The organism is Enterococcus sp. 12F9_DIV0723 (assembly GCF_002174375.1).
Taxonomy (GTDB): Bacteria; Bacillota; Bacilli; order Lactobacillales; family Enterococcaceae; genus Enterococcus_A; species Enterococcus_A gilvus.
Genome location: NZ_NIBK01000001.1, coordinates 2,513,732 through 2,620,505, shown reverse-complemented (window position 1 = coordinate 2,620,505; position 106,774 = coordinate 2,513,732). Strand labels below are relative to the sequence as shown.

The window sequence follows — 106,774 nt, the reverse complement described above, 5'->3', positions numbered from 1 at the left end:
GATCTATTAAGTTTGTATTTCTTGAATCAAGATTTCCTTAGTAAATAGGTTCTCTTTTTTATGCAAAAAGTAAACAACGTTATTTTAATTGCTTGTCTTAGTGTTCGTTGGAGAAATTAAAAGGAAAGTAAGGATTTTGTTCTTACATTGAACTTTTTGAATCATTTACCTAGCTCATTTTTTCACAAAAAGGTGTACATTAAACGAAAGGAGGAATACAGATGAAAAAGATAAGCTGTTTTTTTGCTGTGCTTATGCTGCTTTTATCTGTCATTGTCTCCCAATTGATCCCTGTATTTGCTGAAACAGTCCCAGAATTCACTACGGAAACGACGATGGATTCGTTGCAGAAATCCGACGATACGTTAGAGACATCCGCGGATCGGCTGATTCCTGAAGGAGAGGATTCCAGCAGGTGTAAGGATGAAACACTGGTAGAAGAAACGGCGGATGAATCAGAAGAAACACAAACGGCTCCATCAACCAGCGAGACAGAATCCCGTGAACCGGCCAAAGCGGCTGCACGCCAAGCAAGAACGAATCTCACCAATCAAGTCGAGGTGCTTGAATGGACGATCAGCAACGCGAAAGGAGAAGAAGTCTCCGAAACTGTCGCGGCGGTATCCAATCAAGCCCATGACTTTTCATTCAAAGTCCAACTTGATCAAATGATCAAGGGAGATACGTTTGCCCTCGACATTCCTCAAGTAGGCGGGGCATCTAAGGAAAATGACCATTGGTACATGCAAAGTACGGACTGGATCGACGTCACAGATGATCAGGAAACGGTCTTTTACCGGTACCGCATCCAGCAAAAGACAGGTACCCACACCCAAGAGATTCAATTTGAAGCGATGGAAACGTCGCTGACACCCCTTGAGTTAGAACTGGATTTCCCAGGTATGCTCTCAAACTTCGTGAAAACAGCCGGCGTGTTTCCCGTGACCTTCGGAAAAGACGACAAAAATGATCCACTCACAAAAGCCATCAAATTTGATGTCACTGATTTGAAGGCGTCTAACGGGTTCTCGTTTAAGTACAATACGTCCACATCTAAAAACTCGGTAAAATGGGGGATTCGCTTTAATGAGGCGGCAAATATCGAGCTTTCAGGAGATGAGGTCGATTACAAAGTCAATGGAGGAAAAGACAATCCATATCAAGGCTTCTATCGCGACAATCCCTCACGGAAACCAGAAAATTGGCACGAATGGGGAAAAAAATATACAGACATTTGGTCACCAGACATCAGCAGCCAAGGCAATGAAGCGAACTATGGCGGATATATCGAAGACGAATTGCCAGCGGGAGCAGAAGTTACCGAGCTGACGATCGGCGGACTGATCAATTTGCCGCTGGGCTTGTCGGCGTCAGACTTGGAGGCGCAAACGGGTGGTATACCATCAAGTACGATCGCGTATCAATCCTATGTGCTGGCCGATTATGGCAAAGGACCTGTTTACCGAAATGTTGGAGATACGGGGACACTGCGGCCAAAAGCAGGAACGGGATTTACACTGCTGAAGCAAAAGGCGGGAGAAAGCAAGTCGGACTTTAAGGACCGTGTGCAGTCTCAGCCCTATCAATATGGGATCTATCAAGACGGCGCGGGTCGGAAAACAGTGATGCTGCATTTTGGAAACATGAAGCGTGCCGGCAATCAGCAGGAACGGCTGCAGGATCAGACCGATCAGGAATATTCAGGGAAAAACTTTACAGATAAGGACGGGGCAACGCACCAGATTCCGCAATTTGCGGTAGAGGCGGCCTCGGCAACGATCGGTGATCAGCGAAGCGGCTATACCGAAAACGAACGAGACTTGTTGGAGCGCTATTTCACATTAACTTATGGGGAGAGCAATGCGATCGGCGGCTCGATCGCTGCCTACAACATTACCTTGAATGTGCGTTATCCGCCGGAAACAGCGGGAGAAGTCAGCAACAACGCGGATATTTACACCCACAGTGCGTTGACGCTCAATCGGACGACACCGGAACGAATGCCGAAATCCAATCCATCAAAAGCGACGTTGAAAAACCCGAATGCGCATATTCAATTGTCGAAAACAGAAGTGATGCTGCAAAAATTAGACGCAGATTTGTTCGCAGAGAACGGGGATTACATCGGGATCAATGGCGCCGAGTTCAAGCTGCAGAAAAAAGTCGGGACAGCGTGGGAAGACGTTGGAAATCCCGTAAAGAAATTCACGACTGCGGATTATCCGTATAGAGATGAGGAAGGGGACAAGCTCCTTCCCGGTATCATAAAGATCGATGTTGCTGAAATTTTAGGTGTCTCTGGAAGCACATTGAAGGACACCTTCCGTTTTGTTGAAACCAAGGCACCGGCAGGATTCAGTGAGCGAGACTCGCCAAACTGGAACAACCAAGCCCAAGCGATCGTGTCCGACGAATTCACACTTGCCTCATCAACGAGTCAAGGCGCTACCGTGGTCGTCTGGAACCGCCACAAGGAAGTCACCTATAAAGTCGAGCATTGGGTACAAAAAGAAGGCTTCGACGGATCAAACATCAGCCATTTTGAGCGCGTCGTTACAGAGGAAAAACCAGGACTGGTCGGAGATAAAGTCTACGGACAGCCGTTGGACTATTTGCAAGTGACGCATTATTATAATGCCAACTTCACCGCACAGCACGGAAAACCGAATGGCAACGTAACGGACACCGCTGCAGGAGAGCCAGAACTGGTATTGAAGCTTTACTATACAAAGGATAAAGATGTTCCGTTTACGCTTTATAAATTAGGAATGAATGGTCAGCCGTTGCGAAGGACAGAGACTGCCCATGTGACATTCAAGGTGTATCGTTTCATGTATAAATCAGGTACAGATCGCGCGACGCATCCGCCTACACCAGAAAATATCGCGGCTGATTATTGGCGGCGTGTCGTAGTAAATTCGGATAATTCACTTAAGTCAACGACAGTCAATGACCCGTTGCCTGATCTGGAATTGACTACCGATGAGCTCGGACGGATACGGGATGAGCGATTGGTTTATAGTACCGCTTTTGGGGCGCAACTGGCGTTGGTCGAGGTTGAAAATACCCATCCAGATTACCAAGTACCTCCTGTTGAGGAGAACTATTGGGTCGTTCAGATCAAAAATCCAAGCGGTTTTGACTGGGTAGAAGGGTATGGGACCAAAAAAACAGGCCGGGTGAAATACCGACCGGAAGGCACCGCCGTTGATTATTGGGCGATCCCGAACAGGTTTGATGTTGAACCCACTATTTATAAAGTAGATGAAAACAATGATCCGATGCCTTCAGACGATGAAAAATCAGTTGAATTCGACGTATATGAGTACATTGGACCAGAAGCTGATCGTCCGGACAAGGTAACGGATGCAAAAAAAGACCATAACAATCCATTAGCGGCTGGTTACAAAAATAATTGGAACAAGCTGACTGGCTCCCCTTACACGACAAATGCGGAGGGAAAATTGGTTGATGTAGGTGGTACCCCAATAAATCTGGCACCAGATAAAGTGTACAGTTTTATTGAAAGAAAAACCTATGACGGGTATCAATTGCCGAACAATCATTCCTTTAGTACCAATCGTACGAGTCATTGGTTAGTGAGTCCGTCTGGAAATCTGCAGTCTGGTTTTTCTGGCTATGTCGATTCAAGACCTGCTCAGTGGTTGGATTCCTTTTACGAAAATGCTGCCGGATCTGATGTTCGCCCTGAGGGGATCTATCTGAAAAACAAGAAATTGACGAAGATCCCGATTTTTAAAGTAGATGGAGATCTGAATCCGATCACGCAGCATTCAGCAGACAGTTTCAAATTTGAAACCTTTTTATACCAAGGGTCCAGCGGGTATGAAACGGTTGAACTTGGCACGGGTTCTTGGAAAAAAATCTCAGGAAACACCTTAGCGGATTCTTTCGACAGTTCGGGTTCGGGGCGTCTCTTCACGGAGGATGATTCGTTGGAGACGAAGGTTGGACGGACGGAGGTAGTCACGGAGCAGATCGTTGGTATCCGTGAAGTCAAAGGAATGCATGATTATGTGACTCACGATGGGCACTGGGTCGTGAAGCTGGTCTGGGACCCGGTCGCGAAGGTCAACAAGGTAACGAGTATCGAATATTTTGAGAACGGGCAACTGATTACTGGGGCGGACAGCACCATCTATCATGAGCGATTGAATGGCGAGGCGTACCTTAAGAACCAAAAAGTCCCAACGTATGATTTTTCCTTCATTAAAGAAAACGAGCGGCAGCAGCCGTTAGGAAATGTGGCGTTTGCTTTATATAAGGAAAGAAATACAACTGGGAGCGAAGATCCGAATGCTGCGGATACGCGGTGGGATCTATCAGAGGAGCCGTACCGTGAAGCGGTCAGCAGTTTGGACATCGGCGATTTAGGAAGGGTTTCCTTCAAGGCGCTGATCGAGGGCAGCTACCTGTTGGTTGAGACCAAAACGGTCGACGGGTACCACTTGCCGCAGGGCTATTGGATTCTTACGGTCAACGATCAAGGGAAAGTAACGATTCGAGGAAGTACCGATCCACCGCCGCCAGCCTTTTACGAAAGAGACGAGGAGCTGTATTTGCCAAACTACAGAGAGACCATTATGCCAAAAGCAGGAGGGATCGGCCTTCATACGGTGGTGAGTATAGGGATCGTATTACTTGGGTTGTCAGCACTTGTATTTTTGGAGATTTACAAGCGTCAGCTTACAGAAGGAATCAGGTTTGTCTCAGACAAATTGAAAAAATAAAATCACTGAAAGAAAGAAGATGAGAAAAATGAAGAAATTAACGAAATTAATAGCCGCTGTATTAATGGTTTCATCAATAGTATTGGGAGGCTTCAATGCATTCGCGGCACCTGACGCCCCCATCGCTCCCGCGCAAGGGGATTTGACGATCCATAAATATTTACTGACTGACGATGCCGCAGGACCGGCAGGAACCGGGGATGCCAGTGATGCGAACACTGTACCTGACTCAGCCATTAAATTGCAGGGGGTTGAATTTACGGTCTATAAAGTGGGCGCTCCTGCTGAACCGACTCCGAATGCGCCAAAAGTCATTCCTGGCGGAGAGGGCTGGACGTATGAGTTAAATAAAGTAGATATGAAAGTAACAGCTAAGAAGGGGGCGGAATCCTATGTTTACGCCGTTGGTACCGGGATTGAAAAAACTACCGCTGTAGATGGCACAGCCAAATGGGAAGACTTAGACAAAGGGCAATACTTAGTCGTTGAATCAGATATTTCGGGAGCTAAAAATCCTGCTGGTGAAAAAGTAGAGATCGAAGTGAAGACACCGAATTTTGTCGTAGCTGTCCCAATGTCGATCAAAAATGACTCAGACGACATCACAGGCTGGAACGATGACGTTCACGTTTTTCCTAAAAACGAAGCTATTGAAGCCGTTAAGGAAGTCGAACAGACCAACGATGTGAGTATCGGGGATATTTTAGATTTTAAGATCACCGCAACAGTACCAGAAAAAATCGACGAATACATCAAGTTCAATATTTCAGATACATTAGATAAAGCGTTGGATCTAGTAGCGGACAGCGTGAAAGTTTACGGAGCGAAAGGGACGCCTTTAGTGGAAACAGAACTTATTAATCCTGGCTCTCCAGATGAATATTACACGATCGAACCAATCGATTCAGGTGATCCGACACGCGGCTTCAAAGTCGTCTTTACGGAAAAAGGCAGGGAGCACCTAGCTGTCACCGACTACAAAAAGGTCATCGTTAAATTCCAAGCGAAGATCAATGAAAAAGCGGTCTTCAATCCAGCAAAAGATGAACATGGCAACGTCATTCCCAATAAGGGGAGATTGGAATACACGAACGAGGACGACGTAAGCGATGGCAAAGATACTAACGAAACAGAAACGCCTGTCGGTCAAATCGAGCTAGAAAAAGTAGACAAAGACGGAAATGCGATCAAGACAGACACAGCTAAGTTCAAAATCAGTAATACCGAGGAGAACGCCAGAGCAGAGCGTTTTATCAAAGTGAAAAAAGATGTTGGTGGAAACGTGATCGAAGTAGCATATCCAAACAAAAATGGGAATGGGACTTATGATAAATCGGACCTTACAGGATTCGTTGATTACGAAGTAGAAACAGATGTAGCGGATGGAAAAGCGCGTTTTGTCGGGTTGAAGGTGCCGATCGACTACTGGCTAGTGGAAACGAAAGCGCCAGACGGCTACAATCTGTTGGGTGATCCGTTCAACGTGAAATTTGATACGGATGAAGCAGAAAAGAATGCGAAATACGTTTTAGAAAAAGATGTGGTCAACTCAAATGGCTTTAAGCTTCCTGAAACAGGGGGCATGGGCGTGATCGCGTTGGTAGTTGCCGGGATCGTATTGATCGGGCTGGCAATCATGCTGGTTTTACCTAAGAAACGCCATTCATAAAAACCGAGCAGCGAAGAGTATTCTTCGCTGCTGTACATAAAAAAACTGTTGGAAGGACGGGTGGAATGAAACGAATAATAGTCGCTGTTTGTCTTCTTTTAGCAGGCGCTGGCGTTTTGGGGTACCCCGTCGTTAGTAAGTATCTTTCGGATAAAAACAGCAGTTACGTGATGGACAACTATGAAAAAAACGTGGCGAAGCTCGATCAGGCGACCTTGGACAAGGAATGGGAAAAGGCGGTCGCGTTTAACGACTCATTGGCAGGAAATCCTGTGCGTGATCCTTTTGTAAAGGGATCGGTCTATGCGATGCAGTCCAACTACTATGATTTATTGAAGATCGAGGACATGATGGGAACGCTGGAGGTACCAAAGATTCGTGTGAAAATGCCGATCTATCATGGAACGAAATCATCGACCCTGCGAAAGGGGATCGGCCATTTGGAGGGGTCCTCGCTCCCGGTGGGCGGAGGGAATACCCACGCGGTATTGACGGGACACACTGGGGTGACTGCCGGCAAGATGCTGACGGATTTGACGGAGGTGAAGAAGGGGGAGCTGTTCTTTCTCACCGTGTTGAATCGGACGCTGGCCTATCAAGTCGATCAGATCCAAGTTGTTTTACCGGAACAGACCGAGGCGCTGAAAATGATCCCCGGGGAAGACCACGTGACGCTTTTGACGTGTACACCCTATGGAGTGAACTCCCACCGATTACTGGTGCGGGGCGTGCGCACAACCTATGTGCCCAAGGAAAAGAACGCGATCAAGCCCGTCAAAAGCTCGAAGGAACATCGGAAGATCCTCTTGGCTGCGGCGATCACCGGAACTGTCATGCTGCTTTTGATCGGCATTCGAATCTATTATCTGCGTAAAAAATCTTGAATGGGAAAGGAGCCAGCCGACAATGAAAAAGAAGAAATTGATTTTTAGCGCGCTTCTCTGTTTGCTGGCTTTGGTGCTGCTGTCGGTTGTTCAGGCGAGTGAAGCTTTGGCAGCCCCACAAGATGAAGTCACGATCGTCTTGCATAAGCGCGCTTTACGTGAGGCGGATATGGAGGCCTTTGATCCCCATCAGAACGATGGAAACAAAGCGGAGGATGCGGCGGCGATCTATACAAAAACGACACCTTTAGAAGGGGCGATCTTTGATGTCTATGACGTGACCCAGCTCTATATCGAAAGTGAATTAGGCGAGAATGATTTCTTGGACCGTATCAATGACATGAGCTGTCAGCAGGCGATCGCCTACTTGAAAAAACGACAGATAGAACCCATCGTCAAGCAACATGCGGCAGCAGGAAAAACGGATGCGGAAGGCGTGACTCAGTTTACCCTTCCTAGTTACAATCAGCAGCTCAAAAAGGACGCCGCCTACGTGATCGTGGAAACGGGGGTAGATCCCGCCGCTGGAGTGACGGTGGATATCTCCCGCGCGCGGCCTTTTGCGGTCGTCTTGCCCTTGAAGGACCCGATCACCCACGAGGCGATGGCGACGATCCACTTGTACCCGAAAAATTTGAGCTATTTGCGGAATCCGTATTTTTATAAACTCGGGAAAAAGCAGGACGCGACGGAGGTGGCTTTGTCCGGTGCAGTCTTCGGCTTGTATCGTTACAACGATCGTGGCGAGAAAGAGTATCTCCACAAGGACCCAACGGCGGAACTGAAAAATAAATGGCTGGTGCTTGAGAACCCCTCCACTGAATCGGACATTGCCCGTTTTGTTTCCGACAAGGAAGGCTTAGTGGAGATGCCTCAGCATTATTTGCCCGCAGGAACGTATTACTTTGATGAATTGCAGGGCGTAGCAGGCTATGCTGTTTCAAAAGAAGCGCGAGCGATCGAGGTAATCATCCCGGATACGTCGAGAGATGAGGCCGGCAAGCTCCAGCCAATCACTGTCAACGGCTATAGGATGGAAGAAGACGACAACGGCACTATCACCGCTGCTGCCAAAGAGAAAAAGGAGCCGCGCGTCTATAACGATCAGCGAAGCAAACTGCCAGATACGCTAGATGAAACACCTGAAGGAAAAGAAAAATTGCGTCGGCTCCTACCAAAGACAGGCGAAGCCGCGGCACCCTACTTGATGATCGCTGGGGCTGTCTTGCTCGTAGGATCGCTGCTTATTCGACAACGGAGGAAGCGCTCGTGAGCAGGCGGGCGCTTTTCTAGCTAGCAGATCTTTTACAAACAAAAAAGTTGTCTCTGTGAGGTGATTCGTGTTAACTTACAATTAGTAAGTGAGGTGCGTGAAAATGGACTATCTTTATCAAGAAGGACAACCAAACGGGAAAAAGTTTATTTTACTCCACGGAACAGGCGGCGATGAAACGTCTTTAGTGGATCTGGCAAAGGTTTTAGACGCGAATAGTACGATTTTATCCTTTCGCGGCACAGTTGAAGAAGAAGGCATGAATCGTTTCTTTAAACGGAACGGTTTGAATCAGTTTGATTTTGACAGTCTCGAGAAGGAGACGGACAATCTGCAGAAAATCATCGAACAGCTCAGTGAAGAAAAAGGGATTCCTTTAGACGAATGGGTCTTGGTCGGTTATTCAAATGGTGCGAATATTGCAGCACATCTTTTACTGGAGCGTCAGACGGCATTGGCAAAAGGTATTTTCTTCCACCCGATGTCATTGGAAGTACACACCCAGACGTTCGATCTCGCGGACAAGAAGATTTGGATTTCTTATGGCGGGGATCGCGACCCGATCGTTAGCGAAGCGTCATTTTCAGAATTGGTCACGGCTTTTCGGGAGCGACAGGCGGCAGTTACTGTCGCAGAAACGGCTCACGGTCATCAAGTGAGCATGGAAGAAATGCAGCAAGCCCGCGAGTGGTTGCATCAGTGAGTCATTTATTGAACAGAAGCAAGCAGCAGTTGGAGAATCCCTCTCCGACTGCTTTTTTTTGTGTGGAGAAGGAGGACTTATTAAAAATTAACTTTTTGATTGAATTGTTTTCTTGAAAATAAGTCCATCTATCGGCTTGAACTCGGAAAGTACTCAGAAATTATATTATTTTTTAAAATAATTGTCTGAACAAGAAAAATGCCCATAGTAAAATCAAGGTGTATCCATTCATAGTCAGTATATTTTTCTTATATAACTATTTTTGAGCAAAAGGGCAAAGGGTGTGAGGAACGTTGAATCGACGACTTGCGAAGCAAACACGGAGAACACGTTTTTTTGTGGTGCTTTTTCTTCTTTTGTCTTTTCTTTTTCCGAGTTTTACAAGGGGGGAAATGACAGGTGCGCCGGCAGTTGCTGCACCTATCAATGAACGGCTGGCGGCAAGTACTCAAATTCCTGAAGGAAGTGCGGACACTGCGAACTCACAATCCGAGAACGAGTCCCAGACGAGTGAAAAATTAGAAACGGAGCCCCAAACGAGTGCCCCTCAGCAAACGGATCGATCCTCTGAAGAATCGGAGGCTGTCTCTGAATCGACCAAAGAAGGGGCGGAAGAATCCGACAAGGAGCAGCCGGAAAATCGGACCGATCGAGCTGCCAGTCCATTGAATGAGCGGCTGGAGGTAACTAAATGGGGGATTTATGATGCTTCAGGAACCCAATTATCCGGGTCGAATCCAGCGATCTCTAATGGCGCATACACTTTGAAATTCGATTGGAAAATCGACAATTTGGCAGAGGAACGAATTCAGCCAGGCGATTATTTTACCGTAGTGATCCCGCAAAATGAAGGGACCTTACCAGATAAATCAGACGCGAATGGACGTTGGGCAACCAATACCTCGACCTCTTCAACGCCGATCCTTGTAGCGATCAATGGGTCCATGGTCAAAATCGGTGAGTGGTTTCTCGAGAGCAGCCCTGAATACAATTATCAAACACAGCACATTCGTATCCAGTTCACGAGCGGAGTGAGCCAAGTGACCGCCACCACGATTTCCGGGACGTCGTTCAATATTGGGAACGAGGCGTTGAAAAATTATACGTTGAAGGCCGGGATTCAAAACGTTGCTTTTGGCGGAACGACGCAGGAAATTTATTTCAATGCCCGCGAATTGGATAAAGCGAATGGCTACAGCTATAAAAACGCGATGGGTGCAGGCCATAATCTTGTCGAATTTTCGATCCCTGTGAATTTGCCGACAGCGATCGAACTGGGGGGCGATGAATTTGATAACGAGAAAAATCCGGGAACAGGCTGGCATTTTAATGCGGGGGAACCGCCACATCAATGGGGAGAGCGGGCGACCAACGTCAAAGGAATCTTTGTCGAAGATGAACTAGAAGCTGGGGCGACGATCGGAAATCTGACCATCTCAGCAGATACGCGAATCCCGATCTTGATGCCTTTTACAGAACAGCACCCCTATGACGGCAGCCAACACAAGGGCGGGATCATTTCTTCAGATTCAGCCTTTCTCAGCTACGTATTGTTTGATTCTGGGAATGGTCCGGAATATCGCACGTCTGCCTCCAGTGACATGCACCAAAAGCCTACGCAGAAAACCTCCTTTGATCGCCTTTATCAGAATCAAGGGGAGAGCAAAAGTGCCTTTAAAGCACGAGTAAAAGCTCGGGATTATCAATACGGTATTTATCATGAAAAAGCAACGAACAAGCAAACCTTGATGCTTTACTTTGGCGATGTTGCCAATGGAGATACGGAGGTGCACAAATCAAAAAAGTTCAGTGATCTAACTGATCAGAAGCTGGCAACCTCTGGTCGTCTAGTGAAAGGGACCGAGGGCTCAAAAAAAATCCCCGTGTTGAATTTTGCTGTAAAGTCAGCAGATTACTTGATCAAAAACGGGTACTATACCGCCGCTGATCGAGAGCTGATCGAGGACTATTTCACCTTGACCTTTGGCGACAGCAACTGTATAGGCGGACAAGCCTCGACCTTCAATATCACGATGCTCGTCCGGTATCCCTTAGCGACGGCTAGCGGAGAAAAGAGCAATACGGTGACCTTTCACCAATCGAGCAGCAAGGTGATCTCAGAAACCAATCCACAGAGCCGAAGCGCAACGACTTGGTTGAATAATCCCTATAACAGTATCCAATTGCAAGCAAATGAAGCGGCCTTGTTCAAGACAGATGAAAAGAACCGTCCGTTGACAGGAGTGAGATTTGGTTTGGAAAAGAAGGCTGCCGACGGGGCTTGGAAACCGGTGGCGGGAAAGGCGTATACGACGGGGGCGGTGGTTGTGCCTGTGACGATCATCGAGAGCAACGGTGAGGAGACAGTCCAGCGGCAAAGCTTAGATGGAGGATTTTTGACAGGGCTCTTGCCAGATGGGACGTACCGCTTTGTGGAACTGGAAACACCTGCGGGCTATGACAAGACTCTTTCTCCAGACTATGATACGGCTGAAAAGAAGATTCTTTCCGCGTCCTTTACCGTCCCCTCTGAAGGCAATGCGAAAGTGCGTCACGTGACCAATGTTTCTTCGCCGACTTATAAAGTCTCCCACTTTGTTCAAAAAGACCCTGCCAGTTCGACTTCACCAGAGGATTTCGTTTTGAACTATCAAGAGACCCTCCGTGGAGACACCGGCAGTACGGTGACCGCGGTAGAGCGGATCTTCTCAGGCTACAGTTTCCTTGCAGGCCATCCACTAGAGGTGAAGACGGGAAAAATAACCGCAGACGGCTCGCTGCAATTGAAGCTTTATTACAAGATCGACAACGATGTTTCGCCGTTTTCCATTAATAAGGTCGATACGAATAAAAATCCGATGCCTTCGTACAACACTCGCGGCGATCCACTAGGGCCAGACAAGACAGTCCAGTTCGATGTCTATGTCGTGGATCGTTATGACGGCGGCAGAATCGAGACGACGCACCCTGAAAAGGATGCCCATCAAGTGTGGAAGCGTTTGATGAAAGACGGCAAGGCAGTGACCGTCACGACGGATGCCGAGGGTCGGATTCGAGATTCGAAGATCGAGCTTGTGAAGCGCAGAGACAGCGCTGGGGAGGTGTTGGAAACCGAGATTTTGGCGCTAGTAGAAAAGCGCACCTACAAAGGCTATCAACTGCCAGATGCGGGTTCTCAAAAGAATTGCTACTGGGTCGTTTATACCAGCCAAACGGCAGATAAAAGAAATGCGGAAATTTCTTGGGTAAACGCGATTGGCTTGAACGGAACGGAAAATCCGGGAGCGGGTCAGGCGGCGGATGGCAGCTTTTACATAACCAATAAAAAGGAGGGGTGAGCGCTTTATAAGGAAACAGCGAGTGGTGACAAGATGCCTTCGATGGATCAGGAAGGCGCGTTATTGGAGGAAAAAGTGACCTTCCAATTGTACAGGTACACCAATAATTGGGGGTCTTTTCCGCCAGGTGACTATAGTCCAGCAGATGAGCGAGCGTGGGCTTTGATGGAAGGGTACACGTATACGACCGACTCAAATGGGATGCTCGTCGGTGAGCGAGAGATTCCGACAGAAAATGGAGAAAACTACGCCTTAGTGGAGACGAGTACATACTCTGGGTACCATTGTCCGAGCCCTCGGCAAGCCTATTGGATCTTATGGGATGGCGGCGGGCTGAGCAGTCATGGGATCAATTCGCCGGGGGATCGTTACATCGCGAATTACAGTTACGCATTAAAAAATGATCGAGCGACAGATACAGCTCTTTATAAGGTCGACGAGAAGACTAGACGAGTGATGCCGTCTACTGAGAAACAGCACGTTGCTTTTAAGTACTACAAATACACGGGCAACTGGACAGAACAGGACAATCCTGATGTCGCACCATTGACTGATTCGACGAAATGGCTTCCGCTGGTTGATCCTGCCCACTCCTTGACTGATCCCTCGGAGGAAAAGTTTTTGTTTCAAACCGATGCACAGGGGCGGCTGCCGTGCATCAATGAACTATTTGTCGGAGCAAAAGGGGGCACAACGTATGGCATACAAGAAGTCCACACCTATTCAGGGTATAAAAAAGCCGCCGGTCATTGGATCGTTTACGTGAAACCTGAAATCGCTGGGGATGCCGCTTCCTCTTACATTGTAGACAGCATGGGCTATACACCGTCGGGTTATCCCGTGGTAGGTCCGAAAGAGCCGGGGAATCCCTTCGGTCATTTCCTGTTGACGAATGAGGCGTACCAGTACCCTAGCTTGCATTTTACAAAAGAAAACGAAAACCGGGACCCTCTTGGGCATGTACGTTTTGAACTCTATTCTGGGAAGAAAAATGGTCAGTGGGGCGTCGATTCAGAAGACCCCAAGGCTTCGGACACGTATTGGAAAATGGATGAACCGTATCGTGAAGCCTCCAGCAGTCTCAGCGGTGCAACAGCCTTCGATCGACTGGAGCCGGGACGCTACCTATTGATAGAAACAAAAACAGGGCCCGAATATCAACTGCCAGATGGCGAATGGGTGATCACGGTAGCTGAAAGGGAGAACAAAATAGAGATCACGGAGATCCGTGCTCGATCTGGGACGTCGCCGCCGGCTTTTCGAAAGGAAGGAGAAACGTATTACTTACCAAATTATCTGAAAACCAGTCTGCCTCGAGCGGGCGGTTATTTAAAAATGATCACGCTGATGGCGGGAATCGTATTGCTTGGAGCGATGGTGCTGCTGATTCAAAACGGCAGAAGGGACAAAAAAGAAAAGGGGAATAAGAATGAGAAAGAAGTGGTGTAGTATTTTGATGGCCTTGCTCGTATTGCTGACGACAGCTAGCGGTTTGGCAACGGCTCGAGCTGAAGAGGTCACACTCAAGCCGGAACAAGGCAGCTTGACGATCCACAAATATTGGGCGGAGACAGCAGAGGATATTCGCGAGGAGGGAACCGGGGAAGAAGATAAGACAATCACCAATCCTGCTGTCAAAGGTATCCAATTTGATGTGTACCTGCTTAAAGGAAAAGGAAGTGCACCGGCTACGCCCCCTTCAGATAAGGATGGCTGGTCGTATACGAAAAACGGGACAGAGCTGCTGGTTTCAAAGGGCAGCGAGACCCATACTTACACATTGGAATTGAAGGATTCGGATGCGGGTGCTAATGGAAAAACCAACGCAACTGGCGAATTAGTCTACACCGATTTGACTGCCGGCTTTTATTACGTGGAAGAAAATCTGTCCGCCTCTGCGGGGTATGAAGTTCAAGGGACAGGGAATGCAGAAAAACAGATCACTTCTGGTGTGAAGCCGTTTATTACAGCAGTGCCGATGACCAATAAGGCCGGGGACGATTGGAATACAGATGTTCATGTCTATCCTAAAAATCAAGGATTGAACCCGCAGAAAAAAGCCGATATGCCTTCTGTCAATGCAGGCGATAAGGTGACGTGGACGATCTCAGCCAATGTCCCAAATGATTTCTCTGAGTATACAAAATTTTTGCTTACGGATGAATTAGACAAACGATTGAACTATGTGGCAGACAGCATAAAAGTGGTCGGCTTAGATAAAAACGAGGCAGAGCTAGTTGCGCTAGTAGAGGGCACAGAATACGACCTCACACACAACCCGGCAACGAGCGGAACGAAGGAAGAGGTCATCGTGACCCTGACTGGAGCTGGGATCGCCAAACTTGCGGCTGCAAAAGGGATCACGCGAATGGCTGTCTCATTTGAAACGACCGTGAATGGTCATAGTACTACCGCAGATGAGAACACGATCGACAACGAGGCTGAATTTGAATTTGAGAATGCATCAAAACCGGGAGGCGATACGGCTACGACACCTTCAGCCAAGGTCCATACCGGTGAGATCGCCATTAACAAAACGTATAGCGGCGGAGATCAGTCCATCAATAAAAGTGCGCAATTCCAAGTAGCTGCTAGTGAAAATGACGCCACTGGCGACCGCTATTTGAAGGTGGTCTTAGACGATAGCGATACGTACATCACGAAGATCCTGGCACCCGGAGCTGCAGGCTACGATGCTGCTTTGCATTGGATTGCTTTGCCTTCTCATGGGGTTCACACTGAAGCATTGGGTATGAGTGCCGATGGGAAAACCTTCTATGTTGAATCCTTCAAAGGACTGGAAACCTACAAAGAAGATGCGGCCAAAAACAAGACGTATCAGGCGTATTATTTAGTTGAAACAGTGGCGCCGGACAAATACAACTTATTAGAGCAGCCGATCAAGGTTACCTTTGATAAAGATACTTCAGCAAAACATGTCCATACGTCAGCCGTTGAAAACAAGCGCGGGTTCACCTTGCCGAATACTGGGGGAATGGGCACGCTGATCTTGCTTGTGCTAGGGATCGTTTCCATCGGATCAGCGATTCTGTTGATCATGAACAAAAAGAAACAGACCGTTTAAGAAGGAAAGGCGGAGGCGATGAAACGAATCATTCTGATCATTAGTTTATTGATTGCTGGTTTTGGAGTCATCGCTTATCCTTTTGTGAGTAATTACTTGAATCAACAGCATTCAACACAAGTAATGGAAAATTATCAGAAGGAGGTCGACCGGCTGCGCCCCGAAGAAATCGAAGCGGTGTTCACGCAGGCGCGAATCTACAATGAGAATCTTTTGGGGCAACCAGCGCATGATCCCTTCATTCCAGGGTCGGGTGTCGTGATGCCGGATAATTATTACGAAGTACTGAATGTTGGCGGAACGATGGGCCGCGTGGAGATTCCGAAGATCGGCGTGGCACTTCCTATTTATCATGGGACAAGTGAGCCCATACTGCAAAAGGCGGTGGGACATTTAGAAGGTTCGGCGCTGCCTATCGGGGGCGCCGGCACACATACCGTGTTGACCTCCCATACAGGGCTGACCCATGCGAAGCTGTTTACTGATTTGACCGAGCTAAAAGAAGGGGATCAATTTTATTTTCATCTACTCAATAAGACACTGGCCTATCAAGTCGATCAATTACTGGTGATCGAACCGGATAAAACGGAAGCCCTAAAGGCGGAAAAGGGCAAGGACTATGCCACCTTATTGACCTGTACGCCTTATGGGGTGAATTCTCACCGATTGCTGGTGCGGGGCGAACGAGTTCCCTATAAACCAAATACTGTCAAAAAAGTAAAAAAATTGACCAAAGAAGAAAATTTGATGCTGAAAACGGCGCTCATCACGACAAGTATCATGCTGCTGCTGATTCTCATCAATCACCTGCGGAATAAAAGATAGTGACACGATTTTCCGTTATGGTAAAATGAGTCGAAGGGGTGGCATGATGACAGATTCATTTGAGTATAAGGGCTTGACCTTGACGTCGACAGATTTGACATTCAATGATGAAGAGCTGCAAAAATTATTGACCTTTGAAGGGGCGATCACACACGAGCGCTTGAAAGGGTTCAATTTCCATTATTTTTTGATGCCCGAATATGATTTGAATGGCTTATTAGACAAATTAGGCGAGGCGGAGCGTAAAGCAAAACGAATTTATTACATCACCGGGCAATTGGTTTCCAGTGATTTGAAAGATATGGCAGTTGACGGGTATTATATGCCCACCAACTGGGGCTTCATGCATGTGGAAAGCTACGGGAAAGGGTTGGAAGAGTGATCTTTCAGCTCTTTTTTTATCGCTGAGAAAAAAGCAGCAGCATTAGTGGTACATTTTAAGCGTTCTGTGATAAAATTCAAACGAATCGAATGAACGCTGGGAGATAGGTCATGTATACAAAAGAAGTTTTCAACAATAAGATGAATAGCTGGGTAAACATCGAGGCAGAAAATGAAGATGAATTGAAGAATTTGTATCGCGATTATGGGATCGACAGCGAATTCGTCGATTATTCATTGGACCGAAATGAGCGGGCCCATCTGGATTACGACAAGGCGACGGATGTATTGTTGCTGATCTTTAACGCGCCGAATCGGCGAAAGATCGACAATCACTATGAAACAGTTCCCATGACATTCATCGTGGTGAATCGCACGCTGATCACTGTCACGAACCAACAAAGCAAATATCTATACTTTGAGATCAAGAGTTATTTAGAAAAAAATCCCCAAAGTACGCTGTTTGAGCTGCTGTTTGGCAGTCTCTTCATTATATCCGATCAATTTTTCCCTTTTGTAGAGGGCATGGATCGCGACCGAAAACGCATCAGCAATCTATTGAAGGACAAGACGACAAAGCAAAACCTCTTGCTGTTATCGGATCTGGAAACAGGGATCGTTTATTTCGTGACCGCCTCTCGTCAAAATGTGTTATTAGTGCAACAAATCAAAACCCACGGGATCTATCGACGGTTGAGCGATCAGGAAAAAGAAAGTCTGGATGATGTATTGATCGAGGCGCAGCAATTAGTGGAAATGACACAGCTTTCCTCGCAAATCTTGCAGCAATTATCGGGTACCTATAATAACGTGCTGAACAATAATTTGAATGATACGATGCGGTTATTGACCGTGCTGTCTGTTCTTTTGACGATTCCTACGATCGTTTCAGGATTTTTCGGGATGAATGTTCCGCTGCCATTCGAGCACAATGCTTCGGGGTGGATCATCGTGATCGTGATCAGTTTGTTTCTATGGTTCGGTTTATCCTATGTCCTGCGAAAAATGATGAAATAACAAAGACCATGCCGCGTTGGCATGGTCTTTTGCTATAGCAAGGAAAGAAAGGTGAACAGCCCTGCGAGATTGAAAAAAAGAACCAAATATTTTGTATAGGGTAAATAGAAGGATTCCTGATAAAGGATCAGCGAGAGATACAGGATACATACATAGAAAATGAAAAATGTACGGAAGTCAGACGACCAGATCGCGGGGGTGAACCCGATCAAAACACGCATGATGAAGCCTGTCAGAAAAAGAAAGCTCAAGAAAATCCCTTTTTTTATGCTTTTTACGGAATGGATCAGCGCCCATAACGTACAAAGAAACAATAGTGCAAAGAGAATCTCGTCGTAAGGAAAGAGCTGCGTGTTGACGCTTTTCAGTGTGCGTGCCGCCATGCTTTGCGCTCGCCAATGACTGAGGGAACGTTGGATCACAGAACCAAACAGGATGACTGTCGGCATACAGGCAGAAAACCGCGTGAAATGGGACGACTGGTTGCGAAGGACCCCTAAAAGAATCAAAGAAAAGAAGAAAAGGACCAAGAGATTGCTGCTGAAGAAAAATTCATAGCAGGTAGAAGAGAAGCCTAGATCAAGCTTATGAAACAAACTAACCTGTTGAAAATCATTGAAAGTCACTTTTGCTTCCTGCATTCTTCTCGCCATACTGCCGGGAGCGTGGAGAGCAAAAAGAATACTGCAATAACTGATCAGCACTGGGAAAACCAGCAGCTTAGGGAATTTTCCATCCTTGATGTAGGAATAGCTGATCAACCCCAGCAGCAACAGCAATAGAAATAGCGCCACGACCTCTGAATTGCAGGCAAAGAGCAGTAAAAAGTTGCAAAAGATCTGAGTGGTCGCACCGCTGCGAGCGCCGTTCTTATACCATTTCAGAATAGGAAAGATACCGATCAACCCCACGGTCACAGGCCATAAATAATTCAAACTAGTGGTCAGCCAGCCGGCAGTCTGCAAGGTTTTCAAAGGGATCGTAAAAAAGAAAAGCAGCGCTAAATACAGATGAACAACTTTTCGCTGAGACGTCGTGTAGAGTGCTAAAAAAAGAGCAAACAGAATCATCATCACACTGTTGCAAAGCCGCCATAAAAACAGGTGGTGGGCGAAAAAGAGCAACAGGCCTTCAATCAGCAGACGAGAAGTCCAAGTTTCATAACGCTCAGCCAAGGTCAGCATCAACAATTGCTGATCCGATTGGATAAAAAACAAATCTTCTGCGAAAAAACTGATTTTATTGAAATTCAAGAACAAAATCATGGCTATTCCGCTAGTCAGCAGCAAGAGCCGCTTGAGTGTAGGCCATGCTGGCAAGGCGGATTTTTTTGTAGGTAAGAAATTTTCGTTGAGCATCGAAGTCTCCTTTCGTCATACAGTCAACAGATAATGTATCACAGCTCGGCGGCTGGAAAATGAATTTGTGAAAAAAATTCAATAATTATTTGTAGTTTTTTTTAATGTGATTATTATTGTTTTCGCAAGGATCGATTGATAATAGAAGTTATTTAAACGGGGGTTTCTATCAAAGATTTTAATAAGAAAAAAAGTTTTTGAATAATGCGTTACAGAAGGTCTTGAAGATGCTACTTTAAGAAAGGCTTAGTGCAATCGTTTTGCAGAGAATGACTGCGTATTGGGCAGTATTTTTGAATAGACGCTGCAAAGAGCCACTAAATATACGATGAGATGTGAATTTGTTGCACTAGAGTAAGTGCAACCATTTCATATTGTTACGGGAAACACAAATCACTATAGTAATAGGTGTAAGGAGAGAGCAGCATGCAGCAGATAACGAAACGACAAATACAGGTTTTGTTTCAATTACTTGAGAATACGGAGCCGATGACGACAAAGGAGCTAGCAGATCAGCGGAATGTAAGCGTACGCACGATCAAATATGATCTAGACAGCATCCGTGCTTGGCTGAAGGAACGAAATCACGACCTGACGAGCAAAAGGAGTCAGGGGGTCTGGCTAGTCTTGAGTGATTCCGAAAGGATCAAGCTGAAAAGTGAGTTGATGGGCGTCGATCGATTGGAGCTGTTTGCGGATCAGACGCTGCGGCTGGATCGGTTAAGTATCCATTTGATGCTGACGAACCAAGCGATCACTTCTTTGGAATTAGCGGATCGGCTGATGGTCAGCAAGGACACGATCCTAAATGATCTGGAGGTTTTAGAAGCGCGCTTGGAATCTCTAGGATTGACCTTGGCGCGTGTGCCCCGCAAAGGGTTTCTGATCACAGGACCGGAGCACCAGGTTCGGCTATTGATCGAGGAGGTTTTGCAAAAGGACCTGACGGATTACGACATCTATAAAATCATGGACCTGCTTTTGCAAAGTGAAAAGCAGGAAGGCTATGAGCTGTATTCAGCGAAGGAAACGGCTTTTCAAAAAGTCTTCAATCAAGTTTTGGGAGATATGAGGCAATTGCTGAAGCAAATCGATACGTCGGAGCTGAATTATGCAGAGCTGCTGAATATGTTGATACGCGTCGCGATCGCTACGGTGCGTTTGCAAAATGAATACACGATCGGTCGGTATCAACTGTTGAATGATCCAAAAGAACAACAGGAACTCTCTTACTTATTGATGCAGCAAGTCTTCGATCAGTATCAATTGCCGCTGTTTGAAGACGAATACCGCTACATTTACAGCGATACCTTCGAGAATGATCCGCAGCAGGATGTCATGACTTTGACGGAAAATTTGATCTTAAAGGTAAGTAAAAAAATCAATTATTCATTCTTTAATGATCCGCAGCTCTTGACGAATCTCTACGCACACTTATCGATGCGGCTGTCTCGCAAACAAAAATTTGTGAATGAGTACAACCCCTTCAAAGAGGACATCAAAGCCAAGTATCCCGAACTCTTTGAAGCCATCGAAACGGTCGTACGACGGGAGATCCAAGGGAAAAGCCTGTTGATCAATGATTCGTTTATCGCCTACATCGCGCTTCATTTTCTCGTTTCTTATGAAAAAGCGGCCGACCTCAGGAGTGTCCGTGCCGTTTACGTTTGCTCGACGGGGTTAGGAGTGACAAGTCTGATCAAGCAGAAAATCTCGGAGGAGCTATCGAATATCGAGATCGCTGCATTTGCGTCTGTGTTGAATGCCCAGGAGATCATTAAGCAAAAGGAACCAGAATTGGTCATCAGCATTTTTCCGATCGAAGGAATGGATTGCGAATTTATCAAGGTGCATCCGCTGCCGACGAAACAGGATCTGGAGAAGATCCAGCAGGCAGTCAAAAAAATCCTGCAGCAGTCTCCGCAAAAAGGCACTCGAAAGTTGCGACTGGAGCCGGCAGGAAATCGAACATCGCTAGAGGATTTCAGCAAAGAGCTGATTTTACAGGCATACACGATCTATGAAAAATTATTGCTCGTCTTTCAAGAGCAGCTCAATCAAGAATACCGCGAAGCATTCTTGCTGCATGTATTTTTGATGGTCCACCGCATCACCTTTGACCAGCAATACACAATGGAAGGCAGCAAGGTAGAAGAAGCGAATACTGTGGCAGCGTCATACACCAAACAGATCGCGCACTTATTCACTGAACACAACCTGGCTATCAATCAATCAGAGATCAATGCCCTGTTTGCGTATATCAAAGCATGAATTTCTAAATAGGCATTCGCTTTGTCGAAGGGTATCAATAAAAAGGTATACGGCTTGAAGATCAAACTTATTTTTCTGATAAGAAAAATAATTACAGTAATATGAAAAAGGAGGAAGTGAACGACCGTGACTGGAGAGGCGCTACAAATCATTGCAACGAGTGAGTACCAAAAGGAATTAAAAGAATTGCTGGATTGGCTCGGAAGTGAGCTGAAGGCAGCGAGGATAGAACCGACAGAATTGCAATGGACGATTTTGATCAACCATCTGGATGCGATGCTGAAGCGTTCCAAAGAACAAGAGGCGATTCCTGAAGTCGATCCGACGATGTTCAGCGAAGTCTCGCAAGAAGCATTGCAGTTAGCAGAAGGAGTTGTGAAGAAGATCAACAACCCTTCACAGGATGAGATGTATGTATTATCGATCCACTTTGAAACAGCCAAACAAAATTAATTTAGGGGGAAAAATAAATGATCACAGTAGTAATCGCAGACCGTATGGGTAAAGGACAAAATGTAGCAAAAGGTGTAGAAGCAGCAGGCGGAAGAGCCGTCGTGGTACCGGGCATGGGCGCAGATATGCGTTTAGGCGATGTGATGCAGCAGGAAAAAGCAGATATGGGCATCTCTTTTTGCGGAAGCGGGGGCGCAGGCGCACTGACCGCGGCAACAAAATATGGGTATCCAGAGCGTCATGGGATGCGTTCGCTCGAAGAGGGGATCACGGCGATCAATGATGGCAAGACCGTTTTAGGCTTTGGCTTTATGGATCAAGAAGAGTTAGGCAAACGATTGGTTGAAGCCTTTGAGAAGAAGCACAATTAGGGAGATGAGCAAATGAGTATTCAAGAATGCCAACAAGTCATCGTGTCAGTGGAAGGCAAAGGCGATACCAAGCAGCATGCATTCGCAAGTGCACTGGGAGATATCCAAAAGAAAATGATGCAGGAATCGGAAGTCATTTTACGGATCGAGCCAGTAGAGGTGGAAGTGGTAAAAGCGGTCGAAAAAACCTACAAGGAACGCTTTCTCTTTTTCTTCTTTCCGCGAAAAAGAACCAGCTTTCATGTGGTGCTTGAAGTGACAGTCAACGTGACGACTTTGCAGGCCAATGAGGTCGTCTTTACGCAAGAGAGGACGAGTGATCCAGACGGCGTTCCTATCCCGGTCATTTCCAAAAAAATCAGAACATAGAAGGGAAGTTATGAAGTGGAATTTACAATAATTTTGATCAAATCAATCATCATTGGCGGTTTGTTGGGCTTTTCTGCCTCGATGGGGGCCGCACGGATGTTTCATGCACCAAGTACGCAAGGATTAGGGGCCTTCCGTACATTAGGAGAAATGAATGCCTGTATGGGTGATCCGGCGTCGCATTTCTCATTCGGATTAGGCTTTTTCTTCAACGCCTGGGCATCAACGGTGGGAGCCGGTGCCTTCACACAGGATGTGACGCATCGGATCATTCCAAACTGGGCAGCTTCGGTCTTATTAGCTAAAAATAAAAATGTGGCAGAATCCATGCACGATCCTCGTAAAATGGGCTTTGTTGGTGCAGTGGTGGGTGCGATCGTCGTTGCCTTTCTTAATTCAACGGCTGCAGCGATTCCTGAAGCACTGCAAGTAACTGCGGTGGCGGTATTGGTACCCGCAGCAACGACCTTGATCAACATCGTTATGCCCGTCATCTTCTGGCTCGCAGCGTTGGATGCTGGAAAACGGACAGGCTTCTGGGGCACACTCTTCGGCGGGATCGCCCAATTGATCATGGGCAACGCGGTACCGGGTGTGGTACTGGGTATCTTGATCGGTAAAGGGGTCGATGAGATCGGCTGGTCGAAAGTAACGAAGATGATGATGGTGGCGATCGTGGCACTCTTCATTCTTAGTGGATTCTTCCGCGGCTTTGATCTGCAAGTCTTGGAAAGCTTCAAGCTGCAGGCACCAAATTGGTTGGAAAACATCCATAAAATGCTTGGGTTGAGTTAGAAAATAGAAGGATAACTAGATAAGCAGCGACACACAAATACGCTGAGGAGGAAAATAAATGGACAACACAGAAGAATTGAGCAAAGAGCAACTCGCACTTTCTGAAGAGAAGAAGGCGAAAAGTTTCTGGTATGCGGATTGGGCGTTTCCCATCACTGTAGGAATCATGGCCGCGGCTGTTTTTGCCGGCACACATATGTATGTGGTGCACGGAGTTGGGGCCTTTAACGAAGTATCGATCGTGGCGATGCTGAAGGCGGGACTTGATGGCGGCTCGTATGGCGCTGCCGCGGCCTTCGGAGCAAGCTTCTTGTTTGCACGTATTTTAGAGGGATCGTTGGTCGGGATATTGGACTTGGGTGGTTCGATCTTGACCGGTATCGGTATCGGGATTCCGGCGATCTTCTTGAGCATGGGTATCCGCGCACCGATCGACAACTTTGCTTTGTCCTTGATGACAGGGGCTGTTTTAGGATTGCTGGTGGGCGGCGTGATCAGTTTGATCCGTAAATTCACGATCAATCAGGCAAATTCGACTTTTGGGGCAGATGTCATGATGGGTGCCGGAAACTCTTCTGGCCGTTTCTTAGGTCCATTGATCATTTTGAGTGCCTGCGGGGCATCGATTCCGATCGGGATTGGCGCGACTTTAGGTGCACTGGGCTTTTATGCTTGGAAAAAACCGATCGCTGGCGGCGCGATCCTTGGCGCAATGATCCTTGGGACGATCTTCCCAGTAGCGCTCCAATAGAAAGAAGGCAGAAGGATGTTTGATGTATTAATCAAAAACGGCAAACGGATGGACGGAGAAAAAGTAGAAGTTGCGATAAAAGATGGCGTGATCTTAAACGTGGACACTCAGATCGAGTCCTCTGCAAAAGAGGTGATCGACTTAGCCGATGCACATTATGTTTCTGCTGGTTGGATCGATGATCACGTACATTGCTACGAAAAAATGAGCCTCTATTATGATTACCCAGATGAGATCGGCGTAACAAAAGGTGTTACGACCGTGATCGATGCGGGAACGACTGGCGCGGAAAATATCGGTGATTTCTATGAGCTGGCGAAGAAGGTCAAAACCAATGTCTACGCGCTAATGAATATCTCTAAGTGGGGGATCGTCGAGCAGGACGAATTAGCGGATCTGTCGAAGATCCAAGCAGACTTGGTAAAAGCACGGATCGCTGAGCTTCCCCAGTTCGTCATTGGCTTGAAGGCACGCATGAGCAAGACGGTCGTGGGAGAGAATGGGATCACACCGTTAGAGCTGGCAAAGGAGATCCAACAAGAAAACGACGACCTGCCATTAATGATCCACATTGGATCGGCACCGCCGGAACTGCGAGACGTATTGGCGCTCCTCGATGAAGGCGATGTGCTGACGCATTGCTTCAATGGCAAGCCGAACGGAATTTTAAATCAAGAGACCGATCAGATCAAGGATTTTGCCAAAGCTGCCTATGAAAAAGGGATCGTCTTTGACATTGGGCATGGGACCGACAGCTTTAATTTCCATGTTGCAGAGAGGTCGTTAAAAGAAGGCATCAAAGCAACGACTATCAGTACAGACATTTATCACCGCAATCGTGAGAATGGGCCGGTGTATGATTTGGCGACCACGATGGAAAAGCTGCGGGTCGTAGGCTATTCATGGGAAGAGATTCTCGAGAAGGTGACCGTCGTTCCGGCGAGCTGTTTCCATTTAGAGAAAAAAGGGCGTTTAGCGGCAGGCTTTGACGCGGACATCACGATCTTTGATGTGGAAGACGGTGAAAAAATACTGACGGATTCAAATGGCTTCACACGTGTAGCAAAAGAAGTGATCAAACCAGTGAAAACAATTATTGGAGGCGCCATTTATGACAATGAGCTATGACAAATTTGGCTTGAAGGAGGTCATCAACGCCTCAGGAAAGATGACGATCTTAGGCGTATCAAAAGTGTCAGAATCAGTTCTCGCGGCACAGCGCTTCGGCGGCGAACACTTCTTTGAAATGAGTGACTTGTTGATTCAGACAGGCGCTTATCTCGCAGAGCTTCTTAAGGTGGAGGACGCGCAGATCGTGTCCTCGGCCTCCGCTGGGATCGCACAATCCGTCGCGGCGGTGATCGGTGAGGGCAGTCTTTATCACGCCTACCATCCCTACACGACGCGGATCACGAAGCGGGAGATCCTTTTGCCGAAGGGGCACAATGTCGATTATGGAACCCCCGTTGAAGTGATGGTGAACCAAGGAGGCGGTCACGTCATTGAAGCCGGCTATGCCAATGGCTGTTCACCAGAACAAATGGAAATGATGATCACAGAAAACACGGCAGCGCTGCTCTATATCAAAAGCCATCATACAGTACAAAAAAGCATGCTGACAGTGACTGAGGCAGCGGCGGTGGCTGAAAAGCATCACTTGCCTTTGATCGTAGATGCCGCAGCGGAAGAAGATCTGTTTAAATACAGTCAAGCCGGTGCAGATCTGGTGATCTACTCTGGAGCGAAGGCTCTTGAAGGTCCCAGCAGCGGATTAGTGCTCGGCAAAGCTTCGTATATTGAGTGGGTCCGCCTGCAGGGGAAAGGCATTGGTCGGGCCATGAAGATCGGGAAAGACACTATTCTGGGTCTAACACAAGCCGTGGAAGATCGACTAAAGATGGGCGCTGAGACCGGCGAGTCGATGAAGGGGCGATTGACTCCTTTTATCGAAGCACTCAATCAGATCGATGGTTTGACGGCATCGGTGGTTCAGGATGGGGCAGGCCGCGACATTTATCGTGCCAGTGTGAAAATAGAAAAGGGATCAGCGAAAGCCGTGATCGCGGCTTTGAAGGCGGAAGATCCTGCTATTTATACCCGCGAATACCAAGCCAACAACGGCATAATCGAATTCGATATTCGTGCCGTAGACGAAGAGGAAATGGCGAAGATCGTGAGCCGGCTGAAGGAGATTTTGTAAATCAGCGGAACCAATTGCAGCAAGAGGAAATTAAATCAATCGAAATGGGGAACAAGCAATTATGTCATTGACACCAAAATATTATAAAGATCGCGTGTGTCTGAATGTTTTAGCGAATTCAGTCGAAAACGCGCGTGAATGTTACGAAGCGGCAGAAGGGCACGTCGTTTTAGGTGTGCTATCAAAGAACTACACCAGTGACGAGGCCGCCATCACAGATATGAAGAACTATCAGGAGGCGACGGAAAACGCGCTGTCTGTTGGCTTAGGTGCCGGTGATCCCAACCAAAGCCAAATGGTCTCGCGGATCTCTGGCGAGTTGCAGCCGCAGCACGTGAATCAAGTATTTACAGGTGTGGGAACCTCTCGCGCGCTGTTAGGACAAAAGGAGACAGTGATCAACGGACTGGTCTCTCCTTGCGGCAAAGTGGGGTACGTCAATATTGCCACAGGTCCTTTGAGCGCCCAAACAACAGAGGCGATCGTACCTATTGAGACGGCCATCGCGCTTTTGAAGGATATGGGGGGGAGTTCCCTTAAGTATTTCCCGATGAAGGGCTTGACCTGCAAAGAGGAATACCAGGCAGTAGCAAAGGCGTGCGCAGAAAATGATTTTTATCTGGAGCCAACGGGCGGCATCGATTTGGAGAACTTCCAAGAAATCCTTCAAATCGCTTTGGATGCGGGGGTTGAAAAGGTGATTCCTCATATTTACAGCTCGATCATTGATTCAGCAACAGGGGATACACGCCCCGAGGACGTTGAAAAATTGTTAGCTATGGTAAAAGAAGTTCTTTAGTCTACTCTAGGAGCCTTTGACGAATGTCGTGGGCTTCTTTTTCTTGTTCATAAAAATATTTTGTGAAATAAAACACAAATTGTTGACAGCTTTTTTAAAATGCTGTAGGTTAAAGGGGAGCTAATAAAACGGAGACTTTATTGTAAAGGAAGAACAGCATAGAGTGGGCAATAAAAATTTTGTTATTATTAGTGAAAAAATGCACAATAATAAGACACAAGGAGGAAACGAAATGATCGAAACATTTGTCTTTTCAAGCGAGACGATTTTTTTAAAGAAAGAAGATCAGACGAAAATCCACCAACTCTTGGATTATCTGAAAAGCCGCGGGCAACAAATCGGTGTAGTGTTCTATGATCAAGCAACAATGAACGACGTATTACTGGAACAGCATTTAGCAGATTATTTAGATTTTTCTATCAATGGGGAAGAAACCGAAACGATCCCTCATGGCCTGGTCGATTTCCTGCAGGTAGAGCTGGCCCATCAAAAGGTCAATTTCATCTCAAAATCGCTGGAGCAGCTTGAAACAGCAAAAGCACTCGGATTCAAACCGATCTACTTGGCGGAAAACTGCGACAAGGAGTCCTTTCCGTGCCTGTCGTTTAGGGATTTTGACGCCTTGCATCTGGGGATCATCGAGAGTCGCTTTGAGAACTTCATGTAACTGCTAGTCCAATAGAAAGACAAGAGCCTTCGACAGTTTTTAAAAGAAAACTGTCGAAGGTTCTTTTTTGTTATTTGTAGGTTCTTGAAAGTGTCATTAAAAGAAGAAAAATAAAATACAGTTTTTTTAAATCTTTGTCACTCAGAATAATTTAATAATAAATTGAATGTTTTTGGGTTTAGTGCAATGAGAGGTGATATCACTGAGTTTTTAAAAAAGGTGCTTAAAACTTTATATTGACAATCTTTCTTCAACTGGTATAATCAAAAAATAAAATATTTTTGCGATATATTGAGCAAAAGAAATGAAAAAAGCCGATTTTAAAATGAGAGACTATAGTTATTTTTTAATCTTGAATTAAAAATAAAAAGGTAGGGAGTTAATTATTTTATGGAGAAAGAACTACTGCGGGTCGAAGGACTGACGGTCAAATTTCGGACCTATAACGGAGAAGTAACTGCCGTAAATAATTTAGAGCTTCTATTAAATGAAAATGAAACGTTAGGAATCGTTGGCGAAAGCGGCAGCGGGAAAAGTGTGACGTCTTTGAGCATCATGGGCTTATTGGATGAATCCACGAGCAGTGTGTCGGGGCGAGCGCTCTTCAAGGGAGCGGATCTCGTAGCGATGAAGGAAAAAGAGAAGCAGCAGTTTCGCGGCAATAACTTGGCGATGATTTTCCAAGAGCCGATGACTTCATTGAATCCGCTCCATAAATGTGGGAATCAGATCATCGAGTCTATGTTGATCCATACCGACTGTTCAAAGGCGGAGGCGAAGGAAAAGGCGATCGAGCTGTTGAAGCTCGTCGGCATCCCTGCGCCGGAACAACGCTTCAATGAATACCCCCATCAGATGTCCGGCGGGATGCGCCAACGGGTGATGATCGCCATGGCGCTTGCTTGCGATCCGCAACTCTTGATCGCCGATGAACCGACGACTGCTCTCGATGTAACGATCCAAGCGCAAATTCTGGAAGTGCTGAAGGAGCTGAGGGACCGTCTCAAAATGGGGATCATTCTCATCACACATGACTTAGGAGTCGTGTCAGAAGTTTGCGATCGCGTGATCGTGATGTATACCGGAAAAGTCGTGGAGGAAGGGTTGATCCGTGAGATCCTTGATGATCCGAAGCATCCATATACGGAAGGCTTGATCGCGGCTATCCCTGCGATTAACGATCAAAAGGGGGAATTGAGCAGTATCGAAGGGGTCGTTCCCCAATTGGACGACATGCCGAAGGGCTGCAGCTTCCATCCCCGTTGTCCTTACGCGATGCCTATCTGCAAGGAGAAACGTCCGGCGATCACGACGATCGAGCATGGGCGCAAGGTTCGCTGCTTTAAGTATTCGACGGAAGAAGAGATCGAGGTGACGACATAGATGAGGACGCAAGAACCGATTATTGAAATGACACATGTGAAGCAATATTTTGAGATCCGCGACAGTAAAGGAAAAAAAGGCACGCTGAAGGCAGTGGACGATGTGTCGATCACGGTATTCAAGGGAGAAACATTCGGCATCGTAGGAGAAAGCGGCTGTGGCAAGAGCACGCTAGGAAAGACGATGTTGAACCTAGGGGCAGTGACGGACGGAACGATCATTATTGATGGTCAAGATGTCAGCGCCTTCAAGAATCGAAAAGAAAAAATCGCCTTTGGATCGAAAGTCCAGCTTGTTTTTCAAGACCCATCTGCTTGTCTGAATCCTCGGAACAAGATACGGGACATTTTGGCGGAGCCTTTTCAGATCCATCATAAGAAGGACATGACGAAAGCAGAGATCGAGACAGAAATCGATCGGCTGCTGACCATTGTAGGGTTGGCGACCAATTACAAAAAGCGATACCCTCATGAAATGTCAGGGGGGCAAAAGCAGCGGATCGGGATCGCTCGTGCGTTGGCGTTGCGACCGGAGATCGTCATTTGCGATGAGCCTGTATCGGCGTTGGATGTATCGATTCAGGCACAGGTCATTAATTTGCTGGTGGAATTGCAAAAGCAATTGGACCTCACGTATATGTTTATATCCCATGATTTAGGTGTGGTCTATCATTTATGCGATCGTATCGCGGTGATGTATTTAGGCAATATCGTGGAGTTGGCAGATCGGGATGCGCTGTATAACGACACGCTTCATCCTTATACAAAGGCCTTGATCTCCGCAGCACCGACGATCAGTAAGACGAAGACGGAACGAATCGTGCTGACCGGAGACGTACCGAGTCCAGCGAATCCGCCAACGGGCTGTAAGTTTCATACGCGTTGTCCATTCGCGATGGCGGTATGCAAAACCGACGTTCCTGAACTGACGGAAGTAAAAGACGATCACTTTGTGGCTTGTCATTTACATAAAAAAGAGGGGTAGCTTTTGTGCCTCAGCGGCGTGTTAATCAGACTTAATTTTTCCTAGGAAAAATTAAATACATTTAGCAAACATAAGGAGGAGTACAAGGTATGAAAAAAGGAAAGATGTTGTGGAGCGTCATTTGTTTAGTGATGTTGACACTCGCTGGCTGCGGCGGCGGTGGCGGCAGCACAGACGGGTCAAACGATGGTGGCGGCAGCGGGGATGGCGACAAGACATTGGTAGTTGGGATGGCTTCTGATCTGAAAACTTTGGACCCTCATCATGGGTATGAAGTCTATGGGAACATGGTTTATTATGCGTTGTATGACTATTTGTACCGCACATATGAATCCTCGACTCCAGAGCCTTCATTAGCGGAATCTCATGAATTAGATGATTCGCAAAAGGTGCATACCTTCAAAATCAAAGAAGGCGTGAAATTCTCAAGCGGAAACGAATTGACTTCAAAAGACGTGAAATTTAGTGTGATGCGGACCAAAAACCTGAAGAGTAATACGACGCATCATACAGAAAATGTGGAAAACATCGAAACACCGGATGATTACACGGTGAAATTCACATTGAAGGAGCCGGATGCTGCCTTCTTAGTGAAGCTGGCGAACAACTCTTTTGCGATCGTGGACTCTGAAGTGGTGAAAGAACACGGCGGAACGGATGCAGAAGACGCGTCTTCTAAAGATACGGCTGAAAAATGGCTGAATGCAAATTCTGCCGGTTCTGGGGCGTACACGTTGGACAAATGGAAACAAAACGAAGAATTGAGCTTGGTCAAGAACAAGGAATATTGGGGCGAAGTGAAGAATGACAAAGTGATCTGCAAAGAGATCCCAGATGTGAATACTCAGATCCAAATGTTGAAGCAAGGCGATATTGATATTGCGTTAGGGATCGGTGTCGACAACGTATCGCAATTGAAGGATCAAGAAGGCGTGAAGATCAAGAACTATGTCGGCTCGACAACAACCTTCTTATTAATGAACCAAGATGAAAAAATCGGTGGACCGATGGCGAATCCGAAGGTACAAGAAGCGGTTCGTAAAGCGATCAATTACAAAGAGCTGTTGAAAATCTCAGGCGATAAATCTGTCTTGCCATTAGATATCGTACCAAAAGGATTTACCGGCGCGTTAGAAAAAGAAGAAGATTACCAAGATTTAGACGAAGCGAAGAAATTGATGGAAGAAGCCGGCTACAAGGATGGCTTTGAAGTGAAATTCACCGTGGCGAACTTTGATACAGAGGGAATGTCATGGACGACCTTAGGACAAAAGATCAAAGACGATTTAGAAAAAATCGGGATCAATGCCAAGATCGAAACTTCTGAGATCGGGGTCGTTATCGATTCGTATCGTGAAGGGAAAGAAGCCTTCTTGCTGATGCATTGGCATCCAGACTATATGGAGATCAATAACCAGTTAGTCTTCTTACCAGGCGACACAGTTGGTGAACGGGCGAAATGGATGGATACTTCGAATACGAAGATGGAGGAATTGAAGAAAACGATCCAAACAGAATCTGATGAAGACAAACGAGTGGCCGCATCAGAGGAATTACAAAAACTATTGGCGAACGACATGCCATACGCGTTCTTAGTTCAACATCCGAAAGTATTGGCCTACCGTGACAACTTAAAAGGCGTGAACTACTTCGAAGTACAAAAAATCAATTTCCAAGATGTTGAGATCAACTAACCAAAAAGCAAGGGGCAAAAGTGTATGAGGAATATGGCTAGATTTTTATTACGGCGCTTCGTGTTTGTCTGCTTTTTGATCATTGGGGTGACGTTTTTGGTATTCATGATCTCCCACCTCGTTCCCAGTGATCCGATCGCATCAAACATGAGTCCAAATGCGATGAGCGATCCTGCAGCAGTAGCGGCGTATAAAGCCCGTTGGGGATTGGACAAACCGCTAATGGAACAATATTTTATCTACCTGAGCAATTTGCTGCGGGGGGATTTAGGGATTTCGATTCGTACTGGCAATCCAGTTATCAGTGATTTAAAACAGTTTTTCCCTGCGACTTTGGAACTCTCCATCATGGCGATGCTGATCGCTGTTTTATTCGGGATCACGTTTGGGATCATCTCTGCCGTTTACCGCAACAAGCCGTTTGATTATCTAGTTCGTACGATCTCAATCAGCGGGGTCTCGATCCCGAACTTCTGGTTCGCATTAGTCATGCTGCTGCTGTTTTATTCAAAATGGCGCTTGTTCCCAGGGGGCGGGCGAGTCAGTTCGCGGGTGTCCGCGCCCACTGGTGGAACCGGCCTGTATGTGCTGGATGCATTGACGAGCGGAAATTGGACACTGTTGAATGACGCGCTGTCTCATTTGATCTTGCCGGCGATCGTCCTTGGATTCTTCACGATGGGACTGATCTCGCGGCAGACGCGTTCGAATTTGTTGGAGGTTTCTTCATTGGACTATATTCGAACAGCGAAAGCGAAGGGATTGTCGCAGCGCCAGATCGTGTTGCGTCACGCGTTGGGAAATGCCTTGATCCCAGTCATCACCGTGATGGGGATGGGCTTTAGCAATCTGTTAGGCGGGATGGTGTTCGTTGAGAAGATCTTCTCGTGGCCGGGAATCGGACAATATGCGTATCTTTCAGCGACCACACTAGACTTTCCAGCGATCTGCGGGGTCTCATTGCTGATCGCGATGATCAATGTGGTATTGAATCTCTTCATTGATATTCTTTATGGGGTCATTGATCCGAGAGTGAGGTACAGCTGATGAAACGACTACTAAAGCAAAAAAACTTTTTATTCAAATTAGGGATCGTCATCTGTGCTTTGTGGGTGCTCGTCGCTGTGCTTGCACCTGTGATCGTTCCGAAAAATCCATTGGCGCAAGATATGATGGGGCGCTTTTTAGCACCGGGTTCAGCGGGGCATTTATTAGGTACTGATGAATTGGGCCGAGATGTGTTCTCTCGGGTATTGATGGGAAGCCGTGTGTCTATCACGGCAGGCTTAGTGACGGTCTGTATCACGATCGTCATCGGAACTATCTATGGCGGGATCGCCGGTTATGTCGGCGGGATCGTGGATGACATCATGATGCGGTTTGCAGAGCTGATCGCGGCTTTTCCGCCGCTGATCTTGGCGATGGTCATCGCAGCCGCATTAGGCCCGAGTATTTTTAATTCGGTCTTGGCGATGACGATCATCTGGTGGCCCAACTATGCACGGCTGATGCGCAGTCTCGTGATCACCTTGAAAGAAAATGAATACATCGTCGCGTCGAAGGTCTTGGGCGCAAGTCATCTCAGAATCTTAGTCAAAGAGATCGTTCCGAATGCGTTAGGTTCGCTTTTAGTAATGGCGACCTTGGACATCGGGAATGCGATCGTGACCTTTTCCGGTCTAAGTTTCTTAGGCTTGGGAACGCAGCCACCGACACCTGAATGGGGCTCGATGGTCTCTGACGGCGTCAACAACATGAACTATTGGTGGATCTCTACCTTTCCGGGGATCGCGATCTTCTCGATGTCGATCGGTGCCAATTTTGTGGGCGATGGGATGCGGGATTATCTCGATCCGAAAATAAAAAATAAGTAACGTCAAAGGTTAAAAACAAATACGGCCTTTCGCTAGTTGAACGAGCAGCATTGACATAGGAAATCAGTCTGTTAAACTAAGTTTTGTGAGTCGGAGGGCAATCATTGCTGGATAAGATATTTCTTATCCAGCTTTTTTTGTACCCAAAATTGGAGGGATAGACACATGGCAATCAAAGTAGAAGCCTATCAGGCAAATAAAGAATCGGCGATCAAGCAATTGGATCAATACACGGTCAAAAAAGTTCCTACATTGACGAATTATGCGTTTAAAGAGATCAGCTTTGTTTACGAAGAAGCGGGGGACATTTTAGGCAGGATCGTAGGGGAGATCCATTGGAATTACTTGCGGATCGAGCTGTTTTATGTTGGAGATAAAACCCGCGGCAAAGGGGTCGGCAGCCAGCTATTGGCGCAAATCGAAGCCGTCGCTCGAGAAGAACACTGTACGCTGATTTTGCTGGAGACGATGAGCTTCAATGCCCCGAATTTCTATTTGAAGCACGGCTACGAGATCAATGGACAGATTGATGATCATCCGCTGAAAAGTGAAACGCACTATTTTATGACTAAAAGATTGTAACAATAAAAGAAAGAGCGGCTTGTTGCTTAATTATAAAAAACAAGCTGTTTTTTATTTTTTTTATGAAATGTCGCGGTATCCAAGCCAACGATTTAAACAATATTTATAAATTATATATTCTTTTTTAAAAGGAATTATTTTGATAATGAAATATGATAAACTTATTATCGAGAACATTCGAAACTAAGCGATGGAGAGAAGGTGAGAACTTTGGGAAGACATACCGATCCAAATGAGAAGCATCTAGGAAAATACATCGTGCTTGGGGCGGCCACATTGCTGCTGGCAGGAGGCGCTGTTTTTGGCGTGACACGTGTATTCAATAAACCAGAGGAGACTCCGCAGCAAAGGGTGACTGCTAAAGAAAGTCAAGCCTCTTCAAAGGCAAAAGAGCCGTCACAGTCTACGAAGCAAGCCACGAAGAAGTCTTCTGAGAAGAAAAAACCAATGAAGAAAACGTCCGAGTCCTCAAAGAAGAAAAAAACGCAGGAATCCAGCAAGAAAAAGGAAGCAAAAAAGAAAACAGCAACGAAAACAACGAAGCAGCCTGCCGTTAAAATAGACGCGGAGAAGCTGACGCAAAGTGCCGGTAAAGTCTATTACGGGGTGCATTATTTTAAGAGCAAGCAAGAGGTTTCCAGCAATAATTCCGAGCCGACGATCGCCGCTAATGTCATCGAATTATTCATCATGGATTACGCTTTGGCGCAGCCAGAGGGCAGCAACCAAGTCATCCAGGACAAGAAACTGACCGAGTGGCTGACGCCGATGATCCAGCAGCACGACATCAACGCGACCAATGTATTGATCGATCATTATGGCATGGATAAATTGAACGACTATTTCAAGGCGCAAGGATATACGGACACGACACTGAATCGTCGGATGGTGGATATCAATGTTCGCATCACAGATGAGGACAATTACACTTCGTTGAACGATTGCATGAAAGTACTGAGAAAACTGTATGACGAACGTGAAAAAGAACCGCAGAAAACGATGCTGGAGATTTTGAAGGGTCAGAAGATCCGCACCAAGATTCCTAAGGAGCTGCCGAAAGACACCACGGTAGCCAATCTTACTGGCGAGCAGCAAAGCGTCGAAAATGATATCGGGCTTGTTTTGACAGACGATCAGCCGTTTGCGATCGTCGTATTGACCAATGAAGTCTCAGATATCGTAAAAACCAGAACAGCGATCGCTGACTTTAGTTTAGCGGCGACGAAGGTGAACTAACAAAACGCGTACTTCTCTTGGAGTGCGCGTTTTTATTTGGACTATACAGAATCGGCGTTGCGTGGTACGTTTGTTTTACATTATGAAAGCGTACGCTTATAGAATGGAGTGCAGCAGATGAAAAAAGAAGAATTTTTAGCAAAAATCAGCGGCGGCTTGATCGTTTCATGCCAAGCGCTGCCTGGAGAACCCTTATATACGGAAGCCGGAGGGATCATGCCATTGCTTGCTTTAGCAGCTAAGGAAGCTGGTGCAGCAGCGATCCGAGCCAATTCTGTAAGAGATATCCAAGAAATCAAAGCAAAGGTAGCCTTGCCGCTGATCGGGCTGATAAAAAAACAATACCCGCCAGAAGAACCCTTCATCACGGCAAGCATGCAGGAGGTCGATGAATTGGCGGCGACGGGGGTAGAGGTGATCGCGTTGGATTGCACCTTGCGGAAACGGCACGATGGCCTGACGATCGCCCAGTTTATCCAGCAAATCAAAGAAAAGTATCCAGAGCAATTGTTGATGGCAGATATCGCAACGATCGAAGAAGGAAAAAATGCCTATGAAGCAGGCGTTGACTTTGTCGGAACGACCTTAAGCGGCTACACCGCTGAGACGGCTTCTCGCAGCGGCAAGGGTCCAGATTATGCGTTGATGGAGCAGTTGATTGCGCTTGAGATCCCCGTTATAGCAGAAGGGCAGATCCATACGCCGGCGCAAGCAAAAAAAATCCAAGAAATGGGCGTCAGCGGAATCGTAGTCGGCGGAGCGATCACACGTCCCAAAGAGATCGCGGAACGATTTATAGCAGAATTAAAATAACAAAAATCAAGAACTCGCAAAGGGTTCTTCTTTTTTTTGCTCAAATTTCTTCAAACGCTCTCTTGCAGGTACAATGTGACTAAAAATATCGTTTTCTTTATTTGTAATAAATACGTTTTCATTTTTGAAAATTTTATTTAAAAATAGTTTTAATAAAAGAACATCTGCTATAAAAAAGGAGACGACTCCTGAATGGTCTTTATTCAAAATATTTGGCTATAAATAACGAAAAATAAAATTAACTTCAAAAACAGTGATTATTTTATATTTTTCATTTTATTGGAATTGTTTTATATAAATAATCGTTCTATATTAGATATAAATGCAAAATAATAGTTTACGGAGTAGATAATCATGAATATAAGGGTAATGTTGGTTATATTTCTCTCTTCTTTGGTATGCACGTCTCCTATGTTCGCCGCAGATACAGCTTATGCAGACACACTTTCCAGTGCACAGACTGGAGAATCAGTCAGCGTAGCGGATCGCAGCGAGCCTCTTTCTTCGACAACAGAAACACCGCAGGTCACCGAAACGTCTGCTGCGCCCGCCGCGGAGTCTTCCACTTCAGAGCAGAATTCTGAGCCGAAATCAACGGTCCCTGCCTCCGAAGCAGAGACAAAACAACAAGCCTACGATGGCGAGTGGAAGCTGGTCAGTAGCTTCGCGGAGTTGAAGGCTGCTTTAGATGCGAAAGAGCCGATGATTAAATTGGCCCCTTCTACGGAGGTATTTGATCTAGGGACTTCAGGCCTCCAAATCAGCGGAAATGTCACGATCGACGGAAACAATCGCCAGCTTTCCTACAACGGGGACAGAGGCTTTTATTCAAATACAAACGGGTTGACCATCACCTTGCAAAATATGACGTTTGGTTCGCCGGATTATACAGTGAACGCAGTTGGCTTATATGGAATCATGCAGACCGGTTCTGTGACAGATCTGTATGTCAACAACGTCAACTACTACTCGAACAAAACGGCGCAGCCCTTTTATGTTCGAGGTGCGGCCAGCAAGATTCATTTTCAAGGAGTCAATCGGTTTATGCAGCAGAACCCCGATGGGTCGGTTGCCAGCGGGGAAGAATTCGCGGAGTGCAACAATCTGATTTTTGAAGCTGGGACCCAGACGACGATCGTTCAAAACACCAATGGTGCGTTAGGGTTTATGTGGATGTTCAGCAATCCTGGAAATATTACAGTCAATGATGGCGCGGATGTTTCCATCACGACCAACCACAATCTGATTTACTCAGATGGTAGCAACAACGGCACGATCGCTTTAGGTAAGAAGGCTAAGTTGTCCATCAAAGGAACCAATAATTCTATGGGGAATTTCTACTATGCGACACGACCAGCCTTTTGGACGGTCGGAGAAGGTTCCGAGCTGTCGATCGACTATCCCAATAGTATTAAGCTGGCGAATAATAGCACGATCCTCTTTTCACCAGATGCGATCGGCAATCTGTCTGTTTCCAACAGTGAATCCTTCTTTGGTCCCGGCGTGGGCGCTGCTTCGACCTTTACGATCGACAATGCCAAGCGGATCAGCTTTCAAGGAAAAGCGGGAACCACGAACAATCCGATCGGGTTTTCTGGGGGAACAAATGCCTTTACCTTCAGCGCGTTTCAGGAAAATACGCCCGGCTATGAGGTGATCGCGAACAATGCGTCGTTGACCTCTCAATTAGACGCGGGGTCATGGACCGTCGCGGCTGGGACGATCTCGCGTCAAGCGCTGCCGAATACGCCAGACTTTACCAGTGGAGAGAAGACCGCCCTCCAGCAAGCAAACAGCTTGGTCCTTCAGCGGTTGAATCCGCCAGTTCAATTAACGGGTGTCGGAAAGGACATCGCGGTGAATGATGCGACCTTCCATTTGACGGATTACCAGTTGAACGGCAATGACGCCAGGGTCCAAAAAGTGGCTTATAAATTGTATTCCAAACAAACCGATGATCCAGAGACAGCGACGGATGGATTGATTGAAGAACAGAATAAGAGCAGCTTGACGGAATCGGCACACTACTCAAATTTGAAGGAAAAGACAAATTATTGGCTGTATGTACGAATCATTTGTGATCTAGACAGTCAATCAAGCAAGTGGCTGGAGGTACCCTTCACGACACAGCAGGAAATGATCAATGTAGATTTTCCGATCGAAGTCGCTTTTTATTCGAAAAAGGATGGGGACGAGCAAAAGATCGTCCCAGCTGATACCTATACGATCGATAATCACAGCTCCTTCCCAGTGAAGATCCAGGCGACAGACCTGACAGAGCTGAACAATCCAGGGAATATCCAACTGCTGACAGGTCCTGAGGAAGGAAATAAAAAAGATCTGCTGCTCCATTTGACTGAAGGAAATACCTCGTTGGGCGTATTGACGAAAAAACTGCAGGACGCGCCGCTGACCTTTAAAGAGCTGGCTGGACAGTCATCCACAAGCTTTGGCTTTTCCGGCAGTTATTACGGGGATCGTCACCAAGCGCAGCAAGTCCAATACCGTCTGACATTAACAGCGGAACGAAAGGAATAAACATGGAAGAAAAAAAACGCAAAAGAAAAGGACTGCTGATCCTGCTTTTACTTATTTTGATAGTGGCAGGAATCGGTGCCTATTTCTATACACGACAAACAGCCAGACCCGTCTCGATAGTGAGTGGAGAGTTTTTACCAGAGGGCAAAGATGCCGCGAAGATCAGTGAAAAAGAACTGAAAAAAATGGCGCAGCAAAAGGTAGATCGCAGCAAGTTCAACATGGTGATCGCCCCAGACGCGACCTTTGAGAAAAGTGACCAGCCGGGGGAATTGATCATCCAAAACCCTGCCCACAATGCCTATCCTGTAAATGTCGAAATCACACGAACAGACAATGGGGAGCTGATCTATACCTCGGGGGCGATCAAGCCAGGCTATGAGGTCAAAGAAGCGCAGCTTGAAAAGCCGCTTGCTAAAGGGGATTATCCGGCGACAGCGAAGTTTTCGTTATACGACGACAAAACCAAAGAAAAAAAAGGGGAAGTCGCTGCTAAGATCACGATTCACGTCAAGAATTAACCAAGACTGCCTTGCTGAATCGATGAGAAAGACACTAAAAAAGTAGAATTAATTTTTTTCACAGCGAAAAAATTTAATGAAATAGATAAGAAGAGGAGAATAAAGATGAAAAAAATTTTAAGCGGGTTACTATTGAGCGGTTTGTTATTCGGAGGAATTGCTGTACATGCAGCGGATGTCAATGGCGATGATTCTGCATCGATCACGGTAAACGGTTCGTTAGGTCAAGACAATACCGATGAAAATTCACCAAATACCGATGAAGGATCAAAGGATTGGATCAACGTGACCCTTGATACAGCCAATATTTTCTATACGACGAAAGCTTCTGAGCACAAGACCATCACTTCCCCAAGCTATACGATCACCAACAATTCTGGGCGTGCAGTAAAAGTCTCAGCAAGCAGCTTTACCGTGGACAGCGGAAATCTTACGAACGTAGATGCCTTGAAGATCAGCGGGAATGATTACGCAGGCGCGGAACAATCCGTGAATTTGAAAAGTTTTGCGGCAGGAGATTTCTTAACGCTTGCCAACACGAATGGAAAATTAAACGTGACGAATGACGCGGCGAATACCTATGCAAAATCAACGACGTATACTTACTCAGGCACGACAAAGGATGCGTACTACAAAACAAAAGCAGAACAAACCAAGCATACTTTGACACTTGCATTTGAAGCCCTAGGAAAAGATGGTCAAGCCGTTCAGCCTGCGCGTTAATTCAAGTAAGGAGACGGTCTCATGGAAAACGAGATTCACATTGAAGGCTATCTAGGCTCTGCGGAACAGCAGCCTTCTGAGTCAGCAGGAAAAGAGTCCGAACATAAAACTGCGCAGGTCACGAATGTTCAGGTCACACGGGCGTATCCGCAAACGGGAGAAAGTCAGAACCATTATTTGATGTTCTCCGGTCTTTGCCTGTTGCTGCTGTTGCTAGTGGTCAAACCGAAGAGAACGACAAAAAGTTAACTGATAGAGACAGGGGATACGCAGTGATCCCCTGTCTATTTTTGGTTTCTTTGGCCGTGCTTGATGATCCATTCCTGCGGGCTGCTTGAAGGCGTCTTTTTCCATTTGCGGATAAGTGCGTCTGCTTTTTCCGGTGCTTCTTTGTACAAGTCATTCAAATTATTGCCGACACTTTTTTGAACAAACTTCTCGGGATCGTCCTTCAAGTTAGTCAAAATCGTACTATAGCGGTCAAAGTCTTCGAGGGCGACCGTCAATTTTTGCGACCAGGGGAGGCGAATCCGAACCCCTTCACTGGCAAGACGGCGGACGTGTACATTCGGATCGCGGCTCCACAAAATCAGTTCCTCCATCACCTCTTGTGGGTGTGCCTTTAGTAACGACCGGATCGCATACTCTCCCGTAAACCGCTTCGTTAATTCCTTTAAAAAAGCCAATGAGGCCTCCCACGCGTCATTTCCATGACGTTCGACGTAGCGCCCGATCGGCCACAGCCACCAGCCAAAGCTGAACATCCCTGTCGATTGCTCTAATTCCGGTCCGAGGAGCGGATAAAAGGCTTGGATCGTTTCGGCATAGTCTCGCTTTAGGGCAATTTCTAACCCGTCAACGATACAATCGAAACGAGCAAAGAGTTCTTTATCCTCCAAATGACCCATAACGGCTGTCAGAAAAGCCTCCTTATCAAAGTCCGGCATGACGCTGTACAGTTTTTCCGAAAGGGACAATACATAGGAATCATCGTAATAATCTTTATGCTTCACGTGCATACGCCTCCAATCTATGCGTTTATTCGATGATACCATAAACGAGCTGAAGGCTTCACGACAGCATAAAGAATGATTCTGGTAAAGAGGGGACAAGTGAAACAAAAATCATTCGTGCATTTTCATGCTTTTTTCAGCAAAAAGTGGTATTTTAGACAGGATGATTTTTTTAGGAGGCAAAAAAGGAAATGAGTATTGAAATTGTATCGAAGGTTCTTTCGATCATCCTGTTGAATTTAGTATTAAGCGGCGACAACGCAGTCGTGATCGCATTGGCAACCAGAAAGCTGCCCGCAAGTGCACAAAATAAAGCCATCGTGATCGGAACTGCGGGTGCGGTCGTATTGCGTATCTTGTTGATGTTGATCGCGGTTGAATTATTATTGGTTCCTTACGTCAAGATCGTTGGCGCGGGGTTGTTGTTTTATATCGCCTATGACTTATTGAAATCGAACGGAGAAGAGGCCGATGTCAAAAGTGAAACGACACTGCCCTCTGCGGTTCGTACCATCATCATTGCAGACCTCGTAATGAGTCTCGACAATGTACTGGCGATCGCCGGCGTGGCTGACGGGCATTTTGGCTTGGCTATGCTTGGGTTGATCATTAGTATTCCCATTGTTATTTTCGGGAGTCAGATCATATTGAAGCTGATGGATCGGTTCCCTTGGCTGATCTGGATCGGCGCACTCCTGATCGCTTACACAGCGGGATCGATGCTGGTGGAGGACTCCTTCATCCATCACCTGCTGCGGGGGTTAAGTAATGGGCATCTCGTCTCACTCGCTTCGTGCGTGTTATTGATCGGGATGTATGTTCTTTTTAATCGCAAGAAATCGGAATAAACGAGTGAAGTCGCAGCAGAAAAGGCTGCGGCTTTTTTTAGCAAATTTTTTATTAAAAATAAAAATGGGGTGGCAGGCGCGTGGGGAAACGACTCTTTGAGAACTGAGAACGATTCTCTTTTGAAAGCCTTGCGACGGTATTTTGCCTTCGTTATACTGTAGCTAGTGATTGTAACTGCTTACACAAAGTTTACGGCTATGATCAAGAGATCCACGAGAAAATTGGACAACGAGTGTAATCGGAGGTGGAACAATGTTTAGACGATGACTATGAGTGAACCAAAACTTAGAGGTTCTAAGCACGTCAGCTGAATATTTTTCCTCCTCGGATAAACAGAATAGATAACTATCCAGGAGCAGGCCTTTTTTTGGTGTGCTCTTTTCTATTGGAGGAAAACAGATGAATGGCACGGTATTGCATGCTTCAATGTGAGGGTATGAGCAACAAGCGATTCGTAAAAAGGTTTCTAAAAATGGGAAGGAATGGATTAAAAAATGGAATTAAAAACGAGTTTACCAGAGATTTTTGATGAGTTTGGCGAAGCGAGAAGACAGGGCTTTTTAGCTGTCAAGGAGATCAAAGAACAGGGCAAGCCCGTCGTTGGGGTCTATTGTACCTTTATGCCGGAGGAATTAGTGCTTGCAGGCGGAGCGATCCAGATCAGTCTGTGTTCGACTTCGGATGAGACGATCCCTGATGCCGAGGAAGATCTGCCGCGGAATCTTTGCCCGCTGATCAAATCCAGCTACGGCTTCGGAAAAACCGATAAATGCCCGTATTTCTACTTTTCTGATTTGGTGGTGGGGGAAACGACCTGTGACGGGAAGAAAAAAATGTATGAATATATGGAAGAATTCAAGGACACGTATTTGATGCAGCTTCCGCATATGAGAGACACCGAGGAAAGTAAAAAATTGTGGTACAGCGAAATGGTTCGCTTCAAAGAAAAATTGGAAGATTTCTTAGGTGTGGAGATCACCGATGAGAAGATTCGCGAAGCCATCCTATTAAAAAACCGCGAACGAAAAGCAAAACAAAATTTTTATCGTCTAGGTCAACTGAATCCGCCTGCGATCACCGGTCAGGAAATTTTCAAGGTCATGTATGGCTCCCAATACAAATTTGATAAAGAAGAAGTCATCGAGATGTTGGAGGAAACCACGGCTAAGGTGAAGGCAGAGTACGAAGCCGGCAAGCGTTTGGACAAGAAGCCAAGAATCTTAGTGACAGGTTCTCCGATGGGCGGCGTGACAGAAAAAGTTATTCGCGCGATCGAAGAAAACGGCGGCTTGGTGGTTGCGTATGAAAACTGTACCGTGGCGAAGGCTGTGGAACGGCTGGTGGATGAGAAGGAGGAAGACGTGTACCAAGCATTGACCGATAAATACATCAATATCGGCTGTGCCTGTATGTCCAACAATCAGCCGCGGAAAGAGCTGTTAGGCCAGATGATCGACGACTATCAAGTGGATGGGGTGATCGACATGGTCCTGCAAAATTGTATTCCATTCTCTGTCGAATCGCTGAAGATCAAACGCTTCTTAAATGAAGAAAAACAAACACCGTATATGTATTTAGAAACCGACTATTCCACATCAGATATCGAGCAGATCAATACCCGCGTGACTGCGTTTATCGAAATGTTAGAGGAAGAGGCTGTATGTACACAATAGGATTAGATTCGGGCTCCACCACTACAAAAGGGGTGCTTTTCTGCGATGAAGAAATGATCGACAAATACTTGATCCCAACCGCTGGAAACCCCAAAGGTGCCATGACGGCGGTGGTTGATTATTTCAAGAAGAGCTATGTGCTGCATGAGTTGAAGCTGGTTACGACGGGATATGGAAGAAAGCTGCTGCCTGCGGACTTAGTGATCACAGAAATCACTTGCCATGGGAAAGGGGCGGATTACTTATCTCCGGGAGTCAAGCAGGTCATCGACATCGGCGGACAGGACTGTAAGACGATTCAGCTCAATGGAAAAGGCAACGTGATCGAATTCAGTATGAACGATCGCTGCGCCGCAGGGACAGGGCGCTTCGTTGAGGTCATGATGCGAACACTGGGAGAAGACATCGCAGACCTGGACCGCTTTGTTCAAGAGGCCGAACCAGTCACTATCAATAGTATGTGTACGGTCTTCGCGGAATCAGAGGTCATCAGCTTGATTTCAAAAGGCGAAGCCCGTGAAGATATTGCGCTAGGGGTACTGCATTCCATCGCACAGCGGATCAGCAGCCAATACTCGAAATTACGGCCGACTCGCGGGGAGGAGGTCCTCTTCACAGGCGGTCTATCAAAAAGCGCGACCTTTGTGACGGTCTTAGAGCAGTATGTGGCGGCACCAGTGAAAAGAGATCCATTGTCTCAATTTGCCGGAGCGATCGGCGCGGCACAGATCGGGATAAAAAAATTAAGATAGCAAAAAGGATGCTGCTAATGCGGCATCCTTTTTAATTGTCTAAAGGCGATACTGAGTGCTGGAAGATAGAGGAAAAACAGCGATAGGCGCTGCCAAAAGCCGCGAGTGGTGGCGAGCAGGCTGCCGATCAGCGGCAAATAGTAGGCGGCGAACAAGATCAGCGCCACGATCGAGCCAATCAGACACACGGAATAAAAGAGAGAAACGCCTCTTTGACGCTTCACGCTTGCTTGATAGGCCAACAACAACGGCACAAACATCATGGCCATCATCGCTAAGCCGGAAAAGGCGGCATGGAGAAAATAGGCAGGGCTGAAGAAGCTGGCGGATTCACTGATATGCACTAAGCCAGTCAAGAGGCAATCACCAAAGCCGTAAAAGGCGATGGCACCAGCTAATATCTGTGCCAATTGCTTCGATTCAGAACGAAAGAAGGCATAGACGCCAACGCTCGACAATATGAACAGTGTCCCTGTGACCACTGACCCATGATCAAAATAGGATTGTACGGGGCTGGTCGGTTCTCCCAGTTGGCTGATGATCATGGTCATCTGGTCAAATCCCGGATAGAATCTGCCTAAATAATAAGGCAGCGAAAAATCCCCGACGACCGCAAGGATCAAAAACAAAGGGGAAAGTTTCTTTAGAATAGTCATTAGCGACTCCTTACGAAAGTTTTCTCTATGATACTTTATTTTGATTGAAAATTCGAGAAATAAGGGAACGGAGGGGAAGTGAGTGGTTTCTTTCTGGATTGACTGCATAGTCATTGACTCGCGAGTCAAAAGAGCGTATTCTCTCGATATAAGGTGTGATGCACTGTCAAACAGAAGAAATAGGAGTGAGCAGGATGGGCGAACCAGTCGTAGTATTAACAAAGGTAGAAAAGCGTTTCGGTAAATTTCAAGCATTAAAGGACGTGACTTTTACGGTGAACAAGGGAGAGGTCGTTGGCTTCATCGGACCTAATGGTGCCGGCAAATCGACGACGATCCGAATCCTGTTAGGCATGTTGAAGCGAACGGGCGGGGAAGCAACGATCTTTGGGAAAGATGTGTGGAAAGAGGATACACAGATCCATAAAGATATTTCCTATGTCCCAGGGGATGTTTTTCTATGGCCGAATTTAACAGGCGGCGAGATCATTGATCTGCTGTTGCGTCTGAATAATCAAACACGCACTGAAAAAACAGAGGCGCTGATCGAGAAGTTTCAACTCGACCCGAAGAAAAAAGCCCGTACCTATTCAAAGGGCAACCGGCAAAAGATCGCGTTGGTGGCGGCATTGTCACAGGAGGCGTCCCTGTACATCTTTGACGAACCCACGTCTGGATTAGATCCCTTGAATGAGAAAACATTTCAAGAAGAAGTGCTGGCATTGAAAGAAGCAGGAAAGAGCATCTTACTTTCCAGTCATATTTTATCGGAAGTCGAGAAGATGTGTGATCGGATCGCAATCATTCGTGAAGGGACGATCATCGAGACAGGCGATTTAGCGTCGATGCGCCATTTGACCCGTATGGAACTCAAGGTCGAGACGGCATCTGCTCTCGACGGGATCGAGCATGTCGCCGGTGTCCACAAAAGCCATTTTTCAGATACGGAACATAAAGAAGCGACCTTGTCGGTGGATCGGGAACAGCTGACCGCGATCATGGCTTTCTTGGCAGAAAAGCAGATCCTTAATCTAACGGCCACGCCGCCAACGTTGGAGGACCTGTTCATGCGCTACTACGAAAAGCAAGGGGCTGATTCTCATGCATAACGGTGTTAAAACTATGACCTTGCTGCGGGCGAATATGAAGCAAAACCGCCTCAAGCATCTGATCTGGCTCGTGATCCTCGTCGGCTTGTTCGCCTCGGCAGCATTGAAGTTCAACGTCTTGTTCGGTACCCAGACAGACATTGATGCGATCGTCAATACATTGAAAACACCGGCGATGGTCTCCCTCTTTGGTGAATTTTCCGCAACGAAGCCTTATACGACGGCCAATGTGTTCGCCTCAGAGATGCTGGTCTTTATGGGAATGTTCATGGTGTTTATGACGATTTCACTGGCAATCTCCAACACTCGGGCGGAGGAGGACTCAGGACTATTGGAAATGGTCCGTTCCCGTACCGTCGGACGCTTGGCGCCGATCTATGCAACTGTCTGGGAGATTCTGCTGATCAATGGGCTGATGGGAATCTTATATACGGGGAGTTTGATCGCTGCTGATTTGAATGGCGCGACGCTGGAGGGGGATCTCCTGATGGGGGCTAGTCTCGCCAGTATTGGGATCATGTTTGGCTTCATCAGTCTTCTGATGGCCCAGCTAGCGAATGATTCCCGCAGTGCCAGCTTTATGAGTTATGGCTTGTACGGCTTCTTCTATCTCCTCCGTATGATGACAGATGTGACGAATCCTGATTGGACCTGGCTGTCACCTGTCGGTTGGATTCAAAAAACAGCGATCTATAGCGAGAATCATTGGCTGCCGGTCATCCTGACATTGGCCTTTGGCGTGATCTGCTTGGCGCTGGCGTTCAAACTCGTCGAAACTCGTGATATCGGCAGCGGGATTTTGGCCGCCCGCGATGGCAAAGCAACAGCAGGCCGCTTATTATCTTCTCCTCTTGGGCTGATTTTAGCTGTCGAGCGCAACAGTATTTTGGGCTGGATCTTTGGCGGCTTTGTTTTGGGGGCAGCGTATGGCTCGATCTTTCGTACGATCGGTGACATCATCGGCAGCAACCCCACTTATCGAAAAATTCTTGGAGTGACGCAGATCAATGAAGCCAACCGAGAGCTGATCTTGAACTATTTGAATATGCTGGGGCTGTTCTTTGTCGCGATCGCCGCGATCAGCGGTCTTTTGATCGTGTTTCGGTTGAAGTCAGATGAAAAAAAGGGCTATTTAGACATTCTCCATTCAAAGAGCGTGTCAAAAACCCGTTTGGCCTTGAGCTATTTTGGCGTGGGAACGGTAGTAAGCATGGTGGTATTTACTGGAACACTGGCTGGCGCCTTCTTCATCGGCAATAGTACCCTCGATGATCCGCTTGCGACCACTTATTTTTGGCAGACGATGCTGGGGTTCTTGCCGGCTACGTTGTTCTTTATCGGGATCGGGAGCTTCTTCGCGGGCGCATGGCCTAAATGGACCAGTGTGCTCTGGCTCTATTTGGGTGCTAGTGTACTAGTAAAAATGTTTGGTCCGCTGCTGAATCTGTCAGAAGACACCGGCAATCTCTCGCCTCTTGGCTGGGTCGGAAAAGTCCCGGCAGAGAAGGTCGACCTGAAAATCATGGTCTTTTTGCTGGCAGCCTTTCTAGTTTTGACGATTCTTGGCATCATCGGCTACAATAAGCGAGACTTGGAGTGATAAGATGAAGGAAGTAGTAAAAGATCCCAAGAAGGAAAAAAAGATCCTTGAAACAAGTACGAAATTATTTGGGCAGTATGGCTATCGTGAGACAAAGACGGATCAAATCGCGGAGGAAGCGGGGGTATCAAAGGGGCTTTTGTTTCATTATTATGGCAATAAAGGCGCGCTGTACCAAGCGACTTACGTGTACGCCTCCGAATTTTTCTATCAACGCATCGACTATTCGGTTTGGACACAAGCCTCGGACCTGTTGGAGATGGTCGTCGATGCGACAAAATATAAGATCGAGCTTCAGCTAACGTATCCTCATGAGTTTGATTTTTTGATGAAGGCTTACGCGGAAATGCCTCTGCTGCCGGAGTCACTCAAAGAAGCCATGACCGCACGACTCAATGCAGATGTCCATCATAACTTGACCTTGACCGACGAAGTCATCAGCAAGCTGCCTTTGCGTCCAGATGTTCAAGAAAGTGATGTCTTAGAAACGATCTACGCAGTCTTAACGAGTGAGACTACCAAGATTCAGCAAGAGCTGGCGCAGCATCCCGAATGGAAAACCATCGAAGATCTGATGCCGGTGATCGATCGTATGAAACGAAAACTAAAAATCCTCGAATATGGGTTTATTGAGCATTAAAAAAACTGCGGCCTCTTACGAAGTCGCAGTTTTTTGCTTCAAAAATCGGAAAAAATGGTCATCAGGAACATGCCTTCTTCCGCCAGCGCCCCGAAGAAAAGAATCAGACTGTCCACAAACAAAACACTCATATTGGTACCGAACATCACGGCCAATCGTTCTAATCTATCATCGATTTTTTTCTCTTTAAAATACACCAGAAAAAGATAAACATTGGCTAATGCAAGAACAATAGTTGAAAGAATGATGGCGATCTTCATACGTGTACCCCTTCACTTGATTAAACGTAATCGTTTTTATGCCTCCATTATACTACAACCCCTTTAGAAAAGAAGGGGAGATTCCAAAGATTAACAACCGCTTTATAAAAGCAGCTTTTTATAAATAGAAGAAAGAAAACGCCTTCCATAATGGTTGAAATTTTTGCTAATCTATATTATTGTTATGACAATAGAACTTTTAAGAGGTGATAGTTTGAACGAAAAGCTAGCAAAAGGAAAAGGCGCCAGTCCTTTGTACAGTCAAATAGCAGATGATTTAAGGTTTAAAATCGTATCAGGAGAATGGGGAGATGGCGAAAAAATCCCACCCGAACTCGATTTATGTGACATTTATAGCGTGAGTCGAATCACGATCAGAAAGGCGATCGATGAATTGGTTCGTGAGGGACATTTGTACCGTGAGCGGGCAAAAGGGACCTTCGTTTTGTCGATGGATCACTCAACTCAAAAAGAACATTATACAATGGTTCGCAGCTTTACTCGGGAAATGGAGGAGCTGGGGAAAAAAGTACGTACGCTGCATGCCCAAGTCAGCATGATCGAAGCCTCCGAAAGGATCTCCCAGCAGTTAGGGATCGAAAAAGGTGCCAAGGTCCTGCAACTAAGAAGGACGCGAGGCGTGGATGATGGCAAAGCCTTTGCCTATTTTGTCACCCACATCCCTTATACCGAAAATTTCTCATTAGATAGTAAGGATTATTACGGATCACTTTATGACTATTTAAAAACCTTTGACATTGTCATGAGTGAGAGCAAAGAGTATGTCGAAGCACTGCTTGCGACACCGGAGCTTCAAGCGGTATTAGACGTGCCGGAAAATACACCGATTTTAAAAAGAGTGCGGATGGTTTCTAGAGCGGATGGTCAGTATAAGGAAATCAGCGATTGTTACTACATTGGCGATCAGTACCGCTACTATGTCGAAATTTAGCTACACGCCAACGTGCAAAGCGAGCGCCTTCGTTTTGCACGTTTCTTTTTTCAAAAAGAAGAAAGAAAGCGTTGTCTTTTTCAGAGAAATGACTTATAATCAATTTGTGCTATTGTTATAACAAAATGACATAAAGAGAACAGGAGTGTAGAAAATGGCTATATCTTTTATTCGAATCGATGATCGGATCATCCACGGGCAGGTGGTGACGCGCTGGATGAGTGAACGCGCTTGTGATGGCGTAGTCGCTGTAGATGATCCTTCCGCGAACAATCCAACCTTGTCCAAAGTTCTTAAAGGAGCTGTTCCAAAGCCGCTAAAGGGCTTCGTAATGACTGTTGATCGGACCGCGCTAAAATGGGACGAAATTATTGGGAGCAAAAAGAATTATTTCTTGATCGCGAAGACTCCTGAGACCCTTGTACGTTTGTACGATGCTGGCGCAGATTTTATTTCTTGTTACCCTGTTTTAAATGTCGGCCCTATGAGTGCGCGAGAAGGGGCTGAAAAAATCGGTCCAAACGTGGCGATCACAGAAGGAGAACGGGCTGCCTTCGAACGATTGGACGCATTAGGAATGGATATCCAGTTTAAATTGGTACCGGATTCAAAAGGCTTCACTTGGAAAGATATCAAAAAATAAAGAACGGAGGAATTGATTATGCTCTTTTTCCAAGCTGTATTGATCTCACTGCTGTGCTACTTGGGTACTTTAGGGACTCCCTGGTTAATGGGATTGACCGGGGGCTGGTACACCATCAGCCGCCCCTTAGTATCAGGATTTTTGATTGGTCTTATTTTAGGGGATGTTACACAAGGAATTATTATCGGGGTCGCGATCCAGGCCGTTTATATCGCTATGGTAACGCCTGGCGGACAGATGCCGGCGGATTTGAACTTCGTTGCGTATCCGGCGATTGCTTTAGCTATTTTATCAAATTCATCAACAGAAGTTGCCGTGACACTTGCTACGACGATCGGTGTGATCGGTACGATCGTGTTCAACTTTTTCCAAGTAGCGAATTCTTTCTGGAACCACCGCGCACAAAAAGCGATCGAAGAAGGAAATGAGAAGGCCTTCCATTTTAATTCCATCATCGGACCGCAATTGCTAAGTTTTGCTTTGCGTTTTATTCCTTCCTTCTTAGTCATTTACTTTGGGTCGAGCTTCGCCAAAGAATTGTTGGCGAGCATGCCGCAGTATTTGATCGATGTGATGGGGATTTTAGGCGGAGCACTTCCAGCGATCGGGATCGTGATGCTGCTGACCGCGGTCGTCAAAGAAGACATTATGCTGATTTTCTTCGTGTTTGGCTTCATTTGTGTCATCTTCTTAAAATTGAACATGATTGCCTTGGCTGTCGTTGCGGGTGTGATCGCGTATATTTATTTCCAGGCCAAATCCAAACCCGTAGTAAAAATTGCTACAGAAGAAGGTTCGTATGATGACATCGATGAGGAGGAGGAATTTTAATGGAACAAAAAAGATCGTACCAACTGTTAGATAAGAAGACGTTGAATAAATCTTATATTCGTTGGATGATGTATAACCTAGTCGCGACGAGTTTTGAATTTTTGGAAGCCTTTGGTTTTGCCTTGTCAATGGAGCCGATCGCCAAACGCTTGTACAAAGATGATCCCGAAGCACAAAAAGCCATGCTGAAGCGGCATTCTGTTTTCTATAATACTGAACCGCAGATTGGTTCGTTGATCAATGGCGTGGTGGTCGGTTTAGAAGAACAGCGGGCACTGGGAAAAGAAGAAATTGACGATGACTTTGTCAATGGCTTGAAAGTCGGCTTGATGGGTCCCTTGGCTGGTATCGGTGATTCAATGATTCCGGGAATGCTGATCCCGATTCTTCTGTCGATCGGGATGGGCTTGTCAGAAAACGGCAGCATCTTAGGACCGATTTTCTACATCGTTGCTTACAATACGATCATCATGCTGGGCACGCGTTTCTTATTCTTTAAAGGGTACGAGCTAGGAGCGGAATCTGTCGATACCTTCGTTGGCGAAAAAGCCCAACAGATTACACAAGCCTTTTCAGTTCTTGGAATGATCGTTATCGGCGGAGTCGCAGCGAGCTATGTGAATCTCCAATTGCCGATCGTATTGAAATTCAGCAGTGCAAAAATTGATATTCAACAGATTTTAGATGGCATCTTCCCGAACCTTCTACCATTAGTGTTGGTTTTAGTTTCATGGTATTTGATGGCGAAAAAAGGTGTCTCCGCCTTGAAATTGATCGGGATTTATTTTGTGACAGCTTTTGGCGGCGTAGGGATCGCCTATTTGATCCAAATGATGTTCTAGAAAAAAAAAGAACAAGGAGAAATGATCATGATCGGAATACTATTGGTGAGTCACGCCAGACTGGCTCATGGGATGAAAACCGCGATAGAATTTGTTGCTGGTGAACAGGAAAACCTTTTTTCACTTGGTTTAGAAGAAGCAGGGGTCGCTTCGTTTAGAACGGAGCTGGAAAAAATGATTGCAGGTATCTCTGAGGAGATCACGCAAATGCTCATTGTTTGCGACATTCCAGCAGGCTCTCCTGGGACGACGGCGTATGAGGTATTGGCTCAAACCAATTTAGAAGTTGAGATGGTCTCGGGCATGAACCTGGCGATGTTGTTAGAGCTAGTGTTGATGCGGGAAGGAAAAGAGTTCCAGCAATTACTCACGGATGGGATCAAAGCTGGAAAAGAAAGTATTGACCGAATGGATTTTTCTGACGAAGAGGTAGAAGAGGCATTCTAATGTCATATCATTATGATTATTAAAGAGGGGTAAAAATGACCTATAATTTGCGACCGAAAATCAAGATAAAACACACGGCACAGACGTGGACAAGCTATGAAGAGATCAGCGAAGAATTGAATCGACAACTGAAGGAAGGGAAGAGAACGATTGCGTTGGAATGCTATCCGGGTGTGCATCTTTCTGAGCTCGAGCAGCATTTATTGAATACGTTGACTGACGTACGGCTGATCAAGGCGGATGACTATGCCTATGACGCAGCAACATTAACGAAAAAAATAGCCGCGAATCTGACAGAGGATCGTGTATTCGGTGTCATGTCCCACGCAGTGCTGGAGGATTTTTATCCAGAATATGAAGTGGCACAAATGCAGAAAGAGTTCGCGGAAGAATCAAAGAACATCGTTGTTTACGGCACAGGGGCAACCATTTTGTTACCTGATCCGGATATTTTGTGCTATGCCGATTTGACGCGTTGGGAGATTCAGAAACGCCATCGTGCTGGTATGCCGAATTGGAAAGCCGCGAATGAGGAAGAAGACAATCTAAAAAAAGTCAAACGGGGCTTCTTTTTTGAGTGGCGGGTCGCGGATCGGCTGAAGCAGAAGCTGACGGAACGAATCGATTATTTACTGGACACGAATGTTCCGGGTAAAGTGAAAATGGTCGATGGCGCCAGCTACCGTACCGCCCTAGATCAAATCGTGGAGCAACCCTTTCGTTTAGTTCCTTACTTTGATGCAAGTGTTTGGGGCGGACAATGGATGAAGAAAGAGTTCAATTTGAATCCTGAGCAGGAAAATTACGGATGGGCCTTCGACGGAGTGCTGGAGGAAAACAGTGTATGTTTGGATTTCGCAGGGACAACAATCGAGATTCCAGCGATCAATGTGGTCCATGAACGGCCGATTGCTTTACTCGGCAAAAAAGTACAGGCTCGCTTTGGCAATGAATTTCCGATTCGTTTCGACTACTTAGATACGGTCGGCGGCGGCAATCTAAGCTTGCAGGTCCATCCGCGAGTGGATTACATCCAAGAAAAATTCGGCATGACGTATACGCAAAACGAAAGCTATTATATTTTGCAGGCTGCTGAGAACGCCACGATCTATCTTGGGGTAAAAGAAGGAACGGAGAAGGAAGAATTATTTGCTGCGCTGCGGAAGGCCGAAAAAGGGGATTACCGTTTTCCAGATGAAAATTATATCAATTGTTTTCCTGTAAAAAAACACGACCATTACTCCATACCTGCAGGGACGATCCATTGCGGCGGGCCAGAGACAGTGGTATTGGAGATCAGTCAAACACCGTATATCTTCACCTTTAAGCTCTGGGATTGGGAGCGTTTAGGCTTAGATGGCGTGCCGCGGCCCGTTCATTTGGCCCACGGGGAAGAGAATGTGGATATGACGTATGATACCGCTTGGGTGCAGGAAAATTTGATCAATCCTTTTGAAACGCTCCATGACACGAGGGACTATCGGATCGAAAAGACCGGGCTGCATGAATTGGAATTTATCGAGACCCATCGTCACTGGTTCAAAGAAGAAGCCGTTTTGTCTGTTCATCAAAGTGTCAATATGTTGAATCTGGTGGAGGGAGAAACGATCACAGTAGAAAGCGTGGATGGTTGCTTTGATCCGTTTGAGATCCACTATGGCGAAACGTTTATTGTACCAGAGGCGATCAAAGAATACCGATTAGTCAACCAGGGAGAGCCAACGAAAGAAGTCGCCGTGATCCAAGCGTTCGTCAGAAATTTGTCGTGATCCAAGGAGGTAAAAAATGATCGAGACAGGATTAGGTGTGACCTTTAATGACGCAACGCATGAATTTGTTTATCCGCCAACTGTTTTTGGGCCCACGCATGCAGAACAACGCCATTTAAAGGACATCCTTCACAGCATGGCGGATCATGAAGCATCAGGGCCAGAGATCGTGTATTCGATTGCGATGGATGTTGGCTTGAGAAGGGATCGCTCTGATCTGCTGGAAAGGGAATTGCTTTTTGGTGTCGTCGCCTACGCCAAGGGATCGATCGGTCAGGAACCCGTCAAAAGTCAGGGACACATCCACGCCGTTTCGAAGACGTGTCAGATGTCGACACCTGAGGTATATGAGATCTGGTGGGGAGAAGCGATCGTTTATATGCAGGAAAGAGCGACGGATGACCCGGGGCGCTGTTATGCGGTTCGAGCGCAAGCTGGTGAACGCGTGATCGTTCCCCCAGGCTGGGCGCATTGTACGATCAATGCGTCAAGAACAGAACCCATGCTTTTTGGCGCGTGGTGCGTACGGGATTTTGGTTTTGAATACGATGAGGTGCGTGCACATAAGGGGCTGGCGTTTTATCCTACATTTGATGATCATGGGGCAATCGTGTGGGAACGAAATCCATCCTATCTGGCGGAATCGCTAGTTGAAAAAGCGCCGAGAGAATACGTTGAATTTGCGATTGATCCGACACAGCCGATCTATCAACAGTATACACAGGACCATGCCATGTTCGACTTTGTCGTTCGCCCCGACTTATGCACAGAAAAATGGCTGGATTATGTTCCTTAAATAGAGAGGCGGGACTAGAATGATCAAAAAAAGTGACGTTAGATATGATAGTACGACCGTGCACTTAGAGGGTCAGGGAATTCGAATGAAAGAGACACGAGCAAAGGATTTAGCAGGCTATTTCCAAGATCAGAAAGCTTACCAGCAGCTAGACCCGGAGACAGTGATGTATCAGGTTGAATACCAAGATAACGGGTTAGCTGAAGGAACGTCTGGCGGGCTTTATTTCGGGATCACCCATTTACATTCGGGGGTAGTGGGAGAGGAATTTTTCTTAACGAAGGGGCATTTTCATGCCAAGCGAGACACAGGCGAATACTATTTTGGCTTGCGGGGTCAGGGACTGCTGATGATGACGGAAGCTGGAGAGACGCGACTGGAGGAAGTGCTTCCTGGTTCTGTCCATTATATTCCCGGAGATACAGCGCATCGGCTGATCAATACGGGCAATGAGACATTGTCGGTCTCGGCCTGTTGGCAAACAGAATCGGGTCATGACTATGCGCCGCCAGAAGAAATGTTTCCACAGCGCGTGCTGCGAAAAGGGGCAGAAGGAGTCATTCAAGTGAATCAATAGAACGGAGCTGGATCGCTTTTGCTGATCCAGCTTTTTAAGATAGTTTTAATGTTCGCGGAAGTTTTTTGCGTATAATTTATATGAACTGACTTTCAAGGTTGGCTCAGCTATACTAAATTTAAGCGTTTATAGAAGGAGATGAGGTCAATGAACTTCGCGACATCTGATTTTGCGTACTACGAACGAACGATCAAGATCATGTACCAAAATTACTATTGGAAACGGCTGACGATCAGCGGCGTGGCGCTAGCAATCATTCTGGCGTACAGTGCTATTTTTCAAGATAATTTGTTGTTGAACGTATTCCTGATGGCGCTGATTGCAGGGATAGGGGTGTATCTATTCTTAGAAAAGCAAAAATTTTCAGAGGTCTACCAAGCTTTTCTTGAAGAAAATCAGCCAGAAGTAACGGTCCACAAGATTCAAGAAGAAGAGTACAGCTACAATGTGATGGACGATGACGAAAAGGTTCGGATCAATAAAAAAGGGGTACGCAACCTACCCTCCAACAACAAGCAGTATACGATGATGGTGGGATTCTCAAAGACCTTTTTCTCTCGAGAACCCTTGCAGATCGTGTACTATGATATGCTTGATCTTACATATGAAGAAAAATTCCGGTTGAAGCGTAACGGGTACAGCTCGATGCCGCGCTTTTTACGTCGTTTTTCTTTCGGAAATTTGAAAGCCAGTGCGGGAAATGCGGTCAGCTTTATTTTTGGGAACCTGTTTCTTCTCTTTATCTTGTTTCGACTGTTGCGCTATGTCTGGTCGTTTTTACGAATGTTTTTCTAAGTGAGTCAGAAGAAAAAAGCACGCGGGAAATCTCCTGCGTGTTTTTTGTTATTTAAAAATTTGGCAGCAACTACTCATTTGATTTAAAAAATTGACTAATTTTGAATATAATTCTTTGTTGAAGGGGTAGTGTTTCCTCCATTTGTAAAGTATCCTATTTCTATAGAAACAGATCGGGTAATTAAAAATGAGAGCGTTTCCTAAAATCGGGAGGTAGAGGACTATGACAACCAAGCCATTAAATCAGCGCCAGCTATTTCAAATGAAAAGTGACAATCTAACAAAACGAGTACGGAGCTTTTATGAGGAGACGCGGGACAGCTCCGTCGTTTTTGAGTACATGTTGGCAATAGTGGTTCGTGAGTCATTGGTTGTCGGGAGCTTTCATGAGTTATTTAAAGAGCTGATCGCCGAGTTGCTGATGGAAGTGGAACCGACGGCAATGGTGCGCCGCTGGTGTTCTTTATTTGAAGTGTTTTGTCAGCCAGAGGAATGGAAACAAATCGTTGCGCGACTTTTTAAAAATCATTCAGAGTACGAAGCGCATTGTCAGAAGATCCGATTGTATAAAACCTATGTAGAGACTAAAACGACTCCTGACGAGGAGATGGCGGGGCAGCAATTTAAGCTTGTCTCGATTTTTGAAGACATTCAAGGCAAGGAGCACACATGGAGCTTGAGCGATGCCGATCCAACTATTTCTGATGAGAAAGCGGAGGCGATGCTGGGCTTATTGACGCATTTGACGATTTTTGAGAAGGATGGCGTCCGTCGTTTTGCTAAATTAGAGAAGTCAGACGTTGTGAATTGTACCCGCCGTGAGCTTGTTAAAAAAGAAAAAAAGCAGAAAAAACAAGAGGAACCGTCGACGAAGGCTGAGGAACAAAAGGTACAAGCAGATAGAGACAGGAAGAAGGAAGAACCGTCTGGGAAGGATCAAAAAGAGGGATCTTCACCGGGAATGAAAGAGATGATTTCAGCAACTAGCGATGCTTCTAGTGCGCATGGCGAGGTGGAGCGAACCTCGAAATCACAAGCAGCACAACCGAAGCAGAAGACGGGGAAAAGTGAACGGGAACAGAAAAAAAAGAAAACACTATTGAGGAATCTTGGGTGGGGAAAGAAAAAGGAGCGTAAGAAGGACCGGCGAAAGTAGCAGCGGCTAAAAAGGCGGGAGCCAGCGAATACACACAAACAGGCAATGATTTTTCTTCTGTAAACATGGTAAACTAGCTGTGAAAGCGATTTACTAAATGGACAAGGAGGGAAAATAGTGATCAAAACAATTATTGTCGGTCCGCGGGGGAAGATGGGACGATTGATCACGGAGATCGCCGCGTCAGAGGAAGAGGTGTGCTTGATTGCAGGCGTCGGGCCAAAGAATCGAGACTACATCGGAAAAGATTTAGGACAAGCAGCGATGCTGGGTCGGGATCTCGGTGTGCCTGTTGTGGATAATTTAGCGGCTGTCATTGAAGACTGTGACGTGATCATCGACTTTTCCACAAAAGAAATGGGACTAAAGACAGTGGGCTTGGCGAAAATGTACAAGAAAGCGCTGGTTTGTGGAACAACCGGATTTTCGCCAGAGGAAAAAGAAGTGTTTTACCAAGCAAGTGAGGAAATTCCAGTGCTTTATGCGGCAAACACCTCCAAGCTGGTGAACGTTATGAATAAGCTGCTGCAGCTTGCCGCAACGGCGATCGGCAAAGAAACAGATATCGAAATTTTAGAGATGCACGACCGTTGGAAGAAGGATGCCCCCAGCGGCACTTCAAAGGAAATGGGGGAATTGATCGCCCATGAATTAGGCGCTGATTTTTCTGAGCTGGCCGTATATGGTCGCGAAGGAACAGGCGAACGGCAGCCGGGTTCGATCGGGTATCATTCTATCCGAATGGGGGATACGCCCAGCAGCCATACTGTTTTTTTCGGAGGCTTAGGCGAACGATTGGAGATCAGCCACCATTCGACGGATTGGCGCGGGTTTGCGAAAGGCGCCTGTGATTGCGCGATCTTCTTGGCAAAACAGCCGCCGGGGTATTATGCAGTTTCAGATGTGTTGGAATTATAGAAATTAAACGTTATTTTTAGCTAGCCTTTTTCTTAGAAAAAGGCTTTTTCGACGTGTCTTCGTTTCAAACTTAGAATTCCCTTTAAATAGTTATTTTACTTCTTTTCTGTAAGTTTATTAATTGACTTCTCATTTTCTAAATGCTAAATTGAGAACAATTCTTAAAGGAGGTCAGGACTCATGACAAACAACATCGCGCAAAAAAACAATCCCACAGTTCAATCAGCATGTTGTTGTATGGTGCAAAAAAGCAGCATACTCATTTGTCATGTCTATTAACTGTTCTGAACTCGTTTAAAAAAGTGGGAAACCAATAACTTTTAACGATCTCAAGAGGTGCAGCTTTAATAGCTTGCACCTCTTTTTTGCGATTCCGACTTTTACCAGATTGTGTAGTTCGAGTAATAGTTTATTGATTGAAGGAACCAGTATTACGAGCTGTTTAGTTGAGCTAGCGGTCAGTTCCGCTTTTCGCAGTAGAAAAGAAATCTAAATTAACTAAAAAATAAATTCAATGTCTCAAAGACACCACCAGAAAAAATAGACAGGGGGAACCAACATGTGTTGTTGCTTAACAGATGAGGGCCAAAAACTTACAAAACACAGGAGGAAATAATATGCATTTATCAACCAAATTGATTCATGGCGGTATCAGTGAAGATCCATTGACAGGGGCGGTCAGTGTCCCGATTTATCAGACGTCGACGTATCGGCAAAAAAAATTGGGACAGCCGGGAGAGTTTGAGTATTCTCGTTCTGGAAATCCAACGCGGATGGCTTTGGAAGAATTGATCGCGGAACTTGAAGGCGGCGTGAAGGGATTTGCTTTTGGATCAGGTCTTGCTGCGATCCACGCGACATTGTCGCTTTTCCAGCCGGGAGACCATTTGATTTTAGGCGACGATGTATATGGCGGGACATTCCGTTTATTGGAGAAGGTGTTCAAACCGTTAGGATTAACCTATACGATGGTGGACAGCCGCGATTTGACGCAATTAGAAGCGGCGTTGACAGCAGAGACCAAAGCACTGCTGCTAGAAACACCTAGTAATCCGCTCTTGAAAATCATCGATTTGGAAAAAAGTGCACAGTGGGCAAAGAGCCATGACTTATTAACAATTGTGGATAATACCTTCGCAACCCCGTATTTACAACAGCCATTAGCATTAGGTGCGGACATTGTTTTGCACAGCGGGACAAAATATCTAGGGGGGCACAGTGATCTGGTCGCTGGCTTGGCAACAACGAACGACGACGCACTTGCTGAAAAAATTGGCTTCTACCAGAACGCGATCGGTGGCGTCTTAGGGCCGCAGGACAGTTGGCTGTTGCAGCGGGGGATCAAAACGCTAGGCGTTCGGATGGAGGCGCATCAAAAAAATGCGGCGATCATCGCTGAAGAATTGGTCAAGCATCCAGCTGTAGCGACTGTTTATTATCCAGGTCTTTCTGAGCATCCGGGTCATGAGATCGCCGCGAAGCAAATGCGCGGGTTTGGCGGGATGGTCGCGTTTGAGCTGGTGGATGAAAGCAGCGTTGCCGCATTTGTCGAATCACTGGAAGTGATCACCTTGGCAGAAAGTTTGGGCGGAGTAGAGAGCTTGATCGAAGTTCCTGCCGTTATGACCCATGCCTCGATTCCAAAAGAACAACGGGAAGCTTCTGGGATCAAGGATGGATTGATCCGCCTATCTGTGGGGATCGAAGACATAGAAGATTTAAAAAATGATATATACCAAGCCTTAGAAGGGAACGAATAACATGAAAAAATCAATGATCGCACTCATTAGTGTATTAGCTGTAGGTATCCTTTTCTTAGCGGGGTGCCAACAAAAAGAGGACAGCAATGCAAGTTCTGAAAAAGTATTGCGTGTTGGGACGGAAGGTACGTATTCACCGTTTTCTTACCGCGATGATAACGACAAGCTGACTGGATATGACGTGGATGTCGCCAAAGCAGTAGCGAAGAAAATTGGGTACAAAGTAACATTTGTGGAAGCACCATGGGACTCCATGCTGGCTGCATTTGATGCGAAAAAATCAGATGTGATCTTCAACCAAGTGTCCATCACGCCAGAACGGGAAGAAAAATACTTGTTCAGCACGCCGTATTCTGTTTCTCATCCGGCGCTGATCGTGAACAAGGACAACAACGAGATCAAAGATTTCTCTGATTTGAAGGGGAAAACCTCCGCGCAATCCTTAACGAGCAACTATGCGCAAATGGCAGAAGATCTGGGTGCGGATATCTCCAGCGTCGATGGCTTCAGTAAAGCAGTCGAGTTGGTAGGGGACAAACGTGCAGATGCAACATTGAACGATGACGTGACCTATTATGATTACCTAAATCAAAAACCGGATGCACCGATCAAGATCGTGAAAACGTCTGATGAATCCACAAAGGTTGCAGCGATGTTCCATAAAGGGGACGAAAAGCTGGCAGAGAAAGTGGACAAAGCCATCAAGGAGTTGGAAGCGGACGGCACGTTGACGAAGTTGTCAGAACAGTATTTCAAGAAAGATATTTCTAAGTAAGGGGCCTATAAAATGGAACGAACGATAGATATTATTCAAAGCTCAGCGCTGCCGCTTTTTTGGGCACTGCTAAAAATGACGATTCCTCTGACCTTGATTTCTTTTGCATTAGGGATGGTCTTGGCGCTGGTCACTGCCTTAGCCCGAATTTCAAAAAGTCGGATTCTAAACGGGATCTTCTTTCTCTATGTTTGGATCTTCCGCGGGACACCGCTTTTGGTCCAACTGTTTATCGTCTTTTTTGGACTTCCGTCAGTGGGGATTCAAATGGATGCATGGACAGCCGCAATCTTGACTTTTTCACTAAATACCGGCGCGTATGCTTCTGAAAACATTCGTTCCGCTTTATTAGCGATTCCCCAAGGTCAGTACGAATCTGCTGCTTCACTAGGGATGAGCCGATGGCAGATTCTGTACCGCATCATTGCGCCGCAAGCCTTTAAAATCGCGTTGCCGCCATTGTCCAATAACTTTGTCAGTTTGGTGAAGGACACGTCGCTGGCCGCAAGTATCACGATCGTTGAGATCTTCATGACGGCGCAGCGGATCGCGGCGCGAACGTATGAACCGTTGTTGCTCTACAGCATGGTCGCAGTCTATTACTTGATCTTTTGTACCTTCTTGAATTATCTGCAATCCGTGCTTGAAAAACGGATGGTCTATTAGGAGGAAATCGCATGTTAACCATTGAAAAATTAAACAAAAGCTTTGAGGAGACACACGTCCTAAAAGAGATCGACCTGACATTTCAACCTGGCGAGACGACCGTCATTTTAGGTCCCTCTGGTTCAGGAAAAAGCACGCTGCTGCGTTCAATCGATCTCCTAGAGACACCAGACAGCGGCAGGATCACGATCGATCAAGATGACCTTTCGTTTCCTCGGAATCTATCCTTCCGCCAGCTAAAGGAATACCGCGGACATTTCAGTATTGTTTTTCAAGCCTACAATCTTTTTCCTCATTTAACGGTGATTCAAAACGTTATGGAAGGACCGACGCAGGTCAAAAAGATCCCAAAAACACAGGCACGAGAACAAGCAGAGCAGCTTTTGGCAAAAGTAGGCTTACTGGATAAAGCGGCGGAGCGCCAAACCAATTATCCGGTGGACAAATGCAGCGGGTAGCCATTGCACGGGCACTGGCGATGGAGCCTGAGTTTATGCTGTATGATGAACCTACCAGCGCTCTAGATCCAGAATTGGCACAGGAAGTACTGCAAGTGATCAAAGATTTGGCCGAATCAGGCAATGGGCAGATCGTTGTGACCCATCACCTGGAATTCGCCCGTAAAGTCGCCGACCGGATCGTTTTTCTTGAAGACGGACGAGTGACCTTCGACGGCCCTACACAAGCCTTTTTTGAGAGTGATAATCCGCGGATACAACGCTATCTGCAACAGTTTTTATAGAAAAAAAGAACCGACATCAGCAGTTGCTGGTGTCGGTCTTTTTGCGTCAGTTATTTACTGCTTATGCACCTGTGCTTCGCCTTTTGGTTCTTGTACCTTCACTAGAATCAATTTCGTGATTTCCATCAAGAGGACCGCAGAAGCGGCTAGCGCTAAGGCAATTCCGATTTCCTTCAAGGCAAAGGCTGCAGGGATCGCAAAGACTTCACGCAGACCAGGCAATAAGGTCAGACTGAACAATGCGGCACAGACGACGATGGCAAGTAAGACCATCTTGTTTGAGAGGAATCCAACTTGAAAAGCCGTTTGTGTATTCGACCGAGCCGCAAAGGTTTGCAGCGTACGGCTGAGAATCAATGTCGAGAAGGCCATTGCGACACCCATTTCAGGAGACTGTTGATTTCCTAACCATTGCGCGATGATCACTGCTAAAGCGATCAAAATTCCGCGGTAGGTAACGGAGATCAAGGTCTTGCCGGTAAAGATACCGCTGTCTGGATCTCGTGGCTGACGTTTCATGATGGTCGGCTCAGCCTTTTCCATGCCTAAAGCGATCGCAGGCAGTGAGTCGTTCACAAGGTTGATAAAGAGCAATTGCAGAGCCGTGAAGGGGTTCGCCCAACCAATCACTAACGCAAAGATGATGGCGATGATGGCACCCAAGTTTCCGGCAAACAAGTAAGCAACGGCTTTTTTGATATTATCAAACACATTCCGTCCAACTTCGACGGCTTTGATGATGGAAGCGAAGTTGTCGTCGGTCAAGACCATGGCCGCGGCATCTTTGGCGACATCGGTCCCGGTTCCCATCGCGATCCCAATATCCGCCTGCTTCAGAGCGGGGGCATCATTGACCCCGTCACCAGTCATAGCAGAAATTTTTCCTTTGTCTTGCCACGCGCGTACGATCCGAATTTTATTTTCGGGGGAGACGCGGGCGTAAACGGTGACTTGTTCCAAGCGTTCTGTTAGTTCGGCTTCAGATAACTGATCCAATTCGGCACCAGTCAGCGCAAGATCGCCTTGCTGAAAGATCCCGATTTCCTTGGCGATCGCCACAGCAGTCGTCTTGTGGTCGCCGGTGATCATGACCGTTTGGATGCCCGCAGAGTTTGCGTCTGCTACTGCTTGGAAGACTTCTTCCCGCGGAGGATCGATCATTGCTAATAAGCCGACGAGGATAAGCTCTTCTTCGTCCTCTAAAGACAGGTCGTCTGTTGCAAGTTCTTTATAGGCAAAGGCTAAAACCCGCAGTGCCCGTTCAGAAAAGGCTTCGTTTTGTTTTTGGAAACGAGCTTTGATCTCTGGTGTGAAAGCCACGACTTGTCCATCTAGCAGAACCTTTGAACTGCGTTCGAAGACGATGTCTGGTCCACCTTTTGTGACCATGGTTTTTTTCTGGTCAATGGTGTGGAGCGTCGACATCAGCTTGCGGTCAGAATCAAATGGCAGCTCGGCTTCTCGTGGGTATTTTTTCCGCAGTTCCCGATAAGATTGGTTTTGTTTTTCACTGTAATCAATCAAAGCAATCTCAGTCGGGTCGCCTAATTTTGTGCCGTCTTCACTGATGGTCGCATCGTTTGCCAGTACGCTGATCTCGATCAGCCGCTGTTCATCCGCTTCCCATTGTTTTGGATCCTTCGAAAACTCGCCGCTTTGTCCATCAGCCAAGAAATGGTCCACGACCGTCATTTTGTTTTGGGTCAGGGTACCTGTTTTGTCGGTACAAATAATACTGGTCGATCCCAAAGTTTCCACAGCAGGCAACTTCCGAATGATGGCGTGCTGCTTCGCCATTTTTTTCGTTCCTAGAGAAAGAACGATCGTGACGATCGACTGCAGGGCTTCTGGGATGGCGGCAACCGCAACGGCAACCGCGAACATAAAGGCATTGACGATATCTTGCGTCATATCCGTTGAACCATCTAGGAAAACCCGCATTAGCTGAACGCCTAAGATCACTACGGATAGAACTAAGATCGCGAGACTTAATTTTTTACTGAAGCGATCCAACCCACGCTGAAGGGGTGTTTTTTGTTCGGTCGTGGATTCCAATAGGCCCGCTACTTGACCGATCTCCGTGTCGCCGCCAGTCGCGGTGACTAGGAACTTTCCTCGACCGTAAGTAACGATCGTGCCGCTGAAGACCATATTGATCCGATCACCAATAGGAACATCGCTGGTTAGCAGCGTAAGCTCCTTTTCAGCCGGTGTCGATTCTCCTGTCAACATTCCTTCATCTACTTTCAAGGAACCTTCTTCCAGCAAACGCCCATCCGCCGGCACATAGTCGCCAGCTTCCAGGATCACGATATCGCCGGTGACGATGTCTTTCGCTGGGATGCTCTGTTCCTGTCCGCCGCGAAGAACGCTGGCATCTGGCGCAGAAAGTTTTTTCAAGGCATCCAATGAGCCTTCCGCTTTCTTCGTCTGGATGACACTTACGAACGAGTTCAGCAGCAGGACGGCGAAGATCACGATGGATTCCACATGGGCGCCCATGATCATTTGAACGACTGCTACGATCAGCAAGACGATCACCATGGCGTCCTTAAAGGTTTCTAAAAAGAGTGTCAGAGATGATTTTTTCTTTGCTTCCTTTAACTGGTTAGGGCCGTTTTCTTGCAGCCGCTGTTGTGCTTCGGCTTGGCTCAATCCCTCGGTCGACGAGTGGAAATCCGTTAGCAGTTCCTCTGTTTCTTGTTGATACGCGTGTTTTGTCAATGTAGGTCCTCCAATAATTTTTATTTGCCTTGATTGGGTGTATTTGGCAGTTGATAAGTAATAGGTACGTAGGGTTAATCCATTTAATAGCGGCTAGCTTATCCTTTTTCTAGAACCGTGAAAAATGAATCTATCTTCGCTGCGCATACGATTCCACTAACGTACTGAAGTACGAAGTGGAACTCGCAGCTAGCTCTCAGGGCTAAGAATTCATTTTTTCAAAGAGCGAAAAAATGACCTTATTTTCGTACGCCTATCATTTTTCTAATCACGCGAATCTTCTTCTAAAATTATGTTGATAAATTCTTAGAAGAATTTATCGGGACTTTCGAAGATATATCATTCTACTAACCTGCTGAAGCAGGAAGTAGAACTGACAAAGCGTGAAGAAAAACTGACAGCTAGCTCTGGCTAAGGGGATCATTTTTCTAGAACCGTGAAAAATGAATCTATCTTCGTTGCGCATACGATTCCACTAGCGTACTGAAGTACGAAGTGGAACTCGCAAAAAAAAGAGACCCAAGGCAAGTGTTTAAACTTGTCTTAGGTCTCACCATTTCATACGATACCAGAAAACCATCGCTGGTTAACTTACTGTTGATATCACAACAACAACGTTGCCGGTTACTCCCCTAAGGAGTTATTAATATGTTTAAATCCTAACGGAAATCAATTTCAATTGCAAGATTTATGCTGTCTTGTCTGGATCGCGCATGGAGCGAAGCAGAGGCTGGCCTTGGTGTAGGCGCTTTTCCATAGATATTTATTTTTTATTAAGCGGTTAGTTGCCAGCGACGATCGTTTTGATCGTGCTTTCGTCCAAGCCTTTTAAAACGTGGATCAGCATTTCTCGAGCGGCATCAAAATCAGCGATGCTGAACATCGTTTGGTGGGTATGGATATAGCGTCCGCAAACACCGATCACGGTACTTGGAATGCCTTCATTCGCAGTATGCGCAGCACCGGCATCAGTTCCGCCTTTAGAAACAAAGTATTGGTAAGGGATGTTGTGAGTTTCGGCAGTATCCAATAAATATTCCCGTAAGCGTGGCAGCAGGATCATGCCGGGATCTTGGATACGCAAGAGCGTGCCTTCCCCTAAATGTCCGAAGGTGCCATTGGTTGTCACTAAATCATCCGCCGCAGAGCAGTCCACCGCGAAGAATAGATCGGGTTGGAATTTTGTCACGGCAGGTTTTGCCCCGCGCAGGCCGACTTCTTCTTGAACGTTGGCGCCAGCGATCAAGGTATAATCCAATGTTTCTTTTTGTAGAGCTTCCAAAGCTTCCAGCACAACAGTACAGCCATAACGGTTATCCCAGGCTTTACTGATAATATTTTTGCCATTTGCGGTCTTGACTGTTTCGGTTTGCGGAACGATCGTATCGCCTGGCAAAACACCGTAAGTCAAGGCTTCATCTTTTGATTCAAAGCCGGCATCAAATAAAATATCTTCAACTTTAATTTGACCTTGTCCGCTGGTTCCCCGTAATAAATGCGGCGGCACGGAAGAAGAGATACATGGATAATTGCCTTTAGCAGTTTTTAAGGTAAAGCGTTGCGCAGAAACCACATAAGGATTCCAGCCGCCCAATGGCACGACTTTAAATAATCCCCGGGGCGTGATCTCTGTCAGCATGAAGCCGACTTCGTCCATATGCGCTGCCACCATTACACGTGGTTTGCTTTCATCCGCTTGGCGCAGACCGAAAATACCGCCCAAACCATCTTGCTGCACATCATCCACCAAGGGTGTGATAGCGTCACGCATGTAACTGCGAATATCTTCCTCAAAGCCGCTGGTTCCCTGCAGCTCGGTTAATTCTTTGATTCGTTGAAATGTTTTTTCTTCCATCAATGGTCCTCCTCAAAAGTTAAAATCCGTTCTCATTATAAGCCTTTGGTACCTGAAAATAAATCAATTCAAAATCCAAGAATTGCTGATTTACACGTTCGTTCTCGTCGCCAAAGGTCTTTTGCGTGATTTCCGCCAAGGCTTCTGTAGAGAAATCATCCGCAAAATAGTCTTGGAAAAATTCACGGCTGACGGTTTCGCGACTAGTATAGGAAAAGCGTTTTGTTCGGTAGTAAAGGTTGCGCGCGGCCAAAAAGTCCTTATAGCGTTCGTTTAATAACAAATCAGGATTCTTTTCCTCGTAGGGAGAGAAGAGCTGATCTTCGTCTTTTACGACCCGCAGAATTAGACACCAATCTTTACTAGCTTGGCAGAAATCCAATAATTCTGCTTTTGTCTGCAAAGCGGGATTCATCGCAGAAAAAGCAATGTCATAAAGCTGTTTGTTCTGACGCAAAAACGTTGCTTGATCTTGCTTGATCAACTGAACATTTTCACCAGCTTTGTCCGCAGCCATCTTCAGCATTTCCCCAGAAAGGTCTACGAGGTCATAGTGCGCCGCGTATTTTTGCAGGGAAGGCAGATAACGACCTGACCCGCCAGCCAAGTCTACCAGCGATTGGCAGGGAAGCAGTGCTTGTTCCAATAAAAAATCCCGCAGCTCTTCGGCGATCGGAAATATGGATTCTTGTTGAATTACTTCATACTCTTCGGCAAATTCATCCCAAAATACTTCGAGCTCGTTTAAATAATCAGACATAAGAACCTTCTTTCTAAGAAACGATTGTATCCAGTATACACTGTTAAAAAATGAATGAACATTTGAACGAACCAAAAACATCTCCAGCCGCTTCTTCAGCAGAAAACGGCGGAGATGTCAGGCGTGCAGATTTACAACACTTTCTGCTGCTCGCGTTTGGCGATCATTGGTAAGATCATCCCCAACAGGATCAAGACGATCGGCGTCACGATATTGGAGACGAGCTGGAACATCCAAGAACTAGGATCGGCTGCATAATCGACTTTCGGCAGCATCCCTAAGATACAGGCGAGGATGGTAAAGCCAAAACACCAGAAACCAACGGCGAAACCGAGCTTCGGATTTTTGATAAATTTGTATTCCGAATGAAATTTTTTGTATTGCGCGTTCAGCATCATGTAGGCGAAGAAGACCCAGATGTAACGCATCGGCATCACGATGGAATTCAGATTGGTCAACCATTGCACCAAGATACTCATACTCTTGATCCCGAAGATCGGTAGGATAATGATGATGCTCACCAGAATCCCCGTCAGCAAGTAGCCGTTGACCAACGTTCCTTTCTGATTGCGTTTGCGAAGCCATTGTGGAACATACTCAGGGTCAGCGTCTGAAAGGAGGATCTTCAGCGGCGCGTCGATCGAGAAGGCCAAGGCGGAGGATTGCACCGCGGTTTGAGCCAAGCCATAAATGATCATCAGAAGATTGCCGACACCTAGATGATTTCCTAAAATTTGGAAGGCGCTGTAAGCACCATTGGCCATCAAATCATCTGGAATGTTGTTGCTGTCAAAAAGCATTCCCATTGCTACGGAGCCAAGGACAGCACTCAGGCCGATCATAGTGGCCATAAAAATCATCGCTTTTGGAAAGTTTTTTGTCGGACGGTCAATGGAATTGACATACGGCGAGATCTTTTCCGCACCGCCGACCGCGAAGACCAGCATGGAGATCGTCGCGAAATAATTCAAGTTGAAGTTTGGAATGTAGGTCTGAACATCCCCCATATTTGGCGTGGCGACTTTGAACGCCGGATCGATAAAAGGAACGACCACCGCCAACAGGATGAACAAAATCGACATGATCAGCATCCCAGAGCCGGCGACACTTCCAATGACCTTCAGCGTCGTCAAGCCTTTGGTAGAAAGAAAGAGGAAGATCAGAAAAATGATCAATGAAATAATGGCGACGACTTGCACACTCATATTCGTGGCAACTTCCCCATTTCGTTTGAAGACCCAGCCAAGAGCGATCAGTACCGATTGCGGCTTTTGAGCCAGATAGGTGATATGCACGACCCAATAGGTCCAGGCAGCATAATAGGCCACCTTCCGTTTGCCGGTGGTTTCCTTGACCCAGGAGCTGACCCCGCCGGAGCTGGTTTTAAAGGTAGAGCCCAATTGTCCAACGATCAAGGCGTACGGAACAAAATAGAGCAGCATGATCAATATCCAAGAAACCACGACAGAGATGCCCTGCTGCGCGTAATTATTGACTACATTCCCAAAGCCCCAAACCATACTGAAAGCGATCATGGAAACAGTGAACCATCGAATTTTTTTATCAGCCATTATTTTTCTTCCCTTCCCATAAAAAGTAACAATTAACAACACAATATATAAAGCGCTTTCATCTATGTTATTAAGTATAAAGAAAGATCACTTAAAAATAGCTGATTTTATAGAATTCTAATGACGAATTTTTTTCTTCCTCATTTTCATGTCATTTTTGTCTTTTTGCAGAAAAATGATAGAATAGCTTTTGATAGAAAGACGATTTGAAAAGGGAGTGAATAGATTGGAGATCAAACAAAGTGACAGGGACACCTTGCTCCCGCTATTGGATCGCGTTTTTGAGCAGCAGCACGAAGGCGTATTTGCCGATCGATTGCCAGAGGACAAGGAGCAGGAAATCGCCTTTGGTGCATGGGCGGCAGGCAGGCTGACCGGCGGGATCGTCGGGAAACGGCAATACGACACCCTGCATATTTCGTTGTTGGGTGTTGAGGAAGGCCAGCAGAAATCAGGTATGGGGTCAAAATTGATCCAAGCGATGGAAGCGTGGGCGGTGGAGGAAGACGTGAAGACCCTCACGCTGACCACCAAAGCCTATCAAGCACTGGGCTTCTATTTGAAGCACGGCTATGAGGTCTTTGGAGAGTTGGCAGATGTACCGATGATGGGAACGACAAAATATTATTTGGCCAAAAAAATAAACAGGTGAGGGCGGAGACCCTCATCTGTTTTTTGTTAAAAGTAATAATATTGAACCACTAAGATAGCGATCAGGACTAAAATCCCCGGCAAATAATTAGAGACACGGATTTTTGTCAGCTTCATGACATTCAAGCCGATCGCTAGGATCATCAATCCGCCGATCGCGCTGATCTCGTTCATCAAGCTGTCTAATAATTCCTTCGGTAGGTAGCGAACGATCACACTGGCAAAAATCGTGATCGCCCCTTGATAGAGCAGCACGGGAAAAGCGGAGAATAGGACGCCGATCCCCAAAGAAGCCGTGAGCATGATCGACATGAAGCCATCCATCACCGCTTTTGTGAAGAGGGTCTGGTGGCTGCCGGTAACGCCGCTCTCGATCGCCCCGATGATCCCCATCGATCCGATCACGTAGATCAACGTCGCAGTAACGAAGCCCTCCGCGAAATTACTGTTGCCGCGAGCAAAGCGATTTTCCAAAAATAACCCTAAACGAGTCATGGAGTCTTCGATTTTTAAAAATTCTCCGATCATTCCTCCGAGACAAATACTGATAATGATCACGATAAAGGAACTCGCTTGCATCGACATTTGGATCGCCAAAGCGACGACGCCCAAGGAAATCCCCTTTGTGACAGTATCTTTCGTCTGCTCAGTGATATTTCGCAGGACGATGCCCGAAAAACTTCCTGCGATGATAGCGAGACAGTTCACTATTGACCCCAACAACATAGTATTCACCCATTTCTATGATTTCGATTAAAAAAATATGAAAGCATGTTTAGAAATCATCTTACCACGAGCGCGCTTCTTTTTGAATAGGCAGAAAAAAAGACTGTGTCTTCGTTGGAGACACAGTCTTGAAGCGAATAAGGATCTAACTAAACCGCTTTTTCTCGTTCCCGTTTTGCCAAGGCAGGCATAATGAAGCCTAGACCGATCAGCACGGCGATCCCGACAATGTTGATGATCAGTTCATGCCAGAAGAGGCGTGAACCGTAAGGCGCATCCTGGGGCAAAACACCAAATAAGGTGGCGATGATCGTGACCACTAAGCACCAGCCGCCGACGAAGACGGCCATTCGATCGTTTTTAATGAAGACATACTCCGATTGGAACTTGCGGCTGTCTAAGCGAATTCGAATGAAGGCATAGAAGATCCAGCAAGTCACACCTGGGGAGATGATCCCGTTCAGGTTCAACAGCCAATTGAAAATGTCGTTCATCTCAGGAAGAAAGACGCCTAATAATAAAATGAAGGCACTCAAGGCAGTCGTTAAAATGTAGCCATTGATCGGCAGGCCTTCATCGTTTAATTTCGTCAGTTTTTTCGGCATGAATTGTTTTCCCGTATCCGAGATGAGCATCCGAGTCATGGCGTCCAATAAGACAGCCAGCAAGGCGCACATATAAATGATTTGCGTCACCGCAAAGACGTACATCAGCGTATTTCCTAAATGAAAGAATTCACCCAAGCGCTGAAACGCATAATAGGAACCATTCATCTTCAGATTTCCCGGTAAATGATGGGCATTGAAGAAAACACCCAGTGAGAAGGACCCGAAGACGGTCAAGAAGATCGTCATGACCGTCAGCATGATCATGGCCTTCGGAAATTCCTTTTGCGGCTTTTTCATGCGTGTGACGAAGGGGGCCACCAGCTCAGCGCCGTTGATGGCATAGATCAGCAGGCCGATCGTCGTCAAATAATGAAGATCAAATTTAGGGATGAGTGCCCCTAGATTCATCGGCTGTGTTTCAATGTGACCGTTCGGCATAAATAAGGACGCAAAGGTCATAAAGACGAACAAGAGCGCCATGATGAACATCGCACCGCCGCCTAATGTACTCAATACTTCCAATGATTTTTTGAAGTGGCGCTGCAAGAAAATAAAGGCTAAAAAGACACAGAAGGTCAATAGCGCAAACATGGAATTGGACATTTTGTCCTCCATGGAATCATTGCCGTTGACCAGCCAGCCAAAGCCTACCACGACCGCGTTGGCCGTATCGACGACATAGGGGATCGACGCTGCCCAATACGTCCAAGCCGTGAAATACCCCAAACGATCGCCGCTGGTTCCTCGCACCCACGAGGTCAGTCCGCCGCCTTCATGATTGAAGACCGATCCTAATTGCCCCACCATCAATGAGTAAGGAATGACATATAATAGCAATAAAATAATCCAAGAGGTGATGACTCCCAGCCCTTGATTGGCAAAGTTATAAATAATATCATCAAATCCGATGACAGTAACAAACGACATCATGGCAAGCACTGGCCATGAGATAAAGCTTTTCTTTTCCTCGATCATGTAACATGCTCTCCTTTAGATAAAATTATTTCAGCAGAGCAGTCCATGACGGCGGCTTGTTTCGATAAGTCACGATGGTCCCCTTTCTGTTCGCAAAATACGATCTATCATCCCATAAAAGAGGGAAATAAGCGAGTAAAAACTGCTTTTTTTAGTAGTTTAGCATAGATTCGTTTCTAGGATAGAAGTGTCTGATCAAAGGCTCTTTCTGTTCAATCCTGATCATATTGGCTATACTGGACCTAGAAGAAAAGGAGGGCGTTTCAATGAATGAATTTTTAGCCGAAGAAGAAATGGAAAAATCGGAAGAAAAAAATCCGATGATGTTAAAATTATTGAAGCAACGTACGATTTTGATTTATGGTGAGATCACCCAAGACTTGGCAAAAGCCGTGACAGAACAGTTGCTGTATCTGTCTGCGATCAATGATGAGCCCATCACGATGTTCATCAACAGCCAAGGAGGACATGTAGAATCTGGCGACACGATTCATGATGTGATCCGTTTCATCAAACCAAAAGTAAAAATGATCGGGACCGGCTGGGTAGCCAGTGCAGGAATCACGATTTATTTGGCTGCGGATAAAAAAGACCGCTACAGCTTGCCGAATACACGCTACATGATCCATCAGCCGGCAGGCGGCGTCCAAGGGCAATCGACAGAGATCCAAATCGAAGCCAAAGAGATCTTGCGTATGCGCAAACGCGTAAACAAACTGATCGCCAAAGCGACAGGCCAAACATTGGAAAAGATCGAAAAAGACACCGATCGTAATTTCTGGCTTTCTGCGGAAGAAGCAAAGGACTACGGCATCGTTGGAAAAATCGTCGAATCCGATTCAGCTGTAAAATAATCAATGAGTAAACAGAGATGGGAAAACCCCGTCTCTTTTTTTGCTTTTAAATAGAGAAAATCGGTTATTTTTGAAGAAAAATGGATAGACAAGAAAAAGTGAATCTGATAAGGTTAGAAGAAAAATAAAATTTGATGTGAAAATTTTAAGGAGGAAGAGGTTTTGGGAGCGAAATTAAAAGAGTTACTAGGATTGCCTTCATTGCGCGATGCTCAATTAATGAGTGGGCAAAATTGTTTGAACCAAACAGTCACATCGCTGTCTTTTTTAGATATTTCAGATATGGACGACTACCTGCCAGTATTTGAGACCAACGAGTACCACTCAGGCGAGCTGGCCTTGACTTCTTTTTTCAACATCAAAGACGACGTGGCAAAGCAATGTGAGACGATCCAACAGCTGCACAAAATGGGCGGCTTAGGGATCATTCTCTATTATGTGGGGATCGTGGTCCCAAGACTGTCCTCAGAGGTCATCAACAGGGCGGAGGACTTGGACTTCGTCATTATCCAAATGCCTAAAAATCAAAACCAGATTCGTTACAGTGAAGTGATCGTAGAGGCGACAGCCGCGATACTGAAGGAACGAACGACCGAGAATATCGTGAATGAAGTGCTGGAAAAGGCCTCGCTGCTGCCAGAGCATCTGCGCAATGTAGAAGTAACGCTGAAGCTGCTCTCTGATTTTTTGCGGATCAACATTTTACTGATGAATCCTGATAACGAAAGGATCCATCAGGTCAAATGGCCGCGGAACTCTTCAACAGATCTGGAGCGGCTGGTGAGGCGCGTTGCCCTAGAGGACGGCGATCAAGTCTCAAAAGATGAATTCTCGATCTTTTACAAGGAGCTCTACCACAAGGAAAATGGATTGCTGCGTTTTTATTTGTTGAAGGAGCACGAGCTGTTAACAGAATTTGAGTGCGGTCAATCTGTCGAGCTGTTGCAGGTCGCGATGAACTTGTGGGGGAAAAAACACGGAGAGATCAGTGAATATGCCTTGATACGGGCCATTTTGAATGATGAAAGTGAAAAGATGTATCGCTTGGCGAATCATTTGAAGATCGACGTCAAGGGGATCGGATTGATGTGGCTGCTGCAACTGAATGATCTGAGGGAAGAGAAGGCCTTGAAGCAGGACATCCTGTCCTATGCATCTAAATTTTATGGAACGTGTGTCGCCCAATTGATAGACGATCAATTGATCGTGCTGCTGGGAGATTACTGCCACAATGATTCTGAGTTGGAATTGGGCGGCGTGTATGTCGAGAACAGCCCGTACCAAGAGATGATCGACAGCATCGTTTTGTGCCCGCGACTGCGAAATACAGCAGATGTTCGTGCCACCTATCAGCTAGTCAATCGAGTGGGGCTGCAACTGCCGAAGCTGTTTCACGGGAAAAAGAGTTTTTCAATCAGTGAGATCCGGCAAGTTGCTTATGCGAGTAAGCTGATCCAGGCAGGCGAGGCTGAGATCGAAGAAACCTTGAATGTGCTTGGTCCGATCATGGACAGCAAAGAACAGCTAACGACCCTGTGCAGCTTTTTACTGGATGCAGGAGCAGACTTCCAAGTGTGCAGCGAGCAATTGTTTATCCACAAGAACACGGTGAAATACCGAATCAAAAAAATCAGTGAAGCGTTAGGCTATAACGTCATGCGCTTTTCTGAGAGCTACGAATGTTATGTCGCTTGTTTGACACTGCGGCTGATTGGTTTATAAAAAAGAAGCGGCTCGATCGTTGATCGAAACGCTTCTTTTTTTATAGTAAAGCTACTAGCGCACGGACATCGGCTTCTTCGGTCGCCCAGCTCGTTGCGAAACGAATCACGGTGTGGCTGTCGTCGTAGGCTTCCCAGAAACTGAAAGCGACAGACTTCTTCAGCTCTTCCATTTGCTTGTTTTCCAAAATGATGAATTGTTGATTCGTAGGAGAGTCCAAGTAGAAGCGGTACTGCTTTTCAGCCAATCCTTGTTTCAGCAGCATCGCCATGGCGATCGCGTGTTCACTGATCTTGAAATACAATTGATCCGTGAAGAGCGTATCGAATTGCAGCCCCAGCAGGCGTCCTTTGGCCAACAGCGCACCTTGCTGTTTCATGTGGGCGACAAAGTATTCCGGCAAATTATTTTTCGTGAAGACGATGGCCTCGCCTAAAAGAGCACCGACTTTGGTTCCGCCGATATAGAAGACGTCGCAGTATTCTGCGATCAGCGGCAAGGTCAAATCAGACGCCGGACTAGCAAGTCCGTAGCCTAAACGAGCGCCGTCTAAAAAGAGCGGGATGTTGTATTCACGGCAAACCCCAGAGATAGCTGCCAATTCGTCCTTTGAGTACAACGTGCCATACTCGGTTGGGTGGGAGAGATAGACCATGCCAGGGAAAACCATGAATTCCCGATTGTCATCTCTCCAAAAGTTTTCAAGCAAGGTGCGGATTTGCGCTGCGGATATTTTCCCGTCAGTCTGAGGAAGACTCAGCACCTTGTGGCCTGTAAATTCGATCGCACCTGTCTCATGTGTCGTGATATGACCGGTCTCTGCCGCGATGACGCCTTCAATTTTTTTCAGTAAAGAGGCGATGACTAAGGCATTGGTCATCGTTCCACCAGCGATAAATTGGACATCGGCTTCAGGGCAAAGACAGGCCTGTCGGATTTTCTCCACTGCAGAGGCAGAGTATTTGTCCCGCCCGTACCCGCTTAATTTTTCATTGTTCGTCTCGATCATTCGCTGCAAGATCTGTTCATGGGCACCCTCTAGATAATCACTTTCAAAATTTAACATAAAAACTCCTTTCGGCTTCTCGTAGTCTCTTTCATTGTATCAGAATCTTTGGCTGCGAAAACAAAAAAACGCATGGACGTTGCTCGTCCATACGCGTTAGGAGCCAGTCGCTTAAAGCTCGAGAGTCTCACCGACTGCCATGACTTTACCGACATTCTCCGGCAATAGCTTGACGAAGGCTTCGGGGTCTTGTTTGATGACTGGGAATGTATTGTAGTGGATCGGTACGACTTGCTTGGCTTTCAATCGTTTCGCTGCACTCGCCGCTTCGTGAGGGCCCATCGTGAAATTATCGCCGATCGGCAAGAAGGCCACGTCGATATCAAAGGCGTCACCAAATAGTGCCATGTCGCCAAAATTCGAGGTATCGCCGGCATGATAGATCGTTTTTCCTTCTGCCTGTACAATAAATCCCGCGGGTTCCCCCATGTAGAGGGTCTGACCGTCCACCTCATAGCCTGAGCTATGTTGAGCGTGGACCATCTTGACGCGGCCAAAGGGAAAATCAAATTTCCCGCCAATATTCATTCCGTGTGTCTTTTTCACCCCGTTCTTTTCAGCAAACGTACAGATCTCCACGATACTGATGATGGTGGCGTCGTTGCGCTTTGCGATCGGCACCATGTCGCCGATGTGATCGCTGTGTCCGTGGGTAACCAAGATCCAATCGGCTGTTACATCCTCTGCGTCTAAGTCGGTCAATGAATTTCCTGTGATAAACGGATCAAACAATAATTTTTGTCCATCCTCCATAACGATGGATAAGACAGAGTGACCATGATACGTGAGTTTCATTCTGCTTCCTCCTCTTTATACCTCTCCATTATAACGAAGTCCCTCTATTATAAGTAAGCTTTTGCTTTCCAATGAAATCGTTTAAACTAGAAGAAAAGCGACTATGGAGGGAAACGTATGAAGCTGACAATGGATTCGAAGGTACAGGCGCAGGGCGTATCACTGGCCTATAGCGTGATCAGATTTAAAAACGAGGCCTATAATGAACAGGTGTGGCAGGAATTGCTCACGCCGTTGATCCAGACGATCGAAGCCGAGGATTCGACGGATACGATCAAGGAAGATCCGCAGATCATTGCTGCAAAGAAGGTCTATCGACAGTTAGGAAAAGACCCCGCCCGCTTCAGACCGTCCTCTGACAGCTTGTGGCGACGAGTCGTTCAGCAAAAGGGCCTGTATCAAATCAACGGATTGGTAGATGTAAACAATTATTTTTCCTTAAAATGGAAGGTGCCCTTTGGTTCGTACGATCTTGATAAGGTCACAGAGCCGATCTGCTTAACAGTAGGACCCGCGGAGGCACGCTATGCAGGGATCGGAAATAAATCCGTGAATATCGAAAATTTACTGGTGCTGACGGATGAAGAAGGCCCCTTTGGCAGTCCGACAGCAGACGCGACCCGAGGAATGATCTGTGAGGAGACGACACGGGCGTTGGTGGTAGGCTACCAGTTTGGCGGGGAAGCGGTCGTTGACCAAGCAGAGGTAAAAAGAGTTTTAGAAACGATATTGACGGATTGCCAAGTGCTGGAACAAGGGTGTATCTAAAAAACTTCTGAAAGCAAAGAGTAACTGTATCCGAAGAAAAAGGCGCGTGACAAGCTGTTTGCCACGCGCCTTTTTCTTATTCCCAATTTTTGCAGACATCGACCCATTGCGTGAACTGTGTGTAGTTTTCCAGCTCTGGGATCGTCAATTCAATGGCGTTGTTTGCACTGCCGCATGCGGGATAGACACTGTCGAAGCGCTTCAAGGATTCGTCCAGATACACGCGGATGCCTGGATTGATCCCGAAAGGACAAACACCGCCGACAGGATGCCCGATCGTTGCTTCTACTTCGTCCGCCTTCAGCATCAAGGCCCGTTCGCCGAACATCGCCTTGTACTTTACATTGTCGATCTTCGCGTCGCCAGCCGTGACGATCAGAAGACTGTCTCCTGCCTTTTTCAATTTAAAAGACAAGGTTTTGGCGATACGTTCAGGGGCGCAGTCCAGCGCCTGTGCCGCCAGCTCGACGGTTGCGCTGGAGACTGGGAATTCTTGGATGCGATCAGCTATCCCATAATGAGAAAAATACGCTTTTACCGTTTTAACAGACATTCAGTTTCCTCCTTAAAAGCCAATTGATACTGTTTATTTTGTTAATTATTAATGATACACGCTTTACCGAACACAGTAAATCATATTTTGGTAGAATAAAAGAAGAGCTTTCACGGAGGAATCGATATGAAAGAAGATAAAAAGAAATTATTAGCTAAAATTGCTTATATGTATTATGAACAAGAATTAACACAAGCACAGATCGCTAAAGAGCTGGCGATCTATCGGACGACCGTCAGCCGCATGCTGAGTCAGGCAAAAGCAGAAGGCATCGTGGAGATCAAGATCAACCATTTTGACGCGAGCTTGTTCGAGCTGGAGGAGCAACTGAAGCAGACCTTTGGCTTAACTGCGGTGGAGCTGGTTCCGACAGATAACGATGCCAGTGAAGAGGCCAAAGAGGAAGCACTGGCGGAAGCCGCGGGTGCTTGGATTCGTCGGCAGCTAACGGATGAGCTGGTGATCGGTCTGTCTTGGGGCGCTAGTGTCGGCAGAGCGGTCAATGCCATTGATCCCAAGCAGCTGTCCAATGTCTCGGTCGTTCCAGTGGTGGGCGGCCCCAGTCATATCAATTCCCGCTACCATGTGAATACCCTTGTCTACGAATTGGCCCGAAAGTTAAACGGGCACAGCCTGTTTGTCAATGCGACAGTGATCCAAGAAACCAAGGAACTCGCGGAGGGGATCGTTCATTCAAAATACTTTCATGAGTTGCGAGACTACTGGAAACGTCTGGATCTGGTGATCGTCGGTGTCGGCGGTCCTCTGAGCTATCAAAAGAGTCAATGGCGAGATTTGCTGTCTGCTGAAGATTTTGAAGAGCTGAAATTAAGAGAAGCGGTGGGGGATTGCTGCTGCCGGTTTTATGACAGCGATGGGAAGCTTTTGAATGGTTCCTTGAATCAGCGAACCATCGGCATTTCCTTAGAGACATTGGCTGATGTGCCGCAGTCTGTAGGGATCGCCCGAGGGGTCACGAAGGCCCGCTCGATCGTGCCGCTGCTGAAAAAAGGGTCCCTTAAAACGCTGATCACCGATCAAGAGACGGCTAAGGAAATTTTACGACTAAATCAACGAAAGTAGTTTTTTAAAAAAAAGTGCACATTTGTGCGATCGTTAAGGAATATTTTTCAGCGAAGGGCGTGGTAGAACGCTTTTCGCTTTTTTTGTCGGGAGAAGGCAGAAAAATCGTCAGCGAGATGCTATGCTTGTCCTATAGAAAAAACAAAGGAGCGTTCTCAACATGGAATTTATGCTAGATACAGCCAATCTTGCTGCAATAAAAGAATTTGCCGAATTTTTACCAATTGCGGGTGTGACGTCGAATCCCTCGATCGTCAAAAAAGAAGGGAAGATCGATTTCTTCCAGCATATGAAAGACATTCGCGGCATCATCGGGGATCATCGTTCACTGCACGTGCAGGTCGTCGCGACGGATTACGAGGGCATCATCAAGGACGCTGAAACGATTTTAGCGAATATCGATCAAAAGGTCTTTATCAAGGTCCCTGTAAACGAGCCTGGGTTGAAGGCGATCAAGGAGCTGAAACGGCGCGGAGTCAACGTCACCGCCACGGCTATCTATACGAAATTTCAAGCCTACTTGGCAATTGCGGCCGGTGCAGATTACATCGCCCCTTACTTCAATCGCATGGAAAATCTGAATATCGATCCTCGGGAAGCGATAGTCGAAATGGCGGAAGAGATCGCCCGGACAGAGAGCGATACAAAAATTTTAGCAGCCAGCTTCAAAAATGTTGGGCAAGTCAACGCAGCTCTAGAAAATGGCAGTCATGCAGCGACAATGGGAGTGGATATTATCCAGCAAGCCTTCGCAATGCCGTCTATCGCACAAGCGGTGACTGATTTTACAGGAGATTGGGAAGCCATCTTTGGTGAAGGAACCACGATCGCTGATTTATAATTCAATGATTTTGGACTGTAGACCCACAGGTGTCTGCAGTCTTTTTTTGGTAGGTGTGATCGGTGAAGGAAGGTCCAAGCCTTTTTCTTCAATAAGGTCCTCAGTGGGTGGTAAGCTAAAGAAGAGGTGAGAAAGATGCAGGAGATCCAAAAAGAATGGGCACAGTGGAAATATTTCGTTATGGCGCGTTCGCAAAAAGAGTACCTTGCCTTGCGTCAGCTTTTTTCCGGTAATCACTGGTCAGAGGAAAAGACGGAAGAATTTTATCAGCATTTGGAACGGGTGAAAAAGATGCCTGTTGACTTGAAAGCACAACGAAATGCGTATGAACACGTCTGGGGTTATTTCAAGAAGACCGCCACACCAGAGGAAAGAGCACAGTTTTTTCTTTTGCTGGAGCAGATGACCGAAACAGAAGACCACGCATTGCCCTACTTAAAAAAATTAGCTGAAACGTATCAATCAGCGTATCTTTTAGACGGGCACTTATTCGACTAAGCAAATCGTTTCCGATTTTCAGACAGGATATTTATAATGAACCGATATGGAGGGATGTACGAATGGATACACGTGCAATTGTAATAGAAGAATATGGTCATGCAGACCAATTAAAAGAAAGCACCGTCACTTTGCCTGAATTGGGCGAGCATCAAGTATTGGTAAGGGTAAAAGCAACATCGGTCAATCCGATTGACTGGAAGCTGCGTGAAGGATACTTGGCGCAAATGATGCCTTGGGAATTTCCGATTATTTTAGGCTGGGATGTAGCCGGAGAAATCGCGGAAGTCGGTTCAGCAGTGAAGGACTGGCACGTAGGTCAAGAAGTTTTCGCGCGCCCTGAAACAACACGCTTTGGTACATATGCCGATTATGCGATCGTAGACGATCATCTATTGGCAAACAAACCGGCTGCCGTTTCTTTTGAAGATGCAGCAGCGGTGCCTTTAGCAGGATTAACGGCGTATCAAGCACTTTTCACCCACGGAAAACTAAAAGCAGGGGAAAAAGTCTTGATCCATGCAGGTGCTGGCGGTGTCGGGATCTACGCGATTCAGTTAGCTAAGAATGCTGGTGCAACAGTCATCACTACAGCGAGTGAAAAAAATCATGCCTTGCTGAAGGAATTAGGGGCCGATCAAACGATCGATTATCATACTACTGATTTTTCAGAAGTGCTGGAAGACATCGATTTGGTCTTTGATACAATGGGCGGCGATGTTCAAGCGGACAGCTTCAACGTATTGAAGGAAAACGGTCGTCTGATCTCGATCGTGAGCCAACCCGATGAAGAGTTAGCGAAGACGATCGCTGTGGCAGAAAGCATCTGGTTGAAGCCAGATGGAGAACAGCTGCAAGAAATCGCTGATCTAATGGCTGAAGGAAAAGTAAAGAGTGTCGTTGGGCACACGTATCCTTTAACAGCAGAGGGTGTAAAAGACGCGCATGAATTAAGTGCGACGCATCATGCAAAAGGAAAAATCGTTTTAAAAAATGACTAATACGAAAGCTGCGCCAAAATAATGGCGCAGCTTTTTTGTGTCTTCTGATTAGTGCACGCTATGAAAACGAACAGACGGAGAGAAAACGAAACAGGATTTGACAGAGGTGCTGTTTATCGGTATCGTTAAAATACAATGAGAACGATACCGAGGAGGAATAGTATGAGCCAGATCACAGAGAGTATTGCCTTTTTAAAGGAGCAACGATGGGTCGACTTGAGCCACAGCATTTCTGGAGAGATCCCTTATTTTCAATCCTTCCAGCCGATGCAGGAAAAAACATTGGTCACAGTGAAGGAAGATGGTTTTTTTGCGAAAGAGTACCAGCTTGTTACCCAATACGGGACGCACATCGATGCCCCTGTCCATTTTGTTGAACATCGACAATCTGTCGATCAGTTGGCGATCAAAGATTTCTTGCTTCCTCTAATCGTCATCAATAAAGAAAAAGAAGTCGAAGAAAATCCTGATTATTCTTTGACAGTTGAAGATATCCTTTCCTTTGAAGCCGCCTTTGGAAAGATTCCAGCAGAAAGCTTTGTCGCTTTTGCCAGCGGCTGGTCGAAGCGTTGGAAAAAGGTCGACGCCTTTTACAATCTGGATTCGGAGGGGCAGGCACATACGCCGGGCTGGTCATTGGACGCGCTGAAATTCTTGCACGAAGAACGGCAAGTAACGGCGATCGGGCATGAAACATTGGATACGGATTCCGCGATGGACTGCAAAAAGAATGGCGGCCTGATCGGCGAGCTTTATTGGCTGAAACAGGACAAGTTCCAAGTCGAAGTGTTGAACCGTCTGACAGAGCTTCCTCCAGTTGGCGGTGCGATCTCCATCGGTGTACCAAAAGTCAAAGACGCTCCCGGATTCAACGTTCGCGCACTTGCGATCCTTCCAGCAGAGTAAAAAACAAGGTTTCGTTTAAAAAACGAAGCCTTGTTTTTTTAGGAAGTCCATGGTATCCGCGCGTCTCGGGGAGCCGAAGTGTTGGCGTACTTTGTCTGACCAATTGCTTTCCTGCGTATTCGTCCGACGTGCTTGATAGTAAGCAGTCATCGTTTCATCATAGGCGTCGATCAACTCCGGTGTCATTGTACGATACGTGTTGGTTCCAAGCATCGCAGAAATCGGCATCCGGGGCTTGACCTCGTTTTTTGCAGCAGGGTAGCCAATGAACATCCCGAAGACGGGGTAGGTCAATTCAGGCAGCTCCAGCAATTCTTTGATATCGAACAAGGCGTTTCGGATGCCTCCTACATAGCAGATACCTAAACCAACAGATTCCGCATACACAGCCATCGACTGTGCCGCCAATGTTGCGTCAACAATCGCGACAACTAGCGATTCCATCGTTCGTAAGTGTTCCGTAGCGTCGTTGTGACGGGCTAAAACCTGGGCGTGTTTGTTCAAATCAGCGACAAAAATAGACAAGCTGCCGTTAGTTCCATTATCGACAGGAAAATTTGCGATTTCCTCGATCGCTTTTCTTTTCTCAGGGTCCGTGATCTCAATGATAGAGAAGGCCTGTAAAAAGTTCGAGCTGCTGGCGCTTTGCGCGGCTAAGAGCAATTGTTCCTTCAACGGTTGCGACACTGTTTCTTCGGTAAATGATCGAACGGATGAATGATGGATCATCGTTTCAAAAAGTTCCATTAAAAAGCCTCCTTTTTTTATCAGCATAATGCTGCCTCCGATAGAAGTAAAGGAGAAAAGCGGCGGGCATATACATTGTATCGATCATTGACTAAGAGCGTCGAATCTCCGGGACTTCCCACGCATACGATCCTACCCTTTCGATAGGAAGTCCGAAGCGAATGTGTAAAACACGAACATTATGGTAAAAAAATCTGATTGTATTCATAATTTTCTAATCGTTTTGTCATCACTGTGCTATAATGAGAAACAATTATCTGAAGGGAGTTATGCATATGCGTGGCGTAGTAACAGTTATTGGGAAAGACAAGGTGGGCATCATCGCGGGTGTCAGTCAAAAATTAGCGGAACAAAAGATCAATATCCTTGATGTGTCTCAAACGATCATGGGTGATTTTTTTACAATGATGATGTTAGTCGATTTGACCAATGCTGAAAAAGATTTTGAAGGGGCGCGAGAGCAGCTTCATGAATTAGGGTCAACACTAGGTGTGAAAATCAGTATTCAAAATCAAGAAATTTTTGACACGATGCATAAATTATAAGGAGGGCTCTTTGTGGAGACCAATCAAATACTGGAAACGATTCGAATGATCGAAGAAGAAAATCTGGACATACGGACGATCACTATGGGGATTTCTTTACTAGACTGTATTGATAGCGACAGCGATCGTGCCTGTGAAAGGATTTATCAAAAAATCACAACAAAAGCAAAGGATCTTGTGAAAGTCGGCGAGGCGATCGAAGCGGAGTACGGGATTCCCATCATCAACAAGCGGATCTCTGTGACACCGATCGGGATCATCGCTGCAGCGACTCCGGATACAGATTACGTGAAATTTGCGAAGACGCTGGATAAGGCGGCGAAGGCTGTAGGCGTGAACTTTTTGGGAGGCTTCTCTGCTCTAGTGGAAAAGGGCTATCAGCACGGAGATAAAATCTTGATAGACTCCATTCCTCAAGCATTAGCAGAGACAGACTTTGTGTGTGCTTCTGTCAATATCGGTTCTACCAGAGCGGGGATCAACATGGATGCCGTTGCCCATACAGGACGAATCGTCAAAGAAACAGCAGCAGCTTCTGACTTAGGCTGTGCCAAATTAGTGATCTTTGCCAATGCAGTAGAAGACAATCCTTTCATGGCTGGGGCTTTCCATGGCGTCGGTGAAGCAGATTGCGTCATCAACGTTGGGGTCAGCGGACCGGGTGTGGTGAAACGGGCATTGGAAAAAGTGAAAGGCGAATCCTTTGATGTGGTGGCTGAGACGGTGAAGCAGACAGCCTTCAAGATTACTCGTATGGGACAAATGGTTGGAAAAATCGCTTCTGAACGGTTAGATGTTCCGTTTGGAATCGTGGATCTATCTTTAGCACCGACACCGGCCGTGGGGGATTCAGTTGCTCACGTATTGGAAGAAATGGGCTTAGAAACAGTCGGTACCCACGGAACGACTGCGGCATTAGCGTTATTGAACGATGCGGTGAAAAAAGGGGGCGTCATGGCCTGCAATCACGTAGGTGGATTATCCGGCGCTTTCATCCCTGTTTCAGAGGATGCCGGAATGATCGATGCAGTCAACAACGGCTCATTGACGATCGAAAAGCTGGAAGCAATGACAGCTATTTGTTCGGTAGGCTTGGACATGATCGCGATTCCTGGAGAGACACCAGCGAGTACGATCGCAGCAATGATCGCTGATGAAGCAGCGATCGGTGTGATCAATCATAAGACTACGGCTGTTCGAATCATTCCAGCCAAAGGGAAGAACATTGGGGAAATGGTTGAATTTGGCGGACTGCTTGGACGAGCACCTGTTATGGCAGTCAACGAAGCAGGTTCGACAGATTTCATCGCTCGCGGCGGTCGTATCCCGGCACCGATCCACTCATTCAAAAACTAATCAATAAGCTACCTACGATAAAAAACGAAGCGTGTGTCGACGAGCGCTTCGTTTTTTATCGTGTTCCTTTAGAATTTTACGCACCAAAGATGAAAACGTTTTGTGTTAGAATGAGAGGGATGAAAAAACGGGAGTGCAGACATGAAAAATAAGACCTATTTAAAAGCAAGCTTACGCGAGATCCTTTATTCAAAGGGACGCTTCATTGCGATCGTTTTAATTATTTTATTAGGAACATTGTTATATGTAGGAATCAAAGCGACAGGACCGATCTTGAATCATTCGGCGAGTCGCTATGTCGATAAACAAGACTTATCAAATCTGCAAATTGTTTCTACGGGCGGTTTGACAGCAGAGGATATCAAGCTGGCAGAAGAGATCCCCGACGCCAAAGTTGAGAGTGGTCACCAGCTCTTTTATGCAGATAGTAAGAAAAATCAAGTGGTGAAATTGTATTCATATAATGAAGAAAACAAACAAAACCAGTTACAGGTAAAGTCCGGTCATTTGCCGAAAAAGGAAAATGAGATCGTTTTGGATGAAAAGGCCAAAGAAGAAGGCTACCGGTTGAACCAAACGTATCAGATCGACCAACCGGATCAATTAAAACGAAAAACGTTCAAAATCGTCGGCTTTGTCCAATCGCCCATTTATGTCAGTACCGAAGAACGGGGCCTTTCCAATGTCGGGAACGGAAGCGTGGATTTTTTTGCTTACGTGCCTGAGAAGAATTTTTCAAGTGCTATCAAATCGGTACTCTATGTTTCCTTTGCGAATGTCCAAGAAAAAGAGACTTACGGCAAAAGCTACGAAAACACGATGGATAAAAACATTGAAAAGGTAGAGACGCTCTTTGCAGACCGTCCAGAAGAACGTGCTGCAGAAATAAAAGCAGCTGCCGAAAAGGAATTGCTTCCGCGCAAAGCAGAAGTGGCGGAGAATCTGGAAAGGCTAGACGCCGGTCAAAGGGAACTGGATCAAGCCAAAGGACAACTAGAGCAGCAACGGGAGATGATGCCCGGTGAGACCCCTCAACTGGCTCAAGCACAAGCAGAACTCGAGACGCGTCAAAAGGAACTTAGCGACAATCGCGGGCAATTACTTTCTGCACAGCAAAAAATTTCTGACAGTGAAAAAGAGCTGGCTGAACTGACGACACCGAGCTATTCCTACGAGCAGCGGTCAGATAATCCCGGATTTCAGGAATACGGCGACCTTTCTGAACGGATCGCAGCCATTGCCAATGTGTTCCCGGTATTTTTCTTCTTTATTGCTGCGTTGATCACCTTCACTACCATGACGCGAATGGTAGAAGAAAATCGAAGAGAGATCGGGACATTGAAGGCGTTGGGGTATTCACGTTTGGAGATTTCCATCAAATACATTATTTACGCGCTGTCTGCCGCCACGATCGGTATCGCGTTAGGCAGTGTGATCGGTATCCACACGTTGCCGCGTCTGGTTTTTGACCTTTCAAGTGATCGGTATAATTTCCCGGGCGTAGACGTTTTCTATCTGCCGCGCCCGATAATCCAAGCAACGATCGCCTTTTTGATCGCCAGTTTAGGAGCGGCACTGCTTGTTCTAATGAAAGAATTGCATGAAAAACCTGCGAAGCTATTACAGCCTAAAGCCCCGAAACCAGGGAAACGGATTTTCTTAGAACGGATCACGCCGATCTGGTCTCGAATGAGCTTTAACTCAAAAGTAAGCTATCGAAATCTTTTTCGCTATAAATCTCGAATGATCATGGCGGTGATCGGAATCGCCGGCTGCGCAGCATTGATGGTCGCGGGCGTTGGTCTGAAGGATTCCTTGAGCTCGGTGGGCGATAAGCAGTTTGGCCCCATCATTGATTACGATGCGATCGTTACCTTAAAAGAAGAGGCGCCTAAAGACGAAGTGAAACAGCTTTTATCAGACAACAAAAAAGTAAAAAGCGAACTAGCGACGCTGAACGAAACGATCGAATTGAAACGAAAAGGGCAAGCCACTCAAAAACTCACGATGATGGTGCCAGAAAATCGTGAAGCATTTAAAGACTACCTTCATCTGAAAGAGGCTGGAGCTCCCTTCACCCTGCCGAAAGAGGGTGCGGTGATCACCCAAAAAATGGCAGAATCATTTGACTTGAAAAAAGGGGATAGCTTGACCGTGTATGATGACGATCAGCAGACCTTCAAGGTGAAGATCGCGGCTATTGCAGACAATTATTTAGGAAACTTTTTGTATGTTTCAAAAGAGTATTATCAACAGGCGCGAGGAAAAGCGTTTGCCGCCAATAGTTTTTTGTTGAAAAATGAACCGCTGACAAAGGCGGAAGAAAGAAGCTTGTCGGAAACCTTGCTGCGCTCAGACCAGGTGACCAATACCTCATTCATCTCTACGCAGATTGAGACACAGGAGCAATCAATGAGCAATCTTGACGGGATCGTATGGATCTTCGTCGTTCTATCCGGTCTACTAGCGTTCATCGTGTTATATAATTTAACCAATATCAATGTGTCTGAACGGGTCAGAGAACTGTCTACGATCAAGGTACTAGGCTTTTACGATCGTGAGGTCACCTCGTATATTTTCCGTGAGAATTTTGTATTTACGATTTTAGGAATTTTATTTGGCTATGGCCTCGGAATTGTTTTGACCAAATTTATTTTGGATCAGGCTTCGATGGAAACGATCACGTTTCCACTGGTCATCGGTTATGGTGCGTACCTTCTTTCCGGCGGATTGACGATCCTCTTCTCCGTGATCGTCATGGTCGCGACCCATTTCCGTCTGCGTCATATCAATATGATCGATGCACTGAAATCAAATGAATGATTCTAAAAGAGAAAAGCGTTGACAAACTTTTTTTGTACGCCTATGCTTTAATCAATAGTAGAATGCAGTGAGAAGGACACGATCTTTTTTCAGAACATCCTCAGAGAAAGAAGCCATGGCTGGGAGCTTCTGATGGCGAAAACAAGATTACTCCCTTTGAGTGACCGTAACACGGTCCGGCAGATAGCCGTTATCTATCTCATGAGCCGGAGAGTCCATACTTTTCGGGAACTTGGGTGGTAACACGTTTATTCACGTCCCTATTTATAGGGACGTTTTTTTATTGAAAACCCTTCACGCCTTTTGTTAAAATTAGTAAGAAAAGGGACGCACTATAAATTGTTATTGAAAAAGCGGATCGGAGTTGAGTTGAATGTCAAAAGAAATCGAAATTGTTTTACCAAATGGAAGCAAACAAAAGGTGGCAAAAAACACCACATTGTTTGAGATAAAAAATCAATGGATGGAACGTGCAGTCATTGGCAGTATCGATGGCGAGCTTGTTGACTTATCAACTCCAGTGAAAGACAATGCGGAGATCGCTTTTTATGATTGCTCCTCTCCAGAAGGAACTACGGCAATATGCCAGTTAGTCAGTCTGCTGCTGCAAGAAGCAATCAAGGCGCACTATCCCGAAGCTCTCTTTGCAAAATCGCAACGGGAGGATCAGACGATCTGGGTCGATCTGCGAGTGGATCAACCATTGAGTGCCCTGATCTTGAAGGATCTGGAGCACCACATCAAAAAGAAATTAAAAACGGATGCTAAGATCGAAAGTGCCATTCTACCCGTATCCGAAGCGAAAGAAGTCTTTAAAGACAACGAGTTAAAATTGTTTGCGTTGGCTGAAATGCCTGCTGACCAGCCCGTTTTTGTGTATTCCTTCGGCGATGTCACCGAGTTTTTCCTTGAACCGATGGCGCTGGAAGTAGCGACGGCTGAATCCTTCTCATTGCTAAAGGTCTCTGGTGCCTACTGGCAAGGAGATCCGGAAAATGAAATGCTGCAGCGGGTCATGGGGGTAGTCTTTGCCGAAAAAGCACAGCTCTTGGCGCATTTAGACTATTTAGAAGAATCGGAAAAACGCAGCCATCAGAAACTTGGAAAAGAACTCGATTTATTTATGTTCTCTGAAGAAGCACCTGGCATGCCTTTTTATTTGGAGAATGGCTTGACCATTCGGAATGAGCTGCAAAAATTCTTGCGAGAATTGCAAGCAAAATACGATTACAAGGAAGTCAAAACGCCTTTGATCTTGAATCAGCGCTTATGGGAGCGTTCCGGTCACTGGGATCATTATAAGAATAATATGTATTTCACGAAGGTAGCCAATGAGGATTACGCCTTAAAACCGATGAACTGTCCGGGACATTGCTTGATCTACAAGGACCGCAAGCGGTCTTACCGCGACCTGCCGATGCGCATGGCGGAATTTGGCCAAGTCCACCGTCACGAATTCAGCGGGGCATTGAATGGCCTGTTGCGTGTTCGGACCTTCTGTCAGGATGACGCTCATATTTTTGTAAGACGTGATCAAATCGAGCAGGAGATCGCTTTGGCGTTAAAAATTATTGATGAAGTCTATAAGATTTTCGGCTTTGAGTACGGAGTCGAGCTGTCGACGCGGCCAGATGACTTTATGGGTGAGATCGAACTGTGGGATGAAGCCGAAGCGTCCCTTGGAAAAGTGTTGACGGATCTTGGGTATAAATACAATATCAATGAAGGCGATGGGGCCTTTTACGGACCGAAGATCGACATCCACATCAAGGATGCGTTGAATCGCAGCCACCAATGTGCCACGGTTCAATTGGATTTCCAGATGCCAGAGAAATTTGACCTGACGTATGTGGATGAAACGAACCAAGAAGCACAACCCGTGATGATCCATCGGGCAGTCTTCGGTTCATTGGATCGCTTCCTTGGGATTTTGATCGAACATTATGCAGGCGCGTTCCCATTTTGGTTAGCACCGAAACAAGTAGCGCTGATCAATGTTGCACAGCCGCATGAGGCCGGCGTTGAAGCCTTGTTCCAAGAATTTCATGCCGCAGGAATTCGAGTCGAAAAGGATCTGCGAAATGAAAAACTAGGCAAGAAGATCCGTGAGGCAGAATTGCGAAAAATTCCTTACAGCTTAGTGATTGGGGACAAAGAATTGTCAGAGGGGACCTTCGCCGTTCGCAAGCATGGCAGCGACACGATCAAGCAAATGGCTAAGGCGGAATTTATGGAATTACTCAAGCAGCAGCAACAAGAAAAAAATCATCAATATTACTAAAACAAAGACGCTGAAGTTCGCTTCAGCGTCTTTTTATGCCCGTCGTCAACCAATGTGTTTTATACCGGAAATCCTGCAGCAATTCTTCTCTTCCCCAATGGTTCGCCAACATATCCGTCAAAGAATCGATCACAAGCTTCATGGAAAAATAGAGAAAACTTACTTGCTCCTCCAATGTCGGCATCGCGAAATCATTTTGTTCTAGAAGCTCTTTCCACGCGTCTATTCCGTGGTCTGTTTCTGGCCGATAGGAAAACAGATAGCTGTTTTGTGCCAAGAGAACCAATTGACGATAACGTGCAGAAGCGTGATCCAGCTCCACGTAAAGCACTAAAAAATTTTCGATCCCTTGAAAGAAATCGCCCTCTTGCTGGGTCATGTGATCAATGATCTCCCCGTGGATCTGTCCTGCGTAATAATGAATCAAATAATCGTAAGCATCGCTTAAATCCTCAAAGTATTTATAAAAAATCCCTCGCGACATTTGCAATGCCTCCACGATGTCACTCACTTTCACTTGACTGACAGGTTTCTCGTAAAAAATCGTCACCAATAGATCGCGGATTTCTGCTTGCCGCACCTCTGATAAATTTAGAAAAGTTTTTTTCGGCATGCGCTCACCTCATCTCGGAAAAAGTCGTGTCTTTTTAATTAGTATAGCACAGAAGCAAAATCGGTGACATTTTGTCACTTTGGGCGTATTCTTTCATCAGAAAGGGTGAGTGAGATGTTTTTAGCTTGGAAAGAAATTCGTTATGCGAAATTAAGATATGGCCTGATCGTCGGTATTATGATCCTAGTTGCATATGTGGTGTTCATGCTGTCAGGTTTGGCAAATGGCTTAGCAGACGGCAATCGGACAGCGATCGATGATTGGGGGGCGTCGGCAATTATCTTATCAGAAGACAGCAATAAAATCGCCAACGCGTCACAACTGCAAGCAAAAGATACGGATCGTGTGACAGCGAAAGAAAAGGCAGGAATAGGGATCTATTCTACGGCTGTAGAGAAAAAGAGCGGCGGGGATAAAACCAATGTATCGATCTTCGGCACAGATAGTGACGCATTTGTAGTCCCAAAAGTTTTAGATGGGCGCTTGTACAAAAATACAAATGAAGCCATCGTATCAGAAAATCTTTTGTCCGAAGGCTACAAATTACATCAGGAGATAAAGGTGAATGATCAGACCGTGAAAATCGTTGGTGTGACAAAGGAAACGACCTACACCTTGGCGCCTGTGGTCTACCTGAGTCCATCCATGTTCAAAACGTTGAAGTATGGTTCTCAACCAATGGAGAGTGAGCCGATCAGTTTGATCGCAACGAAGGGGACGACCTCGATCGATACCAAAGAAGGCCAAACGAAATTGGATAAAATGACTCCGGAAACATTTATTGAAAATATTCCCGGCTATACCCCAGAAAAATTAACGTTGAATACGATGATCTATTTTTTATTTGTCGTTGTTGCAGCGATCATTGGTATTTTTATGTACGTCATTACATTGCAAAAGACCGCGATCTTCGGTGTTATGAAGGCGCAAGGAGTGGCAACAAGCTATTTGGTTCGCTCGCTTTTAGCACAGGCCTTTTTAGTCGGAGTACTCGGGGTGGCAGCGGCAGTTGGTCTGAGTGTGCTGACGAGTTTGGTCTTGCCAAGCGCGATGCCCTTTGCCGTTCATTGGGAAGAATGGGCACTCTATAGCGGGATTCTAGTCGCAGTCGCAATGGTCGGAGGATTATTCTCTATGCGTACAGTCACAAAAGTCGATCCAGTAACAGCGATTGGAGGAGAATAAAATGAGCGATGTATTGACGATGGAAAAAATCGTGAAAAAATTTGGTGAAGGTCATACAGAAGTGACCGCTTTGAAAAAAATCGATTTTCATGTGGAAGAAGGAGAATTTGTCAGTGTGATCGGACCGTCAGGATCTGGGAAAAGTACTTTTTTGACGATTGCCGGCGGATTGCAGACACCGACAGAAGGGACGATCCGGATCAATGGCACAGATTTTGGGAAAATGAAGGAGAAAGAACGCTCCAAGGCCCGGTTCAAAGAAATCGGCTTTATTTTGCAAAGTGCCAATCTGATCCCTTTTCTAAAGGTCAAAGAACAGTTTCAATTAGTAGAAAAAATTGAAAAAGAAAAGAACGCTGCAAAAATCGAAGAATTACTAAAATCACTGGATATTTGGGAATTACGAGAAAAGTACCCCAAAGCCTTGTCTGGTGGTGAGCGCCAACGGGTCGCCATCGCCTGTTCCTTGTTCAATGATCCGCAGCTGATCTTAGCAGATGAGCCCACTGCAAGCCTGGACTCGGATCATGCTTATGATGTCGTGAAGCTTTTAGCCAAAGAAGCGCATGAGCGGAACAAAGCGATCGTCATGGTGACCCACGATGAACGAATGACGACATGGAGCGACAAGATCTATCAAATGAAGGATGGCGAACTTTTAGAAAAAGAATAGTTGCTAAATTCCCTGTTTCCTGTGTATGATGGTTTGGTCGATAATTTTAGAAAGCAGGGAATCCATGGATATTTATTTAAAAAAAGCAGCACTTCATATCGTCGATCGCGAATCCGGTGGTCCGATATACAGCCAGAGTGAATTAGACTTAACGAAAGAATATATACGAGACTATCTGACGAAGAAGATTCAAAAACTCTCCTCCGCTCAGACAAAAACAGGCACATTGGCAGAAGACTCGACCTTCGCATTTTTGAGTCAGCAGTCGGAACACGACTTTTTATCCGCGAGTGAAAAAATCGTGACTCGTTGGTATGAAGCGTACAAGGAAAGCGAAGAGGCCCCCAGTGCAGATGCCTTTGTTGTGTTATATGAAGAGAACACACAATTATACCTCGCCTTTTTAAAGGTGAATTATCATGAAGGGTACACACATCTCGTCGATTCAGATGAGGCAGGGTTGAAGAATGAGCTGATCATTCACCGGGCATTATTATCCAGCAAATCGCAGAAAGCAGATGAAGGCATCGTCGTTCATTTGAGTAATTTGAGTTATGAATTAATTGAAAAAAAATACCCTTTTTCTGGTGAAAAGCGTCTCTATTTTTCTACGCAGGTCATCGAGAGCCGACCAGCACCTTCGCTGGAGGAAAATGTACGTGTGATCAAAAAAGCAGCCGAAAAAATCGGTGAAAAATTTGAAAATCAAAAGCACGACGTGATCGCGGATGTAAAGGAAGCTGTCTACGATATTGTAGAAGAAAGCGGCCAAATCGATGCAAAGGTCGTCGCTCAGAAAGTATTCAAAGACAATGTTTCCGCACAAATGGCCTTCCAAGAAGAAGTGGTGGAAAAAGGATATGTAGATCAGGCCCCGCTTTTAAGAGAAGTACGCGAAATCACAGAAAAAAAATACGGCAAACAAAAGTTGAAGCTCTCCAACGGCATTGAATTGATCGTACCGTTAGACGTGTACCGCAACCCTGAGCTGATTGAATTTATCAACAATCCAGATGGAACGATCTCTGTGACGATCAAAAATGTGGACGAAGTGATCAATCGTTTGTAATAGAAGCTGTTATGAAAAGTCATTTTTTAAATGGCTTTTTTTATTTAAAGACGAACTGGAATTGAGCTGCCTCTAAGAATACGCTACACTAGAGAAAATAAGTGGAGGGATCAGATGGAAGCATATCAAGAGTTTTTTCGGATTGGACAATATACTGATACGGCAGCGATGACCGGCTGTACCGTGATTCTGTGCGAAGACGGGGTAACCGGGGGCGTTTCTGTTCGTGGCGGTTCGCCAAATACACGAGATACAGATGCACTAAAGTCTGAAAACAATCGGAAGTTCGTTCATGGTGTCACCTTATCTGGCGGCAGTGCTTTTGGGTTGGCAGCAAATGCGGGCGTCGTGGATTTTTTAGAAGAAAATAAAATCGGACGAGACATGGGGATCACCTATGTTCCCAATGTTGTTGGCGCGAGTCTTTTTGATCTTAGGATCGGTCGTTCGGATGTTCGCCCAGATTATCAAGCGGGACGTAAAGCCTGTGAAGAAGCATTTAACGGTCAGCTCTTTCAAGCAGGCAACCATGGTGCGGGCACCGGCTGCAGTGTCGGAACGGTCAATGGCGTACAAAACGCCATGAAGGGCGGTATCGGAATTCATACGATGCGTCACGACAAGTTATGGGTAACCGCTGTGATCGCAGTCAATGCGGTAGGAGACGTGTTCGATGAAGACGCTGGTAAGATAATCGCTGGGGCAAGAAAACCTGGTGAGAGTAAAATTGGTTTTTCGGAAGAATTATTTCTCGACTATTATCAAAAGGAAGAGGCCTTATTTGATGGAAATACGGTCATCGGCTGTGTGATGACGAATGCGACGTTCCCTAAAGCGAAAATGAATAAATTGGCTGACCTCAGCCATAATGGGATCGCTCGTGCCATTCGGCCCTCCCATACTACCTATGATGGCGATACATTGTTTGTGCTAGGCGCAAATCAAATACAGGCAAGCTTCGAAGCAGTCTCGATTTTAGCCGTTGAAGCAGTTCGTCAAGCCATCATCAAAGGCACGAAAGCAGCAGAGACCTACGGCGACTTTTTAAGCTATCAAGAAATATAAACAACCCCCCGCAAAGACACTTTTCGTCTTGGCGGGGGGTTGTTTTTGAAGAGGAAAGATAACGGATTGTCTAGCGCGATTAGGACTAAAATCTGATAAGTCCCCACGCCTACGATTCTACTAACCTGCAAAAGCAGGAAGAAGAACTCGCAAAAAAGACTAGCCAGGTTCGGCTAGTCGATGGGGAAGAGTAGTTTATTGGACGCGTGGTTCAGATTCTAAGTTGTCGCTGATTTTGTCTGTTTGGTTGCCAATGGCACTTTTCGCACGGTTAGTTTGTTTCGATGCGAATTTACCAGTTGTTTGAGCAGCGCTTGTTACTTTATCTTGAACTGTTTCGCTGTCTTCTTCATACTCTTCACGAGTTTTGATGTCTACAACGTTCACGTTTACTTCGATGACGTCTAAGTGAGTCATTTTGTCGACTTGTTCAGAAATCAATGTTTTCATTTGTTCGTAAATGTCGTCAATGTCCTTGCCGTATTCAGCAACGATATCCATGTCAACAGCAACTTGTTTTTTACCAACTTCAGTACTGATACCAGAAGTAACATCGTCGCTGTTTACTAATTTGTCTTTGATGTTAGAGAAGAAGCCGCCGTCTACGGTCAATAGTCCGTCTACGTTTTCCAAAGCAATACCAATGATTTTTTGAATTACTTTGTCTTCATAAGTTAATTCACCTTTGACCTCTTTTTTTGGTTCTGTTGATTTGATTGTTGTGTTTTCCATTGTTTTCTCCTCCTAGGTTTAGTAATGTATGAACTTTTTCAAAAAGAAAAAGCTTATCCAATTTTGATTGTATGGTGCGACCCTATTTCTTTAAATAGTCGTCTAAAACATGATTGTTCTTTAAATACGTACCGAGAGCTACGCCGATGACTGTGATCACAATAAGTAAGATCGTTTTAAAAAAGCCGATGGTAAAGAAGAGCACCGCTAAGATAAAACCGAGGATACCAAAGATCACAGGCAATTTGTCTCGTGTCAAAAATTCTTGCATGGCTGTTCCTCCTATTCTACTCGCGGCCGAGTCACTGTTGTTTCAACGGGTGTTGGTTCAAGTGCTTGAATTTTAACTTTAATTGAAACTTTTTCTTCAGGGCCTAATAACCCATGAAGCATTGTTTCAACATTCTGAGCCCAGAGATCTGTTTTACCTACTAAGCCAGACGTTTTCTTCAACTGCCCACGAACGTGCACTCTGATCTTATTTTTTGTTGCTGATACGTTGACTTTGGGACTGTCCATAAAGTCTTCCTGTTTGATACTTGTCCGAACATATCCCTCAATTGCCCGCTTATCCAAAGCCAATTGTCCACGATCTTCTTTTAAGTTGAACTTGGTGACTCTCTTTGGATAGAAAAGAATGACAAAAATACCGATGACCGTCACAATGGCTAAAGCTGCTGCTACCCAGAATAAATAGATCTGAGCGTACTGATTCGTTAAAACGAATTGTTGCAATGAGCTGAAGTCTAACGGATTTGAAGCGATAAAGTAATAAATTGCTGCAACGGATAGAAAAACAGAAAGTAAAACCAGAGAGATAATAATTAAGATGGTTTTGAGAACCTTACTCATACCGCACCTCCTCACTTCAATATTTTTAAATTGTTTACACTAAAATAATAAAATGATAACCCTTTTAAGTAAAAAGATTTGCTCACGGCAGCGGTAAAAGATTCTTTTTCCAGTAGAATAAACCAATATAAATGAATGAATAATAACAAATTACACAATTTTTCATTTTTTTTATCGGTTAAGAAAAAAATGATGGAGCGTTCCTTTTGTGTAAAAAAAAGAAGTGTGACAAGAATTCTGCCCACTTCTTAAAGGATTTATTTAGCGTTCTTTCCATTTTCGATAACGGCGATACAAACTTTCAATAACTAAAAACAGGATCGACAGGGCCGCCACAGAGTACCCAAAAATCCCCAGATCAGAAATCAGCGTGTCGCCTCCAGAAGAGGTCTGAACAAGAATGGATGAACCGATGACCAATGCAGAAAGGATCAAACCGATCACGAGGCGATTGACCATCGCTTCGGCTCGTTCTAATAGGTTACGCTGATTTTTTAGCTCAAGATTCAGCTTTCCTTTTCCTTTGGCCAACGTATCAATCGCAGTCAACGCATGACTAGGAAGTTTGGGCAAGGCTTTTAATGAGGACAAATAATCTAGAACCGTTTCTTGCAGTTCATCTTTCAGGTCCAATTGTTGAATAAAATATTTTTGGGCGAAAGGAGCGACGACTTCAAATAGAGATAAATCAGGGTTGAGGTCTTCGATCACGCCTTCGAGGGTACCGAAGGCTTTGATCAACATCGTCACGGAATCATCGATTTGAAGGTTGTTGTCGTGACAAATGATGACGACTTGCGAGAAGACTTTTTGCAGATCGATCTCTTTCACAGGCAAATTCAGATAGCGATTCAGAAAGTCATCCAGCTCATAGGTGAACTTTTCCTCATCAAAAGGCCCGACTTGTTTGCAGATCGCATGGACAGCATTTGTGATTCGCTGATTGTCCTTGCTGTAGATGGCGATGATCGTATTGCTCATCTTCGCTTGCATCTCGCGATTGATCGTTCCCATCATCCCAAAATCGATCACATTCAAGCGGAAGGGCCGAAGTTTTTCATTTCTGGTAAATTGGATCTCATAGGGGGTGCGACCGACCGTTCCTTGATGCTTTCTCGTCTTTAGCTGCTGGTCCTTTTGATTTTCTTCCTTGCTCATCACCTGCAACAAAAGGTTGCCTGGATGAGGGTCGGCATGGAAGAACCCATCCTCAAAGACCTCTTTCATAAAGTGTTCGATCAATAATTCACTGACAGTCTTTTTCAATTCCTTATAGGTCAGTTCTTCTTGTACGATTTTTTCGTCTTCCGCATTGATCAATTCTCGTAAATTCGTGCCGGACATCATTTCCATTACGATGATTTTTTTTGTGGAATAAGCAGGTTCCATTTTTGGCACTCGAATTTCTTTCCAGCCATTATTCAACTGATAGAATTCTTCCGCCAACTTTCGTTCCTTTTGAAAGTCCAGTTCATTTTGCAGAGAGCCGCGAATTTCCCTCAAAATACTTTTCAAGTCGATCACTTTGCTTTCGGGGACCCAGTTAGCGATCGGTATGGCTTTTTCAAAGAGGGACAGATCCAATTCGATCTCAGAAGCGATTCCAGGATGCTGAACCTTTACAACGACTTTTTGTCCGTTTTTCAAAGAAGCATGATGGGCTTGGGCAATGGAAGCAGAAGCGAAGGGGCGTTCATCAAACTGTTCAAAGACTTCCGTCAGCGGAAGGTCGAGCTCTTTTTCGACAAGCGCCTTTACTAAATCAAAATCATCCGTTTTTACACCGTCTTGCAGCTTCCGCAGCTCTTTCGTGAAATCCAGCGTAAAAATATCCGTCCGAACAGACATCATTTGACCAACCTTGATAAACGTTGGCCCCAATTCCTCAAAGGCTTTACGCACCTCTTCGGGATTCTTTTGCTGGGTAATATTTTTGACCACACTATAGCGATTGATGATTTTTACGATTTGGCGCAATCGTGCAGCTCTAGATTTTTCTCTCAATGCGGGCACCCCCTCTGATCAGCAGCGTATAAATCTATTAATCCTATCTTACAAGAGATGTTTCGGATATACAAATACCCCTGAATCTCCGAAGATAGTCAGGGGGAGGGCAGTCAATGATTTGTGACGACTTGGATCAGTTGCATAATGCAATAGGTAATACCCGCAGCGATAACAGGCCCCGCAGCGATTCCCTTTAGGAATACGACGCCCATGATCGTGCCGAAAACTAAGGCAACTGTCACTTCAGGGGACTGGTTGATCAACCCGACACCTTTTGAAGAAAGGACAGCCACCAAAACACCGCAGATCGTCGCGATCCAGCCTAAAGGGGATTTTAGGGTGTTGAGCAGATCTTTTAAAACGATATCTCCCGTCGCGATCGGCACTAAGATCGTTGCGGAAATTAATGTGACCCCCCAGTTAATTCCTTGCTTATTTAAAATGGATAAGAATTTTTCTGAGTGAGGGATTCCTTTTAAAACTAAAATCGCAAGAGTCGCAATCACTAAACTTTGATTTTTCGCAACAACTGCAATCAATAAAATGACACCTAAAAATAGCCAGCTTTCCATAGTTCCACTCCTTATCTGAGGTATTTTCTTTAGAAGTAGCCAAAGCGATTTTTACATCGTATTTACTATACAAGATAATCAATGAACTTGCGACTTTTTTCCGAAGCCACTTTAGTGTAAGCTTAATTTAAGAACCGATTCGATCGTTCATAATGAAAGTACAGTTAGGAGCAGCAGATGAAAATAGGGTTACGTACTATCAAAACAGCAGTGGCGGCTCCCGTTGCGCTGTTATTAGCAACAGGAATAAATCTTGAGTCCGCGTCTTCGGCGGCGATCATAACCATCTTGACCGTTACGAATACCAAGCGATCTACCGCAAAAACCGCGTTGAATCGCTTGTTTTCTTTGACGCTTGCCACAGCGATCGCTGCTGCTTGTTTTTTGATTTTAGGATTTCATCCGATTACTTTCGGCTTATATCTGTTGATATTTATTCCGCTGTCGATCCGTTTAGGGTTGTCAGAAGGCATAGCGGTCAGCTCCGTTTTGATCACCCATTACCTTGCAGCGGGAGAAATGCCTGTCAGTCTGATCATCAATGAATACTTGCTGATGATCATCGGCGTCAGCTGCGCACTGGCTGCAAATCTCTACATGCCCAATACAGAGAAAAAAATTCAGGAAGACCAGGTTGTGGTGGAAGTATCACTGAAACGGATGCTGGAGAAGATGTCCGCGTACCTCAATCAGCCAGCAAAAGAAGAACTGCTGCGGCAAGAGTGTTTGTCGTTGCGAGGGTTTGTTCGTCAGGCACAAGAGCGTGCGCAAGAATTTGAAGAAAATCACTTTTTTTCTGGAAACAGCTATTATTTTGAGTATTTTGCCATGCGGCGACTTCAATTAAAGGTTCTCTCAGATATGCTGCAAATCTTGAATCGATTGGATGCGGCAGCAGAAGATGTTCAGGAGCTGCGGGAGTTGTTCGAGTTTACTGCCCAGACGCTGGCCGAAGACAATGACGGTGCAGCGATCCTAGAAAAAATCGATGAAGCAGATCAACGTTACCAGCAAAAGAAATTACCAGAGAGCCGCCAAGCCTTTGAAGAACGGGCGATGCTTTTTCAGCTTTTTCAATTGTTCCAAGATTTCATCGAGATCAAAGCAGGGTTTTATCGAAACAAATAAAAGAAGAATCAGTCTTTTGTCCCATGTAAACGAATGGGAAATTCTTTATCATGAGGATAAGAAAGCACAAGTGAGGGGTATAAAAAATGAAAAAGATCATTATCGGGTTGATTTTGGTGGGTGCAGCTTTAGTAAGTATCAGTAGTATGTTTTATCATAATCGTATGAGTACTGAGGATTTCACAACGACGAAGACGGTCAAACAGTTGAATGTAGAGGATCGCAGTATGCCAATCACTGTTGTTGGTGTGTCTGGAAATCAAACGAAAATAAACTACAAGAACAGCAGAGGGGTCAAGTACAAAATAAAAGAGAGCAATGGCACATTGGATGTCGAACGAAGAAAAACGATCGGCGTCAATTTTAGTATCTTTAACTTTGGTGAGCGCAATTCAAAGATGACTATCGAAGTTCCGAAAAATCAATTGAAAGAACTGGAGATTGAAACATCAAACGCGGGGATTTCAGCTGAAAATCTGGATCTCCACACGCTGGATATGGAAACTACTAACGGCAAGGTGTCGCTCTCTGAAATCGATGCTCGCTCTGCGGATGTTGAGACAAATAACGGAAAATTAGAACTGAAGAGAATGAATTTCAACGAAGGATCTTTTGAAACAAGCAACAGCAAAATAGTTCTTGAAGAGCTGAAGTTTGATGAAGGAGAGTTCCAAACGTCTAATGGAAAGGTCGATCTGAAGGAATTAGACCCCGCTAAGTCACTAGATATTCAAACCAGCAACGCAAGAGTAGAAGGGACGGTAGTTGGGAAAAAGGAAGACTTTTCAATTATTTCTAAAACGAGCAATGCTTCAACTAATCTAGACAATCGAGACAGCGGATCGAAAGAACTAGAGGTCAGAACCAGTAACGGAGAGATCGAGGTTGATTTTGTCAGGTAATAGCTTTGAAAAAGTGACGTGTGTGGTTTATTAGCCCAACGGGACACGTTGCTATAATCGCTGACTAAGCAGGAAAAAGGAGTATGACCTCGTTGTCATACTCCTTTTGGCTGTTTATTTTTTTTGCATGATGTTCGTGTCTCTTTGGAAGCGCCAAACCATGAGGGTCTCGGATATCGCTAAATATAGAAATAGTCCTGCGATGATCAAAACGGCATTTGTCCCAAAGGTGCGGTATGAGAAGACGGAAACGATCGCTCCGGTGATAAATGCTGTGACCACTAGAAGAAAATGAATGAACCGCGTCTTGGCGCCTTGATCCTTCGTACTCAGATAATCATAAAGATTGGTTGCGACTCCTTTTAGATTCCCTGTAGTAAATAAATTTGTATAAGTAAGGCCATTGATTTTATCAAAAGATATCCATTGGATTGCAGCGGTAAATGCGATCATAACAGTGATCACTGCTGGATGCGGCTGCAAGAAGGACAAGCTGATGACGAAAAATACCAGTGCTTCAAAATACAGCAAGAACAATCGCCAGAAATGAAGTTCTTTTCTTCTAAAATAATCAATCATAAATTTAGCCAAAAGGATACCAATAAAAAAGAATAGGGTGGAAAGCAGTTTTTTTCCAACCATGTTCCATTGTCGTTCATACGCCTGAATAATCGCCAAAATTAAATTCCCTGTCTGAGCAGAGGCGAATGCTTCGTATCGGATATAGGTGTAACTATCAACCATACCGCCAATAAAAGTCAGCACCAAGCCCACAGAACGATTCTCATGAAAACTATTATTCATCTACTATTCAACTCTTTTCGCTGACTATCTTACCACATTTTTTCAGAAAATCGTTAATCATCTTTCGTCGCTGCGTTAGATAGCTGAGAAACTGATCCGTTGAAGATTAGTGGGTCTTGTGGGAAATCTAGCGTAGTGGTAAGCGAGATTCCTCGAATAAAGGAAAAGAAAGGCCTGATACGCAGAAATAGCTGAAAACCTACATGAAGTTTTCATAAGAAAATTTTAAAACTTTCCTCTTTTTATCTAGTAAAAGCAGATGATTTCATTTTTTTAAAATGAATAATTCGGTCTAAGGTTTGTTTTTCAAAAAAAGACAGTGTAATGAACTAAAGACAGCGGGTTTTTACGAATAATTGAAGGAAATACCCGATAGGAGTAAGATAGTCATGGAGTGCTATCTTTTTCGATAGAATATGTTAGAATGAAAATGCTTTTTATCTGTGAACATGAGGGGAATTGAGAACATACCATGCCTGTAAAAAAAAGGACACCATGGTTAGAGGCGTTATACGCGGCGATGCCGCTTTGTTTTAGTTACATTCCTGTTGGCTTAGCTTGCGGAATGCTTCTGCAAAAAGCGGGATTTAACATCTTTTTAACGGCCTTGCTTTCGATGCTTGTTTTTTCAGGAGGCGCACAATTTTTAGTCGTCTCTATGATCAGTGTACACGCATCATTTGTGTCCACCATCTTAATGGTTTTCTTCTTGGAACTGCGCTATGCGTTATTGGGTTCCAGTTTATCGCAATTTTTTAAAAAAGAAAAAAGATCCTTTATTGCACTGTTCTCACAGTCAATGAATGATGAAAATTATGCAGTCAACTATTTAAAATATTCGACCGATCCAGAGTGGAATCGTAAGAAAGCGTTATACGTCAATTGGTTTTCGATGGCTTCTTGGACAGCCAGTACAGTGGTGGGAACGATTTTTGGTTCCGTGATCCATGTAGATACCGAATTGGTTCATTTTGCTTTGACGGCAATGTTCATCTTTATGTTCATGATGCAGTTGAGCAATGGTCTTCTATTGGCTACCGGGTTGTTGTCCGGCGGGTTAGCTGTTGTTTTCATGCTGGTATTCAAAAATACGTTTGGCCTGATCTTGGCTACGTTGTTAGCTTCCTTTACGGGTTACTTGATCGAGCGTATTCGAAAGACAGCCAACACGAACAATGACGGACCGGATCATTACGACCTGACGGGCGGGGAGGTTCATCATGAGTAATACTTCTTTATTACTATTGATCCTTTGTCTGTTTGGTGCTTCTTATCTACCCAGACTTTTTCCGATGCTGTATTTTTCGCAGCGTCAAGTTCCGCAATGGTTCAGTGATTGGATGAAATATGTACCGATCTCATTGTTTGCGGCTTTGGTATTTAAGGACGTATTTATCAGCAATAACCAGTTCGAATTGATCGGCAACGTGCGGATAATCGCGATGTTCTTGGTTGCTGGTGTCGCGTATAAGACGCGTTCAATGGCAATCTCAGTGATTACAGGATTGGCCGCGGTTTTTTTACTTTCAATGATGTAAGCAAGAGGGACATTTCCGAATGGAAATGTCCCTCTTTTTTAATTTTGATATTCGGCAATGGGCCGATACGTTAGAATCTGCATTTTACGATAAAATTCAGAGGGAAGATTTTTCCATGATTGCAATAAATTACGGAAAAAGCCGCCGTCTGCATTGATAATATACTCGTTCAATAAAAGACCAAATGATTTCTTCGGCTGTTCTTTGACTAATTTTTTATAGAACGCGGTAGCTTGTTCTTGATTATCAGCGACAAAAAGTGTGTTGACTTCTACATACGCGCCTTCGATATTCTGCGTTTCTTCAACAAAGTACACGGATTTAGTAACTTTTTGCTTCTTCATCTTGTCAGTCATCCTTTCTTTGAGCTACTCATAGCTTACAAAAGAAATATTAACTAAAGATGAATGAATCGGTTCTTTCCTTCAAATAATTATGAATTTTTTAAGTCGTTTGGCAAAAATAGTTTAAAGTTGCTGCCTTTGTTCGGGGAACTGTTGACTTTGATCGTTCCATGATGTAGTTCAATGATTTGTTTTGCAAGCGCCAGGCCGAGGCCGTTTCCCTTCGTCTTGCGGCTGGTATCGCTTTGATAGAACTTGTCGAAGATACGGTCCGCAACGTCTTCAGTCATGCCGATCCCTTCATCACGGATAGTGATCGTTTGGCCGTCAGACTCATTTGTCAGGTGGACATGGATCTTGCTGTTTCTAGGACTGTATTTGATGGCATTGTCCATTAGATTTAGCCAGACTTGATAAAGAAATTCTTCGTTGCCTTCATAATCCGTACGGGGAAGGTCTAAATCGAGTGTCAAATTAAGCTGCTCCCATTTTGGCTGCAAGAATAGAATCACTTCGCGGATTTGCTCATCTAGACGAAACGTTTGAAAGTCTAAGCCTAGTCCTTGATTCTCTAATTTGCTCAACTTCAAAACATTGTCTGTCAGGTGAGTCAACTGTTGCGTGCCGTCTAGCATTCGTTCTAAATAATTTTTTCGCTCTTCTATTGTTAAGGTGTTTTTTTGGAGCAACTGGACATAGCCTTTGATCGTAGCGATAGGTGTTTTAAATTCATGGGACACTGTTGAAACGAAATCATTTCTCAGCGTCTCAATACTGCTCAACTCCTTCACCATGACATTGAAATCATGATAAAGCTCCCGCACATCTTCCACATGCTGCTTTTCCTCTAATTGGACATCGAAATCGCCTTGAGAGACATTGCTCATCGCTTGGCGAAGGTCTCCGATCGGCTGAAGAATTCGTTTACCGACAAAAAACGAGAGGGCAGCACCAATGACCAAACTTAAAAAGATGATGAAATAAAAGGGAAATAAATGCCCTTCTCGTTCAGGTGCCAATAATTGAAAGTGATTGATCATGACAAGCAGGCCGACGAAGACAGCTAACACAACGACCATCAATAAAAAAGTGATGGCAGCGAAATACATCCATAACTGGGGGAATAGTTTTTTTCTCATGAATGGATGACCACCTTATAGCCCAAGCCGCGAATGGTCTCGATCGAAAAATCAGGATTGTTTTCCAGTCGTGTTCGCAAGCGTTTGATATGGACATCGATGGTGCGCTCGTCCGTGTCGGAGTCTAATCCCCAGATCTCATCCATCAATTGTTGGCGAGTAAAAATTTTATTTGGATAGGCCAGCAATTTATACAGCAGCAAAAATTCTTTTTGCGGCAGGGTTTCTGTTTGATGGGAAGTTTTGATTTGATAGGTTTCTTGATCCATTCGTGTATCCCCTACGATCAATTCTTTTGTGTGGACGATTTGCGCCCGGCGCAGCAGCGCGTCGACACGCAGCAGCATTTCGTTCACGTCGATGGGCTTCACCATGTAATCATCTACACCAATCGTGAATCCACGTTTTTTATCTTCGAAAGAATCCTTGGCAGTAATAAATAAAATAGGGAGATCATACCCTGCATCCCTCAAGCTTTCAGCCAATTCATACCCATCCATGTCAGGCATCATGATGTCGCTGATAATCAGGTCAATAAACTGTTTATCTAAAATAGCTAAAGCCTCGATGCCGTTCATCGCTCGGAAGACTTCGAAGCGTTCGTTTTTTAAAGCAGATTGATAAAGGATTGATAAGTTTTCATCATCTTCAACAATAAGTATTCGATTCATTTGCGTTGGCCTCCTTTTTGCTTAATAATAGTAGCAAATCACTGTGAACCTACTATGAATTTTTGTTCATTTTGAGTTAATAATGCCATGGTATCTTGGCAAAGTAAACTAAGAGAAAAGGGTGACACAATGTTAGAATTAAAAGATATAAAAAAATATTACCATGTGGGAGATACGACGACCAAAGCATTAGATGGTGTATCTGTCGCATTTCGTCGACAAGAATTTGTTGCTATTTTAGGTGCCAGCGGTTCTGGGAAAACAACGATGCTGAATGTGATCGGCGGATTGGACAACTATGATTCCGGGGATATGGTGATCGATGGCACATCTACGAAGACGTTTAAAGACGCCGATTGGGATGCCTATCGAAACAATTCTATCGGATTTGTTTTTCAAAGCTACAACTTGATCAGTCATTTAGGGATTATTGACAATGTCGAACTTGGGATGACCTTGAGCGGTGTATCGAAGGAAGAAAAGCAACAACGTGCTGAGGATGCACTTACGCGAGTTGGCTTAGCAGAGCATATGCATAAGAAGCCCAACCAGTTATCCGGCGGACAAATGCAGCGAGTAGCCATTGCGCGTGCCTTGGCAAATGATCCTGACATCTTACTCTGTGATGAGCCAACAGGGGCTTTGGACACAGAGACCAGTGTTCAGATCATGAATTTGATCCAAGAGCTGTCGAAGGAAAAATTAGTCATCATGGTGACTCATAACCCAGAATTAGCCACTAAGTATGCCGACCGTACGATTAAATTCTCAGACGGCCGTATCATGGATGATTCCCACCCCCATATCGAAGGAAAAAAGGGCGAGGAATTTCAATTAAAACGGACAAAGATGAAATTCGTAACGGCGTTGAAACTTTCCTTTAACAACTTGAAGACTAAAAAGGGACGGACCTTCTTAACAGCCTTTGCCTCAAGTATCGGGATCATCAGTATCGGGATCGTTCTCTCCTTATCAAGCGGATTCCAAAAGCAAATCGACAGCACACAAGCAGAGACGATGGCGAAATACCCGATTACGATTTCTAAAACCACGACCGATCAAACGACCAATCGAAACCAGGCGTTAGGGTCAGACAAAGCGAGTGGTTCAAGTAAGGGAAATGAAAACAATATCGTTGCCAAAATCAGTGACGAAGACCGCGCACAGCATACAAATAACATCAACCAAGAGTATGTGGATTATATCAACAATATCGATCCCAAGTTGAGCAACAACATCGGT

At 45.7% G+C, this 106,774-nt stretch carries 99 protein-coding genes and 1 pseudogene (1 of these 100 only partly in view); 76 read left to right on the top strand and 24 right to left on the bottom strand.

What is annotated here, in order from left to right:
* Positions 1 to 221: 221 nt before the first annotated feature.
* The 11 genes from A5868_RS12395 to A5868_RS12345 all read left to right on the top strand — a co-directional run bounded on the left by A5868_RS12395 (position 222) and on the right by A5868_RS12345 (position 17,926).
* On the top strand, positions 222 to 4,751 hold the full coding sequence (locus tag A5868_RS12395; RefSeq protein ID WP_086303297.1) for a prealbumin-like fold domain-containing protein: 4,530 nt from the start codon (positions 222 to 224) through the stop codon (positions 4,749 to 4,751).
* Between the two features lie 28 nt (positions 4,752 to 4,779).
* Positions 4,780 to 6,420 (top strand): SpaH/EbpB family LPXTG-anchored major pilin, encoded by a 1,641-nt coding sequence (locus A5868_RS12390; protein WP_176281279.1) that lies wholly within the window; start codon positions 4,780 to 4,782, stop codon positions 6,418 to 6,420.
* Positions 6,421 to 6,485: 65 nt separating this feature from the next.
* Positions 6,486 to 7,304 carry a class C sortase gene (locus tag A5868_RS12385; protein ID WP_086303299.1) on the top strand — a complete coding sequence of 273 codons (819 nt, stop codon included), beginning with the start codon at positions 6,486 to 6,488 and terminating at the stop codon, positions 7,302 to 7,304.
* Positions 7,305 to 7,326: 22 nt separating this feature from the next.
* Entirely contained in the window at positions 7,327 to 8,577 is a 1,251-nt protein-coding gene (locus A5868_RS12380; RefSeq protein WP_086303300.1) for a pilin N-terminal domain-containing protein, read from the top strand.
* A 103-nt stretch (positions 8,578 to 8,680) separates the two neighbouring features.
* Positions 8,681 to 9,280, top strand: coding sequence for an alpha/beta hydrolase (locus A5868_RS12375; protein ID WP_086303301.1), 600 nt, complete (start codon positions 8,681 to 8,683; stop codon positions 9,278 to 9,280).
* 392 nt (positions 9,281 to 9,672) lie between these two features.
* Positions 9,673 to 12,618 (top strand): prealbumin-like fold domain-containing protein, encoded by a 2,946-nt coding sequence (locus A5868_RS12370; RefSeq protein WP_086303302.1) that lies wholly within the window; start codon positions 9,673 to 9,675, stop codon positions 12,616 to 12,618.
* Positions 12,619 to 12,660: 42 nt separating this feature from the next.
* Positions 12,661 to 14,067 (top strand): prealbumin-like fold domain-containing protein, encoded by a 1,407-nt coding sequence (locus A5868_RS12365; protein ID WP_086303303.1) that lies wholly within the window; start codon positions 12,661 to 12,663, stop codon positions 14,065 to 14,067.
* Positions 14,048 to 15,703 (top strand): SpaH/EbpB family LPXTG-anchored major pilin, encoded by a 1,656-nt coding sequence (locus tag A5868_RS12360; RefSeq protein WP_086303304.1) that lies wholly within the window; start codon positions 14,048 to 14,050, stop codon positions 15,701 to 15,703. Before A5868_RS12365 ends, A5868_RS12360 begins: the two co-directional genes overlap by 20 nt.
* Before the next feature lie 18 nt (positions 15,704 to 15,721).
* Positions 15,722 to 16,528 carry a class C sortase gene (locus A5868_RS12355; protein ID WP_086303305.1) on the top strand — a complete coding sequence of 269 codons (807 nt, stop codon included), beginning with the start codon at positions 15,722 to 15,724 and terminating at the stop codon, positions 16,526 to 16,528.
* Between the two features lie 46 nt (positions 16,529 to 16,574).
* A complete protein-coding gene (locus A5868_RS12350) occupies positions 16,575 to 16,910 on the top strand; it encodes a hypothetical protein (RefSeq protein ID WP_244265178.1) in 336 nt (111 codons plus the stop codon).
* Positions 16,911 to 17,020: 110 nt separating this feature from the next.
* On the top strand, positions 17,021 to 17,926 hold the full coding sequence (locus A5868_RS12345; protein ID WP_086303306.1) for a magnesium transporter CorA family protein: 906 nt from the start codon (positions 17,021 to 17,023) through the stop codon (positions 17,924 to 17,926).
* Positions 17,927 to 17,958: 32 nt separating this feature from the next.
* Here the strand turns inward: A5868_RS12345 and A5868_RS12340 are convergent, their stop codons facing one another.
* A complete protein-coding gene (locus tag A5868_RS12340; RefSeq protein WP_086303307.1) occupies positions 17,959 to 19,284 on the bottom strand; it encodes a DUF6056 family protein in 1,326 nt (441 codons plus the stop codon).
* Positions 19,285 to 19,710: 426 nt separating this feature from the next.
* On the opposite strand from A5868_RS12340, the gene A5868_RS12335 reads away from it, so the two are divergent.
* The 22 genes from A5868_RS12335 (at position 19,711) to A5868_RS12225 (ending at position 40,557) form a co-directional block, all read left to right on the top strand.
* Positions 19,711 to 21,555, top strand: a complete 1,845-nt coding sequence (locus A5868_RS12335; protein ID WP_086303308.1) for a BglG family transcription antiterminator — start codon at positions 19,711 to 19,713, stop codon at positions 21,553 to 21,555.
* 126 nt (positions 21,556 to 21,681) lie between these two features.
* The gene (locus tag A5868_RS12330; protein WP_010779770.1) at positions 21,682 to 22,008 is read left to right on the top strand and encodes a PRD domain-containing protein; all 327 of its coding nucleotides are present in this window, start codon (positions 21,682 to 21,684) and stop codon (positions 22,006 to 22,008) included.
* A gap of 17 nt (positions 22,009 to 22,025) precedes the next feature.
* Positions 22,026 to 22,379: a glycine-rich SFCGS family protein gene (locus A5868_RS12325; RefSeq protein ID WP_086303309.1), complete on the top strand. Its 354-nt coding sequence runs from the start codon at positions 22,026 to 22,028 to the stop codon at positions 22,377 to 22,379.
* Positions 22,380 to 22,391: 12 nt separating this feature from the next.
* Complete coding sequence (locus tag A5868_RS12320) at positions 22,392 to 22,748, top strand: DUF4312 family protein (protein ID WP_086303310.1); 357 nt, start codon at positions 22,392 to 22,394, stop codon at positions 22,746 to 22,748.
* A gap of 15 nt (positions 22,749 to 22,763) precedes the next feature.
* Entirely contained in the window at positions 22,764 to 23,543 is a 780-nt protein-coding gene (locus A5868_RS12315; protein ID WP_010779773.1) for a DUF4311 domain-containing protein, read from the top strand.
* Between the two features lie 58 nt (positions 23,544 to 23,601).
* Complete coding sequence (locus A5868_RS12310; protein WP_086303311.1) at positions 23,602 to 24,294, top strand: DUF4310 family protein; 693 nt, start codon at positions 23,602 to 23,604, stop codon at positions 24,292 to 24,294.
* 15 nt (positions 24,295 to 24,309) lie between these two features.
* Positions 24,310 to 25,422, top strand: coding sequence for an amidohydrolase/deacetylase family metallohydrolase (locus tag A5868_RS12305; protein ID WP_086303312.1), 1,113 nt, complete (start codon positions 24,310 to 24,312; stop codon positions 25,420 to 25,422).
* Positions 25,406 to 26,494, top strand: coding sequence for a DgaE family pyridoxal phosphate-dependent ammonia lyase (locus A5868_RS12300; protein WP_086303313.1), 1,089 nt, complete (start codon positions 25,406 to 25,408; stop codon positions 26,492 to 26,494). Before A5868_RS12305 ends, A5868_RS12300 begins: the two co-directional genes overlap by 17 nt.
* Positions 26,495 to 26,555: 61 nt before the next feature.
* On the top strand, positions 26,556 to 27,293 hold the full coding sequence (gene dagF / locus A5868_RS12295; RefSeq protein ID WP_086303314.1) for a 2-dehydro-3-deoxy-phosphogluconate aldolase: 738 nt from the start codon (positions 26,556 to 26,558) through the stop codon (positions 27,291 to 27,293).
* 232 nt (positions 27,294 to 27,525) lie between these two features.
* A complete protein-coding gene (locus A5868_RS12290; protein WP_086303315.1) occupies positions 27,526 to 27,960 on the top strand; it encodes a hypothetical protein in 435 nt (144 codons plus the stop codon).
* Between the two features lie 390 nt (positions 27,961 to 28,350).
* The gene (locus A5868_RS12285) at positions 28,351 to 29,343 is read left to right on the top strand and encodes an ABC transporter ATP-binding protein (protein ID WP_086303316.1); all 993 of its coding nucleotides are present in this window, start codon (positions 28,351 to 28,353) and stop codon (positions 29,341 to 29,343) included.
* A complete protein-coding gene (locus A5868_RS12280; protein ID WP_086303317.1) occupies positions 29,344 to 30,327 on the top strand; it encodes an ABC transporter ATP-binding protein in 984 nt (327 codons plus the stop codon).
* An 89-nt stretch (positions 30,328 to 30,416) separates the two neighbouring features.
* Positions 30,417 to 32,021: an ABC transporter substrate-binding protein gene (locus tag A5868_RS12275; protein ID WP_010779781.1), complete on the top strand. Its 1,605-nt coding sequence runs from the start codon at positions 30,417 to 30,419 to the stop codon at positions 32,019 to 32,021.
* Positions 32,022 to 32,045: 24 nt separating this feature from the next.
* A complete protein-coding gene (locus A5868_RS12270; RefSeq protein WP_010779782.1) occupies positions 32,046 to 33,068 on the top strand; it encodes an ABC transporter permease in 1,023 nt (340 codons plus the stop codon).
* Positions 33,068 to 33,895 (top strand): ABC transporter permease, encoded by an 828-nt coding sequence (locus tag A5868_RS12265; RefSeq protein WP_010779783.1) that lies wholly within the window; start codon positions 33,068 to 33,070, stop codon positions 33,893 to 33,895. The genes A5868_RS12270 and A5868_RS12265 overlap by 1 nt, the downstream gene beginning before the upstream one ends.
* Before the next feature lie 165 nt (positions 33,896 to 34,060).
* A complete protein-coding gene (locus A5868_RS12260; RefSeq protein ID WP_086303318.1) occupies positions 34,061 to 34,477 on the top strand; it encodes a GNAT family N-acetyltransferase in 417 nt (138 codons plus the stop codon).
* Positions 34,478 to 34,687: 210 nt separating this feature from the next.
* Positions 34,688 to 35,713: a serine hydrolase gene (locus A5868_RS12255; protein WP_086303319.1), complete on the top strand. Its 1,026-nt coding sequence runs from the start codon at positions 34,688 to 34,690 to the stop codon at positions 35,711 to 35,713.
* A 117-nt stretch (positions 35,714 to 35,830) separates the two neighbouring features.
* Complete coding sequence (locus tag A5868_RS12250) at positions 35,831 to 36,526, top strand: N-acetylmannosamine-6-phosphate 2-epimerase (protein WP_086303320.1); 696 nt, start codon at positions 35,831 to 35,833, stop codon at positions 36,524 to 36,526.
* 354 nt (positions 36,527 to 36,880) lie between these two features.
* Positions 36,881 to 39,064 carry a pectate lyase-like adhesive domain-containing protein gene (locus tag A5868_RS12240; RefSeq protein WP_086303321.1) on the top strand — a complete coding sequence of 728 codons (2,184 nt, stop codon included), beginning with the start codon at positions 36,881 to 36,883 and terminating at the stop codon, positions 39,062 to 39,064.
* A 2-nt stretch (positions 39,065 to 39,066) separates the two neighbouring features.
* Positions 39,067 to 39,585 carry a hypothetical protein gene (locus A5868_RS12235; RefSeq protein ID WP_086303322.1) on the top strand — a complete coding sequence of 173 codons (519 nt, stop codon included), beginning with the start codon at positions 39,067 to 39,069 and terminating at the stop codon, positions 39,583 to 39,585.
* A 105-nt stretch (positions 39,586 to 39,690) separates the two neighbouring features.
* Entirely contained in the window at positions 39,691 to 40,308 is a 618-nt protein-coding gene (locus tag A5868_RS12230) for a hypothetical protein (protein WP_086303323.1), read from the top strand.
* A gap of 21 nt (positions 40,309 to 40,329) precedes the next feature.
* Positions 40,330 to 40,557, top strand: coding sequence for an LPXTG cell wall anchor domain-containing protein (locus A5868_RS12225; protein WP_010779790.1), 228 nt, complete (start codon positions 40,330 to 40,332; stop codon positions 40,555 to 40,557).
* Positions 40,558 to 40,592: 35 nt separating this feature from the next.
* On the opposite strand, the gene A5868_RS12220 is transcribed toward A5868_RS12225, so the two are convergent.
* The gene (locus tag A5868_RS12220) at positions 40,593 to 41,327 is read right to left on the bottom strand and encodes a DNA alkylation repair protein (protein ID WP_254908265.1); all 735 of its coding nucleotides are present in this window, start codon (positions 41,325 to 41,327) and stop codon (positions 40,593 to 40,595) included.
* Positions 41,328 to 41,512: 185 nt separating this feature from the next.
* Between A5868_RS12220 and A5868_RS12215 the strand changes: the two genes are divergently transcribed.
* The 3 genes from A5868_RS12215 to A5868_RS12205 all read left to right on the top strand — a co-directional run bounded on the left by A5868_RS12215 (position 41,513) and on the right by A5868_RS12205 (position 44,595).
* Positions 41,513 to 42,169 carry a TerC family protein gene (locus tag A5868_RS12215; protein WP_086303325.1) on the top strand — a complete coding sequence of 219 codons (657 nt, stop codon included), beginning with the start codon at positions 41,513 to 41,515 and terminating at the stop codon, positions 42,167 to 42,169.
* A gap of 495 nt (positions 42,170 to 42,664) precedes the next feature.
* Positions 42,665 to 43,843, top strand: a complete 1,179-nt coding sequence (locus A5868_RS12210; protein WP_086303326.1) for a double-cubane-cluster-containing anaerobic reductase — start codon at positions 42,665 to 42,667, stop codon at positions 43,841 to 43,843.
* Entirely contained in the window at positions 43,831 to 44,595 is a 765-nt protein-coding gene (locus tag A5868_RS12205) for an acyl-CoA dehydratase activase (protein ID WP_010779794.1), read from the top strand. The genes A5868_RS12210 and A5868_RS12205 overlap by 13 nt, the downstream gene beginning before the upstream one ends.
* A gap of 14 nt (positions 44,596 to 44,609) precedes the next feature.
* Here the strand turns inward: A5868_RS12205 and A5868_RS12200 are convergent, their stop codons facing one another.
* Positions 44,610 to 45,251 carry a DUF998 domain-containing protein gene (locus tag A5868_RS12200; protein ID WP_086303327.1) on the bottom strand — a complete coding sequence of 214 codons (642 nt, stop codon included), beginning with the start codon at positions 45,249 to 45,251 and terminating at the stop codon, positions 44,610 to 44,612.
* 194 nt (positions 45,252 to 45,445) lie between these two features.
* Between A5868_RS12200 and A5868_RS12195 the strand changes: the two genes are divergently transcribed.
* From A5868_RS12195 to A5868_RS12185, 3 genes are read left to right on the top strand one after another with little or no spacing between them, the layout of a single operon-like run.
* Entirely contained in the window at positions 45,446 to 46,360 is a 915-nt protein-coding gene (locus A5868_RS12195) for an ABC transporter ATP-binding protein (protein ID WP_010779796.1), read from the top strand.
* A complete protein-coding gene (locus A5868_RS12190) occupies positions 46,353 to 47,960 on the top strand; it encodes an ABC transporter permease (protein ID WP_086303328.1) in 1,608 nt (535 codons plus the stop codon). The genes A5868_RS12195 and A5868_RS12190 overlap by 8 nt, the downstream gene beginning before the upstream one ends.
* A 4-nt stretch (positions 47,961 to 47,964) precedes the next feature.
* Positions 47,965 to 48,600: a TetR/AcrR family transcriptional regulator gene (locus A5868_RS12185; RefSeq protein WP_010779798.1), complete on the top strand. Its 636-nt coding sequence runs from the start codon at positions 47,965 to 47,967 to the stop codon at positions 48,598 to 48,600.
* 38 nt (positions 48,601 to 48,638) lie between these two features.
* Here the strand turns inward: A5868_RS12185 and A5868_RS12180 are convergent, their stop codons facing one another.
* Positions 48,639 to 48,860 carry a hypothetical protein gene (locus A5868_RS12180; RefSeq protein WP_086303329.1) on the bottom strand — a complete coding sequence of 74 codons (222 nt, stop codon included), beginning with the start codon at positions 48,858 to 48,860 and terminating at the stop codon, positions 48,639 to 48,641.
* Positions 48,861 to 49,074: 214 nt separating this feature from the next.
* Here A5868_RS12180 and A5868_RS12175 point away from each other — a divergent pair, with 214 nt between their 5' ends.
* The 15 genes and pseudogenes from A5868_RS12175 to A5868_RS12105 all read left to right on the top strand — a co-directional run bounded on the left by A5868_RS12175 (position 49,075) and on the right by A5868_RS12105 (position 62,529).
* Positions 49,075 to 49,812 carry a GntR family transcriptional regulator gene (locus A5868_RS12175; protein WP_086303330.1) on the top strand — a complete coding sequence of 246 codons (738 nt, stop codon included), beginning with the start codon at positions 49,075 to 49,077 and terminating at the stop codon, positions 49,810 to 49,812.
* Between the two features lie 154 nt (positions 49,813 to 49,966).
* Positions 49,967 to 50,455: a PTS system mannose/fructose/N-acetylgalactosamine-transporter subunit IIB gene (locus tag A5868_RS12170; protein ID WP_086303331.1), complete on the top strand. Its 489-nt coding sequence runs from the start codon at positions 49,967 to 49,969 to the stop codon at positions 50,453 to 50,455.
* 18 nt (positions 50,456 to 50,473) lie between these two features.
* Positions 50,474 to 51,286, top strand: a complete 813-nt coding sequence (locus tag A5868_RS12165; protein ID WP_086303332.1) for a PTS mannose/fructose/sorbose/N-acetylgalactosamine transporter subunit IIC — start codon at positions 50,474 to 50,476, stop codon at positions 51,284 to 51,286.
* On the top strand, positions 51,286 to 52,128 hold the full coding sequence (locus tag A5868_RS12160; protein ID WP_086303333.1) for a PTS system mannose/fructose/sorbose family transporter subunit IID: 843 nt from the start codon (positions 51,286 to 51,288) through the stop codon (positions 52,126 to 52,128). The genes A5868_RS12165 and A5868_RS12160 overlap by 1 nt, the downstream gene beginning before the upstream one ends.
* Positions 52,129 to 52,155: 27 nt before the next feature.
* Positions 52,156 to 52,575, top strand: a complete 420-nt coding sequence (locus tag A5868_RS12155) for a PTS sugar transporter subunit IIA (protein ID WP_086303334.1) — start codon at positions 52,156 to 52,158, stop codon at positions 52,573 to 52,575.
* Between the two features lie 35 nt (positions 52,576 to 52,610).
* On the top strand, positions 52,611 to 54,344 hold the full coding sequence (locus A5868_RS12150; protein WP_086303335.1) for a class I mannose-6-phosphate isomerase: 1,734 nt from the start codon (positions 52,611 to 52,613) through the stop codon (positions 54,342 to 54,344).
* Positions 54,345 to 54,360: 16 nt separating this feature from the next.
* A complete protein-coding gene (locus tag A5868_RS12145; RefSeq protein WP_086303336.1) occupies positions 54,361 to 55,140 on the top strand; it encodes a glucose-6-phosphate isomerase family protein in 780 nt (259 codons plus the stop codon).
* A gap of 19 nt (positions 55,141 to 55,159) precedes the next feature.
* Positions 55,160 to 55,717, top strand: a complete 558-nt coding sequence (locus A5868_RS12140) for a glucose-6-phosphate isomerase family protein (protein ID WP_086303337.1) — start codon at positions 55,160 to 55,162, stop codon at positions 55,715 to 55,717.
* Between the two features lie 147 nt (positions 55,718 to 55,864).
* Entirely contained in the window at positions 55,865 to 56,512 is a 648-nt protein-coding gene (locus tag A5868_RS12135; protein WP_086303338.1) for a hypothetical protein, read from the top strand.
* A 223-nt stretch (positions 56,513 to 56,735) separates the two neighbouring features.
* Positions 56,736 to 57,668 (top strand): hypothetical protein, encoded by a 933-nt coding sequence (locus A5868_RS12130; RefSeq protein WP_086303339.1) that lies wholly within the window; start codon positions 56,736 to 56,738, stop codon positions 57,666 to 57,668.
* A 117-nt stretch (positions 57,669 to 57,785) separates the two neighbouring features.
* Positions 57,786 to 58,586, top strand: a complete 801-nt coding sequence (gene dapB / locus A5868_RS12125; protein WP_176281280.1) for a 4-hydroxy-tetrahydrodipicolinate reductase — start codon at positions 57,786 to 57,788, stop codon at positions 58,584 to 58,586.
* A 617-nt stretch (positions 58,587 to 59,203) separates the two neighbouring features.
* On the top strand, positions 59,204 to 60,346 hold the full coding sequence (locus tag A5868_RS12120; protein WP_086303340.1) for a cystathionine gamma-synthase: 1,143 nt from the start codon (positions 59,204 to 59,206) through the stop codon (positions 60,344 to 60,346).
* A 1-nt stretch (position 60,347) separates the two neighbouring features.
* Positions 60,348 to 61,121, top strand: coding sequence for an amino acid ABC transporter substrate-binding protein (locus tag A5868_RS12115; protein ID WP_010779804.1), 774 nt, complete (start codon positions 60,348 to 60,350; stop codon positions 61,119 to 61,121).
* Positions 61,122 to 61,133: 12 nt separating this feature from the next.
* Positions 61,134 to 61,787 carry an amino acid ABC transporter permease gene (locus A5868_RS12110; protein ID WP_010779805.1) on the top strand — a complete coding sequence of 218 codons (654 nt, stop codon included), beginning with the start codon at positions 61,134 to 61,136 and terminating at the stop codon, positions 61,785 to 61,787.
* 11 nt (positions 61,788 to 61,798) lie between these two features.
* Positions 61,799 to 62,529, top strand: a pseudogene (locus tag A5868_RS12105) (amino acid ABC transporter ATP-binding protein).
* 54 nt (positions 62,530 to 62,583) lie between these two features.
* Here the strand turns inward: A5868_RS12105 and A5868_RS12100 are convergent.
* From A5868_RS12100 to A5868_RS12085, 4 genes are all read right to left on the bottom strand, one after another.
* On the bottom strand, positions 62,584 to 65,253 hold the full coding sequence (locus A5868_RS12100) for a cation-translocating P-type ATPase (protein WP_086303342.1): 2,670 nt from the start codon (positions 65,251 to 65,253) through the stop codon (positions 62,584 to 62,586).
* 781 nt (positions 65,254 to 66,034) lie between these two features.
* Positions 66,035 to 67,108 (bottom strand): glutamyl aminopeptidase, encoded by a 1,074-nt coding sequence (gene pepA / locus A5868_RS12095; RefSeq protein ID WP_086303343.1) that lies wholly within the window; start codon positions 67,106 to 67,108, stop codon positions 66,035 to 66,037.
* Positions 67,109 to 67,127: 19 nt separating this feature from the next.
* Positions 67,128 to 67,868, bottom strand: coding sequence for a class I SAM-dependent methyltransferase (locus tag A5868_RS12090; RefSeq protein ID WP_086303344.1), 741 nt, complete (start codon positions 67,866 to 67,868; stop codon positions 67,128 to 67,130).
* 131 nt (positions 67,869 to 67,999) lie between these two features.
* On the bottom strand, positions 68,000 to 69,439 hold the full coding sequence (locus A5868_RS12085; RefSeq protein WP_086303345.1) for an amino acid permease: 1,440 nt from the start codon (positions 69,437 to 69,439) through the stop codon (positions 68,000 to 68,002).
* Positions 69,440 to 69,665: 226 nt separating this feature from the next.
* Between A5868_RS12085 and A5868_RS12080 the strand changes: the two genes are divergently transcribed.
* Entirely contained in the window at positions 69,666 to 70,091 is a 426-nt protein-coding gene (locus A5868_RS12080) for a GNAT family N-acetyltransferase (RefSeq protein ID WP_010779816.1), read from the top strand.
* A 26-nt stretch (positions 70,092 to 70,117) separates the two neighbouring features.
* On the opposite strand, the gene A5868_RS12075 is transcribed toward A5868_RS12080, so the two are convergent.
* Positions 70,118 to 70,816, bottom strand: coding sequence for a DUF554 domain-containing protein (locus A5868_RS12075; RefSeq protein ID WP_010779817.1), 699 nt, complete (start codon positions 70,814 to 70,816; stop codon positions 70,118 to 70,120).
* 149 nt (positions 70,817 to 70,965) lie between these two features.
* Positions 70,966 to 72,399, bottom strand: a complete 1,434-nt coding sequence (locus A5868_RS12070) for an amino acid permease (protein ID WP_010779818.1) — start codon at positions 72,397 to 72,399, stop codon at positions 70,966 to 70,968.
* 266 nt (positions 72,400 to 72,665) lie between these two features.
* On the opposite strand from A5868_RS12070, the gene A5868_RS12065 reads away from it, so the two are divergent.
* On the top strand, positions 72,666 to 73,253 hold the full coding sequence (locus tag A5868_RS12065; protein ID WP_010779819.1) for an ATP-dependent Clp protease proteolytic subunit: 588 nt from the start codon (positions 72,666 to 72,668) through the stop codon (positions 73,251 to 73,253).
* A 162-nt stretch (positions 73,254 to 73,415) separates the two neighbouring features.
* The gene (locus A5868_RS12060) at positions 73,416 to 74,975 is read left to right on the top strand and encodes a PucR family transcriptional regulator (protein ID WP_086303346.1); all 1,560 of its coding nucleotides are present in this window, start codon (positions 73,416 to 73,418) and stop codon (positions 74,973 to 74,975) included.
* A 40-nt stretch (positions 74,976 to 75,015) separates the two neighbouring features.
* On the opposite strand, the gene A5868_RS12055 is transcribed toward A5868_RS12060, so the two are convergent.
* Both A5868_RS12055 and A5868_RS12050 read right to left on the bottom strand, forming a co-directional pair.
* On the bottom strand, positions 75,016 to 76,041 hold the full coding sequence (locus tag A5868_RS12055) for a threonine aldolase family protein (RefSeq protein ID WP_010779821.1): 1,026 nt from the start codon (positions 76,039 to 76,041) through the stop codon (positions 75,016 to 75,018).
* Positions 76,042 to 76,152: 111 nt separating this feature from the next.
* Positions 76,153 to 76,836, bottom strand: a complete 684-nt coding sequence (locus A5868_RS12050; protein ID WP_086303347.1) for a metal-dependent hydrolase — start codon at positions 76,834 to 76,836, stop codon at positions 76,153 to 76,155.
* Between the two features lie 117 nt (positions 76,837 to 76,953).
* Here A5868_RS12050 and A5868_RS12045 point away from each other — a divergent pair, with 117 nt between their 5' ends.
* Entirely contained in the window at positions 76,954 to 77,604 is a 651-nt protein-coding gene (locus tag A5868_RS12045) for a B3/B4 domain-containing protein (protein ID WP_086303348.1), read from the top strand.
* 76 nt (positions 77,605 to 77,680) lie between these two features.
* Here the strand turns inward: A5868_RS12045 and A5868_RS12040 are convergent, their stop codons facing one another.
* A complete protein-coding gene (locus A5868_RS12040) occupies positions 77,681 to 78,157 on the bottom strand; it encodes a YbaK/EbsC family protein (protein ID WP_086303349.1) in 477 nt (158 codons plus the stop codon).
* Between the two features lie 126 nt (positions 78,158 to 78,283).
* Here A5868_RS12040 and A5868_RS12035 point away from each other — a divergent pair, with 126 nt between their 5' ends.
* The 5 genes from A5868_RS12035 (at position 78,284) to A5868_RS12015 (ending at position 82,486) form a co-directional block, all read left to right on the top strand.
* Positions 78,284 to 79,240: a sugar-binding transcriptional regulator gene (locus A5868_RS12035; RefSeq protein WP_086303350.1), complete on the top strand. Its 957-nt coding sequence runs from the start codon at positions 78,284 to 78,286 to the stop codon at positions 79,238 to 79,240.
* 160 nt (positions 79,241 to 79,400) lie between these two features.
* Positions 79,401 to 80,081: a fructose-6-phosphate aldolase gene (locus A5868_RS12030; protein WP_086303351.1), complete on the top strand. Its 681-nt coding sequence runs from the start codon at positions 79,401 to 79,403 to the stop codon at positions 80,079 to 80,081.
* A gap of 135 nt (positions 80,082 to 80,216) precedes the next feature.
* Positions 80,217 to 80,579 (top strand): YbgA family protein, encoded by a 363-nt coding sequence (locus A5868_RS12025; RefSeq protein ID WP_010779827.1) that lies wholly within the window; start codon positions 80,217 to 80,219, stop codon positions 80,577 to 80,579.
* A gap of 62 nt (positions 80,580 to 80,641) precedes the next feature.
* Positions 80,642 to 81,580 (top strand): NADP-dependent oxidoreductase, encoded by a 939-nt coding sequence (locus A5868_RS12020; protein ID WP_086303352.1) that lies wholly within the window; start codon positions 80,642 to 80,644, stop codon positions 81,578 to 81,580.
* Between the two features lie 162 nt (positions 81,581 to 81,742).
* Positions 81,743 to 82,486: a cyclase family protein gene (locus A5868_RS12015; RefSeq protein WP_010779829.1), complete on the top strand. Its 744-nt coding sequence runs from the start codon at positions 81,743 to 81,745 to the stop codon at positions 82,484 to 82,486.
* Between the two features lie 15 nt (positions 82,487 to 82,501).
* Here A5868_RS12015 and A5868_RS12010 read toward each other — a convergent pair whose 3' ends face one another.
* Positions 82,502 to 83,233: an NADPH-dependent oxidoreductase gene (locus A5868_RS12010; protein ID WP_086303353.1), complete on the bottom strand. Its 732-nt coding sequence runs from the start codon at positions 83,231 to 83,233 to the stop codon at positions 82,502 to 82,504.
* A gap of 275 nt (positions 83,234 to 83,508) precedes the next feature.
* On the opposite strand from A5868_RS12010, the gene A5868_RS12005 reads away from it, so the two are divergent.
* The 4 genes from A5868_RS12005 (at position 83,509) to thrS (ending at position 90,238) form a co-directional block, all read left to right on the top strand.
* Entirely contained in the window at positions 83,509 to 83,778 is a 270-nt protein-coding gene (locus A5868_RS12005) for an ACT domain-containing protein (protein WP_086303354.1), read from the top strand.
* Between the two features lie 12 nt (positions 83,779 to 83,790).
* On the top strand, positions 83,791 to 85,134 hold the full coding sequence (locus A5868_RS12000) for a PFL family protein (RefSeq protein WP_010779832.1): 1,344 nt from the start codon (positions 83,791 to 83,793) through the stop codon (positions 85,132 to 85,134).
* A 141-nt stretch (positions 85,135 to 85,275) separates the two neighbouring features.
* Positions 85,276 to 87,957: an ABC transporter permease gene (locus A5868_RS11995; protein ID WP_086303355.1), complete on the top strand. Its 2,682-nt coding sequence runs from the start codon at positions 85,276 to 85,278 to the stop codon at positions 87,955 to 87,957.
* Positions 87,958 to 88,330: 373 nt separating this feature from the next.
* Positions 88,331 to 90,238: a threonine--tRNA ligase gene (thrS, locus tag A5868_RS11990; protein ID WP_086303356.1), complete on the top strand. Its 1,908-nt coding sequence runs from the start codon at positions 88,331 to 88,333 to the stop codon at positions 90,236 to 90,238.
* A 22-nt stretch (positions 90,239 to 90,260) separates the two neighbouring features.
* Here thrS and A5868_RS11985 read toward each other — a convergent pair whose 3' ends face one another.
* A complete protein-coding gene (locus A5868_RS11985; protein WP_086303357.1) occupies positions 90,261 to 90,851 on the bottom strand; it encodes a TetR/AcrR family transcriptional regulator in 591 nt (196 codons plus the stop codon).
* A gap of 114 nt (positions 90,852 to 90,965) precedes the next feature.
* Here A5868_RS11985 and A5868_RS11980 point away from each other — a divergent pair, with 114 nt between their 5' ends.
* The 4 genes from A5868_RS11980 to A5868_RS11965 all read left to right on the top strand — a co-directional run bounded on the left by A5868_RS11980 (position 90,966) and on the right by A5868_RS11965 (position 94,843).
* Positions 90,966 to 92,036 (top strand): ABC transporter permease, encoded by a 1,071-nt coding sequence (locus tag A5868_RS11980; RefSeq protein WP_086303358.1) that lies wholly within the window; start codon positions 90,966 to 90,968, stop codon positions 92,034 to 92,036.
* Between the two features lies 1 nt (position 92,037).
* Positions 92,038 to 92,709, top strand: a complete 672-nt coding sequence (locus A5868_RS11975) for an ABC transporter ATP-binding protein (protein WP_086303359.1) — start codon at positions 92,038 to 92,040, stop codon at positions 92,707 to 92,709.
* Between the two features lie 64 nt (positions 92,710 to 92,773).
* On the top strand, positions 92,774 to 93,778 hold the full coding sequence (locus tag A5868_RS11970) for a nucleoid-associated protein (RefSeq protein WP_086303360.1): 1,005 nt from the start codon (positions 92,774 to 92,776) through the stop codon (positions 93,776 to 93,778).
* A gap of 114 nt (positions 93,779 to 93,892) precedes the next feature.
* Positions 93,893 to 94,843, top strand: coding sequence for a P1 family peptidase (locus tag A5868_RS11965; protein ID WP_086303361.1), 951 nt, complete (start codon positions 93,893 to 93,895; stop codon positions 94,841 to 94,843).
* Positions 94,844 to 95,038: 195 nt separating this feature from the next.
* On the opposite strand, the gene A5868_RS11960 is transcribed toward A5868_RS11965, so the two are convergent.
* The 5 genes from A5868_RS11960 to A5868_RS11940 form a co-directional block, all read right to left on the bottom strand.
* Entirely contained in the window at positions 95,039 to 95,575 is a 537-nt protein-coding gene (locus tag A5868_RS11960; RefSeq protein ID WP_010779840.1) for an Asp23/Gls24 family envelope stress response protein, read from the bottom strand.
* A gap of 82 nt (positions 95,576 to 95,657) precedes the next feature.
* Positions 95,658 to 95,846 (bottom strand): DUF2273 domain-containing protein, encoded by a 189-nt coding sequence (locus A5868_RS11955; protein WP_010779841.1) that lies wholly within the window; start codon positions 95,844 to 95,846, stop codon positions 95,658 to 95,660.
* An 11-nt stretch (positions 95,847 to 95,857) separates the two neighbouring features.
* The gene (gene amaP, locus A5868_RS11950; protein WP_010779842.1) at positions 95,858 to 96,427 is read right to left on the bottom strand and encodes an alkaline shock response membrane anchor protein AmaP; all 570 of its coding nucleotides are present in this window, start codon (positions 96,425 to 96,427) and stop codon (positions 95,858 to 95,860) included.
* Between the two features lie 261 nt (positions 96,428 to 96,688).
* Positions 96,689 to 98,431 (bottom strand): ABC1 kinase family protein, encoded by a 1,743-nt coding sequence (locus tag A5868_RS11945; protein WP_086303362.1) that lies wholly within the window; start codon positions 98,429 to 98,431, stop codon positions 96,689 to 96,691.
* Between the two features lie 113 nt (positions 98,432 to 98,544).
* Positions 98,545 to 99,006 carry a DUF441 domain-containing protein gene (locus tag A5868_RS11940; protein WP_086303363.1) on the bottom strand — a complete coding sequence of 154 codons (462 nt, stop codon included), beginning with the start codon at positions 99,004 to 99,006 and terminating at the stop codon, positions 98,545 to 98,547.
* A gap of 177 nt (positions 99,007 to 99,183) precedes the next feature.
* On the opposite strand from A5868_RS11940, the gene A5868_RS11935 reads away from it, so the two are divergent.
* Both A5868_RS11935 and A5868_RS11930 read left to right on the top strand, forming a co-directional pair.
* On the top strand, positions 99,184 to 100,134 hold the full coding sequence (locus A5868_RS11935) for an aromatic acid exporter family protein (protein ID WP_086303364.1): 951 nt from the start codon (positions 99,184 to 99,186) through the stop codon (positions 100,132 to 100,134).
* Positions 100,135 to 100,220: 86 nt separating this feature from the next.
* On the top strand, positions 100,221 to 101,036 hold the full coding sequence (locus tag A5868_RS11930) for a DUF4097 family beta strand repeat-containing protein (protein ID WP_086303365.1): 816 nt from the start codon (positions 100,221 to 100,223) through the stop codon (positions 101,034 to 101,036).
* A 114-nt stretch (positions 101,037 to 101,150) separates the two neighbouring features.
* Here A5868_RS11930 and A5868_RS11925 read toward each other — a convergent pair whose 3' ends face one another.
* Positions 101,151 to 101,840 (bottom strand): YoaK family protein, encoded by a 690-nt coding sequence (locus tag A5868_RS11925; protein ID WP_086303366.1) that lies wholly within the window; start codon positions 101,838 to 101,840, stop codon positions 101,151 to 101,153.
* A gap of 472 nt (positions 101,841 to 102,312) precedes the next feature.
* Between A5868_RS11925 and A5868_RS11920 the strand changes: the two genes are divergently transcribed.
* Both A5868_RS11920 and A5868_RS11915 read left to right on the top strand, forming a co-directional pair.
* Complete coding sequence (locus tag A5868_RS11920; protein ID WP_010779848.1) at positions 102,313 to 103,068, top strand: AzlC family ABC transporter permease; 756 nt, start codon at positions 102,313 to 102,315, stop codon at positions 103,066 to 103,068.
* Positions 103,061 to 103,378, top strand: coding sequence for an AzlD domain-containing protein (locus A5868_RS11915; protein WP_010779849.1), 318 nt, complete (start codon positions 103,061 to 103,063; stop codon positions 103,376 to 103,378). Before A5868_RS11920 ends, A5868_RS11915 begins: the two co-directional genes overlap by 8 nt.
* A gap of 38 nt (positions 103,379 to 103,416) precedes the next feature.
* On the opposite strand, the gene A5868_RS11910 is transcribed toward A5868_RS11915, so the two are convergent.
* From A5868_RS11910 to A5868_RS11900, 3 genes are all read right to left on the bottom strand, one after another.
* The gene (locus A5868_RS11910) at positions 103,417 to 103,722 is read right to left on the bottom strand and encodes a hypothetical protein (protein WP_086303367.1); all 306 of its coding nucleotides are present in this window, start codon (positions 103,720 to 103,722) and stop codon (positions 103,417 to 103,419) included.
* A gap of 89 nt (positions 103,723 to 103,811) precedes the next feature.
* Positions 103,812 to 104,861 carry a sensor histidine kinase gene (locus A5868_RS11905; protein WP_086303368.1) on the bottom strand — a complete coding sequence of 350 codons (1,050 nt, stop codon included), beginning with the start codon at positions 104,859 to 104,861 and terminating at the stop codon, positions 103,812 to 103,814.
* Complete coding sequence (locus tag A5868_RS11900) at positions 104,858 to 105,532, bottom strand: response regulator transcription factor (protein ID WP_086303369.1); 675 nt, start codon at positions 105,530 to 105,532, stop codon at positions 104,858 to 104,860. Before A5868_RS11900 ends, A5868_RS11905 begins: the two co-directional genes overlap by 4 nt.
* Positions 105,533 to 105,661: 129 nt before the next feature.
* On the opposite strand from A5868_RS11900, the gene A5868_RS11895 reads away from it, so the two are divergent.
* A protein-coding gene (locus tag A5868_RS11895) for an ABC transporter ATP-binding protein/permease (protein WP_086303370.1) crosses the window boundary here: on the top strand, positions 105,662 to 106,774 show its 5' end (the start). 1,236 nt of this gene lie beyond the right edge of the window; only the first 1,113 of its 2,349 coding nucleotides appear in the window; it begins with the start codon at positions 105,662 to 105,664; its stop codon lies beyond the right edge, outside the window.

Bases quoted from the DNA above. Each gene is read 5' to 3' on its own strand.
- amaP (WP_010779842.1), bottom strand. From the start codon at position 96,427: ATGAGTAAGGTTCTCAAAACCATCTTAATTATTATCTCTCTGGTTTTA.
- A5868_RS11960 (WP_010779840.1), bottom strand. From the start codon at position 95,575: ATGGAAAACACAACAATCAAATCAACAGAACCAAAAAAAGAGGTCAAA.
- A5868_RS12340 (WP_086303307.1), bottom strand. From the start codon at position 19,284: ATGCTCAACGAAAATTTCTTACCTACAAAAAAATCCGCCTTGCCAGCA.
- A5868_RS12090 (WP_086303344.1), bottom strand. From the start codon at position 67,868: ATGTCTGATTATTTAAACGAGCTCGAAGTATTTTGGGATGAATTTGCC.
- A5868_RS12395 (WP_086303297.1), top strand. From the start codon at position 222: ATGAAAAAGATAAGCTGTTTTTTTGCTGTGCTTATGCTGCTTTTATCT.
- A5868_RS12205 (WP_010779794.1), top strand. From the start codon at position 43,831: ATGTACACAATAGGATTAGATTCGGGCTCCACCACTACAAAAGGGGTG.
- A5868_RS12110 (WP_010779805.1), top strand. From the start codon at position 61,134: ATGGAACGAACGATAGATATTATTCAAAGCTCAGCGCTGCCGCTTTTT.
- A5868_RS12070 (WP_010779818.1), bottom strand. From the start codon at position 72,399: ATGATCGAGGAAAAGAAAAGCTTTATCTCATGGCCAGTGCTTGCCATG.
- A5868_RS12290 (WP_086303315.1), top strand. From the start codon at position 27,526: ATGATCGAAACATTTGTCTTTTCAAGCGAGACGATTTTTTTAAAGAAA.
- A5868_RS12210 (WP_086303326.1), top strand. From the start codon at position 42,665: ATGGAATTAAAAACGAGTTTACCAGAGATTTTTGATGAGTTTGGCGAA.
- A5868_RS12150 (WP_086303335.1), top strand. From the start codon at position 52,611: ATGACCTATAATTTGCGACCGAAAATCAAGATAAAACACACGGCACAG.
- A5868_RS12140 (WP_086303337.1), top strand. From the start codon at position 55,160: ATGATCAAAAAAAGTGACGTTAGATATGATAGTACGACCGTGCACTTA.
- A5868_RS12365 (WP_086303303.1), top strand. From the start codon at position 12,661: ATGGATCAGGAAGGCGCGTTATTGGAGGAAAAAGTGACCTTCCAATTG.
- A5868_RS12305 (WP_086303312.1), top strand. From the start codon at position 24,310: ATGTTTGATGTATTAATCAAAAACGGCAAACGGATGGACGGAGAAAAA.
- A5868_RS12160 (WP_086303333.1), top strand. From the start codon at position 51,286: ATGGAACAAAAAAGATCGTACCAACTGTTAGATAAGAAGACGTTGAAT.
- pepA (WP_086303343.1), bottom strand. From the start codon at position 67,108: ATGGAAGAAAAAACATTTCAACGAATCAAAGAATTAACCGAGCTGCAG.
- A5868_RS12230 (WP_086303323.1), top strand. From the start codon at position 39,691: ATGAAAAAAATTTTAAGCGGGTTACTATTGAGCGGTTTGTTATTCGGA.
- A5868_RS12235 (WP_086303322.1), top strand. From the start codon at position 39,067: ATGGAAGAAAAAAAACGCAAAAGAAAAGGACTGCTGATCCTGCTTTTA.
- A5868_RS12215 (WP_086303325.1), top strand. From the start codon at position 41,513: ATGAGTATTGAAATTGTATCGAAGGTTCTTTCGATCATCCTGTTGAAT.
- A5868_RS12380 (WP_086303300.1), top strand. From the start codon at position 7,327: ATGAAAAAGAAGAAATTGATTTTTAGCGCGCTTCTCTGTTTGCTGGCT.
- A5868_RS12390 (WP_176281279.1), top strand. From the start codon at position 4,780: ATGAAGAAATTAACGAAATTAATAGCCGCTGTATTAATGGTTTCATCA.
- A5868_RS12155 (WP_086303334.1), top strand. From the start codon at position 52,156: ATGATCGGAATACTATTGGTGAGTCACGCCAGACTGGCTCATGGGATG.
- A5868_RS12300 (WP_086303313.1), top strand. From the start codon at position 25,406: ATGACAATGAGCTATGACAAATTTGGCTTGAAGGAGGTCATCAACGCC.
- A5868_RS12350 (WP_244265178.1), top strand. From the start codon at position 16,575: ATGACAGATTCATTTGAGTATAAGGGCTTGACCTTGACGTCGACAGAT.
- A5868_RS12025 (WP_010779827.1), top strand. From the start codon at position 80,217: ATGCAGGAGATCCAAAAAGAATGGGCACAGTGGAAATATTTCGTTATG.
- A5868_RS12045 (WP_086303348.1), top strand. From the start codon at position 76,954: ATGAAGCTGACAATGGATTCGAAGGTACAGGCGCAGGGCGTATCACTG.
- A5868_RS12375 (WP_086303301.1), top strand. From the start codon at position 8,681: ATGGACTATCTTTATCAAGAAGGACAACCAAACGGGAAAAAGTTTATT.
- A5868_RS12370 (WP_086303302.1), top strand. From the start codon at position 9,673: ATGACAGGTGCGCCGGCAGTTGCTGCACCTATCAATGAACGGCTGGCG.
- A5868_RS12345 (WP_086303306.1), top strand. From the start codon at position 17,021: ATGTATACAAAAGAAGTTTTCAACAATAAGATGAATAGCTGGGTAAAC.
- A5868_RS12250 (WP_086303320.1), top strand. From the start codon at position 35,831: ATGAAAAAAGAAGAATTTTTAGCAAAAATCAGCGGCGGCTTGATCGTT.
- A5868_RS12285 (WP_086303316.1), top strand. From the start codon at position 28,351: ATGGAGAAAGAACTACTGCGGGTCGAAGGACTGACGGTCAAATTTCGG.
- A5868_RS12280 (WP_086303317.1), top strand. From the start codon at position 29,344: ATGAGGACGCAAGAACCGATTATTGAAATGACACATGTGAAGCAATAT.
- A5868_RS11965 (WP_086303361.1), top strand. From the start codon at position 93,893: ATGGAAGCATATCAAGAGTTTTTTCGGATTGGACAATATACTGATACG.
- A5868_RS12165 (WP_086303332.1), top strand. From the start codon at position 50,474: ATGCTCTTTTTCCAAGCTGTATTGATCTCACTGCTGTGCTACTTGGGT.
- A5868_RS11930 (WP_086303365.1), top strand. From the start codon at position 100,221: ATGAAAAAGATCATTATCGGGTTGATTTTGGTGGGTGCAGCTTTAGTA.
- A5868_RS11935 (WP_086303364.1), top strand. From the start codon at position 99,184: ATGAAAATAGGGTTACGTACTATCAAAACAGCAGTGGCGGCTCCCGTT.
- A5868_RS11975 (WP_086303359.1), top strand. From the start codon at position 92,038: ATGAGCGATGTATTGACGATGGAAAAAATCGTGAAAAAATTTGGTGAA.
- A5868_RS12320 (WP_086303310.1), top strand. From the start codon at position 22,392: ATGAGTATTCAAGAATGCCAACAAGTCATCGTGTCAGTGGAAGGCAAA.
- A5868_RS12010 (WP_086303353.1), bottom strand. From the start codon at position 83,233: ATGGAACTTTTTGAAACGATGATCCATCATTCATCCGTTCGATCATTT.
- A5868_RS12335 (WP_086303308.1), top strand. From the start codon at position 19,711: ATGCAGCAGATAACGAAACGACAAATACAGGTTTTGTTTCAATTACTT.
- A5868_RS12325 (WP_086303309.1), top strand. From the start codon at position 22,026: ATGATCACAGTAGTAATCGCAGACCGTATGGGTAAAGGACAAAATGTA.
- A5868_RS12355 (WP_086303305.1), top strand. From the start codon at position 15,722: ATGAAACGAATCATTCTGATCATTAGTTTATTGATTGCTGGTTTTGGA.
- A5868_RS11920 (WP_010779848.1), top strand. From the start codon at position 102,313: ATGCCTGTAAAAAAAAGGACACCATGGTTAGAGGCGTTATACGCGGCG.
- A5868_RS12115 (WP_010779804.1), top strand. From the start codon at position 60,348: ATGAAAAAATCAATGATCGCACTCATTAGTGTATTAGCTGTAGGTATC.
- A5868_RS12040 (WP_086303349.1), bottom strand. From the start codon at position 78,157: ATGTCTGTTAAAACGGTAAAAGCGTATTTTTCTCATTATGGGATAGCT.
- A5868_RS12190 (WP_086303328.1), top strand. From the start codon at position 46,353: ATGCATAACGGTGTTAAAACTATGACCTTGCTGCGGGCGAATATGAAG.
- A5868_RS12005 (WP_086303354.1), top strand. From the start codon at position 83,509: ATGCGTGGCGTAGTAACAGTTATTGGGAAAGACAAGGTGGGCATCATC.
- A5868_RS11925 (WP_086303366.1), bottom strand. From the start codon at position 101,840: ATGAATAATAGTTTTCATGAGAATCGTTCTGTGGGCTTGGTGCTGACT.
- A5868_RS11955 (WP_010779841.1), bottom strand. From the start codon at position 95,846: ATGCAAGAATTTTTGACACGAGACAAATTGCCTGTGATCTTTGGTATC.
- A5868_RS11985 (WP_086303357.1), bottom strand. From the start codon at position 90,851: ATGCCGAAAAAAACTTTTCTAAATTTATCAGAGGTGCGGCAAGCAGAA.
- A5868_RS12260 (WP_086303318.1), top strand. From the start codon at position 34,061: ATGGCAATCAAAGTAGAAGCCTATCAGGCAAATAAAGAATCGGCGATC.
- A5868_RS12020 (WP_086303352.1), top strand. From the start codon at position 80,642: ATGGATACACGTGCAATTGTAATAGAAGAATATGGTCATGCAGACCAA.
- A5868_RS12195 (WP_010779796.1), top strand. From the start codon at position 45,446: ATGGGCGAACCAGTCGTAGTATTAACAAAGGTAGAAAAGCGTTTCGGT.
- thrS (WP_086303356.1), top strand. From the start codon at position 88,331: ATGTCAAAAGAAATCGAAATTGTTTTACCAAATGGAAGCAAACAAAAG.
- A5868_RS12055 (WP_010779821.1), bottom strand. From the start codon at position 76,041: ATGTTAAATTTTGAAAGTGATTATCTAGAGGGTGCCCATGAACAGATC.
- A5868_RS12135 (WP_086303338.1), top strand. From the start codon at position 55,865: ATGAACTTCGCGACATCTGATTTTGCGTACTACGAACGAACGATCAAG.
- A5868_RS12265 (WP_010779783.1), top strand. From the start codon at position 33,068: ATGAAACGACTACTAAAGCAAAAAAACTTTTTATTCAAATTAGGGATC.
- A5868_RS12185 (WP_010779798.1), top strand. From the start codon at position 47,965: ATGAAGGAAGTAGTAAAAGATCCCAAGAAGGAAAAAAAGATCCTTGAA.
- A5868_RS12130 (WP_086303339.1), top strand. From the start codon at position 56,736: ATGACAACCAAGCCATTAAATCAGCGCCAGCTATTTCAAATGAAAAGT.
- A5868_RS12145 (WP_086303336.1), top strand. From the start codon at position 54,361: ATGATCGAGACAGGATTAGGTGTGACCTTTAATGACGCAACGCATGAA.
- A5868_RS12120 (WP_086303340.1), top strand. From the start codon at position 59,204: ATGCATTTATCAACCAAATTGATTCATGGCGGTATCAGTGAAGATCCA.
- A5868_RS12275 (WP_010779781.1), top strand. From the start codon at position 30,417: ATGAAAAAAGGAAAGATGTTGTGGAGCGTCATTTGTTTAGTGATGTTG.
- A5868_RS12170 (WP_086303331.1), top strand. From the start codon at position 49,967: ATGGCTATATCTTTTATTCGAATCGATGATCGGATCATCCACGGGCAG.
- A5868_RS12200 (WP_086303327.1), bottom strand. From the start codon at position 45,251: ATGACTATTCTAAAGAAACTTTCCCCTTTGTTTTTGATCCTTGCGGTC.
- A5868_RS12385 (WP_086303299.1), top strand. From the start codon at position 6,486: ATGAAACGAATAATAGTCGCTGTTTGTCTTCTTTTAGCAGGCGCTGGC.
- A5868_RS11900 (WP_086303369.1), bottom strand. From the start codon at position 105,532: ATGAATCGAATACTTATTGTTGAAGATGATGAAAACTTATCAATCCTT.
- A5868_RS12180 (WP_086303329.1), bottom strand. From the start codon at position 48,860: ATGAAGATCGCCATCATTCTTTCAACTATTGTTCTTGCATTAGCCAAT.
- A5868_RS12065 (WP_010779819.1), top strand. From the start codon at position 72,666: ATGAATGAATTTTTAGCCGAAGAAGAAATGGAAAAATCGGAAGAAAAA.
- A5868_RS12015 (WP_010779829.1), top strand. From the start codon at position 81,743: ATGAGCCAGATCACAGAGAGTATTGCCTTTTTAAAGGAGCAACGATGG.
- A5868_RS12225 (WP_010779790.1), top strand. From the start codon at position 40,330: ATGGAAAACGAGATTCACATTGAAGGCTATCTAGGCTCTGCGGAACAG.
- A5868_RS11905 (WP_086303368.1), bottom strand. From the start codon at position 104,861: ATGAGAAAAAAACTATTCCCCCAGTTATGGATGTATTTCGCTGCCATC.
- A5868_RS12270 (WP_010779782.1), top strand. From the start codon at position 32,046: ATGAGGAATATGGCTAGATTTTTATTACGGCGCTTCGTGTTTGTCTGC.
- A5868_RS12085 (WP_086303345.1), bottom strand. From the start codon at position 69,439: ATGGCTGATAAAAAAATTCGATGGTTCACTGTTTCCATGATCGCTTTC.
- A5868_RS11970 (WP_086303360.1), top strand. From the start codon at position 92,774: ATGGATATTTATTTAAAAAAAGCAGCACTTCATATCGTCGATCGCGAA.
- A5868_RS12050 (WP_086303347.1), bottom strand. From the start codon at position 76,836: ATGAAACTCACGTATCATGGTCACTCTGTCTTATCCATCGTTATGGAG.
- A5868_RS12360 (WP_086303304.1), top strand. From the start codon at position 14,048: ATGAGAAAGAAGTGGTGTAGTATTTTGATGGCCTTGCTCGTATTGCTG.
- A5868_RS11915 (WP_010779849.1), top strand. From the start codon at position 103,061: ATGAGTAATACTTCTTTATTACTATTGATCCTTTGTCTGTTTGGTGCT.
- A5868_RS12030 (WP_086303351.1), top strand. From the start codon at position 79,401: ATGGAATTTATGCTAGATACAGCCAATCTTGCTGCAATAAAAGAATTT.
- dagF (WP_086303314.1), top strand. From the start codon at position 26,556: ATGTCATTGACACCAAAATATTATAAAGATCGCGTGTGTCTGAATGTT.
- A5868_RS12075 (WP_010779817.1), bottom strand. From the start codon at position 70,816: ATGTTGTTGGGGTCAATAGTGAACTGTCTCGCTATCATCGCAGGAAGT.
- A5868_RS12220 (WP_254908265.1), bottom strand. From the start codon at position 41,327: ATGCACGTGAAGCATAAAGATTATTACGATGATTCCTATGTATTGTCC.
- A5868_RS11940 (WP_086303363.1), bottom strand. From the start codon at position 99,006: ATGGAAAGCTGGCTATTTTTAGGTGTCATTTTATTGATTGCAGTTGTT.
- A5868_RS12310 (WP_086303311.1), top strand. From the start codon at position 23,602: ATGGACAACACAGAAGAATTGAGCAAAGAGCAACTCGCACTTTCTGAA.
- A5868_RS12240 (WP_086303321.1), top strand. From the start codon at position 36,881: ATGAATATAAGGGTAATGTTGGTTATATTTCTCTCTTCTTTGGTATGC.
- A5868_RS11980 (WP_086303358.1), top strand. From the start codon at position 90,966: ATGTTTTTAGCTTGGAAAGAAATTCGTTATGCGAAATTAAGATATGGC.
- A5868_RS12035 (WP_086303350.1), top strand. From the start codon at position 78,284: ATGAAAGAAGATAAAAAGAAATTATTAGCTAAAATTGCTTATATGTAT.
- A5868_RS11910 (WP_086303367.1), bottom strand. From the start codon at position 103,722: ATGAAGAAGCAAAAAGTTACTAAATCCGTGTACTTTGTTGAAGAAACG.
- A5868_RS11995 (WP_086303355.1), top strand. From the start codon at position 85,276: ATGAAAAATAAGACCTATTTAAAAGCAAGCTTACGCGAGATCCTTTAT.